Source organism: Pseudomonas sp. ADAK7 (assembly GCF_012935675.1).
Lineage (GTDB): Bacteria > Pseudomonadota > Gammaproteobacteria > Pseudomonadales > Pseudomonadaceae > Aquipseudomonas.
In genome coordinates this window covers 4,129,992-4,242,935 of record NZ_CP052861.1, presented here as the reverse complement: position 1 = coordinate 4,242,935, position 112,944 = coordinate 4,129,992, and the positions used below count along the sequence as shown (strand labels likewise).

General features: G+C 59.9%; 101 protein-coding genes, 1 tRNA gene and 1 pseudogene (2 of these 103 running past the window's edge). 46 read left to right on the top strand and 57 right to left on the bottom strand.

The window, feature by feature from the left end:
* The 6 genes from HKK53_RS19505 to HKK53_RS19480 form a co-directional block, all read right to left on the bottom strand.
* Positions 1-274: the 5' portion of a hypothetical protein gene (locus HKK53_RS19505; protein WP_169372174.1), read on the bottom strand. The gene continues 32 nt to the left of window position 1, outside the view; the window shows 274 of its 306 coding nt (coding positions 1-274); the start codon lies at positions 272-274; its stop codon lies beyond the left edge, outside the window.
* On the bottom strand, positions 271-879 hold the full coding sequence (locus HKK53_RS19500) for a hypothetical protein (RefSeq protein ID WP_169372173.1): 609 nt from the start codon (positions 877-879) through the stop codon (positions 271-273). Before HKK53_RS19500 ends, HKK53_RS19505 begins: the two co-directional genes overlap by 4 nt.
* Positions 876-1,196 (bottom strand): helix-turn-helix transcriptional regulator, encoded by a 321-nt coding sequence (locus tag HKK53_RS19495; protein WP_169372172.1) that lies wholly within the window; start codon positions 1,194-1,196, stop codon positions 876-878. Before HKK53_RS19495 ends, HKK53_RS19500 begins: the two co-directional genes overlap by 4 nt.
* Before the next feature lie 92 nt (positions 1,197-1,288).
* Positions 1,289-2,128, bottom strand: a complete 840-nt coding sequence (locus HKK53_RS32665; protein ID WP_237150579.1) for a hypothetical protein — start codon at positions 2,126-2,128, stop codon at positions 1,289-1,291.
* 282 nt (positions 2,129-2,410) lie between these two features.
* Positions 2,411-3,646, bottom strand: a complete 1,236-nt coding sequence (locus HKK53_RS19485; protein ID WP_169372171.1) for a tyrosine-type recombinase/integrase — start codon at positions 3,644-3,646, stop codon at positions 2,411-2,413.
* A 166-nt stretch (positions 3,647-3,812) separates the two neighbouring features.
* Positions 3,813-3,889 (bottom strand) — tRNA-Arg (locus tag HKK53_RS19480).
* Between the two features lie 349 nt (positions 3,890-4,238).
* Here HKK53_RS19480 and gabD point away from each other — a divergent pair.
* The 3 genes from gabD to HKK53_RS19465 all read left to right on the top strand — a co-directional run bounded on the left by gabD (position 4,239) and on the right by HKK53_RS19465 (position 8,499).
* Positions 4,239-5,681: an NADP-dependent succinate-semialdehyde dehydrogenase gene (gene gabD, locus HKK53_RS19475; protein ID WP_054050229.1), complete on the top strand. Its 1,443-nt coding sequence runs from the start codon at positions 4,239-4,241 to the stop codon at positions 5,679-5,681.
* A gap of 185 nt (positions 5,682-5,866) precedes the next feature.
* Positions 5,867-7,144 (top strand): 4-aminobutyrate--2-oxoglutarate transaminase, encoded by a 1,278-nt coding sequence (gabT, locus tag HKK53_RS19470; RefSeq protein WP_123515981.1) that lies wholly within the window; start codon positions 5,867-5,869, stop codon positions 7,142-7,144.
* 140 nt (positions 7,145-7,284) lie between these two features.
* Complete coding sequence (locus HKK53_RS19465; protein WP_169372170.1) at positions 7,285-8,499, top strand: response regulator; 1,215 nt, start codon at positions 7,285-7,287, stop codon at positions 8,497-8,499.
* Positions 8,500-8,625: 126 nt separating this feature from the next.
* Here HKK53_RS19465 and HKK53_RS19460 read toward each other — a convergent pair whose 3' ends face one another.
* Both HKK53_RS19460 and desA read right to left on the bottom strand, forming a co-directional pair.
* Positions 8,626-9,615, bottom strand: coding sequence for a GGDEF domain-containing protein (locus tag HKK53_RS19460; protein ID WP_169372169.1), 990 nt, complete (start codon positions 9,613-9,615; stop codon positions 8,626-8,628).
* Positions 9,616-9,840: 225 nt separating this feature from the next.
* On the bottom strand, positions 9,841-11,025 hold the full coding sequence (desA, locus tag HKK53_RS19455) for a delta-9 fatty acid desaturase DesA (protein WP_123515975.1): 1,185 nt from the start codon (positions 11,023-11,025) through the stop codon (positions 9,841-9,843).
* 147 nt (positions 11,026-11,172) lie between these two features.
* Here desA and dibA point away from each other — a divergent pair, with 147 nt between their 5' ends.
* The 6 genes from dibA (at position 11,173) to HKK53_RS19425 (ending at position 17,402) form a co-directional block, all read left to right on the top strand.
* Complete coding sequence (dibA, locus tag HKK53_RS19450; RefSeq protein ID WP_169372168.1) at positions 11,173-13,092, top strand: phosphodiesterase DibA; 1,920 nt, start codon at positions 11,173-11,175, stop codon at positions 13,090-13,092.
* A gap of 201 nt (positions 13,093-13,293) precedes the next feature.
* The gene (gene oscA / locus HKK53_RS19445) at positions 13,294-13,476 is read left to right on the top strand and encodes a sulfur starvation response protein OscA (RefSeq protein ID WP_059404116.1); all 183 of its coding nucleotides are present in this window, start codon (positions 13,294-13,296) and stop codon (positions 13,474-13,476) included.
* 144 nt (positions 13,477-13,620) lie between these two features.
* A complete protein-coding gene (locus tag HKK53_RS19440; RefSeq protein WP_169372167.1) occupies positions 13,621-14,634 on the top strand; it encodes a sulfate ABC transporter substrate-binding protein in 1,014 nt (337 codons plus the stop codon).
* A gap of 70 nt (positions 14,635-14,704) precedes the next feature.
* Entirely contained in the window at positions 14,705-15,523 is an 819-nt protein-coding gene (cysT, locus tag HKK53_RS19435; protein ID WP_169372166.1) for a sulfate ABC transporter permease subunit CysT, read from the top strand.
* Positions 15,524-15,536: 13 nt separating this feature from the next.
* Positions 15,537-16,409, top strand: a complete 873-nt coding sequence (gene cysW / locus HKK53_RS19430) for a sulfate ABC transporter permease subunit CysW (protein ID WP_054050211.1) — start codon at positions 15,537-15,539, stop codon at positions 16,407-16,409.
* Positions 16,410-16,412: 3 nt separating this feature from the next.
* Entirely contained in the window at positions 16,413-17,402 is a 990-nt protein-coding gene (locus tag HKK53_RS19425; RefSeq protein ID WP_123402745.1) for a sulfate/molybdate ABC transporter ATP-binding protein, read from the top strand.
* A 99-nt stretch (positions 17,403-17,501) separates the two neighbouring features.
* On the opposite strand, the gene HKK53_RS19420 is transcribed toward HKK53_RS19425, so the two are convergent.
* Positions 17,502-18,020 (bottom strand): Mpo1 family 2-hydroxy fatty acid dioxygenase, encoded by a 519-nt coding sequence (locus HKK53_RS19420; RefSeq protein WP_169372165.1) that lies wholly within the window; start codon positions 18,018-18,020, stop codon positions 17,502-17,504.
* An 84-nt stretch (positions 18,021-18,104) separates the two neighbouring features.
* Here HKK53_RS19420 and HKK53_RS19415 point away from each other — a divergent pair, with 84 nt between their 5' ends.
* The 3 genes from HKK53_RS19415 (at position 18,105) to HKK53_RS19405 (ending at position 19,591) form a co-directional block, all read left to right on the top strand.
* Complete coding sequence (locus HKK53_RS19415) at positions 18,105-18,791, top strand: Crp/Fnr family transcriptional regulator (RefSeq protein WP_169372164.1); 687 nt, start codon at positions 18,105-18,107, stop codon at positions 18,789-18,791.
* Positions 18,792-18,864: 73 nt separating this feature from the next.
* Positions 18,865-19,230 (top strand): response regulator, encoded by a 366-nt coding sequence (locus HKK53_RS19410; RefSeq protein WP_169372163.1) that lies wholly within the window; start codon positions 18,865-18,867, stop codon positions 19,228-19,230.
* A gap of 112 nt (positions 19,231-19,342) precedes the next feature.
* Positions 19,343-19,591 (top strand): helix-turn-helix domain-containing protein, encoded by a 249-nt coding sequence (locus tag HKK53_RS19405; protein ID WP_169372162.1) that lies wholly within the window; start codon positions 19,343-19,345, stop codon positions 19,589-19,591.
* Positions 19,592-19,776: 185 nt separating this feature from the next.
* Here HKK53_RS19405 and HKK53_RS19400 read toward each other — a convergent pair whose 3' ends face one another.
* Entirely contained in the window at positions 19,777-20,781 is a 1,005-nt protein-coding gene (locus HKK53_RS19400) for an AraC family transcriptional regulator (RefSeq protein ID WP_169372161.1), read from the bottom strand.
* Between the two features lie 100 nt (positions 20,782-20,881).
* On the opposite strand from HKK53_RS19400, the gene HKK53_RS19395 reads away from it, so the two are divergent.
* On the top strand, positions 20,882-21,955 hold the full coding sequence (locus tag HKK53_RS19395; RefSeq protein WP_169372160.1) for a fatty acid desaturase: 1,074 nt from the start codon (positions 20,882-20,884) through the stop codon (positions 21,953-21,955).
* 112 nt (positions 21,956-22,067) lie between these two features.
* On the opposite strand, the gene HKK53_RS19390 is transcribed toward HKK53_RS19395, so the two are convergent.
* From HKK53_RS19390 to HKK53_RS19380, 3 genes are read right to left on the bottom strand one after another with little or no spacing between them, the layout of a single operon-like run.
* Positions 22,068-23,678 (bottom strand): arylsulfatase, encoded by a 1,611-nt coding sequence (locus HKK53_RS19390; RefSeq protein ID WP_169372159.1) that lies wholly within the window; start codon positions 23,676-23,678, stop codon positions 22,068-22,070.
* A gap of 14 nt (positions 23,679-23,692) precedes the next feature.
* Positions 23,693-24,508, bottom strand: coding sequence for an ABC transporter ATP-binding protein (locus tag HKK53_RS19385; RefSeq protein ID WP_169372158.1), 816 nt, complete (start codon positions 24,506-24,508; stop codon positions 23,693-23,695).
* Positions 24,505-26,103, bottom strand: a complete 1,599-nt coding sequence (locus HKK53_RS19380) for an ABC transporter permease (RefSeq protein ID WP_169372157.1) — start codon at positions 26,101-26,103, stop codon at positions 24,505-24,507. The genes HKK53_RS19385 and HKK53_RS19380 overlap by 4 nt, the downstream gene beginning before the upstream one ends.
* 384 nt (positions 26,104-26,487) lie before the next feature.
* Between HKK53_RS19380 and HKK53_RS19375 the strand changes: the two genes are divergently transcribed.
* Positions 26,488-27,501 (top strand): ABC transporter substrate-binding protein, encoded by a 1,014-nt coding sequence (locus HKK53_RS19375; protein ID WP_169372156.1) that lies wholly within the window; start codon positions 26,488-26,490, stop codon positions 27,499-27,501.
* 111 nt (positions 27,502-27,612) lie between these two features.
* Here HKK53_RS19375 and HKK53_RS19370 read toward each other — a convergent pair whose 3' ends face one another.
* Complete coding sequence (locus HKK53_RS19370) at positions 27,613-28,539, bottom strand: LysR family transcriptional regulator (protein ID WP_169372155.1); 927 nt, start codon at positions 28,537-28,539, stop codon at positions 27,613-27,615.
* A 183-nt stretch (positions 28,540-28,722) separates the two neighbouring features.
* On the opposite strand from HKK53_RS19370, the gene HKK53_RS19365 reads away from it, so the two are divergent.
* On the top strand, positions 28,723-29,628 hold the full coding sequence (locus tag HKK53_RS19365) for a TauD/TfdA dioxygenase family protein (RefSeq protein ID WP_169372154.1): 906 nt from the start codon (positions 28,723-28,725) through the stop codon (positions 29,626-29,628).
* A gap of 128 nt (positions 29,629-29,756) precedes the next feature.
* Here HKK53_RS19365 and HKK53_RS19360 read toward each other — a convergent pair whose 3' ends face one another.
* Together HKK53_RS19360 and HKK53_RS19355 are read right to left on the bottom strand one after the other, a co-directional pair.
* Positions 29,757-31,373 (bottom strand): alkaline phosphatase family protein, encoded by a 1,617-nt coding sequence (locus HKK53_RS19360; RefSeq protein WP_169372153.1) that lies wholly within the window; start codon positions 31,371-31,373, stop codon positions 29,757-29,759.
* Positions 31,374-31,524: 151 nt separating this feature from the next.
* Positions 31,525-32,469, bottom strand: a complete 945-nt coding sequence (locus HKK53_RS19355) for a LysR family transcriptional regulator (protein ID WP_169372152.1) — start codon at positions 32,467-32,469, stop codon at positions 31,525-31,527.
* 165 nt (positions 32,470-32,634) lie between these two features.
* Here HKK53_RS19355 and HKK53_RS19350 point away from each other — a divergent pair, with 165 nt between their 5' ends.
* The 12 genes from HKK53_RS19350 (at position 32,635) to HKK53_RS19295 (ending at position 44,736) form a co-directional block, all read left to right on the top strand.
* Positions 32,635-34,986, top strand: coding sequence for a TonB-dependent receptor (locus tag HKK53_RS19350; RefSeq protein ID WP_169372151.1), 2,352 nt, complete (start codon positions 32,635-32,637; stop codon positions 34,984-34,986).
* A gap of 212 nt (positions 34,987-35,198) precedes the next feature.
* The gene (locus HKK53_RS19345; RefSeq protein ID WP_054616563.1) at positions 35,199-35,525 is read left to right on the top strand and encodes a hypothetical protein; all 327 of its coding nucleotides are present in this window, start codon (positions 35,199-35,201) and stop codon (positions 35,523-35,525) included.
* Positions 35,526-35,887: 362 nt separating this feature from the next.
* Positions 35,888-36,697, top strand: coding sequence for an energy transducer TonB (locus HKK53_RS19340; RefSeq protein WP_169372150.1), 810 nt, complete (start codon positions 35,888-35,890; stop codon positions 36,695-36,697).
* 45 nt (positions 36,698-36,742) lie between these two features.
* Positions 36,743-37,468, top strand: coding sequence for a MotA/TolQ/ExbB proton channel family protein (locus HKK53_RS19335; protein ID WP_169372149.1), 726 nt, complete (start codon positions 36,743-36,745; stop codon positions 37,466-37,468).
* 1 nt (position 37,469) lies between these two features.
* Positions 37,470-37,871 carry an ExbD/TolR family protein gene (locus tag HKK53_RS19330; RefSeq protein WP_003220570.1) on the top strand — a complete coding sequence of 134 codons (402 nt, stop codon included), beginning with the start codon at positions 37,470-37,472 and terminating at the stop codon, positions 37,869-37,871.
* Positions 37,872-38,160: 289 nt separating this feature from the next.
* Positions 38,161-38,742 carry an alpha/beta hydrolase gene (locus HKK53_RS19325; RefSeq protein WP_169372148.1) on the top strand — a complete coding sequence of 194 codons (582 nt, stop codon included), beginning with the start codon at positions 38,161-38,163 and terminating at the stop codon, positions 38,740-38,742.
* A 53-nt stretch (positions 38,743-38,795) separates the two neighbouring features.
* Positions 38,796-39,725, top strand: coding sequence for a sigma 54-interacting transcriptional regulator (locus HKK53_RS19320; RefSeq protein WP_169372147.1), 930 nt, complete (start codon positions 38,796-38,798; stop codon positions 39,723-39,725).
* Positions 39,726-39,978: 253 nt separating this feature from the next.
* A complete protein-coding gene (locus tag HKK53_RS19315; RefSeq protein WP_054047863.1) occupies positions 39,979-40,761 on the top strand; it encodes a MetQ/NlpA family ABC transporter substrate-binding protein in 783 nt (260 codons plus the stop codon).
* Positions 40,762-41,773: 1,012 nt separating this feature from the next.
* Entirely contained in the window at positions 41,774-42,439 is a 666-nt protein-coding gene (locus tag HKK53_RS19310; protein ID WP_169372146.1) for an amino acid ABC transporter permease, read from the top strand.
* Positions 42,420-43,079, top strand: coding sequence for an amino acid ABC transporter permease (locus tag HKK53_RS19305; RefSeq protein ID WP_123515920.1), 660 nt, complete (start codon positions 42,420-42,422; stop codon positions 43,077-43,079). The genes HKK53_RS19310 and HKK53_RS19305 overlap by 20 nt, the downstream gene beginning before the upstream one ends.
* On the top strand, positions 43,076-43,858 hold the full coding sequence (locus tag HKK53_RS19300) for an amino acid ABC transporter ATP-binding protein (RefSeq protein WP_169372145.1): 783 nt from the start codon (positions 43,076-43,078) through the stop codon (positions 43,856-43,858). Before HKK53_RS19305 ends, HKK53_RS19300 begins: the two co-directional genes overlap by 4 nt.
* The gene (locus tag HKK53_RS19295) at positions 43,855-44,736 is read left to right on the top strand and encodes a transporter substrate-binding domain-containing protein (protein ID WP_169372144.1); all 882 of its coding nucleotides are present in this window, start codon (positions 43,855-43,857) and stop codon (positions 44,734-44,736) included. Before HKK53_RS19300 ends, HKK53_RS19295 begins: the two co-directional genes overlap by 4 nt.
* A 180-nt stretch (positions 44,737-44,916) precedes the next feature.
* On the opposite strand, the gene HKK53_RS19290 is transcribed toward HKK53_RS19295, so the two are convergent.
* A complete protein-coding gene (locus tag HKK53_RS19290) occupies positions 44,917-46,077 on the bottom strand; it encodes an AAA family ATPase (RefSeq protein ID WP_169372143.1) in 1,161 nt (386 codons plus the stop codon).
* 302 nt (positions 46,078-46,379) lie between these two features.
* On the opposite strand from HKK53_RS19290, the gene HKK53_RS19285 reads away from it, so the two are divergent.
* Genes HKK53_RS19285 through HKK53_RS19275 form a run of 3 tightly spaced genes read left to right on the top strand, consistent with a single transcriptional unit; the run spans position 46,380 to position 51,597 of the window.
* Entirely contained in the window at positions 46,380-47,483 is a 1,104-nt protein-coding gene (locus tag HKK53_RS19285) for an efflux RND transporter periplasmic adaptor subunit (protein ID WP_169372142.1), read from the top strand.
* On the top strand, positions 47,480-48,547 hold the full coding sequence (locus HKK53_RS19280; protein WP_169372141.1) for an efflux RND transporter periplasmic adaptor subunit: 1,068 nt from the start codon (positions 47,480-47,482) through the stop codon (positions 48,545-48,547). The genes HKK53_RS19285 and HKK53_RS19280 overlap by 4 nt, the downstream gene beginning before the upstream one ends.
* A complete protein-coding gene (locus tag HKK53_RS19275) occupies positions 48,544-51,597 on the top strand; it encodes an efflux RND transporter permease subunit (RefSeq protein ID WP_169372140.1) in 3,054 nt (1,017 codons plus the stop codon). The genes HKK53_RS19280 and HKK53_RS19275 overlap by 4 nt, the downstream gene beginning before the upstream one ends.
* 108 nt (positions 51,598-51,705) lie before the next feature.
* Here the strand turns inward: HKK53_RS19275 and HKK53_RS19270 are convergent, their stop codons facing one another.
* The 13 genes from HKK53_RS19270 to HKK53_RS19210 all read right to left on the bottom strand — a co-directional run bounded on the left by HKK53_RS19270 (position 51,706) and on the right by HKK53_RS19210 (position 64,999).
* A complete protein-coding gene (locus tag HKK53_RS19270) occupies positions 51,706-52,335 on the bottom strand; it encodes a class I SAM-dependent methyltransferase (protein WP_169372139.1) in 630 nt (209 codons plus the stop codon).
* 184 nt (positions 52,336-52,519) lie between these two features.
* Positions 52,520-52,864 (bottom strand): DUF6124 family protein, encoded by a 345-nt coding sequence (locus HKK53_RS19265; RefSeq protein WP_169372138.1) that lies wholly within the window; start codon positions 52,862-52,864, stop codon positions 52,520-52,522.
* 397 nt (positions 52,865-53,261) lie between these two features.
* Complete coding sequence (locus HKK53_RS19260) at positions 53,262-53,906, bottom strand: methionine ABC transporter permease (protein ID WP_169372137.1); 645 nt, start codon at positions 53,904-53,906, stop codon at positions 53,262-53,264.
* Positions 53,896-55,017, bottom strand: coding sequence for a methionine ABC transporter ATP-binding protein (locus HKK53_RS19255; RefSeq protein WP_169372136.1), 1,122 nt, complete (start codon positions 55,015-55,017; stop codon positions 53,896-53,898). The genes HKK53_RS19260 and HKK53_RS19255 overlap by 11 nt, the downstream gene beginning before the upstream one ends.
* A 2-nt stretch (positions 55,018-55,019) precedes the next feature.
* On the bottom strand, positions 55,020-55,829 hold the full coding sequence (locus HKK53_RS19250; RefSeq protein ID WP_169372135.1) for a MetQ/NlpA family ABC transporter substrate-binding protein: 810 nt from the start codon (positions 55,827-55,829) through the stop codon (positions 55,020-55,022).
* A gap of 150 nt (positions 55,830-55,979) precedes the next feature.
* On the bottom strand, positions 55,980-57,347 hold the full coding sequence (locus HKK53_RS19245; protein WP_169372134.1) for an LLM class flavin-dependent oxidoreductase: 1,368 nt from the start codon (positions 57,345-57,347) through the stop codon (positions 55,980-55,982).
* Entirely contained in the window at positions 57,347-58,540 is a 1,194-nt protein-coding gene (locus HKK53_RS19240; RefSeq protein WP_169372133.1) for an SfnB family sulfur acquisition oxidoreductase, read from the bottom strand. The genes HKK53_RS19245 and HKK53_RS19240 overlap by 1 nt, the downstream gene beginning before the upstream one ends.
* Before the next feature lie 20 nt (positions 58,541-58,560).
* Positions 58,561-59,802, bottom strand: a complete 1,242-nt coding sequence (locus HKK53_RS19235) for an SfnB family sulfur acquisition oxidoreductase (protein ID WP_169372132.1) — start codon at positions 59,800-59,802, stop codon at positions 58,561-58,563.
* Between the two features lie 421 nt (positions 59,803-60,223).
* Positions 60,224-60,979, bottom strand: a complete 756-nt coding sequence (locus HKK53_RS19230) for a hypothetical protein (RefSeq protein ID WP_169372131.1) — start codon at positions 60,977-60,979, stop codon at positions 60,224-60,226.
* 479 nt (positions 60,980-61,458) lie between these two features.
* Positions 61,459-62,214, bottom strand: coding sequence for an L-cystine ABC transporter ATP-binding protein TcyN (gene tcyN / locus HKK53_RS19225; RefSeq protein ID WP_169372130.1), 756 nt, complete (start codon positions 62,212-62,214; stop codon positions 61,459-61,461).
* 3 nt (positions 62,215-62,217) lie between these two features.
* Positions 62,218-62,883: a cystine ABC transporter permease gene (gene tcyL, locus HKK53_RS19220; protein WP_169372129.1), complete on the bottom strand. Its 666-nt coding sequence runs from the start codon at positions 62,881-62,883 to the stop codon at positions 62,218-62,220.
* On the bottom strand, positions 62,883-63,683 hold the full coding sequence (gene tcyJ, locus HKK53_RS19215; protein WP_123515886.1) for a cystine ABC transporter substrate-binding protein: 801 nt from the start codon (positions 63,681-63,683) through the stop codon (positions 62,883-62,885). Before tcyJ ends, tcyL begins: the two co-directional genes overlap by 1 nt.
* A 323-nt stretch (positions 63,684-64,006) precedes the next feature.
* Positions 64,007-64,999, bottom strand: a complete 993-nt coding sequence (locus tag HKK53_RS19210) for a D-cysteine desulfhydrase (protein WP_169372128.1) — start codon at positions 64,997-64,999, stop codon at positions 64,007-64,009.
* A gap of 190 nt (positions 65,000-65,189) precedes the next feature.
* On the opposite strand from HKK53_RS19210, the gene epsC reads away from it, so the two are divergent.
* Together epsC and betT are read left to right on the top strand one after the other, a co-directional pair.
* Positions 65,190-66,116, top strand: a complete 927-nt coding sequence (gene epsC, locus HKK53_RS19205) for a serine O-acetyltransferase EpsC (protein WP_169372127.1) — start codon at positions 65,190-65,192, stop codon at positions 66,114-66,116.
* 388 nt (positions 66,117-66,504) lie between these two features.
* Positions 66,505-68,460, top strand: a complete 1,956-nt coding sequence (gene betT, locus HKK53_RS19200) for a choline transporter BetT (RefSeq protein ID WP_178117493.1) — start codon at positions 66,505-66,507, stop codon at positions 68,458-68,460.
* Between the two features lie 17 nt (positions 68,461-68,477).
* Here the strand turns inward: betT and HKK53_RS19195 are convergent, their stop codons facing one another.
* A complete protein-coding gene (locus HKK53_RS19195) occupies positions 68,478-68,735 on the bottom strand; it encodes a hypothetical protein (RefSeq protein WP_169372125.1) in 258 nt (85 codons plus the stop codon).
* Positions 68,736-69,611: 876 nt separating this feature from the next.
* Here HKK53_RS19195 and mgrA point away from each other — a divergent pair.
* Positions 69,612-70,649, top strand: coding sequence for an L-glyceraldehyde 3-phosphate reductase (gene mgrA, locus HKK53_RS19190; protein ID WP_169372124.1), 1,038 nt, complete (start codon positions 69,612-69,614; stop codon positions 70,647-70,649).
* Between the two features lie 116 nt (positions 70,650-70,765).
* Here mgrA and tauD read toward each other — a convergent pair whose 3' ends face one another.
* From tauD to HKK53_RS19155, 7 genes are all read right to left on the bottom strand, one after another.
* Positions 70,766-71,608: a taurine dioxygenase gene (gene tauD, locus HKK53_RS19185; protein ID WP_169372123.1), complete on the bottom strand. Its 843-nt coding sequence runs from the start codon at positions 71,606-71,608 to the stop codon at positions 70,766-70,768.
* Positions 71,609-71,663: 55 nt separating this feature from the next.
* Positions 71,664-72,497 carry a taurine ABC transporter permease TauC gene (tauC, locus tag HKK53_RS19180; RefSeq protein WP_169372122.1) on the bottom strand — a complete coding sequence of 278 codons (834 nt, stop codon included), beginning with the start codon at positions 72,495-72,497 and terminating at the stop codon, positions 71,664-71,666.
* On the bottom strand, positions 72,494-73,288 hold the full coding sequence (gene tauB, locus HKK53_RS19175) for a taurine ABC transporter ATP-binding subunit (RefSeq protein WP_169372121.1): 795 nt from the start codon (positions 73,286-73,288) through the stop codon (positions 72,494-72,496). Before tauB ends, tauC begins: the two co-directional genes overlap by 4 nt.
* A 15-nt stretch (positions 73,289-73,303) precedes the next feature.
* The gene (gene tauA / locus HKK53_RS19170) at positions 73,304-74,281 is read right to left on the bottom strand and encodes a taurine ABC transporter substrate-binding protein (RefSeq protein WP_169372120.1); all 978 of its coding nucleotides are present in this window, start codon (positions 74,279-74,281) and stop codon (positions 73,304-73,306) included.
* A gap of 369 nt (positions 74,282-74,650) precedes the next feature.
* The gene (gene gshA, locus HKK53_RS19165) at positions 74,651-76,234 is read right to left on the bottom strand and encodes a glutamate--cysteine ligase (protein WP_169372119.1); all 1,584 of its coding nucleotides are present in this window, start codon (positions 76,232-76,234) and stop codon (positions 74,651-74,653) included.
* Positions 76,235-76,448: 214 nt separating this feature from the next.
* The gene (locus HKK53_RS19160) at positions 76,449-76,832 is read right to left on the bottom strand and encodes a PaaI family thioesterase (RefSeq protein WP_007949206.1); all 384 of its coding nucleotides are present in this window, start codon (positions 76,830-76,832) and stop codon (positions 76,449-76,451) included.
* Complete coding sequence (locus HKK53_RS19155) at positions 76,832-79,156, bottom strand: Tex family protein (protein ID WP_169372118.1); 2,325 nt, start codon at positions 79,154-79,156, stop codon at positions 76,832-76,834. Before HKK53_RS19155 ends, HKK53_RS19160 begins: the two co-directional genes overlap by 1 nt.
* A 362-nt stretch (positions 79,157-79,518) precedes the next feature.
* On the opposite strand from HKK53_RS19155, the gene ompR reads away from it, so the two are divergent.
* Together ompR and HKK53_RS19145 are read left to right on the top strand one after the other, a co-directional pair.
* Positions 79,519-80,259 (top strand): osmolarity response regulator transcription factor OmpR, encoded by a 741-nt coding sequence (gene ompR / locus HKK53_RS19150; protein WP_123402686.1) that lies wholly within the window; start codon positions 79,519-79,521, stop codon positions 80,257-80,259.
* Between the two features lie 102 nt (positions 80,260-80,361).
* A complete protein-coding gene (locus HKK53_RS19145) occupies positions 80,362-81,675 on the top strand; it encodes an ATP-binding protein (protein WP_169372117.1) in 1,314 nt (437 codons plus the stop codon).
* A 167-nt stretch (positions 81,676-81,842) separates the two neighbouring features.
* Here the strand turns inward: HKK53_RS19145 and rimK are convergent, their stop codons facing one another.
* The 3 genes from rimK to rimA are packed head-to-tail and all read right to left on the bottom strand — an operon-like array spanning position 81,843 to position 84,020.
* Complete coding sequence (gene rimK, locus HKK53_RS19140; RefSeq protein WP_054047778.1) at positions 81,843-82,748, bottom strand: 30S ribosomal protein S6--L-glutamate ligase; 906 nt, start codon at positions 82,746-82,748, stop codon at positions 81,843-81,845.
* Positions 82,745-83,224, bottom strand: coding sequence for a retropepsin-like aspartic endopeptidase RimB (gene rimB / locus HKK53_RS19135; RefSeq protein WP_169372116.1), 480 nt, complete (start codon positions 83,222-83,224; stop codon positions 82,745-82,747). Before rimB ends, rimK begins: the two co-directional genes overlap by 4 nt.
* 16 nt (positions 83,225-83,240) lie before the next feature.
* Positions 83,241-84,020 carry a S6 modification regulatory phosphodiesterase RimA gene (rimA, locus tag HKK53_RS19130; RefSeq protein ID WP_169372115.1) on the bottom strand — a complete coding sequence of 260 codons (780 nt, stop codon included), beginning with the start codon at positions 84,018-84,020 and terminating at the stop codon, positions 83,241-83,243.
* Between the two features lie 116 nt (positions 84,021-84,136).
* On the opposite strand from rimA, the gene HKK53_RS19125 reads away from it, so the two are divergent.
* Positions 84,137-84,544 carry an RNA-binding S4 domain-containing protein gene (locus HKK53_RS19125; RefSeq protein ID WP_054047772.1) on the top strand — a complete coding sequence of 136 codons (408 nt, stop codon included), beginning with the start codon at positions 84,137-84,139 and terminating at the stop codon, positions 84,542-84,544.
* A gap of 42 nt (positions 84,545-84,586) precedes the next feature.
* On the opposite strand, the gene HKK53_RS19120 is transcribed toward HKK53_RS19125, so the two are convergent.
* Positions 84,587-85,390 carry a phosphatase PAP2 family protein gene (locus HKK53_RS19120; RefSeq protein ID WP_169372114.1) on the bottom strand — a complete coding sequence of 268 codons (804 nt, stop codon included), beginning with the start codon at positions 85,388-85,390 and terminating at the stop codon, positions 84,587-84,589.
* Positions 85,391-85,493: 103 nt separating this feature from the next.
* Here HKK53_RS19120 and hslO point away from each other — a divergent pair, with 103 nt between their 5' ends.
* Together hslO and HKK53_RS19110 are read left to right on the top strand one after the other, a co-directional pair.
* Positions 85,494-86,396, top strand: coding sequence for an Hsp33 family molecular chaperone HslO (hslO, locus tag HKK53_RS19115; RefSeq protein ID WP_123515852.1), 903 nt, complete (start codon positions 85,494-85,496; stop codon positions 86,394-86,396).
* 182 nt (positions 86,397-86,578) lie between these two features.
* Positions 86,579-88,120, top strand: coding sequence for a phosphoenolpyruvate carboxykinase (locus HKK53_RS19110; protein ID WP_169372113.1), 1,542 nt, complete (start codon positions 86,579-86,581; stop codon positions 88,118-88,120).
* Between the two features lie 59 nt (positions 88,121-88,179).
* Here the strand turns inward: HKK53_RS19110 and HKK53_RS19105 are convergent.
* The 6 genes and pseudogenes from HKK53_RS19105 to HKK53_RS19075 form a co-directional block, all read right to left on the bottom strand.
* A pseudogene (locus tag HKK53_RS19105) lies at positions 88,180-89,034 on the bottom strand (EamA family transporter).
* Between the two features lie 143 nt (positions 89,035-89,177).
* Positions 89,178-89,666: a helix-turn-helix domain-containing protein gene (locus HKK53_RS19100; protein WP_169372112.1), complete on the bottom strand. Its 489-nt coding sequence runs from the start codon at positions 89,664-89,666 to the stop codon at positions 89,178-89,180.
* Between the two features lie 82 nt (positions 89,667-89,748).
* On the bottom strand, positions 89,749-90,102 hold the full coding sequence (locus tag HKK53_RS19095; protein ID WP_169374265.1) for a DUF1493 family protein: 354 nt from the start codon (positions 90,100-90,102) through the stop codon (positions 89,749-89,751).
* Positions 90,103-90,412: 310 nt separating this feature from the next.
* Complete coding sequence (locus tag HKK53_RS19085) at positions 90,413-90,712, bottom strand: hypothetical protein (protein ID WP_169372111.1); 300 nt, start codon at positions 90,710-90,712, stop codon at positions 90,413-90,415.
* A gap of 382 nt (positions 90,713-91,094) precedes the next feature.
* Positions 91,095-92,225 carry a hypothetical protein gene (locus tag HKK53_RS19080; RefSeq protein WP_169372110.1) on the bottom strand — a complete coding sequence of 377 codons (1,131 nt, stop codon included), beginning with the start codon at positions 92,223-92,225 and terminating at the stop codon, positions 91,095-91,097.
* Positions 92,226-92,311: 86 nt separating this feature from the next.
* Positions 92,312-92,593, bottom strand: coding sequence for a hypothetical protein (locus HKK53_RS19075; protein WP_169372109.1), 282 nt, complete (start codon positions 92,591-92,593; stop codon positions 92,312-92,314).
* A gap of 297 nt (positions 92,594-92,890) precedes the next feature.
* Here HKK53_RS19075 and HKK53_RS19070 point away from each other — a divergent pair, with 297 nt between their 5' ends.
* The 4 genes from HKK53_RS19070 to HKK53_RS19055 all read left to right on the top strand — a co-directional run bounded on the left by HKK53_RS19070 (position 92,891) and on the right by HKK53_RS19055 (position 97,785).
* Entirely contained in the window at positions 92,891-93,394 is a 504-nt protein-coding gene (locus HKK53_RS19070) for a polysaccharide deacetylase (protein ID WP_169372108.1), read from the top strand.
* 430 nt (positions 93,395-93,824) lie between these two features.
* Complete coding sequence (locus HKK53_RS19065) at positions 93,825-95,753, top strand: RecQ family ATP-dependent DNA helicase (protein WP_169372107.1); 1,929 nt, start codon at positions 93,825-93,827, stop codon at positions 95,751-95,753.
* A gap of 253 nt (positions 95,754-96,006) precedes the next feature.
* Positions 96,007-97,233 (top strand): 3-hydroxyacyl-CoA dehydrogenase, encoded by a 1,227-nt coding sequence (locus tag HKK53_RS19060; protein WP_169372106.1) that lies wholly within the window; start codon positions 96,007-96,009, stop codon positions 97,231-97,233.
* Positions 97,234-97,365: 132 nt separating this feature from the next.
* Complete coding sequence (locus HKK53_RS19055; RefSeq protein WP_169372105.1) at positions 97,366-97,785, top strand: acyl-CoA thioesterase; 420 nt, start codon at positions 97,366-97,368, stop codon at positions 97,783-97,785.
* Between the two features lie 68 nt (positions 97,786-97,853).
* On the opposite strand, the gene HKK53_RS19050 is transcribed toward HKK53_RS19055, so the two are convergent.
* The 4 genes from HKK53_RS19050 to HKK53_RS19035 form a co-directional block, all read right to left on the bottom strand.
* The gene (locus tag HKK53_RS19050; protein WP_169372104.1) at positions 97,854-98,339 is read right to left on the bottom strand and encodes a glycine zipper domain-containing protein; all 486 of its coding nucleotides are present in this window, start codon (positions 98,337-98,339) and stop codon (positions 97,854-97,856) included.
* Between the two features lie 245 nt (positions 98,340-98,584).
* Complete coding sequence (locus tag HKK53_RS19045; RefSeq protein WP_169372103.1) at positions 98,585-100,933, bottom strand: FdhF/YdeP family oxidoreductase; 2,349 nt, start codon at positions 100,931-100,933, stop codon at positions 98,585-98,587.
* The gene (fdhD, locus tag HKK53_RS19040) at positions 100,930-101,769 is read right to left on the bottom strand and encodes a formate dehydrogenase accessory sulfurtransferase FdhD (protein ID WP_169372102.1); all 840 of its coding nucleotides are present in this window, start codon (positions 101,767-101,769) and stop codon (positions 100,930-100,932) included. The genes HKK53_RS19045 and fdhD overlap by 4 nt, the downstream gene beginning before the upstream one ends.
* 92 nt (positions 101,770-101,861) lie before the next feature.
* A complete protein-coding gene (locus HKK53_RS19035) occupies positions 101,862-102,749 on the bottom strand; it encodes a LysR family transcriptional regulator (RefSeq protein WP_169372101.1) in 888 nt (295 codons plus the stop codon).
* Positions 102,750-102,886: 137 nt separating this feature from the next.
* Between HKK53_RS19035 and lysM the strand changes: the two genes are divergently transcribed.
* The gene (lysM, locus tag HKK53_RS19030; RefSeq protein ID WP_054047738.1) at positions 102,887-103,336 is read left to right on the top strand and encodes a peptidoglycan-binding protein LysM; all 450 of its coding nucleotides are present in this window, start codon (positions 102,887-102,889) and stop codon (positions 103,334-103,336) included.
* A 62-nt stretch (positions 103,337-103,398) separates the two neighbouring features.
* Here lysM and yrfG read toward each other — a convergent pair whose 3' ends face one another.
* The gene (yrfG, locus tag HKK53_RS19025) at positions 103,399-104,061 is read right to left on the bottom strand and encodes a GMP/IMP nucleotidase (RefSeq protein WP_169372100.1); all 663 of its coding nucleotides are present in this window, start codon (positions 104,059-104,061) and stop codon (positions 103,399-103,401) included.
* A 90-nt stretch (positions 104,062-104,151) separates the two neighbouring features.
* On the opposite strand from yrfG, the gene nudE reads away from it, so the two are divergent.
* Both nudE and cysQ read left to right on the top strand, forming a co-directional pair.
* Positions 104,152-104,718, top strand: a complete 567-nt coding sequence (nudE, locus tag HKK53_RS19020) for an ADP compounds hydrolase NudE (protein WP_133837780.1) — start codon at positions 104,152-104,154, stop codon at positions 104,716-104,718.
* Positions 104,715-105,548, top strand: coding sequence for a 3'(2'),5'-bisphosphate nucleotidase CysQ (cysQ, locus tag HKK53_RS19015; RefSeq protein WP_169372099.1), 834 nt, complete (start codon positions 104,715-104,717; stop codon positions 105,546-105,548). The genes nudE and cysQ overlap by 4 nt, the downstream gene beginning before the upstream one ends.
* Positions 105,549-105,658: 110 nt before the next feature.
* Here the strand turns inward: cysQ and HKK53_RS19010 are convergent, their stop codons facing one another.
* The 4 genes from HKK53_RS19010 to rfbC form a co-directional block, all read right to left on the bottom strand.
* A complete protein-coding gene (locus HKK53_RS19010) occupies positions 105,659-106,114 on the bottom strand; it encodes a YiiD C-terminal domain-containing protein (protein ID WP_169372098.1) in 456 nt (151 codons plus the stop codon).
* 40 nt (positions 106,115-106,154) lie between these two features.
* Complete coding sequence (locus tag HKK53_RS19005) at positions 106,155-107,549, bottom strand: sigma-54-dependent transcriptional regulator (RefSeq protein WP_169372097.1); 1,395 nt, start codon at positions 107,547-107,549, stop codon at positions 106,155-106,157.
* Positions 107,546-109,354, bottom strand: a complete 1,809-nt coding sequence (locus HKK53_RS19000) for a sensor histidine kinase (RefSeq protein WP_169372096.1) — start codon at positions 109,352-109,354, stop codon at positions 107,546-107,548. The genes HKK53_RS19005 and HKK53_RS19000 overlap by 4 nt, the downstream gene beginning before the upstream one ends.
* A gap of 105 nt (positions 109,355-109,459) precedes the next feature.
* Positions 109,460-110,005, bottom strand: a complete 546-nt coding sequence (gene rfbC, locus HKK53_RS18995; RefSeq protein ID WP_169372095.1) for a dTDP-4-dehydrorhamnose 3,5-epimerase — start codon at positions 110,003-110,005, stop codon at positions 109,460-109,462.
* 164 nt (positions 110,006-110,169) lie between these two features.
* On the opposite strand from rfbC, the gene HKK53_RS18990 reads away from it, so the two are divergent.
* Positions 110,170-112,944: the 5' portion of an aminotransferase gene (locus tag HKK53_RS18990; RefSeq protein WP_169372094.1), read on the top strand. 138 nt of this gene lie beyond the right edge of the window; 2,775 of the gene's 2,913 nt are visible here — the first part of the coding sequence; its start codon is at positions 110,170-110,172; its stop codon lies off the right edge, out of view.

The window sequence follows — 112,944 nt, the reverse complement described above, 5'->3', positions numbered from 1 at the left end:
GGGGCAGGAAGCCACCATTGAGCATGGATCGTGCGTCTTCGTAGGCTTGCGTTTGCTGGCCTTCATCGACGATCACGGCTCCGGTCTTTTCGCAGTGGAGGGAGAGGGCGCACCAGGTGCCGTCGGCCCAGCTGAGTACGCTAACGACGCGGCCCAGCTTGTCCTGTTGGCTGCGATAGCGCTCAAGGCGCTGCATGAGGCGGGGCGAAAAGCCAATTCGGCGCAGCACTGAAAACGGGTGCATCAGAGTGTTGTCGGCGATCTTTCGGCTCATGCTGCCTCCTGCGCGGAGGCAAACAGCGGCGGCGGTGTCTCGCCTTTGAGCCAAGCCAAGATCTTGCTGTCTTCGGCGCAACGTCGGCGGTATTCGACGGCCATCACATCGCGATGCTGTGCGAGGCACTCATCCACGTACTCGGCCAGATCCGAGGTCAAGCGCATGCTTTGGTGAAGGCGCTCGGTTGCGGTCTTTTCCACGGCGAGATCCTCATCCGTGATGCGTTGCCAGACTGCCGGATCGTTCGCATACCCGGCCGATTGATCCACCAGCCAGTAGGTGACCCAGTCGGTCAGACCGCGCGTTTTTAGCGAGGCGAGGCGGCTTTCACTCATGGCGAAATAACCGGTGCCGTAGACGCACGAAAACTCTCTGCGCACCGCGTTTTTGCTGATCAGTTCAGGCAATTCCCAAGGATTGGCTTTCAGTGGGAGAACGAGGCCGTCAGGGCTGAAAAAGAACGCTTCCTGCTCTTCACCGTTCCAGCTCACGCCCGCGATGGTGCGATGACGCCAGTTGATTGCTCCGGCTTGGTAAAGGCGGAATCCGATGCTGTAGGAGTCGAGGAACGGCCCCTTGAAAGGGCAGAAATTGCGCTTCATGCGGCCACCTGGTCGCGGGCTTCAATACGACTTTTGACCCAGCTCTGCACTTCAGAAAAAACCCAGGCAACCGGTGCACCACGTGCGTTGCTGTTGCTCAGTTTGACTGGCAGTGGGAAACCACTTTCGGGGCACTGCATAAGCTTGTAGATCGTTGAGCGCTTGAGTCCCGTAGCGATCTCAAGACGCGGCATTCTGATGAGGGTGGTGGCGGGGTCAAATGGAGTTGCTAAGTCTGGTACGGCGGAAGTGGAGTCGAAGGGGCTGGAAAGATTTGAGAAGGTTGGAGCGGGCAGGTGGGCGAAGTTCTTTGTCATTGGTATTGCTCTCGATTGGTTTGGACTGACGAGAGCAATGGTCTAGATATTGAGCGGCGGTGAGCAGTTCACTTCCATTTGAAATTTCAGGTTTACACCACGAAATTGCGCTTGAGAATCGCCTCCACGCTCTTGCGCGACAGCACCTTTTCGGTTTCAAGGGCGATCCATTCAGGGCGCTGCGCGGGTGGTTTTGCGACCTCCTGCTTAAGCCAGGAATGCACCTTCGATGTGATGTCCCTCCTTGACATGCCGTTCGCCGAGTAGTGGCGGCCTTGATTTGTGATTGCCGCGTCGCGTGCGCTTATGTCTTGAGCCCGCTCTATTCCGCTGATGATGCCGCCTTTCGTGCGAATGGCGTTTTTGATAGCCCGATCAGCGAAGGGGGTCAATTCATCACTGACCAGGCAGGGCAGCGAAATAATCGGCTCCAGATGAAGTGCGAATTGATCGAGTGCTTCAATGCGCTCTTCAGGATCAATCTGCGTCTCCACAAAGTTGCAGTAGAAATCCCACGGCCAGTCGGTCGGATGCTTCGACACATATGACCAGACCTTTTGATCGGCTTCACGCATCCAGTCGCCCAAGATCCCGAGTGCCTTCACGGCGCATGCCATGATGTAGGCCGCGTGCGCCTCTCGCTCCGAAGCGGAGTAACAGTTGCTGTATTGGCGAACCCAATGCGCGAGGCGCGCTCTGTGGTCAGTGGACGCATACTGGAAAATGGTCTCCTCATGTACGGTGGTCTTGATGCACATGTTGCTGAGATCGCTATCTATGCCGCCATTCTGGATGCGCAGACAACACTGATCGATCAAGTAGCACACGTCAGTGAGCTGTTCGCGGCAGAGAGCGTAAAGCGTTTGGTCTGATAGATACCCCCTCAGGCCAGACGTTAGTGCTGAGTGCGCAATGATCTGGTCATGAGTCATTGTTCAGCCTCTCCCGCATCGTGTAACGCTCGATCCCACGCCCTGCGTTTTGCAGGCATGACCAGCGAGAGTCGCGCTTTAGCCGCGAGCGCAGAACGTCGACCTGCAGCAGGTGAGGGCTTGTTCTGGCGTTACACAGTAGGACGGCGTTACACGGAGAGTATTGAATGTCGCACAAACGTGTTACAGGAATAAAAGCCAACGAATTCAGTCGGTTGGCAAGGTGTGTTACACGAGTAACACGCGTTACACCTCTTTTGGAGGAGGGATGGATAAGAACCCTCATATCACCTTTCCAAATTGACCTTGCACCACGTTGCCAGTGGCTAGCTCATCGAGATGATCTGCATACCACTGCATCATGACTTTGCGCTGAGGCAGGTACACCGCCTTGTTGTACACCCCTGCAATTCCCTCTTTTACATGAGAAAGCTGGGCCTCAATGTGGTTCTCGTCAAAGCCCTGTTCATTAAGAATCGTGCTCGCGATATGGCGGAAACCATGGCCAGTTTGCCGGCCCGCGTATCCCAGTCTGCGCAGCGCCATCAGAAAGACGGTATTGCTACGGGGGATGGTTCGATCTTTTCTCCCTGGGAAGAGGAGGGGGTATGCACCTGTCAGCGTGCGTAGCTCCGTTATTGATTCAATGGCCTGGCGAGATAGAGGCACAACATGCTCGCGACGACGCTTCATTCTCTCGGCTGGAATCGTCCATAGCTTTTTGTTGAGGTCGATCTCTGACCAACGTGCCTCTCGAATCTCACTCGGGCGTGCTGCTAATAAGGCGAGCAAACGTAGACCTAGACGGACATCCTTCGCGTGAGGGTAAGAGTTGATAGCACGAAGTAATGCAGGCAACTCTTCTATTGATACGTGTGCATAATTTTCAGCACTGCGTGTCTGTAGAAATTTATTGAGGCCTTCAAGTGGGTTGTGGATCGCTCGGCCCGTCACGCGTGCCAAGTCGTAGATCTCTTTGCAGAAGGCCCGAACCCTGCCCATTTGCTCAATGATCCCTTTCTGCTCCATGCCGCGCAGAAACTCCATCCATTCAAGGGGCAGTATTTCTGTGTAGATGCGTTTGCCGAAAACGGGGAATACGTGAAGCTCCAGGGCTCCAAGGACTCGACGGGACGTGCCGGCTTCCCAGCTTGAGCGCCTAGCCTCAAACCATTCGCGGCCTAATGCTTCGAAAGTGTTGTTGGCAGCCACCCGGTCAGCAATCTTACGAGCCTGCTTACTGACTAAAGGATTTTTACCAGTCGATGCGTCATCCCGCAGTTGCGCCGCCTTCTGCCTGGCTAGCGAACCACTGATTTCGGGGTAACCGCCTAGGCCCAGCCAGGACCATTTCCCGTCTGGTTTTTTGTAGCGCAACTCCCACGACTTCTGCCCATTTGCCTTCACCCGAAAATACAAGCCGTTGCCGTCTTGCTCCCGGTACGTCGCATTCTCCGGCTCCAATCCTGCGAGAGTAGTGTCGGCCAGTGGGCGGCGTTTGATTTCAGAACGCTTCACTGCGTGTATGCCTCCAGTTCAATGAATCTCAAAGCATACACGTGGGCATACACGGCGTGAAGTTATAGGGGTAGACAGGGATGGATAGCCAGAAACAAGAAAGCCCGCACAGGGCGGGCTTCTTGGGGGTTTCGTAGACTGTCTGAGACAGGTCTAGACTGCTATATGGTGCACCAGGCGGGATTCGAACCCACGACCACTGCCTTCGGAGGGCAGTACTCTATCCAGCTGAGCTACTGGTGCAAGCGGGCGCCATGATACTCATAAGCGTTGCGGGCGTCCATGCTGCTGAATAGCCTGTGTTTTTCTAACCTGTAACAGCCGTTTGCTACGTTGATCAGAAAAAATCCGCAAATGCGCCGTTTTCGTTCTTTTTTTCGAACGCCCTATTGTCCTTTCCCGGCATTGATCCTAGGATTCGTTCGAGATTTCAAACGCTCTTGTCTGGGTGCTGAACCGCACGAGTTTCGATCAGTGCGCTATTTATGTGCTTCAGCCCGGTGAATGATTTCCCTGACGGCAGCCTTCGAGGCGCCTTTCTACAATCATAATTCGCTCCGCGCTGGTCGCGGTGCTGTTAAGGAAAGCCGACATGCAGCTTAAAGACACCCAGTTGTTCCGCCAGCAAGCCTTTATCGATGGCGCTTGGGTCGATGCGGACAACGGTCAGACGATCAAGGTCAATAACCCGGCAACGGGCGAAATTCTGGGCACTGTGCCGAAGATGGGCGCTGCCGAAACCCGCCGTGCCATCGAAGCCGCTGATAAAGCGCTGCCGGCCTGGCGTGCACTGACCGCCAAGGACCGTGCGAATAAGCTGCGTCGCTGGTTCGAGCTGATCATCGAGAATCAGGACGACCTCGCTCGCCTGATGACCCTCGAGCAAGGCAAGCCGTTGGCCGAGGCCAAGGGCGAGATCGTTTACGCCGCTTCCTTTATTGAGTGGTTCGCCGAAGAAGCCAAGCGCGTTTACGGTGATGTGATTCCGGGCCACCAGCCAGACAAGCGCTTGATTGTGATCAAGCAGCCTATCGGCGTGACCGCTGCAATTACCCCGTGGAACTTCCCGGCCGCGATGATCACCCGTAAGGCCGGCCCGGCCCTGGCCGCCGGTTGCACCATGGTGCTCAAGCCTGCTTCGCAAACTCCGTTCTCCGCATTCGCTCTGGCTGAACTGGCCCAGCGTGCCGGTATTCCGAACGGTGTGTTCAGCGTGGTTTCCGGCAGCGCCGGCGACATCGGCAGCGAGCTGACCAGCAACCCGATCGTGCGTAAATTGTCGTTCACTGGCTCGACCGAAATCGGTCGTCAGTTGATGGCTGAATGCGCTAAGGACATCAAGAAAGTGTCCCTGGAATTGGGCGGCAACGCGCCGTTCATCGTGTTCGACGACGCGGACCTGGATAAGGCCGTCGAAGGCGCGATTATTTCCAAGTACCGCAACAACGGCCAGACCTGCGTCTGCGCCAACCGTCTGTACATTCAGGATTCGGTCTACGACGCGTTCGCCGAGAAGCTGAAAGTGGCTGTGGCCAAGCTCAAGATCGGCAACGGTCTGGAAGAAGGCACCACCACTGGCCCGCTGATCGATGAAAAAGCCGTGGCCAAGGTTCAAGAGCACATTGCTGACGCGATCAGCAAAGGCGCGACCGTTCTGGCGGGTGGCAAGGTCATGGAAGGCAACTTCTTCGAGCCGACCATTCTGACCAACGTGCCGAAAAACGCTGCCGTGGCCAAGGAAGAAACCTTCGGTCCATTGGCGCCGCTGTTCCGCTTCAAAGACGAAGCCGAAGTGATCGCGATGTCCAACGACACCGAGTTCGGTCTGGCTTCGTACTTCTATGCCCGTGACCTGGGCCGTGTGTTCCGTGTGGCTGAAGCCCTGGAATACGGCATGGTCGGCGTCAACACCGGGTTGATCTCCAACGAAGTCGCGCCGTTCGGCGGCATCAAGGCGTCGGGCCTGGGCCGTGAAGGCTCCAAGTACGGCATCGAAGATTACCTGGAAATCAAATACCTCTGCCTGGGCATCTAAGCTCGGCAAGGCGTTTTGCTTCAAGCGGAAAGGGCACGAGAGCGCTGTCCCTTTCTGCGCTTCAAATGGAATTTTCTCTGTGGCCGGGAAAGCTGTGGCAGTCGATCATCGCATGCTGCCGTAGTTGCCTCCCCGCCGCATTTTCCTTGAACTACGCCGCCCGATGAGCGGTGAATGAGGACTTTATGAGCAAGACTAACGCATCCCTGATGAAACGCCGCGAAGCCGCTGTACCACGCGGTGTTGGCCAGATTCACCCGATCTTCGCCGAGTCCGCGAAGAACGCCACCGTGACTGACGTTGAAGGTCGCGAGTTCATCGACTTCGCCGGCGGTATTGCCGTGCTGAACACCGGTCACCTGCACCCGAAAATCATCGCCGCCGTGACCGCGCAGCTGAACAAGCTGACTCACACTTGCTTCCAGGTACTGGCTTACGAACCGTACGTTGAGCTGTGCGAAAAAATCAACGCCAAGGTGCCAGGTGATTTCGCCAAGAAAACCCTGCTGGTGACCACCGGTTCCGAAGCGGTAGAAAACGCCGTGAAAATCGCCCGTGCCGCCACTGGCCGTGCCGGCGTGATTGCGTTCACCGGCGCTTACCACGGTCGCACCATGATGACCCTGGGCCTGACCGGTAAAGTCGTGCCTTACTCGGCCGGCATGGGCCTGATGCCAGGTGGCATCTTCCGCGCGCTGTACCCGAACGAACTGCACGGTGTGAGCGTCGACGACTCGATCGCCAGCATCGAACGCATCTTCAAGAACGACGCCGAGCCGCGTGACATCGCTGCAATCATCATCGAGCCGGTTCAGGGCGAAGGCGGTTTCTACGTCGCTCCGAAAGAATTCATGAAGCGTCTGCGCGCCCTGTGCGACCAGCACGGCATCCTGCTGATCGCTGACGAAGTGCAGACCGGCGCTGGCCGTACCGGCACTTTCTTCGCTATGGAACAGATGGGCGTTGCTGCCGACCTGACCACCTTCGCCAAATCCATCGCTGGCGGCTTCCCGTTGGCCGGTGTGTGCGGCAAAGCCGAATACATGGACGCCATTGCTCCAGGCGGCCTGGGCGGCACCTACGCCGGTAGCCCGATCGCTTGCGCCGCGGCTCTGGCCGTGATGGAAGTGTTCGAAGAAGAACACCTGCTGGATCGCTGCAAGGCAGTCGGCGAGCGTCTGGTCACTGGCCTGAAGGCTATCCAGGCCAAGTACCCGGTGATCGGCGAAGTCCGTGCTCTGGGCGCGATGATCGCGGTCGAGCTGTTCGTCGACGGCGACAGCCACAAGCCGAACGCTCCAGCAGTCGCCGCCGTTGTGGCCAAGGCGCGCGACAAGGGCCTGATCCTGCTGTCCTGCGGCACCTACGGCAACGTTCTGCGCGTGCTGGTACCGCTGACTTCGCCGGACGAGCAATTGGACAAAGGTCTGGCCATCATCGAAGAGTGTTTCTCGGAGCTCTGATTTACAGTGCTCACATGAATATGTGAGTTGATCGACAAAAAACCCGCTTCGGCGGGTTTTTTCGTGTCCGCGGAACACATCGCGCTGTATCGAAAGGCCGGCATTGACTAAGGTTCATGCATTGCCGTTGGAGTGTACGAATGACCGCTGTGGTGTTACCCGCTGTTCCGCGAGTGCTGATTGCCGAAGCTGACCCTTGGTCCCGCGACCTGCTCAAGCAGGTATTGTTGAATGTGCGCTGCGACGCGCGGCTGGACCTGTGTGCTGATGGCCAGCAGGCCATGGAGCTGCTGTCGGAAGTGCCTTATGACTTGGTGATCGTCGATTGGGAGTTGCCGGGCATCGATGGCATGAACGTCTTGCGCAGTGTGCGCCAGCGCAAACGCAACCCGCCGCTGCCGTTCATTCTGATGAGCAGTCGCAACGACATCGCGAGCGTGCGCGAAGCCTTGCCCCTGGCGCCTACCGCGTACCTGACCAAACCGCTGGACATGGAAGGCCTGACGCTTCGTCTGCAGGATTTGCTGCTGAACGCCGGTGAAGAGGTTTCGTGCGAGGCGCCAACGTTGTCGCCGGGTATGACCTTGTCGGTGTACCTGGAGCGGCGACGTGAGTCGACAGACGGTGCGGCGTTGATGACCGACGTGCAGTTGGCGGTCAAACGCAGCCTTAATCCCAATGGTCTCGACTTGACGTTGCTGGAAGGCGAGATCCGCAATGACCCGCAAATCACTGCCGTCCTGATCGCCGCCGCCAACAGTGCGGCGCAACATCATGGTGCGGGGGTGCAAACCCTGTCCCAGGCGCTGCATCGCTTGGGCACCGCGCAAAGCATGAACCTGATTCTCGGCTTGGCGCTCAAGCGTTGCGCGCGACTTAGCGATCCGCAGTTGGCGGACTATGCCGAGCGGTATTGGGAGCTGTCGCTGCGCACCGCCGAATATGGCCGGACCCTGGCGCGCTTGCTGGACCTGGACCAGGAGCGCTGTTATTGCGCGGGGATGTTGCATCGTCTCGGCGACTTGGCGCTGCTGCGCTGTTTGCAGGAATGGAAGCAGGCCGGCGGCGAGCTGGATGAATGGGAAGAGGTCGGCGACGCATTGGCCGAGTTCGGCGCCGGGTATGGCTCGGCGCTGCGAACGCGCTGGCGCCTGCCGCTGGAGTTGCGAGAGTTGATTGCAGCGGTCTACCAGCTCGGTGGCGGGGTTTACTCCCGCGAAGCGCTGGTGATGAACATGGCCGCGCAACTGGCGCGCCTGACCGAGCATGAGGGCATTGAGGAGTTATCCAAAAGCCGGACGGCGCGGTTGCTGAAGATCGGGTTGCCGGAATTGATGCGCCTACGCAAAAAATAACGCCGCGAGATCGTTCCCACGCTCTGCGTGGGAATGCCGCCCGGGACGCTCCGCGTCCCTTCCAGACTCGTGACGCAGAGCGTCACAGGATGCATTCCCACGCGGAGCGTGGGAACGATCACGAACTCAGGCGGAGATGATGCGGTTCTTGCCCTGGCGCTTGGCCTCGTACATCGCCGCATCGGCGCGGGCGAACAGGCTGTCGAGGCTTTCGTCCTCGCTGGTGAGGCTGGTCAAGCCCTGGCTGACGGTGATGCCGAAGGTCTGGTCGTCATGGCTGAAGCTCAGGCGCTGAATCTCCCGTTGGAGGCGCTCGGCCACTTGCATGGCCATGTCCGGCGCGCAGCCGGGGAACACTGCCGCAAACTCTTCCCCGCCAATTCGCCCGAACAGATCGCCCCGACGTAAAGCCGCGCGACCGCTCTCGGCGATGCGCTGCAGCACGGTGTCGCCGCCCTGGTGGCCGTAGGTGTCGTTGACCACTTTGAAATCATCGATGTCCAGCAGCAGGAAGGCCAGCGGCGCGCCTTGCAGTCGCGCCTGTTCGAACTCGCGATGGGCGCATTCGAAGAAGTGCCGGCGGTTGCTGCTCTGGGTCAGCACGTCGGTGGTCGCCAGGCGTTGCAGCTCGGTTTCCATCTGCTTCTTTTCGGTGATGTCTTCGGCGATGCCGACGATGATCACCGGTTGCCCCGGATCGGCCTGACGGTTGATGAAGCACTTGTCGCTGAGCCAGCGCACCTGGCCGTCAGCGGCGATGATGCGGTATTCGCGGTCTTCAACGGCACCTTTTTCCAGCACTTCGGCCAGGCTGCGCTCGGCGTAGTCCAGGTCGTCGGGGTAGATGCTGTCGCGCCACTGGTTGTAGTCGGCCAGTAGCAGACCGGCGGAACGGCCGAAAATCCGTTCATAGGCGGGGCTGACGTAGAGCACCTGACGGGTTTCCCAGTTGAAGGCCCAAAGCACGGCGTTGACGCTGACCAGCAGCGAGCTGAACAGTTGTTCGCGTTCGCTCAGGCGTGCGACTTCACCTTGGGCGTGCATCAACGCCATCAGGGTTTGCGCGGCTTCTGGCCACTGGGGGAGGGATGAGTCTTGTAGGTTTTTATTGACCATCGGCACAAATCTCAAAGGGCGTGCGCCGCTCGAGTTTCGAAAGCGGCCACTACGTGGTCCCTTTATCGATTATTTCTTGTGCCACAACAGGCGCGTCACGCGTTGGTGGGAAATAATTGATAACAGGTCTCGGCCCGCCTGGATGGCGAAGTGTCTTTGAGATAGGGGATTTGGAGCTTAGTTCCGAAGGGTGCGCCCGCGAATGGGGCGCACCGATCAACGGCGTCAGACTGCGGCAGGGCGCAGGGAGTAGGTTTTCAGCTGGTCGGCGAAGTCGCGCAGGGATTGAATACCGCTGGCTTCGGCTTCGTGTACCCAATCCTTGATGGCGGCAAGCATGTCGTGACCATTTGAGCTGGTCTTGACCCAGATCTGCTGCAAGGCCAGGCGTTTCTCGTAAATTACCTTCAGCGCCTGGCTGTGTTCGAGCATGTTCTGGATGCGGATATGGTGCTTGTCATCCAGCAGGCTGGTTTCCCGCGAGAGTAGACGCTTGGCGCGATGGAACTGGTGACGGACCGAATGATCGACCTTTTCCAGCTCCTGCTTGACCAGCGGCGCGATCACCAGCTTGCGGTACTGGGCCATGATCTGGAAGCGGTTGTTGAGGATGGCCATGGCGGTGTCCATGTCCAGGCTGCCCTTGCCTTCGACCCGGTGGGCGATCGGCGCCACCCGCTGGACCTTGGCCAGACGGAAGAAACTGAAGACCTGGATCCAGGCCCAGCCGAGGTCGAATTCCCACTTCTTCACCGACAGTTTTGCCGAGTTAGGGTAGGTGTGATGGTTGTTATGCAGTTCTTCGCCGCCGATCAGGATGCCCCAGGGCACCAGATTGGTCGCCGCGTCGCGGCATTCGAAGTTGCGGTAGCCGATGGCATGGCCCAGGCCATTGACCACGCCGGCAGCCCAGACCGGGATCCACATCATCTGGATGGCCCAGATGGTGATACCGATGGTGCCGAACAGCAGCAGGTCGATGACGCCCATGATCGCCACGCCCAACAGCGGGAAACGGCTGTAGAGATTGCGTTCGATCCAGTCTTCGGGGCAGTTCTTGCCATAGATGCGCAGGGTTTCCGGGTTTTCCGCTTCTTCGCGGTACAACTCGGCGCCCTTGCGCAAAACCGTGGAAAGGCCCTTGATGACCGGGCTGTGCGGGTCATCGACGGTTTCGCATTTGGCGTGATGCTTGCGGTGGATGGCGGTCCACTCGCGGGTGTTCTGCGCCGTGGTCAACCACAGCCAGAAGCGGAAGAAATGTTTCAGGCCGGCATTGAGCTCCAGGGAGCGATGGGCTGAATAACGATGCAGATAGACCGTGACACCAACAATGGTCACATGGGTCATCAGCAGGGTGACTGCCACCAGTGACCAGGGCGACAAGCCGAGAAAACCTTCGTACCACATAGGCTATAGGGCCCTCGATAAATAAATAAACAGCCGATGCATTATCACTAAGCCCACAGATAAAACCAGTCGCCCTTTCAGATAAGAGTGGCTGGATGTTTCTTTAACCTATAATTCCAACCCATTTGTAGGGACATGGACGGCCGAATGTCAGCCACATACCGCGATGCCTTGCGTGCAGCGCTGCTTTACCTGGTGCTTTCAGTAGCCTGGCTCCAGTTCAGTGGTTATTTATTGAACAGTTTCTTCGATAGCTCACATGAACTGTTGCGATGGCAACTGATCAACGGTTACGCCTGGGTACTGCTCAGCGCCGGATTAATCTTCCTCGCCCGGGCCAGATTGTTCCGCTGCCTGGGGATCGGCGCCAAATTGCGTGAGCGGCATGAAGACCGCGAGCGCTTGCGCCAGGCTGCCGCCGTGTTCGATTGCACCCGCGAAGGGGTGCTGGTGACCGACAGCCAAGGCCTGATCGTGCATGTGAACCGGGCGTTTATGGAAATCACCGGTTATCAGAGTGCAGAAGTCCTGGGCCAGCAGCCGAGCCTGTTCAAGTCCGGTCACCACCCTCCAGCGTTCTATCAGGCGATGTTCGCCATGCTCGACAGCACTGGCGAGTGGAGCGGTGAGATCTGGAACCGCCGCAAAAGCGGCGAGATCTACCCGCAATGGCAGACCATCCGCCTGATTCATGACGATCTGGGCCGGATCAGTCATTACGTGGCAGTGTTTTCCGACATCAGCGCGATCAAGAACTCCGAACACGAACTGATGCACCTGGCCCACCACGACCCGCTGACCGACCTGCCCAATCGCCTACTGTTCAATGACCGCGTCGAGCAGGCGCTGACGTCGGCGCAATTGCACAAGCGTGGCTGCGCCTTGCTGATGATCGATCTCGATCACTTCAAGATGATCAACGACAGCCTCGGGCACAACATCGGCGACCAGATGCTCAAGGCGGTGGCCGAACGTTTCAAAGGCTTGTTCACGCCGGGCATCACCCTGGCGCGCTTGGGCGGCGACGAATTCGCCGTGCTCGCAGAAAACTGTCCGCAACTGGTGCAGGCAGCGGCGCTGGCGCAGCGGATCATCGATGGCCTCAAGGAGCCGTTCGAGATCGATGGGCATCAGTTGTTCATCAACGCCAGCATCGGCATCAGCCTGTTCCCCAGCGACGCCTTGAGCGCCGAGCAATTGCTGCGCAATGCCGACTCGGCGCTGTTCAAGGCCAAGAGCACCGGGCGCGATGGTTACGCGCTGTACACCGAAGAATTGACCGCCCATGCCCAGCAGCGGGTCGAAATCGCCTTCGAACTGCGCCGCGCATTGGAACTGCAGGAACTGCGGGTTTACTACCAGCCGGTTCATGACCTCAAAACCAGTCGCCTGATCGGCGTCGAAGCGCTGGTGCGCTGGGAGCATCCGCAGCGCGGATTGATTTCGCCGGCAGAGTTCATCCCCGTTGCCGAACGCACCGGGTTGATCGCCGAGATCGACGCCTGGGTCATGCAGCAGGCCTGTCAGCAGATGTGCCAATGGCAACAGGCTGGGGTGGTGTTGTCGTTTGTCGCGGTGAATGTGTCTTCGCGCCTGTTTGCCCGCCGCGAGTTGTATCAGCAGGTGGCGCACGTGCTGCACGAAACCGGCCTGGATCCGGCGTACCTGGAACTGGAAGTCACCGAAAGCGCGGTGATGGACGATCCGGAAGTGGCGCTGGAGCAGATGCACCGCTTGCGCGAACTGGGCGTGCGGCTGGCCATCGACGATTTTGGCACCGGCTATTCGTCGTTGCTGCGACTCAAACGCTTGCCGGTGCAGAAACTCAAGATCGACCAGGGTTTTGTCGCCGGATTGCCGTGGGATGAGGATGACGGCGCGATTGTGCGAGTGATCATTGCGTTGGCCAAAAGCATGGGGATGCAGGTGCACGCCGAAGGGATCGAGCAAGCGGAGCAGGCGGGGTTCCTGCTCGAACACGATTGCGATCTGGGGCAAGGTTATTGGTTTGGGCGGCCGGTGCCGGCAGAGCAACTTGATTGGGCGCGGGCGCCAGTGATTGGCTAACCCGATCGTTCCCACGCAGAGCATGGGAATGATCGGGCGTGAAATCCCCCGCAACCCCTTGTCCCAGCAAATAATACTTTCTGGTTATATAAACATTCTTAAATAGTCTTTTTAAGAATATCCGCGCCTATCTACTATTGCCCTCACGCCGCAAGCAGTGTCGCCACTGCCAGGCAACCTCTCAGTCGAAGGAGCAGCACCATGAGCGCATCCCTACGTAGCGTTGACGGCCAGGACGAAGCAACCATTTTGCGTGAGATCCAGAGCGCATTGCGTGATCTGCGTTTCGGCGCGGTGGAGATCACTGTGCACAATGCCCAGGTGGTCCAGATCGAACGCAAAGAGAAATTCCGCTTGCAGAACCCGGCCAACAAGCCGAGCTGAAGCGAAAGATCAAAAGATCGCAGCCTTCGGCAGCTCCTACGGGGGATTGATGCAGGAGCTTTCGAAGGCGGCGATCTTTAAGCAGGCAACCCGGTTTCAACCATAAGAAAAGCCAACACCACCAGAATTCCAGGAGCTTTCACCATGTCGTCGATTCGTCATTTCGCTTTGGCCGCGCTGGCCAGCGCCCTTTTTGCGGGTTCCGCGGTTGCCAAGGATTACGAGCTGCTCAACGTGTCGTATGACCCGACCCGCGAGCTGTATCAGGACTACAACGCCGAATTCATCAACTTCTGGAAGAAAGACCACGCGGGCGACAACGTGAAAATCCAGCAGTCTCACGGTGGTTCGGGCAAACAGGGCCGTGCGGTCATCGATGGTCTGCGCGCCGACGTGGTGACCCTGGCCCTGGCCGGTGACATCGACGAAATCGCCAAACTCGGCAAGACCCTGCCGGCCGACTGGCAGACGCGTCTGCCGGAGGCGAGCACCCCTTACACCTCGACCATCGTGTTCCTGGTGCGCAAGGGCAACCCTAAAGGCATCAAGGACTGGGGCGACCTGGTCAAGAACGACGTGTCGGTCATCACCCCGAACCCGAAAACCTCCGGTGGTGCACGCTGGAACTTCCTCGCGGCCTGGGCTTATGGCCTGAAAGCCAACGGCGGTGACGAGGCCAAGGCCAAAGATTACATCCAGACCCTGTTCAAGCACGTACCTGTGCTGGACACCGGTGCTCGCGGCTCGACCATCACCTTCGTCAACAACGGTCAGGGCGACGTGTTGCTGGCCTGGGAAAACGAAGCGTTCCTGGCATTGAAAGAAGACGGCGGCGCGGACAAGTTCGAGATCGTCGTGCCTTCGCTGTCGATCCTCGCCGAGCCGCCAGTGGCCGTGGTCGACAAGAACGCCGAGAAGAAGGGCAACGAACAGATCGCCGAAGCCTATCTCAAGCACCTGTACAGCCCGGCCGGTCAGGAAATCGCCGCGAAAAACTTCTACCGTCCACGTGACAAAGACGTAGCGGCCAAATACGCCAAGCAGTTCCCGAAACTGGACCTTGTGACCATCGACAAAGACTTCGGCGGCTGGAAAACTGCCCAACCGAAATTCTTCAATGACGGTGGCGTGTTCGACCAGATTTACCAGGCGCAGTAACTTGCAGCAGCCATAAAACGAGCCCCGATTTAACCGTCGGGGCTTTGCGCGTTCTCAACCAAGGACTTTTATGTCGCGTCGTATCTCCCCCGTCATACCCGGCTTCGGGCTGACGCTGGGCTACACCTTGGTGTACCTCAGCCTGATTGTGCTTATTCCACTGGCGGCGATGTTCATCCATGCCTCCCAACTCACCTGGGATCAGTTCTACGCCATCGTCACCGCGCCGCGAGTGCTGGCGGCGTTGAAGCTGAGCTTCGGCACGGCGCTGTATGCCGCGATCATCAACGGCATCATCGGCACGTTGCTGGCCTGGGTGTTGGTGCGCTACACCTTCCCGGGGCGCAAGATCATCGACGCGATGATCGACCTGCCGTTCGCCCTGCCCACCGCTGTCGCCGGTATCGCGCTGACCGCGCTGTACACGCCGACCGGCCTGGTCGGGCAGTTCGCCGCGGACATGGGTTTCAAGATCGCCTACACCCCGCTCGGCATCACCCTGGCACTGACCTTCGTCACGCTGCCGTTCGTGGTGCGCACGGTGCAGCCGGTTCTGGCCGACATCCCCCGTGAAGTCGAAGAAGCGGCGGCGTGCCTCGGCGCCAAACCGTTGCAGGTGTTCCGCCATATCCTCGTACCGGCGCTGCTGCCAGCCTGGCTGACCGGGTTTGCCCTGGCGTTTGCCCGGGGCGTCGGCGAGTACGGTTCGGTGATTTTCATCGCCGGCAACATGCCGATGAAAACCGAGATCCTGCCGCTGCTGATCATGGTCAAGCTCGACCAATACGATTACACCGGTGCTACCTCCATTGGCGTGTTGATGCTGGTGGTTTCCTTCGTCCTGTTGCTGCTGATCAACTTGCTGCAGCGGCGCATCGAAACCCCATAAGGAGGCGCGAACCATGTCCCAATCGTCTATTGCGGCCGCCTCTTCGGCCAACGCTGCCCGCCGTGGCAGCGCTACTTCACGGCGCATCCTGATCGGCTTGTGCTGGCTGGTCTTCACCCTGTTTTTATTGCTGCCGCTGTTTATCGTGGTCTCCCAGGGCCTGAAAAACGGCTTGGGCGCGTTCTTCACCGCGATCTTTGAACCGGACGCCTTGTCGGCGCTGAAACTCACGGTCATCGCCGTGCTGATTTCGGTGCCGCTGAACGTGGTGTTTGGCGTCAGCGCGGCGTGGTGCGTGAGCAAGTACTCGTTCCGTGGCAAGAGCATGCTGGTGACGCTGATCGACTTGCCGTTCTCGGTGTCGCCGGTGATTGCCGGTCTGGTCTACGTGCTGATGTTCGGCGCCCAGGGCCTGTTTGGGCCGTGGCTGCAGGATCACGACATCCAGATCGTCTTCGCCTTGCCGGGCATCGTGCTGGCGACGATTTTCGTCACCGTGCCGTTCGTGGCCCGTGAGCTGATCCCGCTGATGCAGGAACAAGGCACCCAGGAAGAAGAGGCCGCGCGCCTGCTGGGCGCCAATGGCTGGCAGATGTTCTGGCACGTCACCGTTCCCAATATCAAATGGGGCCTGATCTACGGCGTGGTGCTGTGTACCGCGCGGGCGATGGGTGAGTTCGGTGCGGTGTCGGTGGTTTCCGGGCACATTCGCGGGGTGACCAACACCTTGCCGCTGCACGTCGAGATCCTCTACAACGAATACAACCACGTGGCCGCGTTCGCTGTGGCGAGCCTGTTGCTGATCATGGCGCTCTTCATCCTGCTGCTGAAGCAGTGGAGCGAAAACCGTATTAACCGCCTGCGCGCCAGCGCCGCGGAGGAATAATTCATGTCGATCGAAGTGCGTAACGTCAGCAAGAATTTCAACGCGTTCAAGGCCCTGAACGACATCAGCCTGGACATCCAGAGCGGCGAACTCGTGGCGCTGCTCGGCCCGTCCGGCTGCGGCAAGACCACGCTGCTGCGGATCATCGCCGGCCTGGAAACCCCGGATAAAGGCAGCATCGTGTTCCACGGCGAAGACGTGTCCGGCCACGATGTGCGTGATCGCAACGTCGGTTTCGTGTTCCAGCACTACGCCTTGTTCCGCCACATGACGGTGTTCGACAACGTCGCGTTCGGCCTGCGCATGAAGCCGAAAAACCAGCGCCCGAGCGAAAGCCAGATCGCGGTCAAAGTCCACGAATTGCTGAATATGGTGCAACTGGATTGGCTGTCGGATCGCTACCCGGAGCAACTGTCCGGTGGGCAGCGCCAGCGGATTGCCCTGGCCCGCGCCTTGGCAGTGGAGCCGAAAGTATTGCTGCTCGACGAACCGTTCGGCGCACTGGATGCCAAGGTTCGCAAAGAACTGCGTCGCTGGCTGGCGCGGTTGCACGAAGACATCAACCTGACCTCCGTGTTCGTGACCCACGACCAGGAAGAGGCGATGGAAGTCGCAGATCGCATCGTGGTGATGAACAAGGGTGTGATCGAGCAGATCGGTTCACCGGGCGACGTCTACGAAAACCCGGCCAGCGATTTCGTTTATCACTTCCTCGGCGATTCGAACCGTCTGCACTTGGGGGACGACAAGCACGTGCTGTTCCGCCCCCACGAAGTGTCGCTGTCGCGGCATGAGCTGGAGGACCACCACGCGGCTGAAGTGCGGGATATCCGACCGTTGGGCGCTACCACGCGGGTGACGTTGAAGGTGGAAGGGCAAAGCGAATTGATCGAGGCGGAAGTGGTGAAGGATCACGACAGTCTGGTCGGGTTGGCCAAGGGTGAGACGTTGTTCTTCAAGCCCAAGGTCTGGCAGAAAGTCGCCAATATCTAAGATCAAAAGCTTCGCGGGCAAGCCTCGCTCCTACAGGACAACGTTGTCATCACGACCGACGAAAATCCTGCAGGAGCGAGGCTTGCCCGCGAATGCGATCTACACCGCTGCGTTTTTCTGACGCAAACGCACACCGCCCACCCGCGCCTCGATCTGCTCCTTGAGGTCATGCCGCAACCCCAACAAAAACGCCAACTCCGCCACCACAAACAACGGCCCGACAATCAACCCCGTCACATCATCGACAAACGCCGGTTTGCGTCCTTCGTAATGATGGCCGACAAACTGAATCGCCCAGCCAATCACAAACATCGCCACGCCACTGCTCAGCCAGATCATGGTGCTTTGCTGCGCGAGCATTTGCCCTGCCCAAATGCACAAGCCCAGCAACACCGTCATCAACACCCCGAGGCGCAGCTCCAGGCGCAGATAAAACCACGCCGACGCCAGCGCCAGCAGCACCGCCGGTGAAACCCAGCCTCCCGCCCATTGCGGCCGCGACAGCAAAACCGCCACCGCCACCACAATCAGTGGAATACCGATAAAGTGGCTGACGATATTGCGCGGGTCACGGTGATACGCGGCGTATTGACTGAGATGGTCAACGAGGCTTTTCATTGTTATTCCTCCTGTAGGGTGATGGATCATGCCCCGGGTTCAGCGTTCGCTCTGTCAGCCAGGCGACAATTTCCAGGAGTCTTCATGGACATGCAGGTTTGGCGTTCGCGCCTGATGAGCGGGCAGTGGTTCAGCCATTTACCTGTTCTCTTACAGGATAGTCTGCTGACCGTAGCTCGGTTGCGGCGGTTGACGCCGGGGCAGCGCCTGTTCAAACGCGGTGACCCGCCGTGCGGGCTGTACGCGGTGCTTGAGGGTTCGGTGCGCATCGGCGCGGTGAATGAGCAGGGCAAGGAGGCGCTGCTGAGCCTGGTCGAGGCACCGCACTGGTTCGGCGAAATCTGCCTGTTCGATGGCCAGCCACGCACCCACGATGCGTTCGGCGCAGGCCAATGCACCCTGCTGCACATCCCGCAAACCGCGCTGCTCAAGTTGCTCGACGAACAACCGCTGTACTGGCGACAACTGGCGCTGCTGATGAGCCACAAACTGCGCCTGACTTTCATCAACCTCGAACAACTGAGCCTGATGCCCGCCCCGGCGCGCTTGGCCCATCGTCTGCTGATGATCGCCGAAGGCTACGGCGAAATCGACCCGCCGCGCCGGGTACTGCAACTGCCCCAGGAACAACTGGCGTCGATGCTGTCGCTGTCGCGCCAGACCACCAACCAGATGCTCAAGGAATTGCAGGGGCAGGGGATTATCGGTCTGGGCTATGGCGAAATCGAAATCCTCGATGCCGAGCGGTTGCGGGCATTGGCCACAATCTAAAGCCATTGAAGTTAGTGATGGGCAACCGGCCCGAACGCGCCTAGCCTGTACCCCTGAATAATCGAGGTGTGCCATGCGTGTCCTGTTAGTGGAAGACGAACCTGAAGTCGCCAAGGTCCTGGCCAACGGCCTGAATGAAGCGAGCTATTCGGTGGATGTGGCGCTCAACGGCATGGACGGCCGGCGCTTCATCGAATCCGGCGAGTACGACCTGATCATCCTCGACGTCATGCTGCCGGGGCTCAACGGCTGGCAGCTACAGCAACAAATTCGCAAACTCGGCGAAACGCCGGTGCTGTTCCTTACCACCAAGGACGGCATCGAAGATCGCTTGCGCGGGTTGGAATTGCATGAGGATGACTACTTGCTCAAGCCGTTCGCCGTGAGTGAGCTGGTGGCGCGGGTGCGCAAGTTGTTGCGGCGGGATCGGGGGCGGTGATTTCTAGAGTCTGGTCAAAAAATGAGCTGGACTTCACGCCAAAGCTGCACTAAATACAATGCACATCCACACTTCGTGGAAATTTGCACTGTATGTGATGCAGGTATAGCGATTGGAAAACCTTGGTAAATTGATCCGAACATTGCGCAAAGAGAGAAAACTCTCTCAACAGGCGCTAGCGCTACAGTACGGCATGAGTCGCTCCACCATTTCGGGTATCGAGAACAACACTATTTCCGAAGTTGGTATCCGCAAGGTTCAAGCCATTCTCAGTGGCTTCGGATATGAACTCACGGGCGTGCCTCGACAATTGACGCGTCCGACTCTGGATACCCTGAAAACTATGAGCTTCCACGACTGATCTGGGGAAATCATGCGCCGCGTGAGTCTGGTCAAAAGCTGGGAAGATTTGGTGGACTGAAGATCGCCTTCGCGGGCAAGCCTCGCTCCTACAGGTCAACGCTATCTTCACGACTGGCGCATGACCTGTAGGAGCGAGGCTCGCCCGCGAAGAGGCCAGGCCAGGCAACCCACCTCCCAGGTCAGTCAGCGCAACCCATCCCGAAACTGCCCCGGCGTCATCCCCGTCCAGCGCTTGAACGCGCGGCTGAAGCTGCTCGTATCCGCAAACCCCAGCAGATAACTGATCTCACTCAACGAACACTGCGGATCACGCAGGTGCAATAGCGCCAAATTCTCGCGGCTTTCGTTGAGCAGCGTATCGAAGCGGCAACCCTCGTCCGCCAGATGCCGTTGCAGGCTGCGCAGGCTCAGGTGCAGGGTCTTGGCAATGTGTTCGGCGCTGGGTTCGCCTTCGGGCAGTTGCTCTTCAATCGCGTCGCGCACCTTGCGTTCCCAGGTCAGCGGTTTGAGCTGGGCCAGGGTGCGTTTGAGCACGGTTTCGTTATGTTCGGCCAGTTCCGGGTTGGCGTCGTCCAGGTGGCTTTCGAAGTCGACCAGGGCGAATTCCAGTCGATCCTCGGCGGCGGCGAAGTACACCGGCGAGCGGAAGACCTTGTGCCATTGGTGCGGGTCCGCCGGTTCGGGGCGACGCAGGTACACCGCCAGCGGTGCGTAGTCGCGGCCCAGGCGATTGCGGCAGGTGCGTACGTAGATCGCGGCAAAGGCATCGATGGCTTCGAAGGCCGGGGCCGGGTTGCCGGGCGGGACTTTCAGGCGAAAACGGTAGCGGTCGTCGCTGCGGGTCAGTTCCAATTCCAGGGCATCGCTGACCACCTGGTGATAACGCACGATGCGCTCGAACACCTCCCGCAGACTGCCGCTGGCCACCAGCGCATAACCGAGCGCATGGAAGGTGGTCGGGCTGACAAAGCGCGAAACGCGCAAACCAATTGCCGGGTCGCCGCTGACTTGTACGGCGATTTCCCACAGGCGCGTGGTGTTGGACAACGGATAACGGGCGTTAGGGTCGTCCATCAACTGCGGATCAAGCCCCGCCTGTTGGCACAGGGCGGTGCTGTCGAGGCCCAACGCATCGAGTTGCTTGCGCAGGGCGCGGGTCCAGCTGGCGAGGGAGGTCGGTTCAGTCATGCTGATTGGCGCTTCCGGTCAACAGGTTGGCGTTCACGGCTACCATCTTGTGAGAGGTCACAAGGCAGGATGTGAACATCAATAACCAGAGGATGGAAGCATGGACGGTACTTCTGCAAGTCCCCAGCGACTGAATGCAGCCCAACGATCAGCCCATATTCGCGAAGTGGTGCTGGCCAGAGGCGTCGAGCTGCGAAAACGCTACCCGATTCTCAATCATCAGGACGCCCTGGGCGCGGGTATTCTGGCCTTCGCCCTGACCGGGATGATCGGTTCGGCGGCGCTCTACATCACCGGGCACATGGCCTGGTGGGTGTGCCTGTTGCTCAATGCCTTTTTCGCTTCGTTGACCCACGAGCTGGAACACGACCTGATCCACAGCATGTACTTCCGCAAACAGCGGCTGCCGCACAACGTGATGATGGGCCTGGTCTGGCTGGCGCGGCCGAGCACGATCAACCCGTGGATTCGTCGGCATTTGCACCTTAATCACCACAAGGTCTCCGGCACCGAAACCGACCTGGAAGAGCGGGCGATAACCAATGGCGAACCCTGGGGCATCGCGCGGTTGCTGATGGTCGGCGATAACGTGATGTCGGCGTTTATCCGCATGCTGCGGGCCAAGACCTGGGCGCACAAATTCAACATCATCCAACGTACCTTGAAGGTTTATGCGCCGCTCGCGTTGGTGCATTGGGGCGCGTGGTATGTGTTTCTCGGCTTCCATGCCGCCAACGGCATCGCGTATTTGATGGGCGCGCCGATTGAATGGTCGGCGACCACGCTGTCGGTGATGCAGGTGATCGACATCGCGGCGGTGGTGATCATCGGGCCAAACGTGTTGCGCACTTTCTGCCTGCACTTTGTCAGCTCGAACATGCATTACTACGGTGACGTCGAACTGGGGAATGTGATCCAGCAAACCCAGGTTTTGAATCCTTGGTGGATGTGGCCGTTGCAGGCGTTTTGCTTCAACTTCGGCAGCAGCCATGGGATTCATCACTTTGTGGTGAAGGAGCCGTTTTACATCCGCCAGATGACCGTGCCGGTGGCGCATAAAGTGATGCGCGAGATGGGTGTGAGGTTCAATGATTTCGGGACGTTTGGGCGGGCGAATCGGTTTGTGCGCAAGGAGGACGTTCAGGGACAACACGTAGAAGGTGTGCGGGTGTGATGATCGTTCCCACGCTCTGCGTGGGAATGCAGCCAGGGACGCTCTGCGTCCCAAAGCGGACGCGGAGCGTCCGGTGAGGCATTCCCACGCGGAGCGTGGGAACGATCGGTGGCTAATCCGGCTGAAACGGCGACTCACTCAATATCACTCCGGTCTCATCCACATACCGCTGCCAATGCTCGATCAGCGCAGTCAGTTTGTCCGGCTGACTTAACGCCAAATCATGAATCTCCCCCGGATCGCTCCCCAGATCATAAAGCTGCCACGCCGCAGGCCCCACTGGCCCGGGAATGTACACAGCCTTCCACTGCCCCTGCCGAATCGCTCGTCGCCCGAACAACTCCCACCCCGTAACGGTGTGTTCGTCATGCACCTGCGCCGTCTCGCCGGACAGAAACCCTAGCCACGATTTCCCCCGCAGCTCCGCCACGTCCTTGCCACGCCAACGCTTGCCCGGATGGCGCACGCCGGCCAGGTCGAGAATCGTCGGCGTGATGTCCATCACCGTGCCAAACCCATGGCTGATCTGCCCCTTGAGCGACAGCTGCGGGTAGTGCACCAGCGCCGGCACGCGAATCCCGCCTTCGGTGGTGAACGCTTTGAACAACCGTGACGGCGCGGTCGCAACCTGGGCCCAGCTCGGTCCGTACCAGACGTAGGAGTTGGCACGGCCGATGTTGTCCAGGCGGTTGTCGTAATGCTGGTTCAGATACGTCAGCAGCTCCGGGCCGAATTTCGGGAAGGCTTCCAGCAGCGCCCCTTCGGCGCCGTTATCGGACATGAACAGGATGAAGGTGTTGTCCAGTTGCCCCTGTTTGCGCAGGTAATCGACGACGCGACCGATGTTCCAGTCCATGCGCTCGACCATCGCCGCATAAACCTCCATGGCCCGCGCGGACACCTGCCGTTGTTCGTCGCTCAAGGCATCCCATTGCGCGTTGAGCTGGATCAGCGGATGGGGTTCGACATCGGCGTCGATCAGCCCCAGGGATTTGAGTTTTTCCAGACGCTCAAGTCGCAGCACTTCAGGGCCGGCGTCATAACGGCCTCGATATTTCTCAACGATGTCCGCCGGCGCCTGCAACGGCCAGTGCGGCGCGGAAAACGGCAGATAGGCAAAGAACGGACGCGTCTGATCGCGCTCCTTGAGGTACTGCAAAAGCTTGTCGCCAAAGGCGTCGGAGGAATAGAAATCTTTCGGCAGTTCTTCGACAAAAGTGTCGTCTTCGATGTACAGCGCTGGCGTGGATTTCAGCAGACCCGGCGTGTGTTCATCGTAAGTCGGCTCGAACCCGTAATGGTTGGCCGCCCCCGGCAGCAGTGAGAACGAACGCTCGAAACCCCGTGCGTGGGGCGCCAATTCGGCGGTCAGGCCCAGGTGCCATTTGCCGCTCATCAACGTCTGGTAACCGGCCTCGCGCAGCAGTTCCGGCAACGCCACCACGCGATCGTTGAGATGACCCTCGTAACCCGGTTTACCAATCAGTTCCGGGGTCAGCGCTTCGGCCATGGTGCCGATGCCGGCGATGTGGTGGTCGGTGCCGGTCAGCAGCATCGAACGGGTCGGCGAGCAGGTCGGCGCGGTGTGGAAATCGGTCAGGCGCAAGCCGTTGTTGGCCAGGGCATCGAGGTTCGGCGTGGCGATTTCACCGCCGAACGCGCCGATATCGGAAAAGCCCAGGTCATCGGCCAGGATCACCAGAAAGTTGGGACGTTGCGGCATCAAAAGTCTCCTGTTCAGCAGGCAATGAAGGACAGCGGCAGGTCGCGGATCTGCACCGGCACGGTCGGTTGGTAGTGATCGTCGCTGGTGAGTTCGTGCAGCAGCTCTTCGCGCAATTGGTGGAAGTCGAAACTGCTGCGCTGGCGCGGGTGGGACAGGGCGATGTCGACCACTTGCTTGATCCGTCCGGGACGCGGCTCCATCACCACCACGCGGTCGGCGAGGAAGATCGCTTCCTCGACGTCATGAGTAACGAGGATCGTGGTGATTTTTGCTCGACTGCGAATTGCCAAAAGCTCGTCCTGCATTTGCTGACGGGTCAGGGCATCGAGGGCGCCGAAGGGTTCGTCCAGCAGCAGAATCCGTGGGCTGGCGACCAGGCCGCGAGCGATTGCGACCCGTTGCGCCATGCCGCCGGAGAGTTGGTGCGGGTAGGCGCGGGTGAAGTCTTTGAGGCCGACCAACTCGATAAAATCGTCTACGCGTTTTTGCTTCTGTTCGGCACTCAGTTGTTCGTTGACCAGGCCCAGGCCGATGTTGTCGGCCACCGTCAGCCACGGAAACAAACGGTGTTCCTGAAACACGATGCCGCGCTCGCCACCGATGCCGCTGACCGCTTTGCCGTCCACGGTGATCTGCCCGCGAAACTGCGTATCAAGGCCCACCAGCAGCCGCAGCAACGTGGACTTGCCACAGCCACTGGAACCGACGATGGCAACGAATTCGCCCTCGGCAATCTCCAGATTGAATTCGCGAATCGCCTCCAGCTCAAAACCATCGACGTCGAAGGATTTGCCCACGTGATTGAAGCTGACAATCGGTGCGTTCATGCGTGTCTCCAGCGGGTAGCGCGGATTTCCAGGCGTTGGCCAATGAGGTTGAGCAGGGCGCCGGTCAGGCCCACCAAGAGCATGCCGGCCATGATCAGGTCCATGCGCAGCAGTTGTTGCGCGCCGATCATCTGGCTGCCGATGCCGCCATTGGACGGCATGAAATATTCGGCGCCGATGGTGCCGAGCCAGGCGTAGATCAGGCTCAGGCGCAGGCCGGCGAAAATCCCCGGCGCGGCACCGGGCAAGACCAGACGACGCAGGCGCTGGCCGAGATTCAGGCGCAGCACTTGCGCTGCTTCGTTGAGTTGCGGCGAGAGGTTGGCGACGCTGCGTTGGGTGGCGATGAACAGCGGGAAAAACGCGGCGAGGGCGACGAATACCCACTTGGCCAGTTCCCCCAGACCGAACCACGCGGTGAGCAGCGGCACCCAGGCGAAAATCGCGATCTGGCGGATCGCGGCGAGGGTCGGGCCGAGCACCCGCTCACTGGTGCGCGACAGCCCCAGCAGCAAGCCCAGCGCAAAGCCGAGTCCGCCGCCCAGCAGCAAACCGCCGAGGGTGCGGCCCAGGCTCAGGGCCATGCCGCCGATCAAGGTGCCGTCGAGCAAACCGTGCCAGGTGGTTTCTAAAACGGCCAATGGGCTGACCAGAATATTCCCGTCGATCCATTGCTGATCCGTGGTCACTTGCCACAACACCAGCAGCGCCAGCGGCACCAGCCACGGCTGCACGCGCTGCCAACCGGCATAACGCGGCCCGCGACGAATTTCGGCAGTGGCGGGATGCGGCCAGTGCACCAGTTTTTTATCCAGCAACCCGATGCCGCGATCCATCGCCACGCCAATCACGCCAATGACCACGATCACCACGAAGACGATGTCGAGCATGAACAACTGCCGCGCCCAGACCATCAGGTAACCGATGCCTTCGCTGGACGCCAGCAGTTCGACGGCCAGCAACGACGTCCAACCGGCCGCCAGCGCGAGCCGCACGCCGGCCATAAAGGCAGGGAGTGCGGCAGGCAAAATGAGGCGCCGGATCAACAAGCGGGTGGGCAGGCGCAGTACGGCGGCAGCTTCGCGCAGTTTGGGTTGTGCATCGCGTACGCCGACCAGGGTGTGCAGGGTCACCGGCACCACAATGGCCTTGACCAGCACCACCAGTTTCAACACTTCGCCGATGCCGAAAAACACCATGAACAACGGAATCCACGCCAGGGTCGGCACCTGCGCCAACCCGGCGAATGTCGGGAACACCAACCGCTCCAGGCGCGGACTGAAACCCAGCGCGGCGCCCAGGGCGGCACCGACGCTGATCCCGGCAAGCAAGCCCCAGAACAGGCGTTGCAGGCTGATCCATAGATGGCTCCATAACTCGCCTTGGGACAGCTCGACCGCGCTGCTCCAGACCAGCGAGGGCGCTGGCAGGATCTGCTCGCTCATCCAGTGATTGCGGCTGGCCAGCCACCAGAGGGCGAACAGGCTGATCGGCAGTAACCAGGGCAACAGGCGTTGGCTCAGGCTTGGCCATAGGCGCCGGCCATTGAGCGGCGGTGCGGCCAGCGGCAGGCTGAGAAGGGAAACACGGGCCATGGATGACCTCCGTTTTTGACCTTGTGTAGGAGCGAGGCTTGCCCGCGAAGGCGATGTGACATCCGCCATCAATGTTGAATGTGACGGCCTCTTCGCGGGCAAGCCTCGCTCCTACAGGTCTTCGGTGTATGCAAAATTGATCTATAAAAAGTTGAATCAATGCTATTGAGAGATAAGCGAGACCATTTAAGGCCTCCAGCCCACACGCATCCAATGCATTCGAAGAATATTTTCGATGCTGTTTATGCATACCCGCCCGAGAGCCGCGCGTTGACTGGTATAGATCCAAAAGCTATAAAAATGTGCATTTATAGTATTTAAGTGCTGGCCCCGATTCAGCCTACGTTCTGCTCCTCAACGCTGTCGCCACCAGGAGCCGCACCCATGAATCGTCCCTTCAAACGTGTCATCAGTCTGTTTGCCATACCGGCCCTGGCGGGGTTGCTGGCGTTCACCGCCCACGCCGACGAACTCAAGGAAATCAGGATCGCCGTGCCCGACCTCAGCGCCGGTACCCAGCACAGTGGCGGCGGAATAACAGACGTTCTGCGCGACCAGCAGATCTTTGAGAAAGCCTTCGCCGACCAAGGGATCAAGATTCAGTGGAGCTTCTTCAAAGGCGCTGGCCCGGTGATCAACGAAGCGTTCGCCAACGGTCAGGTGGATCTGGCTTACCTCGGAGATCTCGCGGCGATCATCGGCAAGTCCAATGGCCTGGACACCCGCCTGCTCAGCGCCTCCGCACGTGGCGTGAAACAGTATCTGGGCGTGGTGCCGGGTTCGGGGATCAAGACGTTGCAAGACCTGAAAGGCAAACGCGTGGCGATCTTCCGTGGCACCGCCACGCAGTTGTCGTTCGATGCGGCGCTGGCCAGCCAGGGTTTGAGCGAGAAGGACGTGAAGGTCATCAATCTGGACTTCAACGGTGCGGTGGCGGCGTTGGCCGCCAAGCAGATCGATGCGTCCTGGGGCAGCTCCGGGTTGACCGCGTTGAAGGCCAAAGGTCTGGCCGAATTGCCGTTGAACACCAAGGATCTGGGAGGCGCGGGCAGTGTGCAGGCGGTGTTGGTGGGCTCCGGCAAGTTTGTCGACGAGCATCCCGACGTTGTCGCGAAACTGTTGAAAGCGCAGCAGCAAGCGGTGGAGTGGCTGACTCAGGACAGCAACAAGGAGGCGTACATTCAGTTGGTGTCGGGGCTGGCGAGCTATCCGCCATTGATTCTTCAGCAGGATTTGCAGGATCAGAAATTGAGCGAAGTGTTCCCGTCGACGCTGGACCCGGTGTTCCTCGGCAAATTGCAGGATGCGGTGGACCTGGCGTCGCAGCAGAAGCTGATTCGCAAACCGTTCAAGGTGACCGATTGGGTGGTGCCTGAATTGGCTGCGGCCAAGCTCTAACCGATCGTTCCCACGCGCAGCAAAGGAATGCCTCATCGGACGCTCCGCGTTCGGCTTTGGATGGGACGCGGAGCGTCCCGGGCTGCATTCCCACGCGGAGCGTGGGAACGATCACTGTCCGACCGCGACAGCGATCTGCTGCTTATCCACCGCCACCAACGTCTCAATCATTGCCCGCGCGGCCGGCGACAACCGGAACCCGGTACGACTGACAATCCCGCACCGCGCGTTCATGCTCTCGACGTTCTGCGGCAAATTGCGCCAGTGCAGCAGCACCAGCGAACCCTGGGCAATGTCTTCGACAAACGCCTCTTCCGTGCCGATGCCAATCGCATTCGACTGCAGCACAATCTTCACCAGCGCCGGAAAGTGCTCGGTCTCGATGGTCGGTGAAAAATCCATCCGGCCACTGAGGTTCGCCAACAGTTTGCGAATGCCCGGCGGGATCAACGTGGTCGCCAGCGGATAGTCGAACATGTCGTTGGTCGACAGGCTGTCCTTGACCAACAGCGGATGCCCCGGCCGACAGAAAAATACCCCGCGTTTGGGCGTCAAAGCCTGGGTCTGGAAGTTCGGGTCAGCCTCGAAATGGCGGATGTCGGCGATGAAGAATTCGATCTCTTCACGGCTCAGCGCTCGGCTGAGTTTTTCCCAGTTATCCACCTGGAAACAGGTGCGCACTTTCGGGTGCGCATTGATGAATTGCGCCACCGCGTCCGGCACCAGTTTCACCGCTGGCGCCGGGCCGCAGCCGAAGCGCAACTCGCCAGCATCGAGCTTGGTCATTTGCGTCACTTCAGCGTTGAGCAGCGCCGCGCCTTGCACCAGGGTCAAGGCGTGTTGCAGCACCACCTGACCTTCGGGTGTCGGGCGCAAATCCTTGTTGCCACGGTCCACCAGCACACAACCGAACTCTTGCTCCAGCCCTTGAATGCTGCGGCTGAACGCCGGTTGAGTGATGCCCATGGCGTCGGCCGCGCGGACAAAACTGCGGTGTTCGTTAAGGGCGATGAAGTAGCGCAACTGGCGAAGATCCATATGCTTTTCCGGCATCCTAAAAATAGCTCGAAGGCATTTGCGACGAGCGTTGCTTGAGGTTTTAAATGCAAGCTCTTATTCCGTCAACGAAGCATTAGCATATCTATTAGACCTAAATTGAATATAGATAGAGCATTGTTTCGCTGTCGTTCAACCGTCAGCAGTCCGATCGAGGGTCTACCCATGAGCAATGCCGCTTTAGCTGTAAAACCCGCTGTTCACGCGCTTGAGATCCATCCGGTGGCCGGTCGGATCGGCGCCGAGATCCGTGGCGTGCAACTTTCCGGTGAGCTGGACGCCGACACTGTCGAAGCGATCCAGCAGGCGCTGGTCCAGTACAAAGTCGTGTTCTTCCGCGAGCAGACCCAGCTCGACGATCAGAGCCAGGAAGCCTTCGCCCACTTGCTCGGCGAACCGGTGGCGCACCCGACCGTGCCGGTGCGTGACGGCACCCGTTACCTGCTGGAACTGGACGGCGCGGAAGGCCAGCGCGCCAACTCCTGGCACACCGACGTGACCTTCGTCGACGCCTACCCGAAAGCCTCGATCCTGCGCTCGGTAGTGGCACCGGCGTTCGGCGGCGATACGTTCTGGGCCAACACGGCCACCGCCTACAACGAACTGGCGCCGGAGTTGCGCGAACTGGCGGACAAACTCACCGCCGTGCACAGCAACGAATACGACTATGCTGGCGCCAAGCCTGATGTGTCGGCGGAGAAGCTGGAGCGCTACCGCAAGATCTTCACCTCCACCGTTTACGAGACCGAGCACCCAGTGGTGCGTGTGCATCCGATCAGCGGTGAGAAGAGCTTGTTGCTGGGGCATTTCGTGAAGCGCATCAAGGGTTACTCACAAGCGGATTCGGCGCATTTATTTGGCTTGTTGCAGAGCCATGTCACACGCCTGGAAAACACCGTGCGCTGGCGCTGGAAGGCGGGTGATGTGGCGATCTGGGATAACCGCTCCACCCAGCATTACGCGGTGGACGATTATGGGACTCAGGATCGGGTGGTTCGGCGGGTGACCTTGAAGGGCGAAGTGCCGGTGGGCGTGGCGGGACAGCGCAGTCAAACTATCAAAGGGATTTGAGGACGTGATCGTTCCCACGCTCCGCGTGGGAATGCAGCCCGGGACGCTCCGCGTCCCATTCAGGAGCCGAACGCGGAGCGTCCGTGGAGGCATTCCCACGCAGAGCGTGGGAACGATCAGTATCAGTACTACCAAACCCCTATGTGCACCAACTTCTCGGTTTCGGGTTCGCCATAACGAAACCGCTGCCCGCGCAAATCAATCTCCTCATGACTGATGGTGGTGCGCCGCTTCAACCCGCGCACCCACTCAAACAAATACCCCGCATGTTCTTCGCGCACCGCCGCAAACGCCGGGTTCGCGCCCAGGTCCTTCAACTCCTGCGGATCATTCAGCAAATCAAAAAGCTGCGGCCGAAAGCCGTCATACGCCAGGTATTTCCAGCGCTCGCTGCGGACCATGGTCATGCGGCAACGGTCGATGGGTTGTTCCAATCGCTCACGGGCCGGGGCCTGGAAGGCGTAGTCGTATTCGCTGATCGCATAGCGGCGCCAATCGGTTTTTACGCCGTGCAACAACGCAATCAGCGAGCGTCCCTCTAGCCGGTGGTCAGCGCTCGGCAAACCCAGTGCTTCAAGAAAGGTTGGCAACGCATCAATGGTTTCCACCAGCCGATCATCCACCGATCCGCGCGTGACATCCGCCGCTGTTCGCGGGTCACGCACGATCAGTGGAATCCCTACCGCTGGCTCCAGCAAAAACTCTTTTTCCCCCAGGTAATGGTCACCGAGGAAGTCACCGTGATCGCTGGTGAACACAATCAACGTGTCGTCCCAGCGCCCATTGCTCTGCAGAAAATCGAACAGCCGCCCCAATTGATCATCGACCTGCTTGATCAAGCCCATGTAGGTCGGCACCACGTTCAACCGCACCTCATCACGGGAAAAATTCAGGCTCTCTTCATGCTGCCGAAACGCGTGGTACACCGGGTGATCGCTCTCCTCGCCGACCTCTGCGCGGACCGGTTCAATCACCTGCTCGGCGCCATACAGTGCGTGGTACGGCGCCGGGGCGATGTAGGGCCAGTGCGGTTTGATATACGACAGGTGCAGGCACCACGGCTGCTCGCCATGTTCGCCGATGAAGTCGATGGCGCGGTCGGTGGTGTAGACGGTTTCCGAATGCTGCTCGGGAACGCGCGCCGGTAGGTGGGCATTGCGCATTTTCCAGCCGCTGAGGATTTCACCGTTATCACCCTCGGCCGCATTGGCCCAGTCGTGCCACGGGTTGCGCCCGTCGAAACCGCGCTCGCGCAGGTAATGGGTATACGGCGCGGACTCGCGTTTGTCGTCGAACAGCGGGTCGTCGGGGAAGATGCCGTCATGCCGGAAGTACGGCTCGAAACCGACCTCGTTCAGCACTTCGGCTTGCGCGCTGGAAGGATTGATCGCCAGCCGTTGCAAGGCATCCAGATTGGGCGTGGCGTGGGTCTTGCCCACCAGCGCGGTACGGATGCCATGGGGGCGCAGATAGTCGCCGATGGTCAGTTCTTCCAGGGGCAACGGCACCGCGTTCCAGGCGACTTGATGGCTGCTGACGTAGCGTCCGGTGTAGGCCGACATCCGCGAAGGTCCGCAGATCGTGCCTTGGGTGTAAGCACGGCTGAAACGCACGCCAGCGGCGGCCAGGCGATCGATGTTCGGCGTGTGCAAGTGCGGGTGGCCGTAGCACGACAGGTAATCGCGGCGCAGTTGATCGCACATGATGTACAGCACGTTGCGCACGGGGTTTTGGGTGTTGGGCATGGGGTTCACCGATCAGAAGACAGGCGAGGGTTTTCGCTGCTGGGACGGGGTTGAGGCAAGTGCATTTGGGGAATGGGTTTTATGCAGCGGGTGCATCAGGTCCGGGCGCCACAAACCCGTAGGAGCAAAGCTTGCTCGCGATAGCGGTAGATCAAACAGCCAAATTCTCCAGCGAACACACCTCCTCATCCACCGCATCAATCTCCTTGATCTGCGCAATCATCGCCTCGGCCAACGGCGACAATCGATACCCGGCGCGGCTGACAATGCCATACCGCGTGTATAACTCCTCCAGATCATCCGCCAGGCCTTCGATCTTCAAACACACCAATTCACCCTTGGCCAGATGCAGCGCATCTGAATAAGCACCCACAATCCCGATGGCATCCGAACGCATCACCACGCTCAGCAAGCTGTGGCTGTTTTCGCATTCCACGTTCGGCGTGAAGTCTGGTCGCCCGCTCAAGTCAACGATGACTTTGCGCAGGTTCGGCGGGCGAATGCTCACCGCCATCGGATAGCTCATCAATTCCGCCGCGCTGACGCTTTCACGCCCCGCCAACGGATGCCCGGCGCGGCAGCAGAAATGCCATTTGCGCGGGCGCAGGCGTTGGGTCAGGTAATCCGGATCGGCCTCGAAATAACGCGTGTCAGCGACAAAAAACTCGAACTCCTCACTCAACAGTCGCTTGCTCAAGCTCTGCCAGTCGTCGACCTGAAACTGCACCCGCGCTTTCGGATAACGCCCGATAAAACTGCCGATCGCTCGCGGGATCAATCCGGCCGCCGGTGCCGGGCCGCAACCGAAGCGCAACTCCCCGGCCTCCAGGCCATTGAACTGGCTGATCTCGTTGGCCATCTGCTGCGCGCCGCTGACCAGCCGCCGCGCATGTTCGAGCAACACCTGGCCTTGTTTGGTCGGCGCCAGGTCCTTGCGTCCGCGATCCACCAACTGACAACCGACGCTGTGTTCCAGCGCCTGGATGCTGCGGCTGAACGCCGATTGCGAGAGGTTCACCGCCAGCGCGCCCGCGACGAAGCTGCGCTGATCGGCGAGGGCGATGAAGTGTCGGAGTTGGCGCAAATCGATATGCATTTTTCACATAAAAAATATCGGGCGAATGCATTGGATATGCATCAGGTGGACTCCTTATAAAGGCAATCTCTTATGCAGTAAATCTTTGTAAAAACATAAATAAATAACTTAAAAGAATATGCACTGCTGAATGTCACTGCGTGTTTTTTGACCAGGAGCCGCCCCATGAGTCCGTTGAACCTTGCCTCGCCCCTATCGCCCCGACGGCTCAAACGCCTGCCCCTGGCCCTGTTGCTGGCGGGGAGCGCCCAGGCTTATGCGGCCGACACCATGACCCCCGAAGCGGCCCCCGCTGGCAAACCTACGGCCGACAGTTCGCAACTGGAAACCGTGACCGTCACCACCCGCCGCCGCGAAGAAAGTTCGCAGGACGTGCCGACGCCGATGAGTGTGGTCAGTGGTCAGGCCCTGGAAACCCAGCGGGTCTATCGCATCCAGGATTTGCAGCAACTGGTGCCCAGCGTCAACGTCGCTTACATGCATGCGCGCCAGTCCAGCGTGTCGATCCGCGGCCTGGGCAACAACCCGGCCAGCGATGGCCTGGAAGGCAGCGTCGGGCTCTACATCGACAACGTCTACCTCGGGCGGCCGGGCATGGCAGTGTTCGACTTGATGGACATCGAGCAGCTCGAAGTGCTGCGCGGTCCGCAAGGTACGTTGTTCGGCAAGAACACCACCGCCGGGGTGATCAACATCAGTACCCGCGCGCCGTCGTTCACCCCGGAGCGCAGCATCGAAACCTCGGTGGGCGAGGACGGTTACTTCCAGACCAAGGGCACGATTTCCGGGCCGCTGAACGACGAACTCGCCGGGCGCTTTTCTGCGTATCGCACTCGCAGTGATGGCGACATCAAGAACGAATTCAACGGCCACGACTTGAACGGCGGCTCCCGCGAAGGCTTCCGTGGCCAGTTGTTGTTCAAGCCCAACGAGTCGTTCAACCTGCGCTGGATCGGTGATTACAACGAAGAGGATTCCAGCGCCGGCACCCGCGTGTTGTACAACACCGGGCCGACCATCAATGGCGTGAACCTCTATTCAGCGCGCGCTGCTGCAGCGGGCGCGACCCTGGTCAACGGCTCCCATCGCAAAGTCAATCTGGACAACGATCAACACGTCACCGTGCATCAGGGCGGCACGTCGGTAGAGGCCAACTGGACCTTGCCGAGCGACTTTACCCTGACCTCGGTCAGCTCCTACCGCTGGTGGAATTTCACCCCGCGCAATGACGACGGTTTGAATGTACCGGCGAGCTACAACGCCGGGGTGTCGGTGGAGGATAAGCAGTACTCCCAGGAATTCCGACTGGCGTCGCCCAAGGGAGAATTCTTCGACTACGTACTCGGCGCCTACTACTTCGGCTCGGACCTGGACAACAAATCCTTCTCCTATTACGGCCCGCAAGCCGACATTTGGAATGGCACGCCGCGAGGCGCACTGGCCAATGTCAACAGCGTCGGTAACGGCCATATTGAAACCAACAGTTTTGCGTTGTTTGCCCAAGGCACCTGGCACCTCACCCCACGTCTGGACTTCACCGCAGGCGTGCGTGGCACCTATGAAGAGAAAAACGCTTGGGTGACTCGTGATGCACCGGTGGGTGGCGCGGCAGTCACGGGCGCGGCAGCGACGGCCAGACGTGGTCGCACGGGTGCTTACGACTCCGGCGATCTGAATCAGTACAGCTCCAGCCCTTCAGGTTTGCTGAACCTGAGCTACCGCTTCACCGATGACCTGCTCGGTTACGCGACCCTGTCCCATGGTGAGAAGTCAGGCGGTGTGAACCTCGCCGTGGGCTCCGCACCAACCGCTGGCGCCGATTCACTGCTGATCGGTACCGAACGCGCCAACAACGCCGAACTCGGTTTCAAAAGCACCCTGTGGGACCGTCGCCTGCAACTCAACGCCAACGTGTTCTGGACCCAGGTCAACGCTTACCAGACCAACGCCTACGACGACGTCAACCGCGTGCAATACCTGACCAACGCCGGCTCCGTGCGCTCCCGTGGCGTGGAAGTCGAAAGCACGATCATCCCGTTGCGCGGCTTGACCCTGAACCTCAACGGCTCCTTCAATGACGTTAGCTACCTCTCCTACAAAGATGCTCCGTGCCCGCCGGAAGTCAGCCTGCGTCCAGGCGCACCAGCCTCTTGCGACCTCAGCGGTCACCAAGTGGTCGGTGCCTCGAAATGGATCGGCAACGCCAACGGCGAATACAAATGGAACCTGAGCAACGGCTTCGAAGAGTACGTCACCGCCAGTTATGCATTCCGTTCCAAAGCCGTGGGTACGGTGGAGGATTCCGATTACGGGCAGATCCCGAGTTATGCGGTGGTCAACTTATCCACAGGCCTGCGCGGCGACTTCAATCAGGGGCAGTGGGACGTCTCGCTATGGCTGAAAAACGCCTTCGACAAAACCTATTACACGACCCTCTGGACCGGCGGCAACGGCGGTTATGAAGGCTTGCTTGGGACGCCTCGGACCTTGGGTGTGACGGGGCGCTATGACTTCTGATTCGGCTTAGTGCCGACAGAAGTAACGTCTGAATATTTTGGAATAACTTATAAAGACTCCGCATAGTGGTTATCGCATTTTTTGTCGAACAATAAGTCTGTTTCGCCGTGGACAATAATCGATTGTCGAACCATGCTCTGTTTCGTGAGTTTCCAGGAGGAAACTTGCTCTCATCGGAAGACACTTATTTAACAGATAAAGGAAGTCGAACCATGTCGAGCATTAATGGTACTTACGTAAACGACAACGCTGGCGCCAAACTGGTGATTACCGATGGCAACGATTCCAACGGCACCTTCAGCGGTACGTTCAGCCAGGGCGGCGTCAACTATGACGTCAGCTACGGGCACTATCACTTCCAGAACAGCACCGGACAACCTACCACCATCACGTTCACCGGGCTGAATGGCAGCAGTGGTTTTCAAGCATGGTCGTTGTTTTCACCTGATCACAATTACAAAAAAGTTCGTGCGGTGGGTTCGCGCACTAACTTCGATGGCGAAGTAGTGGGTCTGGCTGGAGAGTTCATCAAGCAATAATCAGTGCTGTAGTAAACAACAGGCTGATGCATTGGATATGCATCAGCCTGTTTTCGTTTGTGAGCGATACATACTGTAGTTAGTTGTAATGCCTACGACTTTCCCCCCTGAATCGATGCCTTCCACGAATACTTTCAATGCTTGCAAAGCATGGTTTTTTCGACGCTTCGCTGTAAGCCTTGTACGGCGTGGCTTTGGCGAAATTGATTGCTTTATATATTCGATCCAGATCTATCCATAACTTCAAAGATTACTTTAAGAGATAAGCGTCTGGCCCAATGATTGGCCTGTCGATACGCCACGCGGGGGATTCAGTGCGGGTGTATTGGGTTATTCGCAAAGAGACCGCAGGGAGTTAATCAATGGGCAATGTCCAGACCGCCGCCGGCGCACATGAGGTGCTCTGGCGCCAGGCGCCGAGTGGCGAGTTGGTCGACCTCGGCCGGGTGCCTCGCGTGCCGTTGAGCCAGTTGCGTTTGCAGCGGGCGCCCAAGGGCATCCTGAGTCGACGCGAGGCGATCCTTCTCGGTGTGCTGGCGTTGCTGGTGCATGGTGCGGTGATCTATTGGGTCAATCAGCAACCGATCAAAGAGCTGCCGATCGTGCCGCCGGAAATTCCGCCGATGACCATCGAATTCTCGCGCCCGGCACCACCCGTGGTCGAGCCGCCACCACCACAACCGGTTCAACCGGTGATCGAGCCACCGCCGCCCGTGGAAGACGAGTTGGCCGTGAAACCACCGCCACCGAAACCGATTCCCAAACCAAAACCCGTGGCCAAACCGGTGCCGAAACCAGCGCCTAAAGCCGTCGAGCAACCACCGGCACCGCCGCAACCGACAGCGCCAGTCGCGGCGCCAGCGCCACCCGCACCACCGGCGCCCGCGCCAGTGACCCCGGCCTCGGCCAATGCCGCGTACCTGAAAAACCCGGCGCCGGAATACCCGTCCCTGGCTCAGCGTCGCGGTTGGGAAGGCACGGTGTTGTTGCGGGTGCATGTGTTGGCCAACGGCAAGCCTGGCGAGATCCAGATTCAGAAAAGCAGTGGGCGCGATCAACTCGACGAGGCCGCGCTCAATGCGGTGAAGCGTTGGAGTTTTGTGCCGGCCAAGCAAGGTGATGTCGCCCAGGATGGCTGGGTCAGCGTGCCCATCGATTTCAAGATTCATTAAACCGAAACCAATTTCGCGCAAAAAATTTACACGAGGGAATACATCATGACGTTACTGGCCTCTCCACTTGAATCCATCGAAGGCGCGGTGATCTGGCTGCTGGTGGTTTTTTCCGTTGCCACCTGGGGTTTGGCGTTGCTCAAGGGTGTGCAGTTCGGTCGCCTGAAAGCTCAGGATCGCAAGTTTCATAAACAGTTTTGGGCGGCGTCGAGTCTCGATTCGGCGGCCGAGTTGAGTGAGACCCAACCGGGTGCGGCGGCGCGTGTGGCCCAGGCCGGTTATGCGGCGATTCAGGTAGGCGAAACGCCGGCAACGAATGATTTGAGCCAGGCGATTAATCATCAGGATCGATTGGAGCGCGCCCTGCGTCAGCAGATCGTCCGCGAGCGTCGTTCGCTGGAAACCGGGCTGGCGGTGGTGGCGAGTATCGGCAGCACCTCGCCGTTCATTGGTTTGTTCGGCACGGTGTGGGGAATCATGGAAGCGCTGAAAGGCATCAGCGCGGCGGGTTCGGCAAGTCTGGAAACAGTGGCCGGGCCGATTGGGGCGGCACTGGTCGCCACCGGTGTGGGGATCGCGGTCGCGGTGCCGGCGGTGCTGGTTTACAACTACTTCTTGCGTCGTCTGAAACTGACGGCGGCGGACCTGGATGACTTCGCCCATGACTTCTACAGCCTGGCGCAGAAGAGTTCGTTCCGCCTGTTGATTCACCCGACCTCGCACAAAGTCGTGGCCCAGGGTAGCGCGCAGAAAGTGAAGGAGGCGTCCTGATATGGCCTTCTCCACGCAAGACAGCGATGAGGTGCTGAGCGAGATCAACGTAACGCCGCTGGTGGACGTGATGCTGGTGCTGCTGGTGGTGTTTATCGTCACCGCGCCGCTGCTGACCAACGCGATCCCGATCAACCTGCCCAAGACCGAGGCCGTGGCCCCGGTGGAGCAGAAAGACCCGCTGGTGGTGAGCATCGATGGCGCTGGCAAATTGTTTATCAACAAGGACGAAATCCAGCCGGACTTGCTGGAATTCAACCTGAAATCGGCGAAGGCCAAGGACCCGGAAGTGCGCGTGCAATTGCAGGCGGACGACGGGGTGAATTACGGCGAAGTGGCGCGGGCCATGGCCTCGATTGAGCGGGCAGGGATTACCAAGTTGTCGGTGATCACTGCGCGGTAGGTTTTCTACAGTTTTCCGGGGCCGTCTCCTTGGCAGGGTGCGGCCCTTTTTTTTGGCGTAAAGATCGTTCCCACGCTCCGCGTGGGAATGCCGCCCGGGACGCTCTGCGTCCCTTCGCACGGCGTGACGCGGAGCGTCACAAGATGCATTCCCACGCGGAGCGTGGGAACGATCAGTAAATTCTATATATTCTTTATAGGTCTTAATAAATAGCTTCTTATTCCTTAACGAATATAACTCCCATCCCTATACTCGATCAGGAACAGACACGCAGCAGGAGAGCTCCCCCATGCGCAACGAATCAATTCGCTACCTGATTGTGCCGGGCTGGCAAGGATCGCCGGAAGATCATTGGCAAAGCCATTGGCAGAACAGTCTGCCGAACAGCGCACGGGTGGAGCAGGCCGACTGGCTGACGCCGCGCCGTGAAGATTGGGTCGCGGCACTGGCCGAGGCGATTGCCGCCGACAGCACGCCGGTGATCCTGATCGCCCACAGCCTGGGTTGCATCACCGTTGCCCATTGGGCCGCCACCGCGCCCGTGCAATTTTTGCGTCAGGTTCGGGGTGCCTTGCTGGTCGCGCCGGCGGACGTCGAACGTCCGGCCTGCTCGCCGGCCCTGCGCAACTTCGCACCAATTCCCACCACCCTGTTGCCGTTCCCGAGCCAAGTCGTCAGCTCCGACAACGACAGCGCCGTCAGTGCACCGCGTGCGATGGAGCTGGCGCGCAATTGGGGGGCCGAGGCGGGGATTCTGGCGGGTGCCGGGCATATCAACGTCAAGTCAGGTCACCAGCGCTGGGAGCAGGGTTTTGCCTATCTCTACCGCCTGCAAAACCGCATGGAGCATCACGCCCTGCGCCGCGCTTAATTTTTATTTTTTCAACGCCCCCGTCTCCCGGCGGTTTTGGGCGGGAGTCTGCCATGAGTTTTGAAGCCTTCGGTCAGCCGCTGCTGACCTTCCCCGACGCCGAAAAAAGCCCCCTGAGCATCCGCGCCAAAGCGCTGGTGTTCGTCGATCCACGCTCGCGGCAGTTACGCCAGGAATTGGAGCAATTGGCCCCGCGCGCCATTTCCGTATTGATTCGCGGTGAAACCGGCAGCGGCAAGGAATTGCTCGCGCGCCACATCCATCGCGCCAGTGATCGTGGCGGTTTGTTCGTGTCGGTCAATTGCGGCGCGATCAGCCCGACCTACGCCGACGCCGAATTGTTCGGCTACGCCGCCGGCAGCTACGCCGGCTCGGCCAGCAGTCGTGCCGGCTGGTTTGGTTCGGCCAATGGCGGCACGCTGTACCTGGACGAAATCGGCGACTTGCCGCTACCCATCCAGATCAAACTGCTTGCCGCCCTGGAGAACCACGAAGTCACCCGTGTCGGCGCGCACCAGCCGAGCCCGGTGGACGTGCGCCTGGTTGCCGCCACCAGCATCGACCTGGCCCAAGCCGTGGCGGCGGGGAAATTCCACGAACGGCTTTATCACTACCTCAGCGAAGGCCAGCTCGAATTGCCGGCGTTGCGTGAGCGGGTGGGCGACATTCTTTCTCTGGCTGAATACTTTCTCGGCATCTACAGCCAGCGCCTGGACCTGCCGGTGCCGCTGATCAGCGAGACGGCGCAACATCTACTCGAAGCCCACAGCTGGCCAGGCAATACCCGCGAGCTGGAGAACGTCATTCACTTCGCGCTGCTGGTGAGCACTGGGGATGAGATCTTGCCGGAGCATTTGAATCTGCCGGAGGCGCCACCGTCGTTGGCGCAGATCGAGCGGCAACTCAAACAAATCCTCGCCAATGGCACCGCTGCCGAACAAACAGCCTTGAAGCAACTCCTCAAAAACACCGCGCTTGTGTAGGAGCAAAGCTTGCTCGCGAACCCAGACGACACGGTGTGTCAGGAAGGACGCCTTCGCGAGCAAGCTTCGCTCCTACAGGTAACCCGCGAGCCAGAGCTGTATGAACAAAATGGAATATCAAAGTGAATAAAAGATATTGTTCGGGAATAAAAAATCCCGGTATTGTCCGCTTCACGCCAGCGATAGCACTTCACTGGCACACGTACTAATAGCCGTCGTCGATGACGACCGTGATTTCGGATAAGGACACTGCATGAAAAAGGTTCTGTTGTTCACCGCATTGGCGGCTGCCCTGACTGCGGGCCTGGCCCAGGCTGGCGAGAAACTGGTGGTTGCGGCGACCCCGGTCCCACACGCCGAGATTCTTGAACTGATCAAACCAACCCTCGCCAAAGAAGGCGTGGATCTGGAAATCAAAGTCTTCACCGACTACGTTCAGCCGAACGTGCAGGTCGACCAGAAGCGTCTGGACGCCAACTACTTCCAGACCCTGCCGTACCTGAAAAGCTTCAACGAAGGCAAAGGCACTAACCTTGTGACCGTGATCGGCGTGCACGTCGAACCGTTCGGCGGCTACTCGAAGAAAGTCAAAACCCTGGCTGAATTGAAGGACGGCGCAACCATTGCCATCCCTAACGAAGGCAGCAACAGCGGCCGTGCCCTGATCCTGTTGCAGAAGGCTGGCCTGATCGAGTTGAAAGACCCGAAAAACGCCCTGGCCACCCCGAAAGACATCGCCAAGAACCCGCACAACTTCAAGTTCAAGGAACTGGAATCGGCCATGCTGCCGCGTGTGCTGGACCAGGTCGACCTGGACATGATCAACACCAACTACGCGCTGGAAGCAGGTCTGAACCCGGCTAAAGATGCACTGGTGATCGAAGGTGCCGATTCGCCTTACGTGAACTTCCTGGTGGCTCGTCCGGACAACAAGGACAGCGACGCCATCCAGAAACTGGCCAAAGCCCTGACCAGCCCGGAAGTGAAAGCGTTCATCGCCAAGAAGTACAACGGTGCGGTATTGCCGGCGTTCTGATTTAACGCAGCTTTAAACCCCTTCAAGGTTTTGAACGCCGACGGCTAACACTAGCGTCGGCGTGATCGTTCCCACGCTCCGCGTGGGAATGCCTCAACGGACGCTCCGCGTTCGGCTTTAGATTGATCGTTCCCACGCTCCGCGTGGGAATGCCTCTAGGGACGCTCCGCGTCCAGTGACGCGGAGCGTCACGGGCTGCATTCCCACGCAGAGCGTGGGAACGATCGTCTTAGGCCGCCTGCGCCTTCAACGCCCGGCGCAACGCTACCAACAACTTCACGATGTCCTGCGGGTCCAGCCGCTGCGGTGCTTTTACGTCAGCCATATTGATCGTTCCCACGCTCCGCGTGGGAATGCCTCTAGGGACGCTCCGCGTCCAGTGACGCGGAGCGTCACGGGCTGCATTCCCACGCAGAGCGTGGGAACGATCGTCTTAGGCCACCTGCGTCTTCAACGCCCGGCGCAACGCCACCAACAACTTCACGATGTCCTGCGGGTCCAGCCGCTGCGGTGCTTTTATGTCAGCCATATTGATCGTTCCCACGCTCCGCGTGGGAATGCCTCTAGGGACGCTCCGCGTCCAGTGACGCGGAGCGTCACGGGCTGCATCCCACGCAGAGCGTGGGAACGATCGTCTTAGGCCACCTGCGTCTTCAACGCCCGGCGCAACGCCACCAACAACTTCACGATGTCCTGCGGGTCCAGCCGCTGCGGTGCTTTTATGTCAGCCATTTTTCTCTTCCTTGTGATGGGTTTGGCCGAAGTCTGGCCAAAAGCTGTGCGTCCTTGGAGGGGGTTTTTGAAAAAAAGATCCTTCCTACAGCGAAAAGGAAAATAGTCGTCTTCCGTAGCCGCCGCAAATCCACGAGATAGTTTTTTGTGTGATATCAATATGCTTTAACGGTATTTAAATTCTTCTTTTTATACCTTTAAAGTCGGTGCCTGCCGGACGGTTATCCACCGTTCATGGACTGCACCACCGTCGCTTACCGAGCGACGTCCAGGATGTTCAATGACCTTCGATTACGCTTTTATCCTCAGCACCCTGCCGGCGTTTCTCAAAGCCGTGGGCGTGACGCTGCAGGTCGGCTTCATCGCCATCGGCACCTCGTTGCTGGTGGCGCTGATCAACGCGACGATCCTGGTGTTTCGCACGCCTTACTTGCAGCGCCTGGTCGGGCTGTATGTGGAACTGGCGCGCAACACGCCGTTGTTGATTCAGCTGTTCTTCGTCTACTTCGCCCTGCCAACGCTGGGCATCCGCGTTTCCGGATTCACCGCGGCGATCATCACCATGACTTTCCTCGGCGGTGCTTACCTCACGGAAGTGCTGCGTGCCGGTGTCGATGCCGTACCGCAAGCGCAGCTGGAATCGGGCCGCTCCATCGGCCTGTCCCACGGGCAACTGCTGCGCTACGTGATCCTGCCGCAAGCCGGAATTCTCAGCCTGCCGTCGCTGTTCGCCAATTTCATTTTCCTGCTCAAGGAAACCACCGTGGTTTCGGCGGTGGCGGTGCCGGAAATTCTCTACACCACCAAAAGCTACATCGCGCTCTACTACAAAACCTACGAAATGCTCGCCGTGCTGACGTTGATTTGCGTGCTGTTGTTCTTGCCGCTGTCGTTGCTGCTCAGCCGTCTGGAAAGGAGGCTCCAGCATGGCCAGTTCGGGTCTTGAATTACTGTGGGTGTCGTTGCCGCAACTGGGCAAGGGCGCTGCGCAAACCTTATCGATTTCCTTCCTGAGCATCGCCATCAGCACCGTCGGCGGCGTGCTCTACGGCGTGTTGCGTACACTAAATTCGAAATGGCTGAACGCGATTTTGCGGGTGTATCTGGAGCTGTTCCGGGCGATCCCGGTGCTGGTCTGGCTGTACCTGCTGTTTTTCGGCCTGCCGATCTTCTTTGGCCTGAGCATTCCGAGCTTCTGGTGCGCGGTGCTGGTGCTGTCGCTGTGGGGTGCCAGCGAGGTTGGCGAAGTGGTGCGTGGCGCGTTGCTGTCGTTGCCGCGCGGGCAGCGTGAGGCGGGGTTATCGATTGGTCTGGACGGTCCGCAACTCTATGGCTACGTGTTGCTGCCCCAGGCGCTGAAACGCATGACGCCGCCGACCATCAACGTCTACACGCGCATCATCAAGACCAGCTCTCTGGCGGTGCTGATCGGCGTGGTGGACGTGATCAAGGTCGGCCAGCAGATCATCGAGCGTACCTACGAATCGGTGCTGATCTACGGCGCACTGTTCCTGTTTTTCTTTTTCATCTGCTACCCGCTCTCGGCCGCCTCGCGCGTGCTGGAGCGGCGCTGGACGCAAGCATGAGCGCATTGATCGAGTTCAAAGGCTTCAACAAATTTTTCGGCGAGCAGCAGGTGCTCAAAGAGATCGACCTGCAAGTGAAATCAGGCGAAGTCATCGTGATCCTCGGCCCCAGCGGCTGCGGCAAAAGCACCTTGTTGCGCTGCCTCAACGGCCTGGAAGTCGCCCACAGTGGCAGCCTGACCTTCAACGGCCGCGAGTTGCTGGACAAGGGCACCGACTGGCGCGACGTGCGCCAGCAGATCGGCATGGTGTTCCAGAGTTATCACCTGTTTCCGCACATGAACGTGCTCGATAACCTGCTGCTCGGCCCGGTCAAAGTGCAGAAGCGCGAGCGCCGTGAGGCCCGTGACCAGGCCGAAGCGTTGCTGGCGCGCGTGGGCCTTTCGGACAAGCGCGACGCCTTCCCGCGCCAGCTCTCCGGTGGCCAGCAACAACGGATCGCCATCGTTCGTTCGCTGTGCATGAACCCTAAAGTGATGCTGTTCGATGAAGTCACCGCCGCCCTCGACCCGGAAATGGTCAAGGAAGTGCTGGAGGTGATTCAGGGCCTGGCCCGCGAAGGCATGACCCTGTTGATCGTCACTCACGAAATGGCCTTCGCCCGCGCCGTGGCCGACCGCATCGTGTTCATGGATGCCGGGCGCATCCTCGAACAAAACCCTCCCGAGCTTTTCTTTACGAACCCGCAAACCGCACGAGCGCAGCAGTTCCTGGAGAAATTCTCCTACGTCGAAGCCCTGCCCAAAAAGACTCAAACAAAGGAACTGGAACTGCTATGAAAACTGCCAAGTCTTCACTCTTTTTACTGCCGCTGCTCGGCCTCGCACTGCTGGCCGGTTGCAACAAATCCGAAGAACCGCCGAAGCCGAAAGTTGCCAGCGAAAGCGCCGCGCCGGCCGGCTACCTGGACAAAATCAAGGCCCGTGACAAGCTGATCGTCGGCGTCTTCACCGACAAGCCGCCGTTCGGTTTTGTCGATGAAGCGGGGCGCTACGTCGGTTTTGATACCGACATCGGCCGGCAATTCGCCAAGGATTTGCTGGGCGATGAGAACAAAGTCGAGTTCGTCGCCGTGGAGCCGGCGAGCCGGATTCCGTTCCTGCAAAGCGACAAGGTCGATCTGATTCTGGCCAACATGACCGTGACGCCGGAGCGCAAGGAAGCGGTGGAATTTACCAACCCGAACCTCAAGGTTGCGGTGCAGGCGCTGGTGCCGCAGGGCAGTTCGGTGAAAAACCTCGATGACCTGGCGACCCGCACCACCATCGTCACCACCGGCACCACGGCCGATATCTGGCTGACCAAGAATCACCCGGACTGGAAACTGCTCAAGTTCGAGAAAAACTCCGAGTCGCTGCAAGCCTTGGCCAATGGGCGTGGCGATGCCTATGCGCAAGACAATCTGGTGCTGTTCAGCTGGGCCAAGCAGAACCCTGGTTACCGCGTGCTGACTCAGACTCTGGGCGCCGAAGCACCGATTGCGCCGGCGGTGAAGAAGGGCAACCTCGAACTGCGCGACTGGGTGAATACCGAGTTGGCGAAGTTGGGTGAAGAGAAGTATCTGCTCAAGCTGTACGACCAGTACGTGCGTAAAGAACTGAGTGATGACACCAAGCCTGAGAGTGTGATTGTCGAGGGTGGGAAGTGGCAGGGGTGATTCTCTGACCTGATCGTTCTCACCTGTGGCGAGGGAGCTTGCTCCCGCCGGGGTGCGCAGCACCCCCAAGACCTGAGCATGCGATTTGTCTGAGTCAACGCATCGATGGTTTTACGGCTGCTGCGCAGCCGAGCGGGGGCAAGCTCCCTCGCCACAAAGCGTGGGAACGATCGGTGTATCTCAATCCGGCCAATTCCACGCCGGCTCATCCAGCACCCGCTGCCCGACAATCCCGGTCTGGCCCAGGGTCTTCTCCAGCACAATGCAATTGCACTCCAGATCTTCCTGCAACGCCGAGATCAAGCGCCGGGCATGGGACACCACCCACACCTGACACTGCTCGGACGCGCGGATAATCAAGCGCGCCAACGCCGGCAACAGGTCCGGGTGCAGGCTGGTTTCCGGCTCGTTCAGCACCATCAGCGACGGTGGCCGAGGCGTCAGCAGCGCGGCGACCAGCAGCAGATAACGCAGCGTGCCATCCGACAATTCCGCCGCCGACAACGGCCGCAACAACCCTTCCTGATAAAACTCGATGGCGAAGCGTCCACCCTGCAACGGTGCGATGTTCAGGCGCGCGCCGGGGAACGCATCGCTGATGGCGGCTTGCAACGCTTCGGGATCACCGATTTCGCGGATGGTCTGCAACGCCGCCGCGAGGTCGCGACCGTCGTGGTGCAGCACCGGCGTGCGCGTACCCAGCTGCGGTTGACGTACCGGGGCGTCGGCGTCGCTGCGAAAGTGATCGTAGAAGCGCCATCGGCGGATGAACTCGCGCAAGTGCATGACTTCCGGCGAGGTGCGAAAACTGCCGACCTGGTCGAACAGGCTGTCGAAATTCGGCGTGTGCTGGGCCAGCACATCCCAGTTGCGACCTTCACGGGCACGGATCATCGGGCCGTCGCGATCCACCAGCAGGCTGGCCGGGCGGTAGAGCGGCCCGGCCCAGATGCATTCTTTTTTGATTTCCGGGTCGAGGGCAAAGTAAGACTCTGTCGGCGCCGGCAGACCCAGGGCAATCGAATAGCTGAAGTCTTCGCCAGCAAATCCCAGGCGCAAGCGTTTGACGCCTTGGCGCACGGTGGCTTCGATCGGCACTTCACCGTTACGCATACGCCGACTGATGTTCTCCGGCCCGGCCCAGAACGTCGAATCGAGCCCGCCTTCACGGGCCAGCGCATTGACCACGCCGCCCTGGGCGGTTTCCGCCAGCAGGCGCAACGCGCGATAGAGGTTGGACTTGCCACTGCCGTTGGGGCCGGTGATCAGGTTCAACCGACCCAACGGGATCACCAATTTATTGATCGAGCGGTAATTGGCCACCGCGAGGGTTTTGAGCATAAGAGCTTCCTGCTGCATAGGCGGCCAGTTTGCCTTATTGTCGGCCACACCGTGACCTGTAGCAGCTGGCGAAGCCTGCGTTCGGCTGCGAAGCAGTCGTCAAACCTGAATACTCAGTCTGCCTGATACACCGCGGTGTCTGACTTCACGACTGCTTCGCAGCCGAACGCAGGCTTCGCCAGCTGCTACAAAGGCAGCGGTTTGATCACATTATTTATCGCGGTCAGTGCACCCATTGAACCCTGTTCTAAGCTCACAGTCGTATCGTCACTTGCACGTTCGTACAACGAAAAGGAGTCTGCATGGCGGGTACCGGATTGAAAATTATGGTGGGCGTGGGCGTCTTCGCCCTGCTGACCGCCTGCGGCGATAAAAAACCGGTCGAGAAAGACCTGCCGCGCGTCTTCGTGCAAGCGGTCAAGCCCGCGGATTACGCCGCTTCCGTGACCCTCACCGGCGACGTCCAGGCCCGGGTGCAAACCGAGTTGTCGTTTCGCGTCGGCGGCAAGATCATCCAGCGCATGGTCGATGTCGGTGACCGGGTTTCGGCCAAACAGGTATTGGCCAAACTCGACCCGAAAGACCTGCAGACCAACGTCGATTCCGCCCAGGCCCAGGTCACCGCCGAACAGGCGCGGGTCAAGCAGACCGCCGCTGCGTTCGTGCGCCAGCAAAAACTCCTGCCCAAGGGCTACACCAGCCAAAGCGAATACGATGCGGCGCAGGCTGCTTTACGCAGCAGTCAAAGCGCCCTGACCGCCGCCCAGGCGCAATTGGCCAACGCCCGCGAACAACTGAGCTACACCTCGCTGATTTCCGAAGCACCGGGGGTGATCACCGCGCGCCAGGCCGAAGTTGGCCAAGTCGTCCAGGCCACCGTGCCGATCTTCAGCCTGGCTCGGGACGGCGAACGCGACGCCGTGTTCAACGTCTACGAATCGCTGCTGGTCGAGCCGCCCGCGGACAAATCGGTGGTGGTCAGCCTGCTCGATAACCCGGCGATCAAAACCACCGGCACCGTCCGGGAAATCACCCCGGCCGTTTCGGCGCAGACCGGCACCGTACAAGTCAAAGTCACCCTCCACGGACTGCCCGACGGCATGCAGCTTGGCTCGGTGGTCAGCGCCACGGCCAAGGCGCCGGGCAAATCCGCCGTGGAATTGCCCTGGTCAGCGCTAACGAAGAACCTCAGCGAACCCGCCGTGTGGCTGGTGGACGCGGACGGCAAGGCGCAACTGCACAACGTCACCGTCGGCCGCTACCTGACCGGCAAAGTCATCATCAGCGGCGGCCTGGACGGTGGTGAAAAAGTCATCATCGCCGGCGGCCAGTTACTGCACCCGGGAATGAAAGTGGAAATCGCCGAGAACACCTACAAGGATCTGGCACCGGGAGCCGAACAATGAAGCGCCTGATGCTGTTGTCTGCCGGTTTGCTGCTGGCAGCCTGCTCAAAAGAAGAGCCGCCACCGGAGCCGGTGCGCCCGGTGCTGTCCATCGAAGTCAAAGCCCTGAATCAGGAAGACCTTGGCCGTTTCGCCGGCAGTATCCAGGCGCGCTATGAAAGCAATATCGGCTTCCGGGTGCCGGGTCGTATCGCCAGCCGCAATGTCGATGTCGGCGCCGAAGTCGAGAAGGGCGCCTTGCTCGCGACCCTCGACCCCACCGATCAGCAGAACCAGTTGCGCTCCGCCGAGGGCGATCTGGCGCGGATTCAGGCGCAGTTCATCAACGCCCAGGCCAGCGCCCGTCGCCAGCAGGAATTGTTTGATCGCGGAGTCGGCGCCCAGGCGCAACTGGACATCGCCCAGACCGACCTGAAAACCACCCAGGCGTCCCTCGATCAGGCCAAGGCCGCGGTCGATCAGGCCAAGGATCAACTCAACTACGTGCAACTGCGCACCGATCACAAAGCCATCGTCACCGCGTGGAATGCCGAAGCCGGCCAGGTTGTCACTGCCGGTCAGCAAGTGGTGACCCTGGCGCAACCGGACATCAAGGAAGCGGTGATCGACCTGCCGGACATCCTCGTCGATCAACTGCCGGCGGACGTGGTGTTCCAGGTTGCTGCGCAACTGGACCCGAGCATCACCAGCACCGCGATCATCCGCGAAATCGAACCCCAGGCCCAAAGCGCGACCCGTACCCGTCGCGCGCGCCTGACCCTGACCGACACGCCAGCGGGCTTTCGCCTCGGCACGGCGATCAGCGTGACCCTCAGCTCCGCGATCAAACCGCGTCTTGAACTGCCGGTCACTGCCCTGCAAGAGGTCGATGGCAAAACCCGTATCTGGGTGGTCGACCCGCAGACGCAAACCGTTTCCCCACGGGACGTCAGCCTGATCAGCCGCACCGATTCAACCGTGGTGCTGGCCAACGGCGTGAAGTCCGGTGAACGCGTGGTCAGTGCCGGTGTGAACAGCCTGAAACCCGGGCAGAAAGTCAAAGTCGATGAGGGCAACCCACAATGAAAGGGAGTTTCAACTTATCCGAATGGGCCCTCAAGCATCAGTCGTTTGTCTGGTATTTGATGTTCGTCGCGCTGCTGATGGGCGTGTTCTCGTACATGAATCTCGGTCGCGAAGAAGACCCCTCGTTCACCATCAAAACCATGGTCATCCAGACCCGCTGGCCCGGCGCGACCCAGGAAGAAACCCTCAAGCAGGTCACGGACCGCATCGAGAAAAAACTCGAGGAACTCGATTCCCTCGACTACGTGAAAAGCTATACGCGACCCGGTGAATCCACCGTGTTTGTGTACCTGCGCGATACCACCAGCGCCAAGGACATCCCGGAAATCTGGTACCAGGTGCGCAAGAAGATCAACGACATTCGTGGCGAATTTCCCCAGGGCTTGCAAGGGCCGGGGTTCAACGACGAATTCGGCGATGTGTTCGGCTCGGTGTACGCCTTTACCGCTGACGGCTTGTCGATGCGTCAGTTGCGCGACTATGTGGAACAAGTGCGTGCCGCTGTTCGCGATGTGCCGGGGCTGGGCAAGGTCGAGATGATTGGCGAGCAGGATGAAGTCCTGTACCTGAATTTCTCCACGCGCAAACTCGCGGCTTTGGGTATCGATCAGCGCCAGGTGGTGCAGAGCCTGCAATCGCAAAATGCCGTGACCCCGGCCGGGGTGATCGAAGCCGGTCCCGAGCGGATATCCGTGCGCACCTCCGGGCAGTTTGCCTCCGAGAAAGACCTGGCCAACGTCAACCTGCGGCTCAACGACCGCTTCTATCGCCTGGCCGACATTGCTGACATCAGCCGTGGCTATGTCGATCCGTCCACCCCGCAATTCCGCTTCAACGGTCACTCGGCCATCGGCCTGGCGATTGCGATGAAGAAGGGCGGCAATATCCAGGAATTCGGCAAGGCCTTGCATCAACGCATGACCGACCTTACCGCCGATTTGCCGGTGGGCGTCGGCGTGCACAACGTGTCCGACCAGGCTGCCGTGGTGGAAAAAGCCGTCGGCGGATTTACCAGTGCGTTGTTCGAAGCAGTGGTGATTGTGCTGATCGTCAGCTTCATCAGCCTCGGCGTGCGCGCCGGGCTGGTGGTGGCGTGCTCGATTCCGCTGGTGCTGGCGATGGTCTTCGTCTTCATGGAATACAGCGGCATCACCATGCAGCGGATTTCCCTCGGCGCCCTGATCATCGCCCTCGGCCTGTTGGTGGACGACGCGATGATCACGGTGGAGATGATGGTCACGCGCCTGGAAATGGGCGAGACCAAGGAGCAGGCGGCGACGTTCGCCTACACCTCGACCGCGTTCCCGATGCTCACCGGTACGCTGGTGACGGTGGCCGGTTTCGTGCCGATTGGCTTGAACGCCAGTTCCGCCGGTGAGTACACCTTCACGCTGTTCGCGGTGATCGCCGTGGCGATGATCCTGTCGTGGATTGTCGCCGTGCTGTTCGCCCCGGTGATCGCCGTGCACATCCTCAGCACCAATGTGAAACCCCATTCCGCCGAGCCGGGTCGCATCGGCCGCGCATTCAACGGCGGCATGCTCTGGGCCATGCGCAATCGCTGGTGGGCTATCGGCATCACCGTCGCACTGTTCGTGGCGTCGGTGTTTTCCATGCAGTTCGTGCAGAACCAGTTCTTCCCGTCCTCGGACCGTCCGGAAATTCTCGTCGACCTCAACCTGCCGCAAAACGCCTCGATCGACGAAACCCGCAAGGCTGTGGACAAGCTCGAAGCCACGTTCAAGGACGACCCGGACATCGTGCGCTGGAGCACCTACATCGGCGAAGGCGCGATCCGTTTCTACCTGCCCCTCGACCAGCAATTGCAGAACCCGTACTACGCGCAATTGATCATCGTCAGCAAAGGCCTGGAATCGCGCACTGCGCTCAGCCAACGCTTGCGCGAACGGCTGCGCAAGGATTTTGTCGGCATCGGCAGCTACGTCCAGGCCCTGGAAATGGGCCCGCCGGTGGGGCGGCCGATCCAGTACCGGGTCAGCGGCAAGGACATCGATCAAGTGCGTAAACACGCGATCGAACTGGCCACCGAACTCGACAAGAACTCGCACATCGGCGAGATCATTTACGACTGGAACGAGCCGGGTAAAGTCCTGCGCATCGACATCGCCCAGGACAAGGCGCGGCAACTGGGGCTGTCGTCGGAAGACGTGGCCAACCTGATGAACAGCATCGTTGTCGGTTCGCCGATCACTCAGGTGGACGATGACATCTACCTGATCAACGTGGTTGGCCGCGCCGAAGACGCTGAACGTGGTACGCCGGAAACTCTGCAAAACCTGCAAATCGTCACGCCGGGCGGCACCTCGATTCCGCTGCTGGCCTTCGCCACGGTGCGGTATGAGCTGGAGCAACCGCTGGTGTGGCGCCGGGATCGAAAACCGACGATTACCATCAAGGCTGCGGTGCGCGATGAGATCCAGCCGACCGATCTGGTGAAACAACTGCAACCGACCATCGACAAGTTCGCTGCCGGGTTGCCGGTGGGCTACAAGGTCGCTACGGGCGGTACTGTCGAAGAAAGCGGCAAGGCTCAAGGGCCGATTGCCAAAGTCGTACCGCTGATGCTGTTCCTGATGGCGACGTTCCTGATGATCCAGTTGCACAGCGTGCAGAAGCTGTTCCTGGTGGCCAGCGTCGCGCCGCTCGGGCTGATTGGCGTGGTGCTGGCGCTGATCCCGACCGGCACGCCGATGGGCTTTGTGGCGATCCTCGGGATCCTGGCGCTGATCGGCATCATCATCCGCAACTCGGTGATTCTGGTGACGCAAATTGAATCGCTGGAGAAGGAAGGCGTTGAACCGTGGGACGCGGTGGCGCAGGCGACGGAGCATCGTCGCCGGCCGATTCTGCTGACGGCAGCGGCGGCGAGCCTGGGGATGATCCCGATTGCCCGGGAAGTGTTCTGGGGCCCGATGGCTTACGCGATGATTGGCGGGATCATCATCGCGACGTTGCTGACGCTGCTGTTTTTGCCGGCGCTGTATGTGGCCTGGTACAAAATCCGCGAGCCGAAAAAAGAGTCAGCCTAATGATCGTTCCCACGCTCCGCGTGGGAATGCCTCCCGGGACGCTCCGCGTCCCTACGGTGGTGACGCAGAGCGTCACGGGCTGCATTCCCACGCGGAGCGTGGGAACGATCAGTCGGCGCGGCGCCAAACGCTGGCCAACCAAGGCTGTTGCTCGCGCGGCAACCCCGCCGGCCGGTAGTAATGCTCCAACTCGACAAATCCGGCCTCGGTCAGCAATGCCTGCCACGCCTGCAAATCGTGATACGCGCCATACCGCGGCCCATTCCAGCCTTCCTGATTCTCCCCTCGGGGATTGGAGCTGAACAACACCCCACCCGGTTTCAGCGCCGCGTGCAGTTCCTTCAACACTCGAGGCAACTCCTGACGCGGAATATGAAACAGCACCGCATTGGCGAAAATCCCGTCGAAGCGCTCGGCCGGCAGATCCAGCTTCAGAAAGTCCTGCTGCCAGACCTCGCAACCGCTGTCCTCCCGGGCCATCTGCGCAAACTTCTCCGAACCATCCAGGCCTACGGCGATGTGACCCATGCGCGTGAAGGTTTGCAGGTCACGACCCGGCCCGCAGCCGAAATCAAGGATGCTAAACGGCGCTGCACCCTGAATGTGCCGCAACAGTGCATCGATGTTCTGGCTGACATCGTGATCGCGCGTCCCCTCGCGAAAGCCCTCGGCCACCGAGTTGTAATGGCCCAGGGTAGTGGCGGTGATTTTCTGGAGGTCGTCGGGGGTTTGTTTCATGGGGGGCTGCGCAGGCAATGGGGATTTGCCGAATATACGCCATCAATCTGGGGGCTGCTTCGCAGCCATTCGCGGGCAAGCCTCGCTCCTACAGGTTTTGTGTCGATCGCAGGATCGAGAATCGACACAAAACCTGTAGGAGCGAGGCTTGCCCGCGAAGGTGATATCACTGACGGCTGATGACTCAGCTCTGCTTCATCCCCAGACAATCAATGGAACGATCAACCATGGCTTTGGCGATCTCCAGCAAATGCCAAACCGAAAACACCATGGCGCGTTCTGCTCCTTTGAGCTGGTCGCCACACTGATACGCCGTGACTGAGGCACAACGCAGCAAGTCAGCCACATAGAGTTGGGTGTCTTCAAAGCTCACATCGTCACTGACGTTGTAGAAACGCAGTTCATCGGGCGCCGAAGGCTGGTCGCCGGTGAGGTAGAAATCGATTGCCCGATAGAGCGCGGATCGGTCTCTGAGCGGGGCGTCGTTTTCAGGTGCGTTGGAGGGTGGATCGGGAACGGATCTTTTCATGGGTAAAACTCCTGATATTGATTGGAGCCGACCGATATCGCGACTAAACGAACAGAGGTGGCGGCTGCGCGCAGGTTAGTCGACCGGTCACCAGGCAATACCGGCGCACCCGAGGGTGCCCTGCGCACAGCCACCATAAATTACAGGCGATAAAACACCTGAGATGAGGTGGCGCTGTGCGCCCGGTAATCCGGGCGACTAAACCCGATCACTGATGAGCAGTGACGGGCCGAAGACTAGCCACCGGATTTGGCAGGCGCAAGCGAGCGAAATGATCTAGGAAATGTCCTGCAAATGAAAGGGAACGGGCCTGCTGGCACTCTGATTTTCTTGTAGGAAATCTTCCCTTAACAGGTCAGTGATGACCTGCCAAAAAAGCGCTTCAATCGCACTGCATTCAACGCTTGTTCAACCCTCGAGCCAACCGATCCCCGCCGAGTTGAATAATCGCCACCAACATGACCAACAACACAATCACCGTCAACATGATCTGGCTGTCAAAACGCTGATACCCATACCGATACGCGATGTCTCCCAACCCGCCAGCACCAATCGCTCCGGCCATGGCCGACGAGTTGATCATCGTCACCAGCGTAATGGTGAAACCGCCCACAATCCCCGGCAGCGCTTCAGGCAACAGCACATGCCAGACGATATGCCAGCGCCGGCAACCCATCGCTTGCGCGGCTTCGATCAAGCCGTGGTCGACTTCGCGCAAACTCACTTCGGCGATGCGCGCAAAGAACGGGGTAGCGGCAATGGTCAGCGGCACGACCGCAGCCCAGACGCCATAGGTGGTGCCGACGATTAACCGGGTGAATGGAATCAACGCCACCATCAGAATCAAAAACGGAATCGAGCGGAACAGGTTCACGAACGCGCCCAGCACACGGTTCAGCGCGGGCGCCTGGTAGATGCCTCCCTTGTCGCTGGTGACCAGAATCACCGCCATCGGAATCCCCGCCAGCAGTGCGATCAGCGACGACACACCCACCATCAAAAACGTGTCGATGAAGCCCTGAAGCAAGCGATCAAACCACATAACCCAGCACCTCCACCTGTTGCGCCCAGTTGCTGGCGCGTTGACGCAGTTCCTCGGCGCTCAGGGACGAACCTGCTACCGCCAACAGCAGTTGCCCAAGCGCATGTCCCTGAATTCGCTCTACACCGCCCTGAAGCAGCCGCACGCGACCACCGAGGGCGACGAACAGTGCCGCCAGATCCGGTTCATCCGTCGCGCTGCCCGTGAATTGCAAACGCAGCACGACGGCGGCATCCGAAGATTGGGGTTGAGCGCGCAAGCGGCTTTGCAATTCTTCCGGCAGGGCGTGTTGCAGCGGCGCGAGCAAGGTCTTGCTGACTTCATGCTGCGGGTTGCCAAAAACCTCCCACACCGGCCCTTGCTCAACGACACGTCCGTGCTCAAGCACCACGACCCGGTCGCAGATATCGCGGATCACCGCCATCTCATGGGTGATCAGCACAATGGTCAAACCGAGGCGCCGGTTGATCTCGCGCAGCAGGCCAAGGATCGATTGTGTGGTTTCCGGATCCAGCGCCGATGTCGCCTCGTCGCACAACAGAATTTCCGGATCATGCACCAACGCACGGGCAATGCCGACGCGTTGTTTCTGCCCACCGGACAGCTGCGCCGGGTACGCCTTGTGCTTCTCTTGCAGACCCACCAGTTCCAGCAATTCTCGGACCTTTTTTTCGCGCTTGTCCTTGGGCACACCAGCCACTTTCAGCGGCAACTCAACGTTCTGCCAAACCGTCTTGGCCGACATCAAATTGAAGTGCTGAAAAATCATGCCGATCCGCCGACGCAACGCCACCAAACGGTCTTCGTCGAAATCGCCGATGTCCACTTGATCAATCAACACCCGGCCAGTACTCGGTTGCTCCAGGCGATTAATCGTGCGAATCAGCGACGACTTGCCGGCGCCGCTGCGGCCGATGATGCCGAACACTTCACCGCACTGGATCGCCAGGTCGATGCCGTGCAACGCCGCCACCGGACCTTGCTGACCGTTGTAGGTTTTGCCCAGGCCGATGAAGCGCACGTGGGCGCGATTGAGGTCCGGGCGCAGCTCAGTCTTTTCGGCTTTCTGAGGCTCTGGAATATCCAGTCGCCGTTGGATCGCGGCCGTCATGCTCAGCTTTCCCAACCGGCTTGATAGAGCTTGCCGTGGGCTTTATCCAGCGCTGCACGAACAGCGGGCGAGTGCTGGTAGATGTCGACGAATTTGATCAGGCGCGGGTCGGTTTTGCTTTTTGGCCGGATCACGAACTGAATCACATATTCCTTGTGATCGAGGCCGTCGAACAGCAGCGCCGAGCCAGCGTCGAAGGTCTTCGACAAACGGATGTAGGCCGGGTAGCCCTGGACCAGATCGGCGTCGTCATAGGCGCGCACCAGTTGCACGGCTTCGACCTGGAGGATTTTGATCTTCTTCGGGTTGGCGATGATGTCTTCTTCGGTGGCCTTGTAGCCAACCCCCGGTTTGAGGGTGATCAGGCCGGCCTTGGCCAGCAGTTGCAGGCCGCGACCGCTGTTGATCGGGTCGTTGGCGATGGCCACGCTGGCGCCTTGTGGCAGTTCGTCGAAACTTTTGTATTTCTTCGAGTAGAGGCCGACGTTGTTGATGATCCCCGGCGCGAACGGCACCAGGTCAAAACCGGCAGCAGCCTTGGCGTTTTCCAGGAACGGGATGTGCTGGAAGTAATTCACATCGATATCGCCGGCGGCGAGGCTGACGTTGGGCGCGATCCAGTCGCTGAACTCCACCAGTTCGACTTTCAGGCCTTGCTTGGAGGCTTCTTCGACAGCGGCTTCCAGCGGGATGGCGAAGGCGGCGGTGGTGCCGACTTTCAGCGGCGCGTCGGCGGCGAAAACCGCAGAGCTGAACAGGCCGAGGGCCAGGGCCAGTGCTTTGACTGGGTGGGTCAGGTGTTTTCTGGTCATGTTGGTTATCCAGTCAGTGCATGAGATTTAGATCGTGTGGATCGTTCCCACGCTCTGCGTGGGAATGCCTCCCGGGACGCTCCGCGTCCCTGCGGCTGTGACGCAGAGCGTCACTGGCTGCATTCCCACGCGGAGCGTGGGAACGATCGGTTACAGGGGTTGGTATCGGTAACGGGCGCCGGTATGTTGCTCCGGCAAATGCGCTTCACCGTGAAACAGCTTCTCCCGCAGGCTGCCGCTGTCGTAAGCGGTCTTGTACGACCCGCGACGCTGCAACTCGGGAATCACCAGATCGATGAAATCCACATAGCTTTCCGGCGTGACAATCCGCGTCAGGTTGAAGCCATCCAGGCCGGTTTCAGCGATCCACGATTCCAGCTCATCCGCCACTTGCTCAGGCGAACCGATCACGGTGATGTAGCGACCACCGAGAGCGTGTTGCTCGAGCAATTTGCGCCGGGTCCAGTCGTTGTTTTGCAGGTTCTTGGTCGCCGACTGGATCGCGTTGCTCTTCACGTACTGGATCGGTTCGTCGATCTCGTACTGGGAAAAATCGATCGCAGTGGACGCCGAGAAATGCGCCACGCCGGCCTCGGCACTGGCGTAGCTCAGGTACTCGGCATGCTTGGCCCAGGCCAGTTCCTCGGTGGCGCCGACGATCACGTTCAAGCCCATGAACAGCTTGATGTCCTCAGGGTTACGCCCGGCCTCGACGGCGCTGGCGCGGACCTTGTCCACTTGCACCTTGGTCGATGGCTTGTTCTGGCCGCTGATGAATACGCACTCGGCGTGGCGCCCGGCGAACAGCAAACCGCGATCCGAACTGCCGGCCTGGAACAGCACCGGTGTGCGTTGCGGCGACGGTTCGCAGAGGTGATAACCCTCGACCTGATAGAACTCGCCCTTGTGCTCGACCTTGTGCACTTTCTCCGGCTGCGCATAGATCCGTTGCTTGGGATCGTTGAGCACCGCGCCGTTTTCCCAGCTGCCTTCCCAGAGTTTGTAGAGCACCTCCAGGTATTCATCGGCCTGGTCGTAGCGGCGGTCATGCTCGACTTGTTCACTCAGGCCCATGGCCTTGGCGGCGCTGTCGAGATAACCGGTGACGATGTTCCAGCCGACGCGACCGCGACTCAAATGGTCGAGGGTCGACATGCGCCGGGCGAACAGATACGGCGGTTCGTAGGTCAGGTTGGCGGTGAGGCCGAAGCCGAGGTTCTTTGTCACGGCGGCCATGGCCGAGACCAGCAGCAGCGGGTCGTTGACCGGCAACTGGATCGATTCTTTCAGCGGTACATCCACCGAGTTTTGATAGACGTCGTACACACCGACGATGTCCGCGATGAACAAGCCGTCGAACAGTCCGCGCTCCAGCAGTTGCGCCAGTTCGGTCCAGTACTCGATGGTTTTGTATTCGGTGGAGTTGTCCCGAGGATGCGTCCACAAGCCATGGTTGATGTGCCCGATGCAGTTCATGTTGAACGCGTTGAGCAGGATCTTTTTCTTGGCGTCGGCCATCAGATGGTCCCCCGCAGCGGCGGGTTTTCATCGTTGAGGTAGTAATTGCCCACCGCGTGATACTTCCAGCGCACCGGGTCGTGCAACGTGTGCACCCGGGCGTTGCGCCAGTGCCGATCCAGACCGTGTTCGATCAGGGTCGCCTGGCTGCCGGCCAGTTCGAACAGCGTGCTGCCGGTGGCGAGGGAGATTTCGGTGCTGATGGCCCGGGCTTCGGCGACGGCAATCGAGGCGGCGGCGACCGTCTCGGCATTCATGTTGGCCTGGGCCTTGTCGAGGAATTCGCCGGAACGTTCCAGCAGTGCTTCAGTCGCGTGCAAGCGGATAGCCAAGTGACCGAAGCTCTTGATGGTCAGTGGATCTTCAATGGCTTTGTCGTTGCCGGAATCGATCCACGGCCGGGTTTTGGTCCGCACAAAATGCAACGCATCTTCGTAAGCCGCGCGGGCGATGCCGGTGTCGATGGCGGCGTGAAGAATCTGCGCCAGCGGGCCGACGGTGGTCGGGCGTTCGAAAGCGCTTTGAAACGGGATCACGTCTTCGGCGGCGACGTAGACGTCTTCGAACACCACCGAACCGCTGCCGGTGGTGCGCTGGCCGAAGCCGCTCCAGTCGTCGATCACCGTCAAACCGTTGCTTTCACGCGGGACAAACGCCAATTGCTGCACACCGTTTTCATCCACTACGGAAGTGGGGATGCGTTGGGCGTAGATCGCCCCGGTGGCGTAGAACTTGCGGCCGTTGATGCGATAGCCATCACCGTCCCGAGTCAGGCTGGTGACGCGGTCGTGGGCGGTTTTGGTGCCGAGTTCGGCGAGGGCATTGCCGAAGCGCTGGCCGGCCAAGACTTCAGCGTACAGGCGCTTTTTCTGCTCTTCGCTGCCGTTCACTCGCAGCACTTCGAGGGCATAGAAATGGTTCTGCGGAATTTGTCCGAGGGAGCCGTCGGCCTGGGCGATCAGGGCAATGACTTTGGCCAGGGTGACGTTGGAAACGCCAGCGCCGCCGTATTCTTTCGGCACGCTGATGCCCCAGAGGCCCGAGCGGGAAAACACTTCCAGTTCCGGGTGCGGCAAACGGCGTTCGCGGTCGCGCAGGGCGCTGTCGCGTTTGAAATCTTCGGCCAGGTCACTGGCGACGATCAGGGCTTGCTCATCGCTGGTTATGACCGCGACGTGGTGAGAAAGAGTCATGTGTTTCTCCAGAGGTCTGGTCAAATCCAGGAATGGCGAGCGGGCAACGTGCCGTTGAGGTGATAGGTGCCGACGGCGTGGTACTTCCAGCGCACCGGGTCGTGCAGGGTGTGCACGCGGGCGTTGCGCCAGTGACGGTCGAGGTTGAATTCGGCGAGGGTGGCGCGGCTGCCGGCCAGTTCGAACAGCTTTTCGCTGGCCAGCAGCGAGATCTCGGTGGTCAGCACCTTGGCTTCGGCCACGGCGATTGAAGCGCGGGCGGCGGACTCGGCGGTGAGCGGCGCGGCGTTGACCTGGTCGAGCACTTGCCCGGCCTTGCGCAGCAGCGCTTCGGCGGCGTGCAGTTCGATTTTCAGTTTGCCGATGTCGGCGATCACGTACAGGTCATCGCTGGCCCGTTCGACCTTGGCGTCGATCCATGGCCGGGCGCGGGTTTTGACGAATTCGATGGCGTCATCGATGGCGCCGCGAGCGATGCCGGCGTCGATGGCCGCTTGAATCAATTGCGACACGGCGCCCTGGATATTCGGGCTTTCGTTGATCTTCCAGTTATCCACCACCAACTCGGCGTCGACCCGCACGTTATTGAGCAAAATCGTGCCGCTGGCGGTGGTGCGCTGGCCGAAACCGGACCAGTCATCCACGATGCGCAAACCCGGCGTACCACGACGGACGAAGGCCAGCACTTGCTTGCCGTCGTCGTTCAGCGCCTTGACCGCCACCCAGTGGGCGAATAGCGCGCCGGTCGAATAAAACTTCTGGCCGCTGATGACAAAGCCGTCGCCGTCAGCGGTGATCCGTGCCTTGAGTTCGAGGGTGTTTTTGGTGCCGCGTTCCGGCCCGGCATTGCCGATGCGCCAGCCTTCGAGCACGCTTTTGAACAGCTGTTTTTTCTGCGATTCGGTGGCGCTGCCGAGCACCAGATTGAGGATGCCGAACTGGTTCTGCGGAATCTGTCCGAGTGCCGGGTCGGCCGCGGAAATGATCGCGAACACCTCGGCGATGGTGACGAACGAAACCTGCGGGCCACCGTACTCGCGCGGAATGGCAATGCTGCCCAGGCCGCTGCGGGTGAACTGTTCGATTTCCGACCACGGCAGCTTGCGCTGCTGGTCACGTTTGGCCGCTTGCAGGCGGGCGACTTGCGCCAGCTCATGGGCGGCCTTGATGGCTTGTGCGTCGTTGCGCAAGACCTGCGCGGGCAACAACAGGGGGGCGATATCCAGGTCACTCTGGATGGTGGCTTCTGCCAGACTGGACATCAGTGCCGCTCCTTGGCTGCACGCAATGCCCTGGCGATCTGCACTGGGGTGATTGTGTTGGGGACCATACCTACCTCACATCTCATGGAAACGCCGCGAGGGTGGCGGCGAACGAAAAACAAGAATGTCCGGTGGTCCGGTGCATATACCCTAAGCGCGTATAAATAATTAATAAACTAACTTTTGGGAATATGCATAGAAGGGCGTCTGTCCGCAGGGCAACAGTTGTTTGTAGAGCAACAGCGGACCCTAGGGATTGGTTCTTTTGTAGCAGCTGTCGAGCACCGCGAGGCAGCGTTCGGCGGCGAAGCCGTCGTCAAACCTGCACACGCGGTTTACCTGAAACACCGCGTTGGCTGACTTTGCGACGGCTTCGCCGCCGAACGCTGCCTCGCGGTGCTCGACAGCTGCTACAGGGGTCTCAGCGTTCGGCGGCCTTGAGTTGTTCCTTCAACGGCACTTTCAGGTAGGGATTGGCACATCCGATCTTCAGCATCCGCGGCGGTGCCCAGCGTGAGTTGTTGCCCACTCGGTCGAGGATGCAGTAGGTCACTTCCAGCCTCAGGTCTTCGCCCGCTTCAAGAATGATCGCCGCAGGCACCCAGACCTGGATTGGCTGGCCAATATCCCCAGCCTTGAGCTTGGGCAGGTCCATGCGCACATCGCCCCATTGCAGGGTGATTTCGTCGTCGATGGCCATGTTCAGGTAAGGCTCGATGGTCAGCGGCACGCCGCGTTTTATCTGGTTCGGATTGACCCCGTGGCGGCGGATGGTATCGGGGAGGTTTACCGGGGCCAGGCTCTGGTTTTCGTCGCCGGACACGGCAGGCGACTGGCCGCCCGGGCAATCGAGCTTGATCTGCACTCGCGTGGTCGGCGACAAGGCCGGGTCTTGCCCGACTTGCATGATGCGGTAGTGGACGTGTGAGGTGCCATTGACGACAAAGCTCTCGGGCACTCGCAGTTGCACGGGTTGATTGACGTCGTCGACGATCAGGGCTTTTGAAGCCACGTAGCAGTCGTCCCAGTAGAGTTCGATCAGATCGCCTTCGTCCATGCCGGGGTAGGGCGCTACAGCGATCAGCAAGTGGGCGGCCGAGGTGATGTTGATGCCACTCCTGTGGGATTGCGCCAGGGTCGGGGCCGCAAGTTCGGGTTTGTTCGAGGTGCTTGTCATGGGTTTCTCCTTGAAGCCTTGCAGCGAAGTCCGTTTCTGGAAGTTCAATAGGCGTGAATCACCGGGCAACAAAAAGTTCGTGTTAATAACGAATACGTCGGAATGATTGGCGCCTGTTGCAGACTAGATAAGAGCGCGCCGGAATAGGTGTCAATAGAGTTTGTTAGTGGGTGAGTGGATTCAGTGTTATTCAGAAAACTCCTACGCGGTGCAGTTAATAAGCCGCATCGTGCCGTCGAACTTTACCCACGTTTTTCCCCGGTATGACGCATCGGGTAAGCCGACCCGGTGAGTCTGGCGGTTAAGGATGATGGCGTATTTTAGGCAGGGTGATTCTGTTGCAGGACATATATATGTACCGCATGGGGCGACAGGGAGTTTTATATAGTTAGTGCAGGATGGAGAGAGTGTGAAGATGTTTGGAGGGGTGGGTAACTGTCACTTCCTTCCATGGAAGTTGACCAGTTTTAATCATTGTTTCAGGGGTGCGTGTTATTTAGAAACTTACTGAGAAACTGTTGGGTCCGCTCTTCTTTCGGATTGGCAAACAACGCCTTGGCTTCGCCCTGCTCGACAATCACACCCTTGTCGAAAAACACCACGCGATTCGCCACGTCCCGGGCAAAGCCCATTTCGTGGGTGACGATGACCATGGTGCGATTCTCTTCAGCGAGGCTGCGGATGGTCGACAACACTTCACCGACCAGCTCAGGGTCGAGCGCGGAAGTGGGTTCATCGAACAGAATCACTTCCGGTTCCATCGCCAGCGCGCGGGCAATCGCCACACGCTGTTGCTGACCACCGGAAAGGCGTCGCGGGTAAGCGTCTTCCTTGCCCGCCAGGCCAACCCTGGCCAACAGCTTTTTACCCAGGGCAACGGCTTCGGCGTGCGGGATCTTCTTCACGATGATCGGGCCTTCGATGACGTTTTCCAGGGCGGTGCGATGGGGGAACAGGTTGAAGTTCTGGAACACGAAGCCCACATGCTGGCGCAAACGTCGCACCAGACCCTGCTGCTGGTTCAGCGGGCGGCTGCCATCGATCTCGATGTCGCCGACCTTGATCCGGCCGCTGGTGGGTTCTTCGAGGAAGTTCAGGCAACGCAGGAACGTGGTCTTGCCCGAGCCGCTCGGCCCGATAATCGCCACGACTTCGCCTTCCTTCACTTCCAGATCGATGCCGTTGAGCACCACTTGACCCTTGAACTGCTTTGTCAGTTTTTCCACGACAATCATGGGTCAGGACTCCTGGTCGTGCCGATTGACCCGCTCTTCCAACTTGTTCTGCAGGTGCGAGAGCGCCGTGGCCAGAATCCAGTAGATCAGCGCGGCGGCGAGATACATGGTGAAGACTTCGAAAGTCCGGGCGGTGATCAATTGCGCCTGACGGAACAGTTCCGGCACCTGGATGGTGGCGGCCAGCGCCGTGTCCTTTACCAGCGAGATAAAGCTGTTGCCCAGTGGCGGCAGGGCCGTGCGCATCGCTTGCGGAATGATGGCCCTGCGCAGGGTCTGCGCGCGGGTCATGCCGATACTCGCGGCGGCTTCCCACTGGCCACGCTCGATGGAGCTGATCGCGGCGCGGAGGATTTCGCAGGCGTAGGCGGCCATGTTCAGCGAGAAGCCGATCAGAGCCGCCGGCAGCGGATCAAGTTCGATGCCCAATTGCGGCAAGCCGTAATAGATCACGAACAGCTGCACCAGCAACGGCGTGCCGCGAAAGAACGACACGTAGATGCGGGCGAGCCAGCTCACCAGTTTGAAGCGCGACAAACGCATCAACGCCAGGCCGAAGCCCATCACCAGGCCGAAGAACATTCCGCCCAGGCTCAAGATTACCGTGTAGTACGCGCCCTTCAGCAGGAAGGGCGCGGAGTCCAGTGCGAGTTGGAAAGCTTCTTCCATTATTTGGTGACGTCAGCTTGGAAGTATTTTTCCGAGATCTTGGCCAGGGTACCGTCGGCACGCAGCTCGTCGAGGGCTTTGTTCACCGCAGCCAGCAGTTCTGGCTCACCTTTACGCAGGGCAATGCCGGATTCCTGACGGGAGAATGCTTGGCCGGCAGCGACGGTTTTCGGTGCTTTCTTGGCGTATTCAAGCGCAGCCAGGCGGTCGATCAGGATGGCGTCGGTACGGCCATTGTTCAGGTCTGCGAACTTGGTCGGATCATCGTCGTAGGTGCGCACGTCAGCACCCGGCACGTTGGCTCGGACCCATTGTTCGTAGTTGGTGCCCAGACCTACACCGACTTTCTTGCCGGTCAGGTCAGCGGCGGTCTTGATGTTCAGCGCGGCTTCCTTGCTCTTCAGCACCAGCGCCTGAATGCCGGAGATGGTGTACGGCTCGGAGAAGTCATACTTCTTCTTGCGCTCGTCGGAGATCGTCACCTGGTTGACCACGAGGTCCAGGCGCTTGGATTCCAGAGCAGCGAGGATGCCGTCCCACTTGGTTGGCTGAATCTTGGCCTTGACGCCCAACTTTTTGGCCAGGGCTTCGGAGAGCTCGACTTCGAAGCCGGCCAGTTTGCCGTCGGCGTCGACGAAACTGAACGGTGGATAAGTGCCTTCCAGGCCGACGTTGATCACGCCTGCGTCCTTGATTTTTTGCAGTTGCTCACCGGCAACCGCTTGCCCCAACAGGCCGGCGCTCAATGCCAGGCCCAGCGAACCTACCAGCAGGTTGCGACGTAGTGCGGAAAAATTCATGACAAGCCCCTGTGTTTTCTTATGAAGACGCTTTTAGGAATGTTGGCAAAATCGGGATTTGAACGACTGCAATATCCTGCCCTAAAGCAGCTTATGCGTCTCCCGGCAAATTCGCCTGCGGCGCGACTATATGATGATGTCGTTAGATAGGAAAATACTAAATATAGATTTTGTTATTCTTTTATAGAATATGTGATGCATGATAGTTCCCACGCTGATCGTTCCCACGCTCTGCGTGGGAATGCCTCAAGGGACGCTCCGCGTTCCAATGGGACGCGGAGCGTCACGGGCTGCATCCCCACGCAGAGCGTGGGAACGATCGGTCAAAGGAAGTCTTTGTAGGCAAACAACGCCGGCGCCCCACCGGTGTGCAGGAAGATGATCGGGCCTTCATCAAACCGCCCGCGCCCGATGCCATCGAGCAACCCGGCCATGGCCTTGCCGGTGTACACCGGGTCGAGCAGCAAACCTTCCTGACTCGCCAGCAGTTTCACCGCCGACAACGTCCCGGCGTTCGGCTCGCCATAACGCGGGCCAAAGTATTCATCCCACAATTCAACCTTGAAGCTCTTCGGCAAACTCACACCCAGCAACTCTGCCGTGCGTTCGGCCAGGCCTTGGACTTTCGGCCGCTGATCTTCCTCGCTACGGGACACCGTCACGCCAATCACTGGCAAATCCGGGAGTGCTTCATTCAATGCCAATGCCAGACCGCTGTGGGTCCCGGCACTGCCCGACGCCAGGACCACGGCCGCGAACTTCAGGCCGGTGTCCTTGATCTGTTCCGCCAATTCCAGCCCGGCGCGAACGTAACCCAGCGCACCCAAGGCATTGGAGCCACCAATCGGCACCACATACGGCTTCTTGCCGTTGTTGTGCAGGCGATCAGCCAGGGCCTGCAATTGATCGTCGGCGTTATCGAGGTTCTCCACCAATTCGACCTTGGCATCGAACAGGTCCAGCAACAGCCGATTGCCGTTGCCGACATAGTTGGCGTCATCGGTGCCCAGCGGGTTTTCCAGCAGCGCTACGCAACCCAGGCCCAGTTTGGCGGCGATGGCAGCGGTCTGGCGCACATGGTTGGACTGCAGCGCACCCGCAGTGATCAGGGTGTCGGCGCCTTGGGCCAGCGCATCGGCGGCCAGGTATTCAAGTTTGCGCAGCTTGTTGCCGCCCATGGCCAGCGGTGTCAGGTCGTCGCGTTTGACGTAGACATCGCGGCCCAGCCAAGTGGACAAGCGTTCGAGTTTTTCCAGGGTGGTAGGGTGGCCAAGCAGGTCGAGGCGGTTAAAGCAGGCAAGCGATTGTTTGATCATGGGTCCGTACTGGCGGAGGGGGATGTCAGGACTATAGGCACGGCTATTTGTGCGAGCAACCGTCAATCGCTTATATCCGAATGTGCTGATCACAGCACAATTGGTTCTTAATTCGGCCTCCAGCCCTTGCCGTAAAGTAATCGCCGTCAGCGCGGCCAGACAGTCCGGCCGCCCGAGTGGAGTTTTTACCGTGAGCGAGCGTTCCAGCCATTGGCAATTGCAGACCATCGTCAGCCAGCTGCGCACGGCGCGGGATCAGTGGCGTGCCCAAAACGGCCGCGCCAGCGGCGAGCAGGGCGGTCGCGAGTTACCGTCCCGGGCGGCGATGGCGGACATTCTTGAAGCCTTGTGCGGTGCGTTGTTCCCGATGCGCCTGGGGCCGGTGGATTTGCGTGAAGAAAGTGAAGACTTCTACGTCGGCCATACCCTCGATGTCGCGCTGAACGCGTTGCTGGCCCAAGCGCGGCTCGAACTGCGTTACGCCGCCCGCCACAGCGACAAGGCCGACACCGAAGTCGAGGCCAAGACCATTTCCATCATCCAGGACTTCGCCCTCGCCCTGCCGGGGTTGCGCAGTTTGCTCGACACCGACGTGCTGGCGGCCTATCACGGCGACCCGGCGGCCCGCAGCGTCGATGAAGTGCTGCTGTGCTATCCGGGGATCCTGGCGGTGATTCACCATCGTCTCGCCCACCATTTGTACCGCGCCGGGTTGCCGCTGCTGGCGCGGATCAGCGCGGAAATCGCCCACTCGGCCACCGGCATCGATATTCATCCGGGGGCGCAGATCGGCCGCAGTTTCTTTATCGATCACGGGACAGGTGTGGTGATCGGCGAGACCGCGATCATCGGCGAGCGGGTGCGGATTTATCAGGCCGTGACGTTGGGTGCCAAGCGGTTCCCATCGGATGAGGATGGCCAATTGCAGAAGGGCCATCCACGGCATCCGATTGTCGAGGACGACGTGGTGATCTATGCCGGGGCAACGATTCTGGGGCGGATTACCATCGGCAAGGGTTCGACCATTGGCGGCAATGTGTGGCTAACCCGCAGCGTGCCGGCGGGGTGCAACCTGACGCAGGCGAATTTGCAGCATGATGATGGGACGCAGAAGTAAGTCCCCCACCCAATCATTCCTACGCTCTGCGTGGGAATGCCTCCACGGATGCTCCGCGTTCGACTGTTGATGGGACGCGGAGCGTCCCGGGCTGCATTCCCACGCAGAGCGTGGGAACGATCTTTTGACAGTGAACGAATCCCCCCAACCCCGCGTCATACCCTTCCTTGAGCTAGCGTAGGAAAGCGACCGCCGAGCCCTGCGATTAGTCCTTAGCACGCTATTCATGTTTAACTTGAACGCTCATTCAAGTTAAACCGCCGGTTTGCTGCCCGCTCACAACAGGAGGCTTGCCCTTGCCGAGTCCGTTTCTGATTGCCCTGTTTCACCCCCTTGAGGTGCGCTGTTCATGAGTGCACCGACCACCCCTCCAAGCGGCCAGGTCCGCATGAATCCGCCGGTGTTTTACTTCGCGGCGGGTTTCATCCTGTTGTTCGGCATCATCGTAATGGCCTTTCCCAAACAGGCCGGTGCCTGGTTGCTGGAAGCGCAAAACTGGGCGGCCAATACGGTCGGCTGGTACTACATGCTCGCGATGACCCTGTATCTGGTCTTCGTGGTGGTCACCGCCTTGTCCGGCTACGGCAAGATCAAGCTCGGTGCCGACCACGACGAACCCGAATTCAGTTACCTGTCCTGGGCCGGCATGCTGTTCGCCGCCGGGATCAGCATCACGCTGTTTTTCTTTTGCGTGTCCGAACCGCTGACTCACTTGTCCCTGCCGCCACAAGGCACGGGCGGTACGCCAGAAGCGGCGCGGCAGGCGATGCAGATTCTGTTTCTGCACTGGGGCCTGCATGGCTGGGGCGTGTTCGCCTTCGTCGGCATGGCGCTGGCGTATTTCGCGTATCGGCATAACCTGCCGCTGGCCCTGCGTTCAGCGCTGTATCCGCTGATCGGCAAGCGCATCAACGGACCCATCGGCTATGCGGTGGATGGCTTCGGCATCATCGCCACGGTGTTCGGCCTCGGTGCGGACATGGGCTTCGGCGTGTTGCACCTCAACTCGGGCCTCGACTACCTGTTCGGCATCGCCCACACCCACTGGATTCAGGTCGGCCTGATCACGCTGATGATGGGCGCGGCGATCATCGTCGCAGTGTCCGGCGTCGATAAAGGCGTGCGGGTCATGTCCGACATCAACATGCTGCTGGCCTGCGCGCTGCTGCTGTTCGTGTTGTTTGCCGGCCCGACCCAGCACTTGCTCAATACCTTGATCCAGAACATCGGCGACTACCTCGGCGCGTTGCCGATGAAGAGTTTCGACCTTTACGCCTACGACAAACCCAGCGACTGGCTGGGCGGCTGGACGGTGTTCTACTGGGCCTGGTGGATCGCGTGGTCGCCGTTCGTGGGCCTGTTCATCGCACGGATTTCCCGTGGCCGCACCATCCGCGAATTCGTCTTCGGTGTGCTGCTGATCCCGCTCGGTTTCACCCTGGCGTGGATGTCGATCTTCGGCAACAGCGCCATCGACCAGGTGCTCAACCACGGCATGACGGCGCTCGGTATGTCGGCCATCGATAACCCGTCGATGACCTTGTACCTGCTGCTGGAAACCTATCCGTGGAGCAAAACCGTGATTGCGGTCACGGTGTTTATCAGCTTCGTGTTCTTTGTCACTTCGGCCGACTCCGGCACCGTGGTGCTGTCGACGCTGTCGGCCAAGGGCGGCAACCCGGATGAAGACGGGCCGAAATGGCTGCGGGTGTTCTGGGGCGCGATGACGGCGCTGGTGACCAGTGCGCTGCTGTTCTCCGGCAGCATCGATGCACTGAAGTCAGCGGTAGTGCTGACGTCGTTGCCGTTCTCGATGATTTTGCTGCTGATGATGTGGGGGCTGCACAAGGCGTTCTACCTGGAATCGCAAAAGCAGATCGCGCAGATGCATTCCCTGGCGCCGGTGTCCGGTTCCAAGCGTGGAGGCTGGCGTCAGCGTTTGAGCCAGGCAGTGCATTTCCCGTCGCGGGATGAGGTCTATCGCTTCCTCGAAACCACCGTGCGTCCGGCGATTGAAGAAGTGACGGCGGTGTTTGTCGAGAAGGGTTTGAGCGTGGTTGCTCAGCCCGATCCGGCGAATGACAGCGTCAGCCTGGAAATCGGTCATGGCGAGCAGCATCCGTTCATCTACCAGGTGCAGATGCGTGGCTACTTCACGCCGTCCTTCGCCCGTGGCGGCATGGGGTCCAAGCAACTCAACAACCGCCGCTACTACCGTGCCGAAGTGCATTTGAGCGAGGGCAGTCAGGACTACGATCTGGTGGGTTACACCAAGGAACAGATCATCAACGACATCCTCGACCAGTACGAACGGCACATGCAGTTCCTGCACCTGGTTCGCTGATCGAGCGCCGGTGGCGCCTAGGCTTTGTTCAGCACCATGAACAGAACCAGCGCCGCCACCGGCACGCTGAACACCACCGTGCCGACCACCAGTTCCGAACTCAGGGGCTGGTTGGCCGTGACCACGCCCACCGCGCCATTGATCACCGTCAGGGCCAGCCACAGGACGACGAAACTGTAGGTCAGCGTCTGTCGGCTGAAACCGACCCGCTCGCCGATGTAGAGCATCAGCGCGAGCAGGACCAGGCCGAAGAAGATGATGATGGTGGTGTGCATGGTCTGTTCCGCCTTTTAGAAGTGTGTGCTGTCAGGCACCAGTTTAGTGGTCGCTGGTGATCCAGTGTGGGCGCGGCGGTGTGCTTCAGTGAAGGTTGTATCTATCGCTCAGGCGCTCTCGCGCTCAATTGCCCGGCACTCCGGCGGATTCAATCGCCGTACCTCATCCCCCATCGTCAGCACTCCCATACTTTCCAGCCTCTCCTCGTCGCCTGCACGCCGATCTCCAGTGCGAGTGATTTGAGGGTGCTCAACCGTGAGCGCAGTTTTTTGGCGTGCGAATAGTCCCCAATGCCGAGCACGGCGTCAGCGGCGATTGCCTGCCCATGGTGCGCTCAGACCACTCTGAACCCTTGACTTTGCAGGCCTTTATTGAGCGCCGTTACCGGGAGCTTTGGGCCTGATGGCCATCGCCATATCCCCTCTAAAAAGCCGTGCCATGTAGTACGAAATACCTTCTCCATGAGCATACTTACGACGTGGCGCTCGTGGCGGGATCTGATCGTTTTGCCCAATGTTTTTGGGGGTTTTATGTCTTTCAATGGATTAAAGATGGCGATACGTATTGCCGCGCGGAAAAGTACACATTTCTGGATTTTATCGGCGAACACCTTCAAGTCAGAGAGTAGCTGAATGTTGGTGCTGGCCTCAGGGAAACGGGTGACCGTGCAGGTCAGTCGTCGCCCAGGCCGGAGCAAGTCCCGGCAGAAATATGAAACGTTTCAGCATTTGGTCGAACCCAGGGTTGGCGGCACATGACTTGGGCGTATGCTGGGCAACTTCGACTTATTGAAGAACCGTTAGGCTGGCCGCTGCCGGGAGCGAGCCTGCTCGCGAAGAATCGACACCATTTCAAAACAGACAAGAGAGGATTCGATGACTTACACCGCTGCCGAAAACCGCTATGACTCTATTCCGTACCGCCGCGTAGGCCGCAGCGGGCTGGTGCTGCCGGCACTGTCCCTGGGGCTGTGGCACAACTTCGGCGACAGCACGCCGATCGACACCCAGCGCTCGTTGCTGCGCACGGCGTTCGACCAGGGCATCAACCACTTCGACCTGGCCAACAACTACGGCCCGCCGTACGGCAGCGCCGAGATCAACTTCGGTCGCCTGCTGCGTGAAGACTTCAAGCAATACCGCGACGAGCTGATCATCTCCAGCAAGGCCGGTTGGGACATGTGGCCAGGCCCTTACGGCCAGGGCGGTGGTTCGCGCAAATACGTGCTGGCCAGCCTCGACCAGAGCCTGCAACGCCTGGGTCTGGACTACGTCGACATTTTCTATTCCCACCGCTTCGACCCGGACACCCCGCTGGAAGAAACCGCCAGTGCACTGGCTACCGCTGTGCAGCAGGGCAAGGCGCTGTATATCGGCATCTCGTCCTACTCCGGGGTGAAAACCCGCGAAATGGCTGCGCTGTTGCAAGAATGGAAAGTGCCGTTGTTGATTCATCAACCGGCCTACAACCTGCTCAATCGCTGGGTGGAAAAGGATCTGCTGGAGGTAACCGATGAGCTCGGCGCTGGCGTGATTGCTTTCACGCCGTTGGCTCAAGGGTTGTTGACCGACAAATACCTTAACGGCATTCCGAAGGATGCGCGGGTCAACCGTCCGGGCGGTGGTTCGTTGCAGGAATCGCACCTGTCCGAAGCCAACATTGCCCATGTGCGCGGGCTCAACGAGATCGCCAAGCGTCGCGGCCAGAGCCTGGCGCAATTGGCGTTGGCGTGGACGCTTCGTGACCCGCGCGTAACCTCGGCACTGATCGGCGCAAGCCGGCCGGAGCAGATTATCGAGAACGTCGGGGCGTTGAAGAATCTGAGCTTTAGCGCAGAAGAGTTGGCAGAGATTGACCGGTTTGCCCAGGAGGGCGGGATCAATTTGTGGGAGAAGCCTTCGACGGCTGAGTAACTGAGTGCTGATCGTTCCCACGCTCCGCGTGGGAATGCTTCCCGTGACGCTCCGCGTCACAGCGGACGCGGAGCGTCCATGGCTGCGTTACCACGCGGAGCGTGGGAACGATCGGTTCACCGGAAAAACGGCACATCCCCCAACACCGTCGCCCGCTGCATCACCCGCCGCGCCGGTCGATAATCATCCACCGCGTAATGCTGGGTCACGCGGTTATCCCAGAACGCCACGTCATCCTTCTGCCAGCGCCAGCGAATGGTGAAGTCCGGCCGTGTGGCGTGGGCGAAGAGAAACTTCAGGATCACCTCGCTCTCGGTCTCAGACAGCTCATTGATTTTCGACGTAAACCCTTCATTGACGAACAGCGACCGACGTCCACTGACCGGATGTGTACGAATCACCGGGTGTGACAATGGCGGATTCTTGCGTCGTGCTTCTTCCCACTGCGCCAATGCTTCCGGCGTGTTGCCGTAGCGTTCCAGTGGAAATGAACGGGTGAAATCGTGAGTCGCGGTCAGCCCTTCGAGCAAGGTTTTCATCGGCGCCGACAACGCTTCATACGCCGCAATCCCGCTCGCCCACAGCGTGTCGCCACCAAACTCAGGCAGTAACTTGGCGCTGAGTACCGCGCCCATCGCCGGGGTCGGCAGGAAAGTGACGTCGGTGTGCCAGATCGCGTTGTCGCGCACGTCGGTGACGGCGGTGTCGAGGATCAGCACTTCCGGCTGTTCCGGCACGTTCGGGTAGATCGGGTGAATGTGCAGGTCGCCAAAATTCGCGGCGAAACGTGCCTGTTGCTGGGGCTCGATCGGTTGGTCGCGGAAGAACAGCACCTGATGCTTGAGCAGCGCCTGTTCGATGGCGTCACGCTGTTGCGCGGTCAGCGGCTGACTGATGTCGATGCCGCTGATCTGCGCGCCGAGGGCCGAGCTTAAAGGGACGATATTCAAGGTGCTCATGGTGGTTCTCTTCAATCCGGGGCGCCGAGTTGTCGGCGTAGTCAGTGACAAATCTTCAGTGCGCCTGGCCGTGCCACGGCACCAGCTTGCGTTGCAGGGCGCGCAAGCCCATTTCCATGGCGAAAGCGATCAGCGCGATCACCAGAATCCCCAGCACCACCACATCGGTGACCAGGAATTGCGCCGCCGACTGCACCATGAAACCCAAACCGCTGGTGGCGGCGATCAGTTCAGCGGCGACCAGCGTCGACCAACCCACGCCCAGACCAATGCGCACGCCGGTCAAGATGTCCGGTAGGGCGCTCGGCAGAATCACGTGGCGAATCAGCTGCGCCCGAGTCGCGCCCAACGACTGCGCGGCGCGCAACTTGGCCGGATCGACCGTGCGCACGCCGGTGGCAGTGGCGATGGCAATCGGGGCGAAGATCGCCAGGTAGATCAGCAAGACTTTCGACAGCTCACCGATGCCGCACCAGATCACGATCAGTGGCAGGTAGGCGAGTGGTGGAATCGGGCGATAGAACTCGATCAGCGGATCGAGAATCCCGCGAGCGATGCGGTTGTGACCGATGGCAATTCCCACCGGCACGGCGGTCAACACCGCGAAGCCCAGGCCCAGACCAATGCGGCTCAGGCTCGCGCCCAAGTGCTGCCACAAGGTCGAATCCATGTAGCCCGTGGTCGCCAGCAGCCAGCCTTTTTGCAGCACGGCGGACGGCGGTGGCAGGAACAGCGGTTCGATCATGCCGGTGGCGGTCACGGCCCACCAGATGAACACCAAAGCGAATAACGTCAGCACGCTGATCCAGCGCGTGCTCACACTGCGACGAACCGGAATCACCGTCGAACCGGGTTTCACCGTCACGGCCGGAATTTCATAGCTGCTCATGCGCGCTCCTGCCGCGTGGCGGCGCTGCGTTGGGAGAACACTTTGGCGAGTACGTGTTCGCGGGTTTCGATAAAGCGCGGGTCGGATTTGATCGCTCGGGCTGATTCGCCTGCGGCGTAACGCTGACCGAAGTCCAGGCTCAGGCGCTCGACGATTTGCCCTGGGTTGGGTGCCAGCAGAATCAGGTCGGTGGCAAGGAACACCGCTTCTTCAATGTCGTGGGTAATCAGGAAGACGGGTTTGGCGGTGCGCTGCCAGACTTGCAGCAACAGCTCCTGCATCTGTTCGCGGGTGAAGGCATCGAGGGCGCCGAAGGGCTCGTCCATCAGCAACACGCGCGGGTCGGCGGCGAGGGCGCGGGCGAGGCCGACACGTTGTTTCTGGCCGCCCGAGAGCTGCCAGATGCGCCGGTTTTCGAAACCGGAAAGGTCCACCAGCGCGAGCATTTCCCTCGCGCGGATTTCGCGTTTTTCCCGGGATACGCCGGCCAATTCCAGACCGAAACCCACGTTGGCCAACACGTCCTGCCAGGGCAGTAGCGCGTCGTCCTGGAACACCACGCCGCGTTCGGCACTCGGGCCTTTGACCGGTACGCCATCAAGGGTAATGCGCCCGGCGCTGGGCTCGACGAAACCGGCAATCAGGTTCAACAGCGAAGTCTTGCCACTGCCGGACGGGCCGAGGGCCACCAGCAATTGCTGGGGCCCCAGGCTCAAGGAAATATCCGCCAGCACCGGTTCCGGACTGCTGGGGTACTGTGCGCTGATGCGCTCCAGCTGAAGCAAAGCCATCGCAGTTAACTCCGATCAGTTGGTGATGTATTTGGCGCTGACGTACGGGGCGTAATCCGGCAGCACGGCCTCGACCTTGCCTTGTTCTTTGAGGAACGCGGCGGTGTCGGTGATGGCCTTGGTGGTCGGCGCGCCGAGGGTGATCACCTGATCAGCCGCCAGCGGGTAGACGTTGCCTTGCAGCAGCAATGGAATGTCAGCCACTTTGGCCCCGGACAGCTTCACCAGTTTGTCGACGTTGGATGGGTTGGCGAGCCAGGTTTTAGGGTCTTTGCGGTAATCGGCGTAGGCATCCAGGGTCACTTTGGCGAATGCGGTGACGATGTCCGGGTGCTTCTCGGCAAAGTCTTTACGCACGATCCAGGCATCGAAGGTCGGTGCGCCGAACTTGGCCAGTTCGCCGGAGGTGATCAGCACTTTGCCGTTTTCCTTGGCCACACCGAGTGCCGGATCCCACACGTAAGTGGCGTCGATATCACCGCGTTTCCACGCAGCGACGATAGCCGGCGGCGCGAGGTTGAGGATGGTGACTTTCGACGGATCGATGTTCCAGTGCTTCAGCGCGGCCAACAGGCTGTAGTGGCCGGTGGATACGAATGGCACGGCGATTTTCTTGCCGATCAGGTCTTGCGGGGTCTTGATCCCGGAACCGTCGCGAGCGACCAGCGCTTCAGCGGCGCCGATCTGGGTGGCGATGAGGAAGGTTTCAACCGGGACTTTGCGTGTGATCGCAGCGGTCAGGGGGCTGGAACCGAGGTAACCGATCTGCACGTCGCCGGAAGCGATGGCGGCGATGATGTCGGCACCGTTGTCGAATTTGCGCCAGTCGATCTTGGCGTTGGTGGCTTTTTCGTACGCGCCGTCGGCCTGGGCGACTTTGGCCGGGTCCACGGTGGTCTGGTAGGCGACGGTGACATCAGCCGCCTGGGCAAAGAAACTCGCCGCCGCCAAAGACGCGGCCGCCAGGAGGCGAAGAGGGAAATTCAGTTTCATTGGAGAAGCTCCTTGTCAGGCGACCGAGGATCGGCGTGAAAGGAGACTAAATGATATAAGAATCAGAAAATAAATAACTTTTTCGAATGAGCTTATGAGCGGAAAATTCTAAGCAAGTCACCAGATCGTTCCCGCGCTCTGCGTGGGAATGCAGCCCGTGACGCTCCGCGTCACTGGACGCGGAGCGTCCCTTGAGGCATTCCCACGCAGAGCGTGGGAACGATCAAGATCAAAAGATCATAGCCTGCGGCAGTTCCTACAAAGGTAGCCTGTGGATCCAAAATTGCTTTTATGCAGGCAAAAAAAATCGCAACCCCGGCACCGTCCCGTAGGAGCGGCCGAAGGCTGCGATCTTTTAGCTGGCGCCGCTTAGTTACTGATCGCCAGAATACTCGCCTGATACGACCCGACAAACACATCGAAATCGCCGACTTCGTTCTGCTCCAGCTCTGCCTGTTGAGCCAGCGACGAACGCGCCAGTTCTTCAAACTTGGCCTGGTCTTCAATGCTCAACGGCTCACTGCGGAAGTACTCGGCATGGGCACGGCTCTGACGCAGGGAGAACTGGGCAAAGCTTTCCTTATGCTCGGCCATCGCCGCCAACACCATGGCCGACGGGGTCCGGGACGGATCCTTGATCTTCTCCAGCTGCACGTCCAGCGCCTTGCTGTGAGCATCGCCGCCATGGCTCTGATCAAGCAGCGCGGCCAGCGGGGCAATCTTCTCCAGTAGCTCGGTGGCCCATTCCTTCATGTCCACCGACTCGCCGTCACGCTGCAACTGCAGGCCCGGACGACGACCTTCCTTGACCACGCTGAGGAAGTTCGAGGTCGCGTTGTTGCAGGTGGTGTTAGCCAGCAACGGGCTGTCGTTCAGCGCGCAGTACAGCAGGAACGCGTCGAGGAAGCGCGACTCGGTCAGGTCGATGCCCATCGGCAGGAACGGGTTGATGTCCAGGCAGCGTACTTCGACGTACTGAATGCCACGGGCCACCAGCGCCTGGATCGGCCGTTCGCCGGTGTAGGTCACGCGTTTCGGGCGGATGTTGGAGTAGTACTCGTTTTCGATCTGCAGGATGTTGGTGTTGAGCTGAACCCACTCACCGTCCTTGTGCGTGCCGACTTCAACGTACGGCGCGTAAGGCGTGGCCACCGCTTTGCGCAGGCTGTCGGTGTAGCTCGCCAGGTCGTTGTAGCACGGCGTCAGGCCGGCCTGGGCGTTGCTCTGGTAACCGAGGTCGCTCATGCGCAGGCTGGTGGCGTACGGCAGGTACAAGGTGTCCGGGTCCAGTTGTTCCAACTGGTGCGAACGACCGCGCAGGAAGCCGGCGTCCAGCGCCGGCGAGGCACCGAACAGGTACATCAGCAGCCAGCTGTAGCGACGGAAGTTGCGGATCAGCGCGATGTAGGCCGACGACTGATAGTCGCGGTCGGTGCCGACAAAGCCTTCAGCCTCTTTGAGCAGCGGCCAGAGCTTTTCCGGCAGGGAAAAATTGTAGTGAATCCCGGCGATGCACTGCATGGTCTTGCCGTATCGCAGGGCCAAACCCTTACGGTAGACGTACTTGAGCTGGCCGATGTTGGACGTGCCGTAATAGGCAATCGGGATGTCTTCCTCGGCCGGCAACGGGCACGGCATCGATGGACTCCACAGGTACTCGTTGCCGAGCTTGCTGTAGGCAAAACGGTGAATGCTGTCCAGGCTCGCCAGGGTGTCTGCCGGGTCAGGCAAGGCGGGCGTGATGAACTCCAGCAGCGATTCGGAATAATCGGTGGTGATTTTTTCGTTGGTCAGCGCGGAACCCAATTCTTCCGGGTGCGGCGTTTGCGCCAGGCGACCTTCATCGGTCACGCGCAGGCATTCACGTTCGATGCCGTGAAGGCACTGTTCGAGCAGAGAGAGGTTAGCGCGCTCGCCGAGCAGAGCCAGGCGGCGGTTGAGAAGTTCGCTCAAGTTGGATTCCTTCACGCGTCAGTCGCCCCAATATGGGGGTGGGCAAGACGGTCTACAAGGGTGAAGTTAAAACTGGCGTTTTCGCCTGGTTCTTGAGCCATATAGGCCCGTACTGAAATGCCAACTTCACTCCTTGAATCTGGCTGTCGCGCACGCGGAAAAGTTCGACGCCGCAGTCGTAGCGCCGAAATTAACTCAAATCGAGGGTGGGGAGCTATAGGACAGCGAACGTGCCTTGCGCTTTTGCGACCAATTTATCGCCTTGCATCACGTCGGCTTCGACTACCAACGTGCGGCGGCCCGGGTGGATGACCCGCGCCGTGCACATCACTTCGCCGTCAGAAACGGCGCGAATGTAATTGATCTTGCATTCGATGGTCGCGCTCTGCTGGTCAAAGCCGTGGGTGCTGGAACAGGCCAGCCCCATGGCAATGTCCACCAGACTGAACAAGGCCCCGCCGTGCAACTTGCCGCCACGATTACGCAGTTCTGGCGCAAGCCCCAGGGCGACTTGCGCCACCCCGGTTTCCAGACTGTGCAAGCGACACCCCAGCAACTTGAAAAAAGCGCTTTCGGTCAGCCCGGCAGGGATTTCCATCAACGTTTCTTCAACTGCTTGGCGTTAGCGAACAGCGAAGCCATGGCGTTGTTGGCCGGGGCCGGCGCCGTGGTTTCCTTGCGCGGTGCAGTGTTCTGGGATTGGCGCGAAGACGAACCAGGACGTGCGCCACGGGCACCGTCGATTTTCTCGCCCGGCGTGTCGCTCATGCGCATCGACAGGCCCACGCGTTTGCGCGGGATGTCGACTTCCATGACCTTCACTTTCACCACGTCACCAGCCTTCACCGCTTCACGCGGATCCTTGATGAACTTCTCCGAAAGCGCGGAGATGTGCACCAAACCGTCCTGATGCACGCCGATGTCGACGAACGCACCGAAGTTTGTCACGTTGGTCACCACGCCTTCGAGGATCATCCCCAGTTGCAGGTCCTTGAGGTCTTCGACGCCTTCCTGGAACTCGGCGGTCTTGAACTCGGGACGCGGGTCGCGACCGGGTTTTTCCAGCTCTTGCAGGATGTCGGTGACCGTTGGCAAACCGAAGGTTTCGTCGGTGTACTTCTTCGGATCGAGACGCTTGAGGAAGCTAGCGTCGCCGATCAGCGAGCGGATATCACGGTCGGTTTCAGCGGCAATGCGCTGTACCAGTGGATAGGCTTCCGGGTGAACCGCGGACGAATCCAGCGGGTTGTCGCCGTTCATCACGCGTAGGAAACCGGCCGCCTGTTCGAAGGTTTTTTCGCCCAGGCGCGCGACTTTCTTCAGCGCCGCACGGGTTTTGAACGCGCCATGCTCGTCGCGGTGGCTGACGATGTTCTGCGCCAGGGTCGCGTTGAGGCCGGAGATCCGGGCCAGCAGCGCCACGGAAGCGGTGTTCACGTCCACGCCCACGGCGTTTACGCAGTCCTCGACCACAGCGTCCAGGCCGCGCGCCAGTTTCAGCTGCGACACGTCGTGCTGATACTGGCCGACACCGATGGATTTTGGATCGATTTTCACCAGTTCGGCCAGCGGATCCTGCAAGCGACGCGCGATGGACACCGCGCCACGGATCGACACGTCGAGGTCCGGGAATTCCTTGGAAGCCAGTTCTGACGCCGAGTAAACCGATGCACCGGCCTCGGAGACCATGACTTTGGTCATCTTCATCGCTGGATACTTTTTGATCAGCTCAGCGGCCAGTTTGTCGGTTTCGCGGCTGGCGGTGCCGTTGCCGATGGCGATCAGGTCTACCGCGTGCTTGGCGCACAGGGCGGCGAGGATCGCGATAGTCTGGTCCCACTTGTTGTGCGGCACGTGCGGGTAAACCGTGGCGTGATCCAGCAGCTTGCCGGTGGAATCGACCACGGCGACCTTGCAACCGGTGCGCAGGCCCGGGTCGAGGCCCAACGTCGCGCGCGGGCCGGCCGGGGCCGACAGCAGCAGGTCGTGCAGGTTGTGCGCGAACACGTTGATCGCTTCGGTCTCGGCGCCGTCGCGCAGTTCGCCCAGCAGATCGGTTTCCAAGTGGGTGTAGAGCTTGACCTTCCAGGTCCAGCGCACCACTTCGCCCAGCCATTTGTCGGCGGCGCGGTTCTGGTTCTGGATGCCGAATTGCTGACCGATCATGCCTTCGCACGGGTGCATGGTGCCCGGCAGTTCGTCGCCGACTTTCAGCGCCGAACTCAAAATGCCTTCGTTGCGGCCACGGAAAATCGCCAGCGCGCGGTGCGACGGCATGCTTTTCAGCGGTTCGTCGTGTTCGAAATAGTCGCGGAACTTGGCGCCTTCCTCTTCCTTGCCGGCGATCACGCGGGCGCTGAGGGTGGCTTCCTGCTTGAGGTAACTGCGCAGTTTGTCCAGCAGGCCGGCATCTTCGGCGAAGCGTTCCATGAGGATGTATTTGGCGCCTTCGAGGGCGGCCTTCACATCGGCCACGCCTTTTTCGGCGTCAACGAAGCGTGCGGCTTCGGCGTCCGGCGTCAGGCTCGGGTCGTTGAACAGGCCGTCGGCCAAGTCGCCGAGGCCGGCTTCCAGGGCAATCTGGCCCTTGGTGCGGCGCTTCTGCTTGTACGGCAGGTACAAGTCTTCGAGACGGGTCTTGGTGTCGGCGAGTTTGATGTCGCGTTCCAGTTGCGGGGTCAGCTTGCCTTGCTCTTCGATGCTGGCAAGGATGCTGATGCGCCGTTCGTCGAGTTCTCGCAGGTAGCGCAGACGCTCTTCCAGGTGCCGCAACTGGATGTCATCGAGGCTGCCGGTCACTTCTTTCCGGTAGCGGGCGATGAAGGGAACGGTAGAGCCCTCATCGAGTAGCGCGACGGCCGCTTCGACCTGTTGTGGGCGTACACCGAGTTCCTCGGCGATGCGGCTGTTGATGCTGTCCATAAAACCACCTGACAAATTGTGAAAGCAGGCTCGCAGGCGCAGGGATAAAGGCCCGGCGAGTCTGGTTGAGCGGCCTGGCCTGCGCCGCTGCCTGGGTCAAAAGGCATTCCGTTGACCCGTGAAATCGAACAATTACTGCGCAGGCCTTGAAAATAAAAAGCGGCCATCCACAGTAAAGATCTGACGTTGCCTGACACAAAACGCCGCGCATTATAACCAGCGTTCTATCATTCGGGGGGCATCACAGGCAGTAGGCCCCATGGCCGGTTTTCTGGTGATCAAGGAAAAATCTGCTAACAATGCACACGGTGCGTATAACGGCAGCTACGCCATAATGCGCGCCGAGCTAAAAGGAGCATCTAATGAGCAGCACTGCAAACAATGCTGAAGGCGAAAAAATTCTTATTGTTGATGACGATCCAGGGCTGAGCAGCCTGCTGGAACGTTTTTTCGTCAGCAAGGGCTACCGTGCCCGCGCCGTACCGAACACCGAACAGATGGACCGCCTGCTGGCGCGTGAAGTGTTCAACCTGGTCGTCCTCGACCTGATGCTGCCCGGCGAAGACGGTTTGACCGCCTGCCGCCGACTGCGTGGTGCGAACAACCTGATTCCGATCATCATGCTCACCGCCAAGGGTGATGAGCTGAGCCGCATCAAGGGCCTGGAACTGGGCGCCGACGATTACCTGGCCAAACCGTTCAACCCGGACGAACTGATGGCCCGGGTCAAAGCGGTCCTGCGTCGTCAGGCAGCGCCGGTGCCAGGTGCGCCGGGCAGCGAAGACGAAAGCGTGACCTTCGGTGACTACGAATTGTCCCTGGCCACCCGCGAACTCAAGCGCGGTGACGAAGTGCACATGCTCACCACCGGTGAGTTTGCGGTACTCAAGGCCCTGGTCATGAACGCCCGTCAGCCGCTGACCCGCGACAAGCTGATGAACCTGGCCCGTGGTCGCGAATGGGATGCCCTGGAGCGTTCCATCGACGTGCAGATCTCCCGTCTGCGCCGGATGATCGAACCCGATCCGTCCAAACCGCGTTACATCCAGACAGTCTGGGGCGTGGGCTACGTGTTTGTTCCGGACGGCGCCGCCACAAAGTGATCGGCGATTTGTAGGAGCGGGTTTGCGGACGAGATTGTCCGCAGACTCGCGATCCGCAATATGCGAGCATCGCTCGCTCCTGCAAGTGTGTAGCGGTTATCCATGAAAACCCCCGTTTGGTTCCCCCAGAGTTTCTTCTCCCGCACCCTGTGGCTGGTGCTGATTGTCGTCCTGTTCTCCAAGGCGCTGACCCTGGTTTATCTGCTGATGAACGAGGACGTGCTGGTGGACCGCCAATACAGCCACGGCGTCGCCCTGACGTTGCGCGCCTATTGGGCCGCCGATGAAGAAAACCGCACGAAAATCGCTGATGCCGCGACCCTGATCCGGGTGGTGGGCGCTGGTGTGCCGGAAGGCGAACAACACTGGCCGTACAGCGAGATCTACCAAAGGCAAATGCAGGCGGAGCTGGGCGCCGACACCGAAGTCCGATTACGCATGCATTCGCCGCCGGCCCTGTGGGTCCGGGCGCCGAGCCTGGGCGATGGCTGGCTGAAAGTGCCGCTGTACCCGCATCCGTTGCGTGGCCAGAAAATCTGGAACGTCCTCGGTTGGTTTCTCGCCATTGGCTTGCTGTCCACCGCTTCGGCGTGGATCTTCGTCAGCCAGCTCAATCAACCGTTGAAACGTCTGGTCTATGCCGCGCGGCAACTCGGCCAAGGCCGCAGCGTGCGCCTGCCGATCAGCGACACGCCGAGTGAAATGGCCGAGGTTTACCGCGCCTTCAACCAGATGGCCGAAGACGTCGAACAGGCCGGGCGTGAACGTGAGCTGATGCTGGCCGGGGTGTCCCACGACCTGCGCACGCCACTGACCCGTTTGCGCCTGTCGTTGGAGCTGATGGGCGACCACAGCGACCTGACGGACGACATGGTGCGCGACATCGAAGACATGGACGCGATTCTCGACCAGTTCCTGGCGTTCATTCGCGACGGTCGTGACGAGTCGGTGGAAGAGGTGGACCTGACGGACCTGGTACGGGAAGTGGCTGCGCCGTACAACCAGAACGAACAGAAAGTCCAGTTGCGCCTGGAACCGATCCAGCCGTTCCCGCTACGTCGAGTCTCGATGAAGCGCTTGCTGAACAACCTGATCGGCAACGCCTTGAACCATGCTGGCAACGGCGTTGAAGTCGCGGCCTATGTGTCCGGCGACGTCAGTGCGCCGTATGTGGTGCTCAGCGTCATGGACCGTGGGGCGGGGATCGATCCGTCGGAGCTGGAGGCGATCTTCAATCCGTTTACCCGGGGTGATCGGGCGCGGGGCGGGAAGGGGACCGGTTTGGGCTTGGCGATCGTGAAGCGGATTGCTTCGATGCATGGCGGGAATGTTGAATTGCGTAACCGGTCCGGGGGTGGGCTTGAGGCGCGGGTGCGGTTGCCGCTTGGGCTTATGTTGCCGCGGGATGCGGTCTAACCATCGCACAAAGCCTCTGTGGCGAGGGAGCTTGCTCCCGCTGGAGGCCGTAGGACTCCCGATCCCGGCAACCGCGTTCTTTCAGCTAGAACACGGTTGTGTGGTTTTACGACTGCTGCGCAGCCGAGCGGGAGCAAGCTCCCTCGCCACAGGGGACCGAGTTGGGTTTAGCCTTTGCCTTTGGTGCGCGTCATATTTGGCCCACCATTCTTCTCAAGGTGCTCAATGATGATCCCCGCCACGTTCTTGCCGGTGGTGGTCTCAATCCCTTCCAGCCCCGGCGACGAATTCACTTCCATCACCAGCGGCCCGTGGTTGGAACGCAGGATATCCACACCCGCTACCGCCAACCCCATGACCTTCGCCGCACGCAACGCAGTCATGCGTTCTTCCGGGGTGATCTTGATCAGGCTCGCGCTGCCGCCACGATGCAGGTTGGAGCGGAACTCCCCCGGCTTGGCCTGACGCTTCATCGCCGCAATCACCTTATCGCCGACCACGAAACAACGAATGTCCGCACCGCCGGCTTCCTTGATGTATTCCTGAACCATGATGTTCTGCTTCAGGCCCATGAACGCCTCGATCACCGACTCCGCCGCCGTCGCCGTTTCACACAGCACCACGCCGATGCCCTGGGTGCCTTCCAGCACTTTGATCACCAGCGGTGCACCATTGACCATATCGATCAGGTCGGGAATGTCGTCCGGCGAATGCGCGAACCCGGTGACCGGCAAACCGATCCCCCGACGTGACAACAATTGCAGCGAACGCAATTTGTCTCGCGAACGGGCGATGGCCACCGATTCGTTGAGCGGGAACACCCCCATCATTTCGAACTGACGCAACACCGCGCAGCCATAAAACGTCACCGACGCACCGATCCGCGGGATCACCGCATCGAAACCTTCCAGCGGCTTGCCGCGGTAGTGGATCTGCGGCTTGTGGCTGGCAATGTTCATGTAGGCGCGCAAGGTGTCGATCACCACCATTTCATGGCCACGCTCGATACCGGCTTCGACCAGACGACGGGTGGAATACAGACGCGGGTTCCGCGACAGCACAGCGATCTTCATGCAACACCTGTGGAAGAGGTAGATACCGGGAACACCGGCTTGTCTTGTACGTATTTGATTCCTGGATTGACCACCAACTGGCCGTCGATCAGGGCTTTGGAACCGAGTAACAGGCGATAGCGCATGGACTTGCGGCAGGCGAGGGTGAACTCGACCCGCCAGACCCGATCACCGAGGGCCAGGGTGGTGCTGACCACGTAGCGCATTTGCGCGTGGCCGTTGGAGCTCTTGATGGTTTTCATCGTCACCAGCGGCGCCTCGCAACGGCGGTGACGCAATTGCACCACCGTGCCCAGGTGCGCGGTGAAGCGCACCCATTCCTGCCCGTCTCGCTCGAATATCTCGATGTCGGTGGCGTGCAGGCTGGAGGTACTGGCGCCGGTGTCGATTTTTGCCCGAAGGCCCGCGACTCCCAAATCCGGGAGCGCCACCCACTCGCGCAGACCGACAACGGTCAAATGGTCAAATGTCTTCAATAGGAAAAACCGGCGATTAACGCATCCACGCCTCAGGTGGTACCTGGGGCAATGCTTTAAATGCAGGTTTGGCGAACCAGTAACCCTGCATCAGAAATATTCCACAATCCGCCAGGAAATCCCGTTCACCGGCACTCTCAATGCCTTCGGCAATGACTGTAACGTTCAACTCCGCACACATTGTGACAACCCCCCGAACGATAGCCTGACGAACACGGTCGCGATCGACATCGCGGATCAGTGCCATGTCGAGTTTGATCAGGTCCGGTTGGAAATCAGCCAGCAGATTGAGCCCCGAATAACCGGCACCGAAATCGTCGATGGCGGTCTTGAAGCCGAATTCGCGGTATTCACGCAGAATATTGGTCAAATGGCGATAGTTATCTACGTGCTGGCTTTCCAGGGTCTCGAAAATCAGTCGGTCGATCGGAAAATTGTGTTTCTTCGCTGCCTCCAGGGTGCTGCGAATGCATAGCTCTGGACGATAGACCGCGTTGGGCATGAAGTTGATCGACAAGTGTGTCTGCATATTAAGATTCGCCGCGCCTTCGATGGCACGGGTCCGGCAGCGCTGGTCGAAACGGTAGCGGTTCTCTTCTGTAACCTGATCCAGCACGGACAACGCGCCTTCACCGGCCACGCCACGGACCAGCGCTTCATGGGCGAAAATCGATTGGTCACGCAGGTCGACGATGGGTTGGAAGGCGAAGGCAAAATCAAAGCCCAGTGGCTCGCTCTGCTGGCAGCCCGGGCAACCGGTTTGGGGGGAAGTCAGTGAAGACGGAAATATAGTCACTCGATCACTCCATGCCGGTGATCCGGCCGAGACCAGATTCTAGCTGGCGGGACAGGTTCTTGCGCCCGACAGAATCAGTAGTACAGTTCCGACTATTGGCAGAAAGAGGAATTCAGATGGCACAAAAACAGGAAGAGGACGACAAGGTCCGTCTCGATAAATGGTTGTGGGCTGCGCGTTTTTATAAAACACGTGCCTTGGCCAAGTCGGCGATCGAGAGCGGGAAGGTGCATTGCCGGGGCGAACGCTGCAAACCGGGCAAGGAGCCGCGCATCGGCGATGAGTTTCAGATTCGCATAGGATTTGAGGAAAAGACCGTCGTGGTTCAGGCGCTATCGATCGTGCGCCGTGGCGCGCCCGAGGCGCAGACGTTGTATGCGGAGACCGAAGCGAGCGTCGCCAAACGCGAAGCGGCCGCGGCGATGCGCAAGGCCGGCTCATTGGGTGTGAGCACCGATGGCAAGCCGAGCAAGAAACAGCGGCGGGATTTGTTCAAGTTTCGCGGAAGCAGCAACGACGAGTGATCCAAGGATCGTTCCCACGCAGAGCGTGGGAACGATCAGGCTTCAGCTTGCAGTTCGCACCACACTCATCCGCGAAACCACCGGCAATTTCCCCAGCAGCCCGAACAGCGGCGCCGTCACTTTCAGGAAAAACCCCGAAACGTGATACGCAAACGGCGTGTAGTAACCCCAGCCCAAGGCCCACACCGCCAGTAGCACGCCGCCGATGTAATCGTCCTGGCCCCAATGTGCGCCCGCCACCAGCCGCGGCATCATGAACAGCAACGCCAGGCCCCAGATCGTCAGCGTCTGCCCGGTACCACGGCTGAACACCGTCATGAACAGCGCCCAGATCAACAACACCGAAGCATGGTCACCGGGAAAGCTCTGGCTCGAGCGGTCCTTCAATTCCCACGTCTTCTCAAGCCCAGGGAAGTAGTCGCTCATTTGAATGGCGCCGCTGATCATCATCGACGGACTGCTGTGCTGCCAGCCCATGTGATCGGCGAGTTTCGAGAACAGCATGCGGATAAACAGCAGCAACAGCAGAACCGCCAAAAAGCCGAAAAACGCCTGGCGTACTTCAATGGCATCGAACACCCAATCGCCCTTGATCAGCAGCGTCAGCAAAATCACCCCGACCACCGCGTCAAACGGACGCAGACTTGCAATTGCCCAGATGTGGAGCCATATCGAGTGACTGGCCAACGGTGCATTGAGCAGGTGAAACAGCCACTCGTCGAAAATCACGCACAACATCTGACCCGTGGGCCATAACCAGAATGCCAGCAGTGCCAAAGGCACGACATTGCACAAAACCAGCCGGCGGAGGTTCCACCTTGCTTGGAACAAACCCGGATTGTTCATAAAATGCCTCCAATGGCTGAACATCGCGCACCAAAGTGGTGCCGCAAAGGCGTGATTTTCACTGCTTGTAACCAATTTGTCATCACTTCAGATACCCAGACCTATGACCGATCTACCGGATTCCGACTTCACCCAACGCTTCATCTTCGATGACAGCGACACCCGCGGCGAGCTGGTGGCGTTGGAACGGAGCTATGCCGAAGTGCTGGCCAAACACCCCTACCCAGAGCCAGTCGCGCAACTGCTCGGCGAGCTGATGGCCGCCGCTGCGTTGTTGGTGGGTACGCTCAAGTTCGATGGACTGCTGATCCTGCAAGCGCGTTCCGATGGTCCGATCCCGCTGCTGATGATCGAGTGCTCCAGCGAGCGCGAAATCCGCGGCCTGGCCCGTTACGAAGCCGACCAGATTGCCCCCGACGCGACCCTCGCCGACCTCATGCCCAACGGCGTGCTGGCGCTGACCGTCGACCCGACCCAGGGCCAGCGTTACCAGGGCATTGTCGACCTCGACGGCGAAACCCTGTCCGAGTGCTTCACCAATTATTTCGTCATGTCCCAGCAAGTCGGCACGCGCTTCTGGCTGTACGCCGATGGCCGTCGTGCCCGTGGCCTGTTGCTGCAGCAATTGCCTGCCGACCGTCTGAAAGACGAAGAAGAACGCGCCGCCAGCTGGCAACACATCACCGCGCTGGGCAGCACCCTCACCGCCGACGAATTGCTGAGCCTGGACAACGAAACCGTGCTCCATCGCCTTTACCACGAAGAGCAAGTGCGCCTGTTCGATGTGCAGAAACTGCGCTTCCGTTGCAGCTGCTCTCGCGAACGTTCTGCCAATGCGCTGGTCAGCTTGGGTCTGGAAGATGCCCAGTCGCTGGTAATCGAACACGGCGGCCACATCGAGATTGATTGCCAGTTTTGCAACCAGCGCTACCTGTTCGATGCCGCGGATATCACTCAATTGTTCGCTGGCGCGGGTGTCGATACGCCGTCAGATACCCGGCACTAAAACGGTTCAGCGCAGGTAAATTCACTGCTTAGCGCCGGAATAACGCCGTTACGACGGGAGGGCCCTACTATTTTTGGGCGTTTCTGGCATAATCCGGCCCACTTTTTGTCGCGGTAGTAGTGCACGACTTTCTACTACAAAACGTTTGGAGCACACTCGGCCACTGGCCGACGGGGAATCTCATGACGCAAGCCAATAACGCCGTGTACACCGATCTGAGTGTTGATGATCTGGTAAAAGAAGCCTTGAATCGCGGTGAAGGCGAGCTTGCCGATACCGGCGCGCTGGTTGTTCGCACCGGTCACCGCACCGGCCGTTCGCCAGTCGATCGGTTCATCGTAGAAGAGCCTTCCACTCAGGCAGCCATTGCCTGGGGCCCGATCAACCGCAAGTTCCCGGCCGACAAGTTCGATGCCCTGTGGGCTCGCGTCGAGGCGTTTAACAACGCGCAAGAGCATTTCGTTTCCCACGTGCATGTAGGTGCGTCTGAAGACCACTACCTGGCTGTGAAGATGACCACCCAGACTGCCTGGCAAAACCTGTTCGGTCGTTGCCTGTTCATCAACCCGGAAAAGTACAACCCGGCTGGCCGTGATGAATGGCAAGTGCTCAACGTCGCCAACTTCGAATGCGTGCCTGAGCGTGACGGCACCAACTCCGACGGTTGCGTGATCCTCAACTTCGCACAGAAAAAAGTGCTGATCGCCGGCATGCGTTACGCCGGTGAAATGAAAAAAGCCATGTTCTCCGTGCAGAACTTCTTGCTGCCGGCCTCCGACGTGCTGCCAATGCACTGCGCCGCCAACATCGGCGAAGCAGGCGACGTGACCCTGTTCTTCGGTCTGTCCGGCACCGGTAAAACCACCCTGTCCGCCGACGAAAGCCGTTACCTGATCGGCGACGACGAACACGGCTGGGGCGAAGGCGTTGTCTTCAACATCGAAGGCGGCTGCTACGCCAAGTGCATCGACCTGTCCGAGAAGAACGAGCCGGTCATCTGGAAAGCCATCAAGCACGGTGCTGTACTGGAAAACGTCGTCATCGACGACGCCAAGCACGCCGACTACGCCGATGTCAGCCTGACCCAGAACAGCCGCGCCGCCTACCCGCTGGAACACGTTGCCAAGCGTTCCGAGCACAACCTCGGTGGCGAGCCAAACGCTGTAATCTTCCTGACCTGCGACCTGACCGGCGTCCTGCCACCAGTGTCCATCCTCAGCGAAGAACAAGCGGCCTACCACTTCCTGTCCGGCTACACCGCACTGGTGGGCTCGACCGAAATGGGCTCCGGCAGCGGCATCAAGTCGACGTTCTCCACCTGCTTCGGCGCACCGTTCTTCCCGCGTCCGGCTGGCGAATACGCAGAACTGCTGATCAAACGCATCCGCGGCTTCGGCTCCAAGGTCTACCTGGTTAACACCGGCTGGACCGGCGGCGGATACGGCGTTGGCAAACGCTTCAACATCCCGACCACCCGTGGCGTGATTGCAGCGATCCAGAGCGGCGCGTTGATCGGTGTTGAAACCGAGCACCTGGACACCATCAACCTGGACGTGCCGTTGGCAGTGCCGGGCGTTGAGACTGGCTTGTTGAACCCGCGTAATACCTGGGCTGACAAGGCTGCTTACGATGAAGCGGCTAAGGCGTTGGCTGGGTTGTTTGTAGAGAACTTCAAGAAGTTTGAAGTGAGTGATGCGATTAAGGCTGCTGGGCCTAAGTTGTAAGGTTTGGTCTGAAGCAATAAAAGAGCCGCCCTTCGGGGCGGCTTTTTTGTGGGCGCTGTTCAGGTTTTCAGGTGCAGAACAAACGCACCGACCAAGACCAAAACAACACCGAGCACTTGTATCTTGGCCAACCGCTCCTTGAAAAACACATAACCTAAAATCGCCGCAATCCCACCCGACAATGTGCTGATCACGGTCACTACCGATACGGATCCGGCCACCGCACCCTAAGCGAATGACGAAAAACCACCCAGATTCATCAGGCTCGCACCCGTCAGCGTCATGCAGTTTTTCAGGGGCGGGATTTTCAAGCCGTCCTTTATTTTGATGACCATGAGCACCAGCACGATCAGCCCAACAAGATAGGCGAGCCACAGCATTGTCACGGGCCCGAGAACAGGTAGGACGAAATGGCCTTGCAGCCAAAAACTGGTGCCGTAGAACACGGCAGCCAACAACGCATAGGTAATCGAACTGCTGGCTTGTGTGGTGTGTGGAATCTTCGAATCAGAGTGAATGCTGGAGAGGATGACCCCGAGCACGCACAAGGCGATGCACAGCAACTGGATCAGGTTGATCTGTTCGCCTCCGGCCCAGGACAGCAACGTCGTCACCACACCGTAGGACGTCACCAGCGGCGCGACAATAGAGGCTTTGCCAAGGGCGAAGGCTTTGGACAAGGCCAGGGCGCCGGACACGGTCAGGATGGCGGCGCCGATGCCAATCAACCAGACAGTGAGTGGTGCAGCCATGGATTTGAAGATGAAGCTGGGAACGGCGATCAGCAGCAGGCTCATGATCGTGAAGCCCAGCGCCTGCCCGAAATACACGGCGCGTTTGACGCCGACTGCGCGGGCATTCAAGCCCACCAGAAAATCCGTACCGCCCCAGAGCAGGGCGGCGAGTAAGCCCATCAGTACGTCCACGCTATGTCCTTATAGGTGTGTTTGGGGAGCACATCGTAACCTTTGGGTCGGAAGTATCGATAGCCGGTGAAATCGAGGGGATCGATTTCTCAGTATCAAAGCCTCGCTCGCGCCCCAATCTACATGCCTCGCTATGTGTTGGATTCAGGTTTCTTTTTTTTTGTAAATAAAGCGGAGAAAGCGTGGGTATTCAGTGGGAAGTCATCCGGGTCAAACCCGATGTAATCCGACTCACGAATAACATGACCTATCTGAGAGCCGGATGGTTTGCTTACCTTGGCGGCAATGTCGTTTTGTTCACGCTTGGCTTTTTTTAACTTTGGCCTAGAGGCTCGAGTTAACTGAGCGTCTTGCAATCGACGTCCCATCTCGTCGGATTCGGCAATCTTGTTCAGGTCTTGCTCCAGACTCAATACCTGCATAACCGACAGATACGCCCCCATCGTCACTCCAGCGCCACCAGACTCCAGTGAACGCAAGGTCATGACAGACATGCCCGCCCGCTCTGCCACCATTTTGGCGGTAAGCCTTCGACGTAAACGAGCCAGTTTCAGGCGTTCGCCGAACTCGGTAAGCAGTCGTTTGGTACGAGGAAGCAGTGGCGCTGTTTTTCTAGCCATGCGGCTAATATTCCTTCACTTCTGAGGTGATAGCGCCAGAATAATTGCAGTTATGCGGGCCTGTTGAGTCGCAACACCTGCTTTATTGGCCTTCTATTTCCTGTGTATCCCAGCGTTGCGATTTGACTGCTTGGTAAAGCATGCCGATGGTCAGCGGGACTTTGTCGCCGCGCCCCTTGGCTCTGCGCTTGAGATGCACATCGAATCCTTCCGGCTGGAAGTAGCGATAAGCGTCGTAGTCGATGAAGTCGATCCCGAACTGTTCTTCCAGCGCTTCCATCAGGTTTTGCGCGTCAGCGCCGTCGCAGCCGAGGTCGAAGTTGATCGAGGTGGCGAGGCTGATGGTTTTGCGTTCGGGCAGGCCGAGTTCTTCGTGCAATAACTGCATGAGCAGGTGCATGGCATGGTCGTCGGGGAAGTTGGGGGCGAGGTTCATGGTGCGTCTTCCGTCAGGGGCATTTCGATGAGTTGGATTAAGCCTGATTTCGCGGCGTGTCGGATGTTGATCCGTGCTGTGAACATGGTGTTTGCGGGAAGGTTGGCGCTCGCCGCGTAGGACTTCGTTCATCTGTTGCACACTTTCCATTAGCTCATCAAAAAACATGCTCATGGTTATCCTCAGATGTTGATCGTTCCCACGCTCCGCGTGGGAATGCAGCCCGGGACGCTCTGCGTCCCAAGAGCCGAACGCGGAGCGTCCGTTGAGGCATTCCCACGCGGAGCGTGGGAACGATCTTCGCTGGGTGTCAGGTGGGTGCTTTCCAGCCCATCATGCGTTGTTGGGCGACTTTGAGTAGGTCGCAGCCGTCTTGGCTGAGCAGGTAGAGCGCGTGGGTGATGTGGGGGATGTCTTCGACGTCGCCGTGTTTGAAGCAGGTGCAGTGCAGGGTTTTTAGGAGGTCGCTGGAGGCTCGGATTCGCTGTAGGGCGGCTTCGAGGATGTCCTGGGGATTGGCCTCTGTGTCGATGATCAGGGGCGGGGAATCGGTGAGGTTGGTTTGGAGTGGGAGGTAACGATTGTCTGTGAACGGAGTCCAGCTATTCATGATGTGTAATCTCGAAATGCGTCAGAAGTTACCGCCGCCATCGTGACCAAGCGATGGGAGGCGACTGTGTTCGGGTTGGTCAACCGGTGAGATCACACGCTTACCCGGCACGCCCGAAGACGTCCCAAACACAGCCGCCATTAAGCGTGCTGACGCAAAAGCGCCGGCAGCATACAACGGGTTGCGTGCGTAGATCTAATACGGGTGACCAAGCCCGAATCGCTGATTTGGCAGCGACAGTCACGACTATAGAGATGGGCTGCGGGGCCGCGATAGAAGACAAGGAGTCTTCGCGTGTAGGAACGGGACGAAGCTTTGATAGGCCGTTCCTACCGTTTCGCCGACCTTTTAAACACGTCGTGTTTTTTTACTGCCAGACGCATCAACGAATATCCTGATACGACCCCTTATCCATCTTCAAACCCGCCGCCAACCCCGCCGCCGGAGCATAACCCGTGCCTTTCACCGCCGAGAAATTAACCCCTTTGCTCCCCAGCGAAACATAGCGCTCGCCCTTATCCAGATCGGTGAAGTACGTGTACGAGCACTTCTGCATCGCCACGTATTTCGCTTCGGCGCTGGCCATGGTGTTGTGCATGTTCTCCAGGTCCGCCTGAGTCAGGTTGAGGGTTTTGTTCAGCGGGACGCCCCAGCGCTTGAGGCAGACTTCGGCGAAGTGGCGGACGATCAGGCTCGGTTCGGCCAGGACTTTCGGGCCACTGACGCCGTCGGCGGAGGCGTTGCCGACCAAGGTGCCGTGGCGGCCGGGCATCGGGTAGATGTGGGTTTTGGTCAGGGCGGAGGTTTCCGGAATGACGCAGCAGAAGCCTTTCGAGCGTTCGTCGCGGGCGTAGAAGGCCACGTACTCTTTGACGTTCTTGTTCAGTTTGACTTTGTCATCCTGGAAGTTGGAAATACCCGGCACAGGATCAATGGCAAAGATATTGACTGGAATGTCTCGCAGTTGAATATCGTTGTACAGTGCGTTGGCCATCATGTGGCAACTAATGCCGCCGCGACTCCAGCCGACCAAGTTAATCTGAGTTGGAATAACGCCGTCCTTGCGGAATTTTTGAATAATTACTTCCTGTAGTGCCTGTTGACTAACGGTTCGGTCGCCGTAGTCATATTTTCGCCACATCCACGAACCCTCGATACTGACGTCTTCGATGGGGATCCCGGCTGCTTTCAATCGGTTGTATTCCGCTTCCGTCAGTTTTACCCGCTGCCAGTCACACTTGCCTTTGACAATGTTGATGGCGTGTTTGACGTTCTCTTCCCAGCCCTTGCCGAACAGGGTGCCGCTGAGGCCGTAGTCCTTGGATTGGGTGAACAGTTCGTCGGCTTGCAGGTTGCTGGTGCCTGGGCCGTCGACCACGATCCACTCGGCAAACTCGCGACCGGCATGATGGGAGGCCAGTGTGGAAACCAGTTCACCGTTCCAGTAAGCAGCGTTTGTGTTGTCGAATTTAGTCGAGCCGGTACCGCAAAAGAAAATAGTTAATGTCGTCATTGTTAAACTCTTGGTTAGTTAAAAGAGTCTGCAGACTAAGTTCGGCTGGATAAATAATAAAGCGGTGAGTTGTTGCGGACTTTGTATTAAGGTTTGATTCTTGTTTTTGCAACTTCCAGAAGTTGGTGTCCGTCTTGGGTTAATAAGTAAAGTGCATTAATGATGTGTGGAATGTCCTTGATGTCCGCTTCATTAAAACTCTGGCAATAAAGTGTCTCAAGCAAGTTGCTGGCGGCGCGGATGCGTTGGCGGGCGGCGTCGAGGATTTCGTGCGGGTCGGCCTCGGTATCGATGACCAGGACGGGAGTGTCGCTGTAGCTGGACTTGAGCGGGCGATAGCGGTCGGATTGCGATTGGAGCGTGTTCATCAAGGTTTGTCCTGTGCGAAATCACGGCCGGCCGAGACACTGTTTCAGCCGCGCCAAAGACTATAAAAGGGCACTACACGGCGGGGCAATAGGGCTGCGATGGACAGGATTCGTAGGGGGTTTACCCGTGTTTTAGGACTTGGCCTACGCGTTTACCGAGGTTTTTCAGGGCGAAACCCTTACGAGTAAAATTTCCCACGGGTTTGTCAGGCATTGCGCGGCAAACCTCTGTATGGTGCGCGCCAGAATCTGTAGGGCGTTTCCAAACGTCTGACTCACGCTTAAAGGGAATTAGGTATGCAATGGCTACGTATGGCCTCGATTGTGTTGTTGTGGGCCGGTGTTTGTCGTGTGGTGGGCGCCACTGACGCGGGCGGTTCGATGGTGCAGGCCAATATGGACCGCACCGGTTGGCCGGATGCCCTCACCACCCAGGCCGAAGTCGATACCGCGTCCCGCGCCGAAGTGCTGATGATCGGCAAGGCGTTGCTGGACAGCGAAGCGCTGGACGAACCCGGTCTGAAACAACGTCTGGGCGTGCAGGTGGTGAAGCTCAAGTCTGTGCGACAAGTGCGTGACGGCTTGTGGGATCGCTTGCTCACCACCTACCGCAATGCCAGCCAGAACTGTGATGGCGAACCCTTCTGCCCGCGTGCACGCAGCGTCGCTGATTTGCGCCAATTGGCGGCGGCGTTCACTGGCGAAATCAGCCCGGCTTTTGCGGCATGGGCGAGCAAGAGCCGGGTGTTTCATGAACAGGCGTTGAATGAGCAACTGCGGGTGGCGGTGTTGGTGCCGTAGCCGCTTGGCCCGCCGTCGTCAGGATGTTCGCCAGGCCTGCTGGGCTGAACACTCCAGGGTGTCGCAGGTAGCAAGCAATGGAGGTTCTCCGGGAAACCCATCGCAGCCGCTCAGCAGCAGGGAAGTCAGAAGCAGGGCGAATGCATAAATCGGTTGTTGGCGCATGGTCGTTCCTTGTTCAAATGCCGCGCTCATCAGGCGTCCTGCCGTGATGTGAAGTGCGCGGACGGTGGTTGTGCGCCGAAGACCTTACCGTCCGATTGAGCTGAATCGCCAGGCACAAAGTGTTTCGTTTGTTTCAACCTGTGGCAAAGGTGCCTTGGGCGAAGGCTGTATCATCCCGTATCGTTTTGGTCCCCGACCTTTTCTCGACTCGCTGCAATCGCCGGCTAGGCTTTTGGCATCGCAGCAGTCAACGGAGTGACAGCTTATGCACAACACCCTGGAACAGGTTTTCGGTTATCCACAGTTTCGGCCCGGCCAGGAGGCAGCGGTCAGCGCGGTGTTGGCCGGGCGCTCGGCGGCGGCGATTTTCCCCACCGGGTCGGGCAAGTCCCTGTGTTATCAATTGCCGGCGCTGTTGCTGCCGCACCTGACATTGGTGGTGTCGCCACTGCTGGCGCTGATGCAGGATCAGTTGGCGTTCCTGCAACGCCACGGCATCTCGGCGGGCAGTATCGATTCGGCCCAGAGCCGCGACGACGCCAGTGATGTGATGGCCCGGGCCAAGTCGGGCGAGCTGAAGATTCTGATGATTTCCGTGGAGCGCCTGAAGAACGAGCGCTTCCGTAATTTCCTGCAGCAAGTGCCGATCTCGCTGCTGGTGGTGGACGAGGCGCACTGCATCTCGGAATGGGGCCACAACTTCCGCCCCGACTACCTCAAGCTCCCGGACTATCAGCGTCAGTTCAACATTCCCCAGGCCTTGCTGCTGACCGCCACCGCGACGCCGAAGGTGATCGCGGACATGGAGGCGAAATTCGCCATCGCGCCCGAAGACGTGGTGACCACTGGTTTCTATCGCCCTAACCTCAATCTGTTGGTGGAACCGGTGCGCGGCCAGGACAAGCGCCGACGCCTCGTCGAGTGGATGAGCCAGCGTCCCGGCCAGCCGAGCATCGTCTACGTCACCCTGCAGAAAACCGCCGAGCACATTGCCGAGCATCTGGGCCGCAACGGCATTCAAGCCGAGGCCTATCACGCCGGTTTGCCCCACGAGCAACGGGAAGGCATCCAGAAGCGCTTCATGGGCGGCCAGTCCAATTGCATTGTCGCCACCATTGCGTTCGGCATGGGCATCGACAAGAGCGATATCCGCAACGTCGTGCATTTCGACCTGCCCAAATCCATCGAAAACTACAGCCAGGAAATCGGTCGCGCCGGGCGTGACGGGCAGCCCTCCGACTGCCTGGTATTGGCCAACCGCGACAGCCTCAACGTGCTGGAAAACTTCGTCTACGGCGATACGCCGGAGCTGGATGGCATTCGCTGCGTCCTCGATGAGTTGCAAGCCGCCGCGCCCGAAGGGCAGTGGGAGTTTTTGCTGGGGCCGTTGGCGGATCAGAGCAACATTCGCCAGTTGCCGCTAAAGACCTTGCTGGTGCAATTGGAGCTGCGCGGAATCATCGCCCCGCGTTACGCCTATTACGCGGAATACCGTTTCAAATATTTGCAGGAACCGGAGGCTTTGCTCGCTCGTTTCGAGGGTGAGCGCAAGGATTTCGTCGCGGCGATTATCCAGACCTCTGCGCGCGCGCGGACTTGGGCGACGGTGAATTTTGATGCGCTGTACGAGCAGCATTCGGCCGAGCGTAATCGGGTGGTCAAGGCGCTGGATTATTTCCAGGAGAAGGGTTGGGTCGAGCTGGAAAGCAAGCAGATGACCGAGGTCTACAGCCTGCTGCAAACCGGTTTTGATGCCCAGGCGCTGAGCGAAGAATTGCACGCCTATTTCACCCGCCACGAACAAACCGAGATCGCACGGATCCACGCGATGCTCGATCTGTTCGCTACCGATCACTGCCTGGGCTATCGCCTGGCTGAATACTTCGGCGACGAAAACGCGCCGCGCCAGTGCGGGCATTGTTCGGTGTGCCACGGGGATGTGGCGCGGCTGCCAGCACCGCCGGAATTACCGGCGCTTGTGGATAAAAACTTTGATGCCCTGTGCGGCGACTTTATCCACAGGCATGAGCAGCACACCGGGTATTTTCCGTCGGCGGAGCGGGTGACGCGGTTTTTGTGCGGGATCAGTGTGCCGCTGTTTACCAAACTCAAGGCACGGACGATCCCGGGGTCGGGTGCGCTGGAGGATTATCCTTACGCCGAAGTGCGGGAGTGGGCGCAGGCGCACCTCTGACGGCTGAGTTCCGACCGATCGTTCCCACGCTCCGCGTGGTAACGCCTCAACGGACGCTCCGCGTTCGGTTTTGGAGGGGACGCGGAGCGTCCCGGGTTGCATTCCCACGCAGAGCCTGGGAACGATCAACAGAGGGCGGTGGTGCGAGCTTATCCATCCGCTGAATGTTGCTCATCACACGAATAAATTTCAAAAACGTGCGATGGCTGACTATGGTGAAAGCTGTCTTTGGATCGCCAACAAGAGAACAACAATGAGCCAGACGCCGTTCAATATTCAGCGCGCCGCCGTGATCGGTGCGGGCACCATGGGCCGTGGCATTGTCATGTGCCTGGCCAACGCCGGGGTGCCGGTGCAGTGGGTCGATAACAATCCGCAGATGCTTGAACAGGCGCTGGCTGCCGTCGCGGACACCTATGCCCACAATGTGCGCCAGGGGCGGATCGATCAGGCTGAAGCCGATGCGCGCATCGCGCGAGTGACCAGCGCGGCGGATTACGCGGCGATTCGCGATGTTGATCTGGTGATTGAAGCGGTGTACGAAAACCTCGAGCTGAAGCAGAAGATCTTCCGCGAGCTCGACGGTTTGCTCAAACCGGAAGCGATTCTGGCCAGCAACACCTCGGCGCTGGACATCGACGCGATTGCCGCCGCCACGCGCCGGCCGCAACAAGTGCTGGGCCTGCACTTCTTCAGCCCGGCGCACATCATGAAACTGCTGGAAATCGTTCGCGGCGCGCAAACCGCTCCGGCGGTGCTTGAGGCTGCGCTCGATCTGGGCAAGCGCATGGGCAAGGTCAGTGTAGTGTCGGGCAACTGCCATGGTTTTATCGGCAATCGCATGCTGCATACCTACGTGCTCGAGGCGCGCAAGATGCTGCTTGAAGGCGCTTTCCCCTATCAGGTGGACGCGGCGCTGCAAGGCTTCGGTTTCGCCATGGGGCCGTTTCGCATGTACGACGTGGTCGGCATCGATCTGGAATGGCGTGCCCGCGAATTGGCCGGTAAAGGTCAGGATGCGCCGGAGGTGCAGGTCGACAATCGGCTCTGCGAGTTAGGACGTTTCGGCCAAAAAAGCGGCGACGGTTATTACCACTACGAGCCCGGCAGTCGGCAGGCTGAGCACGATGAGAGTGTCGATGCGCTGGTGCTGGAGGTCAGCGAGGGTTTGGGCTTCCAGCGGCGTGAGATCGGGCCTGAGGAGGTGCTGGAACGCTGCTTGCTGGCACTGGTCAACGAAGGGGCGAAGATCCTGGAGGAAGGCATTGCCGGATCGGCCCATGACATCGATCTGGTTTACCTTTACGGCTACGGCTTCCCGGCGGACAAGGGCGGGCCGATGGCTTGGGCGGATCAGCAGGGCTTGGCCGATATTCATCAGCGGTTATTGACGCTGGAGACCCGACAGGGTGATCAGTGGAAGCCGGCGCGGTTGATTGGCGAGTTGGCGGCGGTGGGTAAGGGGTTTGCTGACCGGTAGACTCCGCCTGTTTGATCGTTCCCATGCTCCGCGTGGGAACGCCTCCATGGACGCTCTGCGTCCGCTGTTGGGACGCGGAGCGTCCCGGGCTGCATTCCCACGCAGAGCGTGGGAACGATCTTCGAGAAACCCATGAACCAACGCACCGACTACCCGCACTTCCAGCCGATCACCACCCGCTGGCACGACAACGACGCCTACGGCCACGTCAACAACGTCACCTACTACAGCTTTTTCGACACCGCCGTGAACACCTACCTGATCGAAGTCGGCGGGCTGGATATCCATGACGGCGAAGTGGTGGGTTTTGTCGTGAGTTCGGCGTGCGATTACTTTGCGTCCATCGCGTTCCCGGATCGGATCGAGATCGGCCTGCGGGTCGGCAAGTTGGGCAACAGCTCGGTGCAATACGAACTCGCCGTGTTCAAGCAAGGGGAAGATGAAGCCTGTGCCGCCGGGCGTTTTGTGCATGTGTTTGTGGATCGGGCGTCGAATCTGCCGGTGGCGATTCCAGCCGGGTTGCGCGGGGCACTGGAGCGGTTGGTGGTTTGACGGGCAAAAAAAATCGCAGCCCTGGGGCTGCGATTTTTGATCTATCTACCTGCGAAGCCGTTCAGGCCTCAGCGATGACGATAGTATTTGTGATGCTTGCGGTGGCCATAGGCATGACCGCGACCGCGGTGATCATCACGGTAGTAACGACGGTCATCACGACCGCGATAAGAGCGACGATCGTCATCCTCATCGCTCTTGTTGCCCATGTAGTTACCCAACGCGCCACCCGCGCCGCCGCCGGCTGCGGAGCCGATCAGGCTGCCGGTGCTACCGCCCACGCTGCGGCCGACCACGTTACCGCCGGCTGCGCCCAACGCACCGCCAATGGCGGCTTCGCCACGGCTGCGTTTGTCTGCGCCGACGGCACTACCACCCGCGCCGCCCAGGGCCGCGCCGATGGTGGAACCTGTATTGCCGCCTAGTGACTGACCGACGACCGAGCCCAGAACCCCGCCCAATGCGCCGCCCACACCTGCTTCGGTGGTGCCTCCGGCAGAAGCGAAGCCACTGGCCAGGCTAAGGGACAACAAGAGAATCGAGGAGAACTTCATAGAGGAACCTCAAGGGGATGACGGCGCGATCCTGAGGCTGTGTCCTGATTGTGACAATCAAAATCCGACGAGTAACACGACTTGTACACAATTCTATAAGTTACTGTTTTTTGGGCGGAACTTAAGGCTTTTTCGCCGGTCTTTAGCTACTTCGGATAGGCCGTTTCTTTGCAGAAACGGCCTTTTTTGTGGGCGATTGGAAAGTATTTCCAGCGATCGTTCCCACGCGCGTGGGAACGATCAGGTCAGGCCGACTTCGCGAAAATCAACCCTGTCTCACTCGCCATCTCCAAGCGGATCGCCACAAACTTCGACGTCGGCGTGTGGCTGCCATCCCCGGTGCTTTCCAGCGGCACCAAGGGATTCACTTCCGGGTAATACGCCGCCGCCTGCCCCGCAGGAATATCAAACGCCAGCAGCGTGAAGCCTTTCACCCGACGCTCACGGCCATCGTCCCAGATCGACACGATGTCAGCCTTCTGCCCCGGCTTGAAGCCCAGGCGAATGATGTCCGCTTCGTTCACGAACAACACATCCCGCTGACCCTTCACCCCGCGATAACGGTCATCAAGACCATAAATCGTGGTGTTGTACTGATCGTGGGAGCGCAACGATTGCATGATCAGGTCCGGCAACACACCCGTGGCACGCGCGCGTTCGTGCACCAGGTCTTTGGGCAAGGCGTTCGCACGGAAATTGGCCCGGCCCGACGGCGTGTTCCACTTGCGCGCGCCGGCACTGTTGCCAAGGTAGAAACCCCCCGGATGTTTCACCCGCTCGTTGAAGTCGCGGAATCCCGGAATGGTGTCGGCGATCAGGTCGCGGATGCGGTCGTAGTCGGCCACCAGCCAGTTCCAGTCCACCGGTTTGCTGCCCAGGGTCGCGGCGGCAATGCCGGCGATGATCGCCGGCTCCGAACGCATCTGGTTCGACAGCGCCTGCAACTGGCCGTTGGAGGCGTGGACCATGCTGAACGAGTCTTCCACGGTGACGGCTTGCGGGCCTTCGGTCTGGATATCGATGTCGGTGCGGCCCAGGCACGGCAGGATCAGCGCTTCTTTACCGTGGGCCAGGTGACTGCGGTTGAGCTTGGTGCTGATTTGAACCGTCAGGTCGCAATTGCTCAGGGCCTGGAAGGTGCGCGGGCTGTCCGGGGTGGCTTGGGCGAAGTTGCCGCCCAGGCCGATGAAGACTTTGGCGCGACCGTCGGCCATGGCGTGAATCGCCTCGACCACGTTGTGGCCGTTGTCGCGCGGCACCTTGAACTGGAAACGGCGTTCCAGGGAGTCGAGGAACGCCACGGGCGGACGTTCGTTGATACCCATGGTCCGGTCGCCCTGCACGTTACTGTGGCCACGCACCGGGCACAGACCGGCGCCCGGCCGGCCGATGTTGCCGCGCAGCAGCATCAGGTTGGCGATTTCCTGGATGGTCGCCACCGAATGACGGTGCTGGGTAATGCCCATCGCCCAGCACATGATGACGTTCTTGCCCTTGGCGTACATGCGCGCCGCTTGTTCGATTTCCAGCAGGGGCAGGCCGGACTGCTTGACGATCTGCTCCCATGGCGTGTCGTCGACGATGCCCAGGTATTCCAGTACGTTGACGCTATGTTCATTGAGGAAGTCGTGGTCGAACACCGCAGGCTCACCGGCCTTCTGCGCATCGCGCTCCCATTGCAGCAGGAACTTGGCCATGCCGCGCATGATCGCCATGTCGCCGCCCAATGCCGGACGGAAGTAGGCAGTGTTGGTCGGCTTGTCGCCGTTGGTCAGCATTTCGATCGGGTGCTGTGGGTGCTGGAAGCGTTCCAGGCCACGTTCTTTCAGCGGGTTGATGCACACCACTTGAGCGCCGCGCTTTACCGCTTCGCGCAGGGGTTCGAGCATCCGCGGGTGGTTGGTGCCAGGGTTCTGGCCCCAGACAAAAATCGCATCGGCGTGTTCGAAATCATCGAAAGTCACGGTGCCTTTGCCAACGCCAACACTCTGTGCCAGCGCCACGCCACTGGCTTCGTGGCACATGTTCGAGCAGTCGGGGAAGTTGTTGGTGCCGAAAGAACGCACGAACAATTGATAGAGGTACGCCGCTTCGTTGCTGGCCCGGCCCGAGGTGTAGAACTCGGCCTGGTTCGGGCTCGACAGGCCCTGCAGATGCTTGGCGATCAAGGCGAACGCGGCTTCCCAACTGATCGGCTTGTAGCGATCGGTTTCAGCGTCGTAGCTCATTGGCTCGGTCAAGCGGCCCTGGTACTCGAGCCAATAATCACTTTGCTCCAGCAGCGAGCTTACGCTGTGCTTGGCGAAGAACGCGCCATCGACACGTCGTTTGGTCGCTTCCCAGTTCACCGCTTTGGCGCCGTTCTCGCAGAACGCCACCATGCCGGCTTCATTGGAGTCGCCCCAGGCGCAACCGGGGCAGTCAAAGCCGCCGTTCTTGTTGGTCTTGAGCATCATGCGCAGGTTTTTCAGCGCGTTGTCGCTGGTCAACCAGGCCCGGGCCACGCTGGCCAGCGCGCCCCAACCACCGGCCGGACCCTTGTAAGGCTTGTAACGCGGAACGGGTTTCTGGTCGGCTTGATTGTGTTGACTCACGCTTGATTCTCCAACGCAGGGCTGTAGACCCGCGGCGCACTTTTTTGCGGCAGGTGGATGAGGTTGAGGTTGTGACGACGGGCCCATTGCACGGCAAGGCCGGTGGGCGACGACAGGCTGACCAGGGTTTGAATCCCTGCGCGCAGCACTTTCTGGATCAATTCGAGGCTGCAACGGCTGGTGACAATCGCCAGGCCGCCGGTGGTCGGGATGTTTTGCCGGATCAAGCCGCCGATCAGCTTGTCGAGGGCGTTGTGCCGGCCGATGTCTTCGCGACCCATCAACAACTCGCCCTGGCCGTTCATGAACACCGCTGCATGCACCGCGCCGCAATGCTGGCCCAACGGCTGAAATGCGCCGATGCGTTGGCGCAAACCGTCGAGCCATTCGGCCGGCGGCAACGGGGCGCCGGGCAGCACTTTGAGGTCGGGCAACGCCTGCTCCACCGCTTCCACGCCGCAGAGCCCGCAACCGCTGGTGCCGGCCAGTTGCCGACGTTGCTGCTTGAGGTTCCAGAAGGCGCGGTTGGCGATGGTCACTTGCGCGTATTGCGCCGACCCCGAGCCGCTGAGTTGCAGGTCATAAATGTCGGTGGCGTCTTCGATGATGCCGCTACCGAGGCTGAAGCCGACGATGAAGTCTTCCAGGTCTGTGGGGGTAATCAGCATCACAGCCTGGCTGATGCCGTTATAGGCGATCGCCAACGCGACCTCCTCGGCCAGCGCGGTGCTGTCCGATTCACTACATGGAAGATCGCTGTAACTGTAAGTCTGGCTTGCGGCTGGCGCGGGCGTTTCAAGTGCGGGCGCCGCGCTTGCAGGGCGCTTGGCGTTCATGGCATCACCGACGGTTTAATCAGTTGTAAGACTAGGCGCGTCAACATGTCGCGTCTAATCACTAGTACTGATGTACCGATAGATGACGTCGATCAAGAACCCGTCAGCGATTTCTGATAGATCGCAAAACACGCTTCCGCCAGGGCCGATCGCGGGGCGCTGCGACGCATGATCAGTCCCAGCCGGCCAAGGGTCTGGGCGTTTTCGATGGGTTGCAGGCGCAAATGGTCGGTGAGATTTTCCAGGCCGCCGTCCAAGGGCATCACCGCACAACAGAAGCCGCCGTGCACCGCTTGTAACAACTGGTGGACTGCGTCGGTTTGCAGCAACGGCTGTGGCGTCAGCCCACGGCTGTGGAAGTTGTGGTCGATGGACTGGCGAAAGTGCATGCCGCTGGTGAGCATGCCCAAGGGCAGTTCAATCAGCGATTCCCAACTCAGCGGCGCCTCGCCAAAGGTGTAGAAACGCTGGTCGTAGAGCAGGCCCATACGGGTTTCGCTGAACGCCAGGGAATCGAAACGCTCGCCGTCGAGACGCTCCAGGTAGGACACGCCGAGGTCCAGCCGATTGTTCGCCAGTTGTTCGAGGATCTGCTCGGAACTCAGCGCCGAGAGTTCGAAGCGCAGGTTCGGGTGTTCGGCGTGCAGGCGTTGCATCAACGGCAGCGGATCGAAGCTCGACAGCGGCACCACGCCCAGGCGCAACGTACCGACAAGATTGCCGCGACACGCCGCCGCTTCGGCCTGCAAACCGTCATAAGCGGCCAACACCGTGCGTGCCCAGGCCAGCACCCGTTCGCCCGGCGCGGTGAAACCTTCGAAGCGTTGGCCGCGATTGACCAGCGGCAGTTCGAGTTCTTCTTCGAGGCTGCGCAGGCGCATGGACAGGGTCGGTTGGGTGATATGACAGCGCGCGGCGGCTTGGCCGAAGTGTCGGGTTTCGTCGAGGGCGATGAGGAATTTGAGCTGCTTGATGTCCATCTTCGCTCCAGGGCGTGGGCAGGGTTTGCGATTCTAGCGCTTGCGAGGGGGTGGGGTCATTGGTCGGCTGGGAACCAGTGTGTGCGGGCTTGGTCTAGTCTTTTGCGTCTGGACCCTTATCCCATGGAGAGAACACGATGAGCCTTTTCAGCTTTTTAAAAGATGCCGGTGAAAAAATCCTGGATGCGCTGACGCCTGACAAGGCCGAAGCCAACAGCGAGGCGTTGACCAAGCACGTCAAGGATGCACTGACGGGCATCGACACTTCCAAAATCCAGGTGAAAGTCGAAGGCGAGAAAATCATCGCCACCGGCGAAGCCGCCAGTCAGGAAGAGAAAGAAAAAATCCTCCTGGCCCTTGGTAACGTGGCCGGTATCAGCGGTGTGGATGACCAGATCACGGTGACCGGACCGGTGGCCACCCCGGCGAAGTTCGTCACGGTCGAGAAGGGCGACACGCTCAGCGCGATTTCCAAGCGTGTGTATGGCGATGCCAACAAGTACAACAAGATCTTCGAGGCGAACAAGCCGATGCTCAAGGATCCGAACAAGATCTATCCGGGTCAGTCGTTGCGGATTCCTGAGTAACCCCCACTCGATCGTTCCCACGCGGGGCGTGGGAACGATCAGGTGCAGGCAATTCGATCTATCTACAACCCTTCAATCAACTCCCGATAATCGACCACCGCCGCAAACTCCGCCGTGTCCTTCGGCCCTTTGCGACTGTCCGGCTCGCTCACGGCCAACAGATGCGCCACACCAAAATGGCGCGCACTGCGCAGGATCGGCAACGTATCGTCGATAAACAGGCTGCGCGCCGGATCGAAACCGATGTCCGCCTGCAAGGCATCCCAGAACTGCGGGTTTTCCTTGGCAAAACCGTAATCGTGGGAGCTGATCAAACGCTCGAAATACGGCGCCAGTTCAATCCGTTCCAGCTTGAGTGACAGCGAATCGCGATGGGCATTGGTGATCATCACCACACGCTTGCCGGCCTGCTTGATCGCCGCCAGAAAGGTGTCGGCATCCGGACGCAGGGCAATCAGGTGCGCGGTTTCCAGTTTCAGTTCGCGTACCGGGATTTTCAGCTCGGCGCTCCAGAAGTCCAGGCAGTACCACTGCAACTGCCCGGCGTTGCGCTCGAACAGCGGCTGCAATTCCATTTCCGCCATGGCCCGGCTCACTCCGTGCAACTCGGCATAACGCTGGGGCAGGTGTTCCATCCAGAAATGGTTGTCGTAGTGCAGGTCCAGCAGCGTGCCGTCCATGTCCAGCAGAACGGTGTCGATGTCGCGCCAGGGCAGCGGGGACATAAAAAACTTCTCCAGCGGTAAAAAAGATATCCGAGGTCAACAATCAGGATAGGCCGGGTATAGTAACCCGCTTACGCCAAGGAGCCTTTTATGCGCCAGAAACCCACCGTCCTCGCCCGCGAGATTGTCGCCACCAGCCGTTTGTTCTGCGTCGAAGAGCTGAAGCTGCGCTTTTCCAATGGCGTGGAGCGCACGTACGAGCGCCTGGTCGGCAAGGGCGCCGGGTATGGCGCGGTGATGATCGTGGCGATGCTCGATGCGGACCACGCGGTGCTGGTCGAAGAATATTGCGGCGGCACCGATGAATACGAACTGTCCTTGCCCAAAGGCTTGATCGAGCCGGGCGAAGACGTGCTGGCCGCGGCCGAGCGCGAGCTCAAGGAAGAGGCCGGATATGGCGCGCGTCAGTTGGAGCATCTGACTGAGTTGTCGTTGTCGCCCGGTTATATGAGCCAGAAGATCCAGGTGGTCTTGGCCACCGATCTGTACGAAGAACGCCTGGAGGGCGACGAGCCTGAGCCGATGGGCGTGGACAAGGTCAACCTGCGCGAGTTGTCGGGCCTGGCCCAGAATCCAAAATTTACCGAGGGCCGTGCCTTGGCGGCGTTGTATCTGGCCCGTGACCTGCTGACCCAGCGTGGGGTGTTTTTGCCATGAAGTTGAATTTCCCCCATCCGTTGATGGCGCCAGTGGTTGAGCTGGCGTTGAAGGCCGGCGAAGTCATCCTGCCGTTCTGGCGCACCGACACTGCCGTGACCGCGAAGTCTGATGATTCGCCGGTCACCGCCGCCGACCTCGCCGCCCATCATCTGATTTTGGCCGGGCTGACGGCACTGGACCCGAGCATCCCGGTGCTGTCCGAAGAAGACGCCGACATCCCCCAAAGCGTGCGCGCCGGGTGGCAGCGTTGGTGGCTGGTGGACCCGCTGGACGGGACCAAGGAGTTCATCTCCGGCAGCGAAGAATTCACCGTCAACATCGCGTTGATCGAACAGGGCCACGTGGTGTTTGGCGTGGTGTCGATGCCGACCAACGGGCGTTTCTACGTCGGCGGCGCCGGGCTGGGTGCGTGGCGGGGCGATCAGGGCGAAACGCCGTTGCCGATCCAGGTGCGCGACGTACCGGCGGCGGGCGAGGCGTTTACCGTAGTGGCCAGTCGTCGGCACTCCAGCCCGGAGCAGGAGCGGTTGCTGGCGGGGCTGAGCGAAAGCCTGGGTGAGTTGCAGTTGGCGAATTTCGGCAGCTCGCTGAAATTCTGCATGTTGGCGGAAGGGGCGGCGGATTGTTATCCGCGACTGGCGCCGACTTCGCAGTGGGACACGGCGGCGGCGCAAGGTGTGCTGGAAGGGGCGGGCGGTGAGGTGCTGGATTTGAGCGGCGCGCCGTTTTGTTATCCGGCGCGGGAATCGTTGTTGAATGAGTTTTTCCTGGCACTGCCGGCGAAGGCTGCGTGGCGTGAGAAATTGTTGGCGTTGGCTCGTAACTAAGATCGTTCCCACGCTCCGCGTGGGAATGCCTCAAGGGACGCTCCGCGTTCCAATGGGACGCGGAGCGTTCCGGGCTGCATTCCCACGCAGAGCGTGGGAACGATCAGTTGTCAGCGGTGCAGGACGTACTGCCCGGTAAACGTCACCGCATCTTCCTCACTCCCCACATTCACAATCCGCGAATGCAGCGTCAACCGCGCCCGGCCATAACGTGTGTACATCGCCAGAAACTTCTTCCAGGTCACCGCCCCCGGTGCCTGGCATATCGCTATGGCATCGCTGGTCACCGGCAGTGGGTAATTGATCTGCCCTTCCTGAATCACGATGTGCCCGTCTTCAATCCCTTCTTCACGCAAGCGCAAATGCAGCCAGCCCCAGCCCGCCAGTACCGCGCCGCAATACAGGCTGCCGCCAAACATGGTGCTTTTGTGATTGACGTTGGCCTCCAGCGGCAAATGCAGGCGCAGTTGCTGGTCGTGCCAGTCGAGCACCCTGAGGCCCATGTCCCGCGTGAGGGGAATGTCGTGGTGGAGAATCGATTCCAGGTGACGACTGTCGCGGCTCATGCACGGGTCTCTTGTTTGAAGATGATGATTGGACGGTAGCTCAATCGAGGTCATCGGTGTGGCTGTGGGCGCCGCCGTCGGCGAAGTTCAGCCCGTGCTTGCGCAGTTTGTCGTGCAGGGTCTTGCGCGGAATGCCCAGGGCTTCGGCGAGGCTGCGTACCGAGCTGTGAGAGCGCGCCAGTTCGGCGGCAATCAGGGTTTTCTCGAAGTTTTCCACCTGCTCGCTGAGCCCGCCGCTGACCACGTCGACCGTGGTGCTGACGCCGCCGTCCGGGGCGCTGTTGTCCAGCGCCAGCTCCAGGCCGAGGGCAAAGCGTTCAGCGGCGTTTTGCAGTTCGCGCACGTTGCCCGGCCAGGTGTGGCGCAGCAGCAAGGCCCGTTGCCCCGGTTGCAGTTCGTGGGGTGGCAAACCGTGGCGGGTGCTGGCTTCGTCGGCGAAATGCTGGAACAGCATCAACGCATCTTCGCCGCGTTCTCGCAGCGGCGGAATGCGCAACGGCGCGACGTTCAGCCGGTAATACAAGTCGGCGCGGAAACGGCCCTGATCGGCGGCCTGGCGCAGGTCTTCCTTGGTGGCGGCGATGACGCGGATATCCAGCGGAATCAGCTGATTGCCGCCCAACCGTTCGACCACCCGTTCCTGCAACATGCGCAGCAACTTCACCTGCACGTCCAGGCTCATGCTTTCGATTTCATCGAGGAACAGCGTGCCGCCATTGGCGAATTCGAACTTGCCGATGCGGCGTTTTTGCGCGCCGGTAAACGCGCCGGGCTCGTGACCGAACAGCTCGCTTTCCACCACCGATTCGGCCAGTGCCCCGGCGTTGATCGCCACGAACGGACCGTTACGGCGACTCGACAGATCATGCAGCGCCCGGGCCACCACTTCTTTGCCGGCACCGGTTTCGCCGAGGATCAGCACGTCAGCCTTGGTCGCCGCCAAGGCCCCGATTTGCTCGCGCAAACGCAGCATCGGCGCTGAGTGCCCGACCAGTCGAGCGCTTAGCTCATTGCGATCGCTCAGGGCCAGACGCAGGCTGCGGTTGTCCAGCACCAACCGGCGCAAGGCCAGGGCGCGGCGCACGCTGTCGAGCAGGGCGTCGCTGGCGAAGGGTTTTTCCAGAAAGTCATAAGCCCCGGCGCGCATCGCCTGTACCGCCAGCGGCACATCACCGTGGCCGGTGATCAGCAGCACCGGCAACTCCGGGTCCTGGGCGTGCAGTTCGCTCAGCAGTTCGAGGCCGTCCATGCCGGGCATGCGGATGTCACTGACCACCACGCCCGGCCAGTCGCGCTCCAGTTGCCCGGCCAGGCCCTTGGCTTCGGCCAGCGGCAGGATTTTCAGGCCGGCCAGGTCCAGGGTCTGGCTCAGGGCCTGGCGCAAGTGCGGATCATCGTCGATCAACACGACCTGGATGCGGTTATCGATGGTCATGCACTTCGGTCCTCGGACGGTTGCAGGCTCACGCCGGGCGCGCCTGCGCGTAGCTTCAGGGTAATCAGGGCGCCGCCTTCCTTGTGGTTGGAGAACGACAGTTCACCCCCGAAGGCGCGCATCAACGTGTCACAAATCGCCAGCCCTAACCCGAGTCCTTGAGTGCGGGTCTTGGTGGTGTAGAACGGCTCGCTGGCGCGACCCAGGGCTTCCATGCAAAACCCGGGGCCGTTGTCGCGAATGTACAGGTTGACGCCATCGGCGGTGGATTGGGCACTCAACCAGAGCTTACGCGGCGGACCTTTTTCGGTCAGGGCGTCGAGGGCGTTGGCCAGCAGGTTGCCGAGCACCTGACGCAAACGGGTTTCCCCGGCCTCGACCCACAACGTGGCAGCGGGCAAGTCGCGGATCAACTCGACTTCCATGCTGCGGCGACGTTTGGCCAGCAATGCCAGGGCATCGTCCAGCGCCGGTTGCAGGGCAACGCTTTCCGGGGCGTGGCGATCACGCCGGGCGAAGGCGCGCAGGTGGGCGATGATCGAGGCCATGCGCCCGGTCAATTCGCTGATCAGCTTGAGGTTGCCGCGGGCATCGTCGGTGCGTTGATGATCAAGTAACACTTCGGCGTTTTCCGCGTAGCTGCGGATAGCCGCCAGCGGCTGGTTGAGCTCATGGCTGATGCTCGCCGACATCGTCCCCAGTGCCGACAACTTGCCGGCCTGGACCAGATCGTCCTGGGCGCGCACCAGTTCCTGCTGAGCGTGTTCGCGCTCCAGCACTTCCTGTTTCAACCGGCGGTTGAGGCCTTCGAGGTCGCTGGTACGCTCGGCCACCCGGCCTTCCAGCTCGCGGCGGGCCTTGGCTTCGAAGGCGATCCGCTCCAGATAATGGCGACGTCGCTGCATCATCAAACCGAGCAGCAACATCAATACAAGCAATGTCGCGCCACCGATGGCCACGACCGTGCGCACCGGGCGGTCGATCAGGGTGCGTGGCGCCAGGATGCTGACGTTCCAGCCGGTTTCCGCGATCGACTGGGTCTGGGTCAGCCAGGCGTTGGGGTTGAGCCTCAACGGCTTGGGATCGCGGGTCGGGTAGGGTTGGATCGCGCTGATGGCTTTGTTCTCGTTGTCACTCAAGACGCGGGTGGAGCGAAAGCGCCACTCGGGCCGCGAAGTGAGAATGACCACGCCGTTGTGATCGGTCAGCAGCAGTTGTTCCGGGGTTTTGCCCCACAGGCTTTCGGTGTGATCGAGATCGACCTTGACCACCAGCACGCCGATGACTTTCTCGCCTTCGCGCACGGCGGCGGCGAAGAAGTAACCGCGCTTGGCCGAGGTGGTGCCCAGCCCGAAAAAGCGTCCGAGACGCCCGGCCATGGCTTCGCTGAAGTACGGCCGGAAGGAAAAATTGCGCCCGACGAAACTGTCATGTTTGTCCCAGTTGGACGCCGCCAGGGTCTTGCCACTGGTGTCCATCAGGTACATGACTTCGGCGCCGGTCTGGGCGCTGATGTTTTTCAGCAGGCGGTTGGCGTTGCCCTGGGTGACGCCATCGTCAGGCGCACCGAGCACGGCGCGCAGGGCGGGCAGGTCGCCGAGGATCTGCGGCAACACTTCATAACGGTGCAGGGTGCCCAGCAGGTTGGCGACGTAGAGGTCGAGGGTCTGACGATTCTGCCCGGCCAGTTCGCTGCGGTAATACCGCTCGGCCAGATGCTGCAGCGGCCACAGCAACGGCGCCAGGCACAGCGCGAGCAGGGCCAGGCTGCGCCAGCGGGGTCTGCGAGGAAGGGTCGGAGTCATGAGCATCGAGCGCCTGGGGGTACAGGCGCATTATGCCTAGGGTTGCGGGCGCAGTCTGCGCGCTCGCGGCCGGCGCGTTGTCGAAGTGAAGATTCAGACAGCGATTCAGGAAAAGACGTCAGCGTCCTTGAAGAACGCAGCCGCTGCATCCTTGCCCGACAGTTTTGGCGCCTCATCCAGCTGCCAGTCGATGCCCAGGTCCGGATCGTCCCAGCGAATGCTGCGCTCGGCCGACGGCGTGTAGTAATTAGTGGTCTTGTAGAGGAACTCGGCGAATTCGCTCAGCACCACGAAGCCGTGGGCGAAACCTTCGGGGACCCACAATTGACGATGGTTGTCGGCGGACAGTCGAACGGCGACCCATTTACCGAAGTGCGGCGAGCTGCGGCGAATGTCTACCGCCACGTCGAGCACTTCACCGGCGGTGACGCGAACCAACTTGCCCTGGGTATTTTCCAGCTGGTAGTGCAGGCCGCGTAGCACGCCTTTTTGCGAGCGGGAATGGTTGTCCTGAACGAACTGCGTGTTCAGACCGGTCGCTTCTTCGAAAGCCTTGGCGTTGAAGCTTTCATAGAAGAAGCCGCGCTCGTCACCAAATACCTTTGGCTCGATGATCAGGACACCGGGCAGGTCGGTGGTGACTATGTTCATGGGTTTTCTCCAGCGATAGGCAATGATGGGGGACATTCTTGCGCAAAGTGCCGACGGGTGCGAGTGCGGCGATGTCTTTTGACCTGTGCTGATTCGGGAGGGGGGTTGCGTATCGCCCCGAGCGGTGGCGATATAAGCGCCTAATAAAATTCCAGGGGTTTTGTATGCCGCTCGCCACGTTGATCCACCGCGCCAGTTTGCCCAGCCCGCAAGTGTCTGCGGAGCAAGCGTCAGAGCTGCTGCAGGCACATTACGGGTTGAGCGGGACCTTGCAGGCTCTGGGCAGCCAGCAGGACCTGAACTACCGCGTCAACAGCGACCAGGGGCGTTTCGTCCTGAAAATCTGCCGGGGCGATTACTCGGCGCTGGAGTTGCAAGCCCAGCACGCAGGGCTCAAGCATTTGGCCGAGCGTGGCGGTGTGCAGGTGCCACGGGTGATTCCTGCCAACAGTGGTGAAGATCTGCTTTCGCTGGAAGTCGGCGGCCAGGCGGTGCATGTGCGCCTGCTTGATTACATCGAAGGCCAGTCGCTGACGCACCTCGGTCATTTGCCCGGACCCGTGGTCGCCGGTTTCGGCCGGCTCTGCGGCGAAATGGACCTGGCGCTGGCCGGTTTCAACCACGCCGGACTTGAGCGCACGCTGCAATGGGACGCCCGACATGCCAACGCGTTAATCGCGCATTTGTTGCCGATCATCAAGGATGACCAACAGCGCGGGCTGATCGCGGATGTGGCCGAACTGGCTGAGCGTCATTTGTTGCCACTGGTGGATAAGCTGCCGGTGCAGGCCATTCACATGGACATCACCGACGACAATGTGGTGTGGCAGCGGGATTCGCAACGCCAATGGCAATTGCAGGGTGTGATTGATTTCGGCGACCTGATCCGCACCTGGCGCATCACGGATTTGTCGGTGACCTGCGCGGCGCTGCTGCATCACGCCGATGGTGATCCGTTCTGCATCTTGCCGGCGGTGCAGGCTTATCACGCGGTCAACCCGTTGCAGCATGAGGAGCTGCAAGCGCTGTGGCCGTTGATCGTCGCCCGGGCGGCGGTGTTGGTGCTCAGCGGCGAGCAGCAGGTCAGCATCGATCCGGGCAATGCGTACAGTCGCGACAATCTGACCCACGAATGGGAAATTTTCCGCGTGGCGACGTCGGTGCCATTGGCGTTGATGGAGGCGGCGATCCTGACGGCTGTCGGCCAGACCCTGCCAAGTATCGGCAGTGAAGGTTTTGCGCCACTGCTGCCGAGCCTGGTCGGCCGTGAATTTGCCTTGATCGATTTGGGCGTGCTCAGCCCGCACTTCGAGGCCGGCAACTGGGAGCAGGAAGGGATCGATCAGCGTCTGCTGACGGAAGCCGCAGCGGCCCATGGTCTGGCGGCCAGTCGTTACGGCCAATATCGGTTGTCTCGCACCCGCGCGGACACTGCTGCTGAACCCGATACTTGCCCATTGCACGTCGAGTTGCGCGTGCCCCACGGCACGGCGGTTGAATCGCCATTTGCCGGGGTGGTGCACCAACCGGCGGCGGGCGTGTTGCAACTCGACGGCCCGCAACTGAGCGTACGCTTATGGGGCGTGACGCCAACGCTGCACACCGGCGCGGCGCTGGTCAAAGGCCAGGTGCTGGGTTCGGTCAGCGGGCCGCTGAGGGTGCAGTTGTGTCGAGGCGCTTCGTTCGATGCGCCACTGTTTTGCACGCCGTCTCGCGCATTGGCCTGGAAGGCGTTGTGCCCGTCTCCGGCGGTGTTGCTCGGGCTGGCGTGTGACGCTGAAGACGAACTCGATTCGCAAACGTTGCTGGCGCGTCGCGACGCCAGTTTCGCCCGCACCCAGAAACACTATTACGTCGACCCGCCCCGCATCGAACGCGGCTGGCGCAATCACCTGATCGACATGCAGGGCCGCTCCTACCTCGACATGCTCAACAACGTCGCGGTGCTCGGCCACGGTCATCCGCGCATGGCTGCGGTCGCCAGCCGTCAGTGGTCGCTGCTCAATACCAATTCGCGATTCAACTACGCGGCGGTTGCCGAGTTTTCCGAGCGTTTGCTGAAACTGTCGCCGGACTCCATGGACCGCGTGTTCCTGGTCAACAGTGGCAGCGAGGCCAACGACCTGGCGATTCGTCTGGCGTGGGCTTATAGCGGCGGGCGCGACATGCTTAGCGTGCTTGAGGCGTATCACGGCTGGACGGTGGGCGCGGACGCGGTGTCGACGTCGATTGCCGACAACCCCAAGGCCTTGAGCAGCCGTCCCGACTGGGTGCATCCGGTGATTGCACCGAACACCTATCGTGGCGAATTCCGTGGCCCGGATAGCACGCCGGACTACGTGCGCAGCGTCGAGCACAACCTGGCGAAAATCGCTGAACAGAAACGCCAGCTCGCCGGGTTCATCTGTGAACCGGTGTACGGCAATGCCGGCGGCATCTCGCTGCCGCCAGGGTATTTGCAGCAGGTGTATGCGTTGGTCCGCGCTCAGGGCGGCGTGTGTATCGCCGATGAAGTGCAGGTCGGTTATGGCCGCATGGGCCATTTCTTCTGGGGTTTCGAAGAGCAGGGCGTGGTGCCGGACATCATCACCATGGCCAAGGGCATGGGTAACGGCCAGCCGTTGGGCGCGGTGATCACCCGCCGGGAAATCGCCGAAGCGCTGGAAGCCGAGGGTTACTTCTTCTCGTCGGCCGGCGGCAGTCCGGTCAGTTGTCAGATCGGCATGGCGGTGCTGGATGTGATGGAGGAGGAAAAGCTCTGGGAAAACGCTCAGGTCGTGGGGGGGTATTTCAAGGAACGTCTGGAAGCGTTGATCGATAGTCATCCGTTGGTGGGCGCGGTGCATGGTTCCGGTTTCTATCTGGGCGTCGAGCTGATCCGCAACCGCGACACCCTGGAGCCGGCGACCGAAGAAACCACGGCGCTATGTGACCGCTTG

What these genes read in the sequence shown, in the direction of transcription:
- HKK53_RS19500 (WP_169372173.1), bottom strand. Translation starts at nt 879, where the DNA reads ATGAAGCGCAATTTCTGCCCTTTCAAGGGGCCGTTCCTCGACTCCTAC.
- HKK53_RS19495 (WP_169372172.1), bottom strand. Translation starts at nt 1,196, where the DNA reads ATGACAAAGAACTTCGCCCACCTGCCCGCTCCAACCTTCTCAAATCTT.
- HKK53_RS32665 (WP_237150579.1), bottom strand. Translation starts at nt 2,128, where the DNA reads ATGACTCATGACCAGATCATTGCGCACTCAGCACTAACGTCTGGCCTG.
- gabD (WP_054050229.1), top strand. Translation starts at nt 4,239, where the DNA reads ATGCAGCTTAAAGACACCCAGTTGTTCCGCCAGCAAGCCTTTATCGAT.
- gabT (WP_123515981.1), top strand. Translation starts at nt 5,867, where the DNA reads ATGAGCAAGACTAACGCATCCCTGATGAAACGCCGCGAAGCCGCTGTA.
- HKK53_RS19465 (WP_169372170.1), top strand. Translation starts at nt 7,285, where the DNA reads ATGACCGCTGTGGTGTTACCCGCTGTTCCGCGAGTGCTGATTGCCGAA.
- HKK53_RS19460 (WP_169372169.1), bottom strand. Translation starts at nt 9,615, where the DNA reads ATGGTCAATAAAAACCTACAAGACTCATCCCTCCCCCAGTGGCCAGAA.
- desA (WP_123515975.1), bottom strand. Translation starts at nt 11,025, where the DNA reads ATGTGGTACGAAGGTTTTCTCGGCTTGTCGCCCTGGTCACTGGTGGCA.
- dibA (WP_169372168.1), top strand. Translation starts at nt 11,173, where the DNA reads ATGTCAGCCACATACCGCGATGCCTTGCGTGCAGCGCTGCTTTACCTG.
- oscA (WP_059404116.1), top strand. Translation starts at nt 13,294, where the DNA reads ATGAGCGCATCCCTACGTAGCGTTGACGGCCAGGACGAAGCAACCATT.
- HKK53_RS19440 (WP_169372167.1), top strand. Translation starts at nt 13,621, where the DNA reads ATGTCGTCGATTCGTCATTTCGCTTTGGCCGCGCTGGCCAGCGCCCTT.
- cysT (WP_169372166.1), top strand. Translation starts at nt 14,705, where the DNA reads ATGTCGCGTCGTATCTCCCCCGTCATACCCGGCTTCGGGCTGACGCTG.
- cysW (WP_054050211.1), top strand. Translation starts at nt 15,537, where the DNA reads ATGTCCCAATCGTCTATTGCGGCCGCCTCTTCGGCCAACGCTGCCCGC.
- HKK53_RS19425 (WP_123402745.1), top strand. Translation starts at nt 16,413, where the DNA reads ATGTCGATCGAAGTGCGTAACGTCAGCAAGAATTTCAACGCGTTCAAG.
- HKK53_RS19420 (WP_169372165.1), bottom strand. Translation starts at nt 18,020, where the DNA reads ATGAAAAGCCTCGTTGACCATCTCAGTCAATACGCCGCGTATCACCGT.
- HKK53_RS19415 (WP_169372164.1), top strand. Translation starts at nt 18,105, where the DNA reads ATGGACATGCAGGTTTGGCGTTCGCGCCTGATGAGCGGGCAGTGGTTC.
- HKK53_RS19410 (WP_169372163.1), top strand. Translation starts at nt 18,865, where the DNA reads ATGCGTGTCCTGTTAGTGGAAGACGAACCTGAAGTCGCCAAGGTCCTG.
- HKK53_RS19400 (WP_169372161.1), bottom strand. Translation starts at nt 20,781, where the DNA reads ATGACTGAACCGACCTCCCTCGCCAGCTGGACCCGCGCCCTGCGCAAG.
- HKK53_RS19395 (WP_169372160.1), top strand. Translation starts at nt 20,882, where the DNA reads ATGGACGGTACTTCTGCAAGTCCCCAGCGACTGAATGCAGCCCAACGA.
- HKK53_RS19390 (WP_169372159.1), bottom strand. Translation starts at nt 23,678, where the DNA reads ATGCCGCAACGTCCCAACTTTCTGGTGATCCTGGCCGATGACCTGGGC.
- HKK53_RS19385 (WP_169372158.1), bottom strand. Translation starts at nt 24,508, where the DNA reads ATGAACGCACCGATTGTCAGCTTCAATCACGTGGGCAAATCCTTCGAC.
- HKK53_RS19380 (WP_169372157.1), bottom strand. Translation starts at nt 26,103, where the DNA reads ATGGCCCGTGTTTCCCTTCTCAGCCTGCCGCTGGCCGCACCGCCGCTC.
- HKK53_RS19375 (WP_169372156.1), top strand. Translation starts at nt 26,488, where the DNA reads ATGAATCGTCCCTTCAAACGTGTCATCAGTCTGTTTGCCATACCGGCC.
- HKK53_RS19370 (WP_169372155.1), bottom strand. Translation starts at nt 28,539, where the DNA reads ATGGATCTTCGCCAGTTGCGCTACTTCATCGCCCTTAACGAACACCGC.
- HKK53_RS19365 (WP_169372154.1), top strand. Translation starts at nt 28,723, where the DNA reads ATGAGCAATGCCGCTTTAGCTGTAAAACCCGCTGTTCACGCGCTTGAG.
- HKK53_RS19360 (WP_169372153.1), bottom strand. Translation starts at nt 31,373, where the DNA reads ATGCCCAACACCCAAAACCCCGTGCGCAACGTGCTGTACATCATGTGC.
- HKK53_RS19355 (WP_169372152.1), bottom strand. Translation starts at nt 32,469, where the DNA reads ATGCATATCGATTTGCGCCAACTCCGACACTTCATCGCCCTCGCCGAT.
- HKK53_RS19350 (WP_169372151.1), top strand. Translation starts at nt 32,635, where the DNA reads ATGAGTCCGTTGAACCTTGCCTCGCCCCTATCGCCCCGACGGCTCAAA.
- HKK53_RS19345 (WP_054616563.1), top strand. Translation starts at nt 35,199, where the DNA reads ATGTCGAGCATTAATGGTACTTACGTAAACGACAACGCTGGCGCCAAA.
- HKK53_RS19340 (WP_169372150.1), top strand. Translation starts at nt 35,888, where the DNA reads ATGGGCAATGTCCAGACCGCCGCCGGCGCACATGAGGTGCTCTGGCGC.
- HKK53_RS19335 (WP_169372149.1), top strand. Translation starts at nt 36,743, where the DNA reads ATGACGTTACTGGCCTCTCCACTTGAATCCATCGAAGGCGCGGTGATC.
- HKK53_RS19330 (WP_003220570.1), top strand. Translation starts at nt 37,470, where the DNA reads ATGGCCTTCTCCACGCAAGACAGCGATGAGGTGCTGAGCGAGATCAAC.
- HKK53_RS19325 (WP_169372148.1), top strand. Translation starts at nt 38,161, where the DNA reads ATGCGCAACGAATCAATTCGCTACCTGATTGTGCCGGGCTGGCAAGGA.
- HKK53_RS19320 (WP_169372147.1), top strand. Translation starts at nt 38,796, where the DNA reads ATGAGTTTTGAAGCCTTCGGTCAGCCGCTGCTGACCTTCCCCGACGCC.
- HKK53_RS19315 (WP_054047863.1), top strand. Translation starts at nt 39,979, where the DNA reads ATGAAAAAGGTTCTGTTGTTCACCGCATTGGCGGCTGCCCTGACTGCG.
- HKK53_RS19310 (WP_169372146.1), top strand. Translation starts at nt 41,774, where the DNA reads ATGACCTTCGATTACGCTTTTATCCTCAGCACCCTGCCGGCGTTTCTC.
- HKK53_RS19305 (WP_123515920.1), top strand. Translation starts at nt 42,420, where the DNA reads ATGGCCAGTTCGGGTCTTGAATTACTGTGGGTGTCGTTGCCGCAACTG.
- HKK53_RS19300 (WP_169372145.1), top strand. Translation starts at nt 43,076, where the DNA reads ATGAGCGCATTGATCGAGTTCAAAGGCTTCAACAAATTTTTCGGCGAG.
- HKK53_RS19295 (WP_169372144.1), top strand. Translation starts at nt 43,855, where the DNA reads ATGAAAACTGCCAAGTCTTCACTCTTTTTACTGCCGCTGCTCGGCCTC.
- HKK53_RS19290 (WP_169372143.1), bottom strand. Translation starts at nt 46,077, where the DNA reads ATGCTCAAAACCCTCGCGGTGGCCAATTACCGCTCGATCAATAAATTG.
- HKK53_RS19285 (WP_169372142.1), top strand. Translation starts at nt 46,380, where the DNA reads ATGGCGGGTACCGGATTGAAAATTATGGTGGGCGTGGGCGTCTTCGCC.
- HKK53_RS19280 (WP_169372141.1), top strand. Translation starts at nt 47,480, where the DNA reads ATGAAGCGCCTGATGCTGTTGTCTGCCGGTTTGCTGCTGGCAGCCTGC.
- HKK53_RS19275 (WP_169372140.1), top strand. Translation starts at nt 48,544, where the DNA reads ATGAAAGGGAGTTTCAACTTATCCGAATGGGCCCTCAAGCATCAGTCG.
- HKK53_RS19270 (WP_169372139.1), bottom strand. Translation starts at nt 52,335, where the DNA reads ATGAAACAAACCCCCGACGACCTCCAGAAAATCACCGCCACTACCCTG.
- HKK53_RS19265 (WP_169372138.1), bottom strand. Translation starts at nt 52,864, where the DNA reads ATGAAAAGATCCGTTCCCGATCCACCCTCCAACGCACCTGAAAACGAC.
- HKK53_RS19260 (WP_169372137.1), bottom strand. Translation starts at nt 53,906, where the DNA reads ATGTGGTTTGATCGCTTGCTTCAGGGCTTCATCGACACGTTTTTGATG.
- HKK53_RS19255 (WP_169372136.1), bottom strand. Translation starts at nt 55,017, where the DNA reads ATGACGGCCGCGATCCAACGGCGACTGGATATTCCAGAGCCTCAGAAA.
- HKK53_RS19250 (WP_169372135.1), bottom strand. Translation starts at nt 55,829, where the DNA reads ATGACCAGAAAACACCTGACCCACCCAGTCAAAGCACTGGCCCTGGCC.
- HKK53_RS19245 (WP_169372134.1), bottom strand. Translation starts at nt 57,347, where the DNA reads ATGGCCGACGCCAAGAAAAAGATCCTGCTCAACGCGTTCAACATGAAC.
- HKK53_RS19240 (WP_169372133.1), bottom strand. Translation starts at nt 58,540, where the DNA reads ATGACTCTTTCTCACCACGTCGCGGTCATAACCAGCGATGAGCAAGCC.
- HKK53_RS19235 (WP_169372132.1), bottom strand. Translation starts at nt 59,802, where the DNA reads ATGTCCAGTCTGGCAGAAGCCACCATCCAGAGTGACCTGGATATCGCC.
- HKK53_RS19230 (WP_169372131.1), bottom strand. Translation starts at nt 60,979, where the DNA reads ATGACAAGCACCTCGAACAAACCCGAACTTGCGGCCCCGACCCTGGCG.
- tcyN (WP_169372130.1), bottom strand. Translation starts at nt 62,214, where the DNA reads ATGATTGTCGTGGAAAAACTGACAAAGCAGTTCAAGGGTCAAGTGGTG.
- tcyL (WP_169372129.1), bottom strand. Translation starts at nt 62,883, where the DNA reads ATGGAAGAAGCTTTCCAACTCGCACTGGACTCCGCGCCCTTCCTGCTG.
- tcyJ (WP_123515886.1), bottom strand. Translation starts at nt 63,683, where the DNA reads ATGAATTTTTCCGCACTACGTCGCAACCTGCTGGTAGGTTCGCTGGGC.
- HKK53_RS19210 (WP_169372128.1), bottom strand. Translation starts at nt 64,999, where the DNA reads ATGATCAAACAATCGCTTGCCTGCTTTAACCGCCTCGACCTGCTTGGC.
- betT (WP_178117493.1), top strand. Translation starts at nt 66,505, where the DNA reads ATGAATCCGCCGGTGTTTTACTTCGCGGCGGGTTTCATCCTGTTGTTC.
- HKK53_RS19195 (WP_169372125.1), bottom strand. Translation starts at nt 68,735, where the DNA reads ATGCACACCACCATCATCATCTTCTTCGGCCTGGTCCTGCTCGCGCTG.
- mgrA (WP_169372124.1), top strand. Translation starts at nt 69,612, where the DNA reads ATGACTTACACCGCTGCCGAAAACCGCTATGACTCTATTCCGTACCGC.
- tauD (WP_169372123.1), bottom strand. Translation starts at nt 71,608, where the DNA reads ATGAGCACCTTGAATATCGTCCCTTTAAGCTCGGCCCTCGGCGCGCAG.
- tauC (WP_169372122.1), bottom strand. Translation starts at nt 72,497, where the DNA reads ATGAGCAGCTATGAAATTCCGGCCGTGACGGTGAAACCCGGTTCGACG.
- tauB (WP_169372121.1), bottom strand. Translation starts at nt 73,288, where the DNA reads ATGGCTTTGCTTCAGCTGGAGCGCATCAGCGCACAGTACCCCAGCAGT.
- tauA (WP_169372120.1), bottom strand. Translation starts at nt 74,281, where the DNA reads ATGAAACTGAATTTCCCTCTTCGCCTCCTGGCGGCCGCGTCTTTGGCG.
- HKK53_RS19160 (WP_007949206.1), bottom strand. Translation starts at nt 76,832, where the DNA reads ATGGAAATCCCTGCCGGGCTGACCGAAAGCGCTTTTTTCAAGTTGCTG.
- HKK53_RS19155 (WP_169372118.1), bottom strand. Translation starts at nt 79,156, where the DNA reads ATGGACAGCATCAACAGCCGCATCGCCGAGGAACTCGGTGTACGCCCA.
- ompR (WP_123402686.1), top strand. Translation starts at nt 79,519, where the DNA reads ATGAGCAGCACTGCAAACAATGCTGAAGGCGAAAAAATTCTTATTGTT.
- HKK53_RS19145 (WP_169372117.1), top strand. Translation starts at nt 80,362, where the DNA reads ATGAAAACCCCCGTTTGGTTCCCCCAGAGTTTCTTCTCCCGCACCCTG.
- rimK (WP_054047778.1), bottom strand. Translation starts at nt 82,748, where the DNA reads ATGAAGATCGCTGTGCTGTCGCGGAACCCGCGTCTGTATTCCACCCGT.
- HKK53_RS19125 (WP_054047772.1), top strand. Translation starts at nt 84,137, where the DNA reads ATGGCACAAAAACAGGAAGAGGACGACAAGGTCCGTCTCGATAAATGG.
- HKK53_RS19120 (WP_169372114.1), bottom strand. Translation starts at nt 85,390, where the DNA reads ATGAACAATCCGGGTTTGTTCCAAGCAAGGTGGAACCTCCGCCGGCTG.
- hslO (WP_123515852.1), top strand. Translation starts at nt 85,494, where the DNA reads ATGACCGATCTACCGGATTCCGACTTCACCCAACGCTTCATCTTCGAT.
- HKK53_RS19110 (WP_169372113.1), top strand. Translation starts at nt 86,579, where the DNA reads ATGACGCAAGCCAATAACGCCGTGTACACCGATCTGAGTGTTGATGAT.
- HKK53_RS19100 (WP_169372112.1), bottom strand. Translation starts at nt 89,666, where the DNA reads ATGGCTAGAAAAACAGCGCCACTGCTTCCTCGTACCAAACGACTGCTT.
- HKK53_RS19095 (WP_169374265.1), bottom strand. Translation starts at nt 90,102, where the DNA reads ATGAACCTCGCCCCCAACTTCCCCGACGACCATGCCATGCACCTGCTC.
- HKK53_RS19085 (WP_169372111.1), bottom strand. Translation starts at nt 90,712, where the DNA reads ATGAATAGCTGGACTCCGTTCACAGACAATCGTTACCTCCCACTCCAA.
- HKK53_RS19080 (WP_169372110.1), bottom strand. Translation starts at nt 92,225, where the DNA reads ATGACGACATTAACTATTTTCTTTTGCGGTACCGGCTCGACTAAATTC.
- HKK53_RS19075 (WP_169372109.1), bottom strand. Translation starts at nt 92,593, where the DNA reads ATGAACACGCTCCAATCGCAATCCGACCGCTATCGCCCGCTCAAGTCC.
- HKK53_RS19070 (WP_169372108.1), top strand. Translation starts at nt 92,891, where the DNA reads ATGCAATGGCTACGTATGGCCTCGATTGTGTTGTTGTGGGCCGGTGTT.
- HKK53_RS19065 (WP_169372107.1), top strand. Translation starts at nt 93,825, where the DNA reads ATGCACAACACCCTGGAACAGGTTTTCGGTTATCCACAGTTTCGGCCC.
- HKK53_RS19060 (WP_169372106.1), top strand. Translation starts at nt 96,007, where the DNA reads ATGAGCCAGACGCCGTTCAATATTCAGCGCGCCGCCGTGATCGGTGCG.
- HKK53_RS19055 (WP_169372105.1), top strand. Translation starts at nt 97,366, where the DNA reads ATGAACCAACGCACCGACTACCCGCACTTCCAGCCGATCACCACCCGC.
- HKK53_RS19050 (WP_169372104.1), bottom strand. Translation starts at nt 98,339, where the DNA reads ATGAAGTTCTCCTCGATTCTCTTGTTGTCCCTTAGCCTGGCCAGTGGC.
- fdhD (WP_169372102.1), bottom strand. Translation starts at nt 101,769, where the DNA reads ATGAACGCCAAGCGCCCTGCAAGCGCGGCGCCCGCACTTGAAACGCCC.
- HKK53_RS19035 (WP_169372101.1), bottom strand. Translation starts at nt 102,749, where the DNA reads ATGGACATCAAGCAGCTCAAATTCCTCATCGCCCTCGACGAAACCCGA.
- lysM (WP_054047738.1), top strand. Translation starts at nt 102,887, where the DNA reads ATGAGCCTTTTCAGCTTTTTAAAAGATGCCGGTGAAAAAATCCTGGAT.
- yrfG (WP_169372100.1), bottom strand. Translation starts at nt 104,061, where the DNA reads ATGTCCCCGCTGCCCTGGCGCGACATCGACACCGTTCTGCTGGACATG.
- nudE (WP_133837780.1), top strand. Translation starts at nt 104,152, where the DNA reads ATGCGCCAGAAACCCACCGTCCTCGCCCGCGAGATTGTCGCCACCAGC.
- cysQ (WP_169372099.1), top strand. Translation starts at nt 104,715, where the DNA reads ATGAAGTTGAATTTCCCCCATCCGTTGATGGCGCCAGTGGTTGAGCTG.
- HKK53_RS19010 (WP_169372098.1), bottom strand. Translation starts at nt 106,114, where the DNA reads ATGAGCCGCGACAGTCGTCACCTGGAATCGATTCTCCACCACGACATT.
- HKK53_RS19005 (WP_169372097.1), bottom strand. Translation starts at nt 107,549, where the DNA reads ATGACCATCGATAACCGCATCCAGGTCGTGTTGATCGACGATGATCCG.
- HKK53_RS19000 (WP_169372096.1), bottom strand. Translation starts at nt 109,354, where the DNA reads ATGACTCCGACCCTTCCTCGCAGACCCCGCTGGCGCAGCCTGGCCCTG.
- rfbC (WP_169372095.1), bottom strand. Translation starts at nt 110,005, where the DNA reads ATGAACATAGTCACCACCGACCTGCCCGGTGTCCTGATCATCGAGCCA.